General features: G+C 51.6%; 98 protein-coding genes. 46 read left to right on the top strand and 52 right to left on the bottom strand.

Annotated features, from left to right (window positions below; translation table 11 throughout):
- Positions 1–450: 450 nt before the first annotated feature.
- The 14 genes from rfbC to AMM48_RS20635 form a co-directional block, all read right to left on the bottom strand.
- Positions 451–1,065, bottom strand: coding sequence for a dTDP-4-dehydrorhamnose 3,5-epimerase (rfbC, locus tag AMM48_RS20700; protein ID WP_102785600.1), 615 nt, complete (start codon positions 1,063–1,065; stop codon positions 451–453).
- A gap of 3 nt (positions 1,066–1,068) precedes the next feature.
- The gene (locus AMM48_RS20695; protein ID WP_244271329.1) at positions 1,069–2,265 is read right to left on the bottom strand and encodes a hypothetical protein; all 1,197 of its coding nucleotides are present in this window, start codon (positions 2,263–2,265) and stop codon (positions 1,069–1,071) included.
- An 85-nt stretch (positions 2,266–2,350) separates the two neighbouring features.
- Entirely contained in the window at positions 2,351–3,556 is a 1,206-nt protein-coding gene (locus tag AMM48_RS20690) for a polysaccharide pyruvyl transferase family protein (RefSeq protein ID WP_102785598.1), read from the bottom strand.
- A gap of 98 nt (positions 3,557–3,654) precedes the next feature.
- Positions 3,655–4,650 carry a UDP-glucose 4-epimerase GalE gene (gene galE, locus AMM48_RS20685; protein ID WP_101304799.1) on the bottom strand — a complete coding sequence of 332 codons (996 nt, stop codon included), beginning with the start codon at positions 4,648–4,650 and terminating at the stop codon, positions 3,655–3,657.
- A 108-nt stretch (positions 4,651–4,758) separates the two neighbouring features.
- Positions 4,759–5,949 carry a polysaccharide pyruvyl transferase family protein gene (locus tag AMM48_RS20680; protein ID WP_102785597.1) on the bottom strand — a complete coding sequence of 397 codons (1,191 nt, stop codon included), beginning with the start codon at positions 5,947–5,949 and terminating at the stop codon, positions 4,759–4,761.
- A 38-nt stretch (positions 5,950–5,987) separates the two neighbouring features.
- Positions 5,988–7,310, bottom strand: coding sequence for a glycosyltransferase family 4 protein (locus tag AMM48_RS20675; protein WP_102785596.1), 1,323 nt, complete (start codon positions 7,308–7,310; stop codon positions 5,988–5,990).
- Positions 7,297–9,492, bottom strand: coding sequence for a hypothetical protein (locus AMM48_RS20670; protein ID WP_102785595.1), 2,196 nt, complete (start codon positions 9,490–9,492; stop codon positions 7,297–7,299). Before AMM48_RS20670 ends, AMM48_RS20675 begins: the two co-directional genes overlap by 14 nt.
- A gap of 72 nt (positions 9,493–9,564) precedes the next feature.
- Positions 9,565–10,353 (bottom strand): hypothetical protein, encoded by a 789-nt coding sequence (locus AMM48_RS20665; protein ID WP_102785594.1) that lies wholly within the window; start codon positions 10,351–10,353, stop codon positions 9,565–9,567.
- A 19-nt stretch (positions 10,354–10,372) separates the two neighbouring features.
- Positions 10,373–11,635 (bottom strand): glycosyltransferase family 4 protein, encoded by a 1,263-nt coding sequence (locus tag AMM48_RS20660; RefSeq protein WP_102785593.1) that lies wholly within the window; start codon positions 11,633–11,635, stop codon positions 10,373–10,375.
- The gene (locus tag AMM48_RS20655) at positions 11,632–12,477 is read right to left on the bottom strand and encodes a class I SAM-dependent methyltransferase (protein WP_102785592.1); all 846 of its coding nucleotides are present in this window, start codon (positions 12,475–12,477) and stop codon (positions 11,632–11,634) included. Before AMM48_RS20655 ends, AMM48_RS20660 begins: the two co-directional genes overlap by 4 nt.
- On the bottom strand, positions 12,474–14,714 hold the full coding sequence (locus AMM48_RS20650) for a glycosyltransferase (RefSeq protein ID WP_102785591.1): 2,241 nt from the start codon (positions 14,712–14,714) through the stop codon (positions 12,474–12,476). Before AMM48_RS20650 ends, AMM48_RS20655 begins: the two co-directional genes overlap by 4 nt.
- Positions 14,715–14,786: 72 nt before the next feature.
- Positions 14,787–15,581 (bottom strand): calcium-binding protein, encoded by a 795-nt coding sequence (locus AMM48_RS20645; protein WP_101304792.1) that lies wholly within the window; start codon positions 15,579–15,581, stop codon positions 14,787–14,789.
- Positions 15,582–15,910: 329 nt separating this feature from the next.
- On the bottom strand, positions 15,911–17,293 hold the full coding sequence (locus AMM48_RS20640; protein ID WP_102785590.1) for an HlyD family type I secretion periplasmic adaptor subunit: 1,383 nt from the start codon (positions 17,291–17,293) through the stop codon (positions 15,911–15,913).
- A complete protein-coding gene (locus AMM48_RS20635) occupies positions 17,290–18,951 on the bottom strand; it encodes a type I secretion system permease/ATPase (RefSeq protein ID WP_244271328.1) in 1,662 nt (553 codons plus the stop codon). The genes AMM48_RS20640 and AMM48_RS20635 overlap by 4 nt, the downstream gene beginning before the upstream one ends.
- A gap of 456 nt (positions 18,952–19,407) precedes the next feature.
- Between AMM48_RS20635 and AMM48_RS20630 the strand changes: the two genes are divergently transcribed.
- The 9 genes from AMM48_RS20630 to AMM48_RS20595 all read left to right on the top strand — a co-directional run bounded on the left by AMM48_RS20630 (position 19,408) and on the right by AMM48_RS20595 (position 35,502).
- Positions 19,408–19,908, top strand: coding sequence for a MarR family transcriptional regulator (locus AMM48_RS20630; RefSeq protein WP_102785588.1), 501 nt, complete (start codon positions 19,408–19,410; stop codon positions 19,906–19,908).
- Positions 19,905–21,128 carry a glycosyltransferase gene (locus AMM48_RS20625; protein ID WP_102785587.1) on the top strand — a complete coding sequence of 408 codons (1,224 nt, stop codon included), beginning with the start codon at positions 19,905–19,907 and terminating at the stop codon, positions 21,126–21,128. Before AMM48_RS20630 ends, AMM48_RS20625 begins: the two co-directional genes overlap by 4 nt.
- A gap of 241 nt (positions 21,129–21,369) precedes the next feature.
- Entirely contained in the window at positions 21,370–21,762 is a 393-nt protein-coding gene (locus tag AMM48_RS22105; protein ID WP_146030434.1) for a hypothetical protein, read from the top strand.
- A 116-nt stretch (positions 21,763–21,878) separates the two neighbouring features.
- The gene (locus AMM48_RS20615; RefSeq protein WP_244271331.1) at positions 21,879–22,841 is read left to right on the top strand and encodes an IS110 family transposase; all 963 of its coding nucleotides are present in this window, start codon (positions 21,879–21,881) and stop codon (positions 22,839–22,841) included.
- A 229-nt stretch (positions 22,842–23,070) separates the two neighbouring features.
- Positions 23,071–25,293 (top strand): type I secretion system permease/ATPase, encoded by a 2,223-nt coding sequence (locus tag AMM48_RS20610; RefSeq protein WP_198413574.1) that lies wholly within the window; start codon positions 23,071–23,073, stop codon positions 25,291–25,293.
- Positions 25,290–26,612 (top strand): HlyD family type I secretion periplasmic adaptor subunit, encoded by a 1,323-nt coding sequence (locus AMM48_RS20605; RefSeq protein WP_102785585.1) that lies wholly within the window; start codon positions 25,290–25,292, stop codon positions 26,610–26,612. Before AMM48_RS20610 ends, AMM48_RS20605 begins: the two co-directional genes overlap by 4 nt.
- Positions 26,613–26,651: 39 nt before the next feature.
- Positions 26,652–27,131 (top strand): hypothetical protein, encoded by a 480-nt coding sequence (locus tag AMM48_RS20600; protein ID WP_146030433.1) that lies wholly within the window; start codon positions 26,652–26,654, stop codon positions 27,129–27,131.
- A gap of 407 nt (positions 27,132–27,538) precedes the next feature.
- Positions 27,539–27,721, top strand: coding sequence for a hypothetical protein (locus tag AMM48_RS22240; protein ID WP_158246499.1), 183 nt, complete (start codon positions 27,539–27,541; stop codon positions 27,719–27,721).
- A 164-nt stretch (positions 27,722–27,885) separates the two neighbouring features.
- On the top strand, positions 27,886–35,502 hold the full coding sequence (locus AMM48_RS20595; RefSeq protein WP_158246498.1) for a cadherin-like domain-containing protein: 7,617 nt from the start codon (positions 27,886–27,888) through the stop codon (positions 35,500–35,502).
- Between the two features lie 447 nt (positions 35,503–35,949).
- On the opposite strand, the gene AMM48_RS20585 is transcribed toward AMM48_RS20595, so the two are convergent.
- On the bottom strand, positions 35,950–36,936 hold the full coding sequence (locus tag AMM48_RS20585) for a helix-turn-helix domain-containing protein (protein ID WP_102785582.1): 987 nt from the start codon (positions 36,934–36,936) through the stop codon (positions 35,950–35,952).
- Here AMM48_RS20585 and AMM48_RS20580 point away from each other — a divergent pair.
- From AMM48_RS20580 to AMM48_RS20530, 10 genes are all read left to right on the top strand, one after another.
- On the top strand, positions 36,935–37,177 hold the full coding sequence (locus AMM48_RS20580) for a hypothetical protein (protein ID WP_102785581.1): 243 nt from the start codon (positions 36,935–36,937) through the stop codon (positions 37,175–37,177). The two genes, AMM48_RS20585 and AMM48_RS20580, sit on opposite strands and share 2 nt — an antisense overlap.
- Positions 37,178–37,614: 437 nt before the next feature.
- On the top strand, positions 37,615–37,986 hold the full coding sequence (locus tag AMM48_RS20570) for a hypothetical protein (protein ID WP_101304787.1): 372 nt from the start codon (positions 37,615–37,617) through the stop codon (positions 37,984–37,986).
- A gap of 229 nt (positions 37,987–38,215) precedes the next feature.
- The gene (locus AMM48_RS20565; protein WP_101304786.1) at positions 38,216–38,863 is read left to right on the top strand and encodes a hypothetical protein; all 648 of its coding nucleotides are present in this window, start codon (positions 38,216–38,218) and stop codon (positions 38,861–38,863) included.
- Positions 38,860–39,093 carry a helix-turn-helix transcriptional regulator gene (locus tag AMM48_RS20560; RefSeq protein WP_101304785.1) on the top strand — a complete coding sequence of 78 codons (234 nt, stop codon included), beginning with the start codon at positions 38,860–38,862 and terminating at the stop codon, positions 39,091–39,093. The genes AMM48_RS20565 and AMM48_RS20560 overlap by 4 nt, the downstream gene beginning before the upstream one ends.
- Entirely contained in the window at positions 39,080–39,826 is a 747-nt protein-coding gene (locus tag AMM48_RS20555; protein WP_102785579.1) for a conjugal transfer protein TraL, read from the top strand. The genes AMM48_RS20560 and AMM48_RS20555 overlap by 14 nt, the downstream gene beginning before the upstream one ends.
- Entirely contained in the window at positions 39,826–40,263 is a 438-nt protein-coding gene (locus AMM48_RS20550) for a hypothetical protein (RefSeq protein WP_101304783.1), read from the top strand. The genes AMM48_RS20555 and AMM48_RS20550 overlap by 1 nt, the downstream gene beginning before the upstream one ends.
- A 36-nt stretch (positions 40,264–40,299) precedes the next feature.
- On the top strand, positions 40,300–40,638 hold the full coding sequence (locus tag AMM48_RS20545) for a hypothetical protein (RefSeq protein ID WP_133125098.1): 339 nt from the start codon (positions 40,300–40,302) through the stop codon (positions 40,636–40,638).
- Between the two features lie 73 nt (positions 40,639–40,711).
- Positions 40,712–40,954 (top strand): hypothetical protein, encoded by a 243-nt coding sequence (locus AMM48_RS20540; protein ID WP_133125097.1) that lies wholly within the window; start codon positions 40,712–40,714, stop codon positions 40,952–40,954.
- Entirely contained in the window at positions 40,951–43,365 is a 2,415-nt protein-coding gene (locus AMM48_RS20535; RefSeq protein WP_101304780.1) for a VirB4 family type IV secretion system protein, read from the top strand. The genes AMM48_RS20540 and AMM48_RS20535 overlap by 4 nt, the downstream gene beginning before the upstream one ends.
- The gene (locus AMM48_RS20530) at positions 43,347–44,294 is read left to right on the top strand and encodes a hypothetical protein (protein WP_101304779.1); all 948 of its coding nucleotides are present in this window, start codon (positions 43,347–43,349) and stop codon (positions 44,292–44,294) included. Before AMM48_RS20535 ends, AMM48_RS20530 begins: the two co-directional genes overlap by 19 nt.
- Positions 44,295–44,317: 23 nt before the next feature.
- Here the strand turns inward: AMM48_RS20530 and AMM48_RS20525 are convergent, their stop codons facing one another.
- The gene (locus AMM48_RS20525; RefSeq protein WP_146030432.1) at positions 44,318–45,004 is read right to left on the bottom strand and encodes a hypothetical protein; all 687 of its coding nucleotides are present in this window, start codon (positions 45,002–45,004) and stop codon (positions 44,318–44,320) included.
- Between AMM48_RS20525 and AMM48_RS20520 the strand changes: the two genes are divergently transcribed.
- The 14 genes from AMM48_RS20520 to traI all read left to right on the top strand — a co-directional run bounded on the left by AMM48_RS20520 (position 44,982) and on the right by traI (position 62,266).
- Positions 44,982–46,163, top strand: coding sequence for a hypothetical protein (locus AMM48_RS20520; protein ID WP_102785577.1), 1,182 nt, complete (start codon positions 44,982–44,984; stop codon positions 46,161–46,163). The genes AMM48_RS20525 and AMM48_RS20520 overlap by 23 nt on opposite strands.
- 19 nt (positions 46,164–46,182) lie before the next feature.
- On the top strand, positions 46,183–46,545 hold the full coding sequence (locus tag AMM48_RS20515) for a hypothetical protein (protein WP_146030431.1): 363 nt from the start codon (positions 46,183–46,185) through the stop codon (positions 46,543–46,545).
- On the top strand, positions 46,542–46,934 hold the full coding sequence (locus tag AMM48_RS20510) for a hypothetical protein (protein ID WP_102785575.1): 393 nt from the start codon (positions 46,542–46,544) through the stop codon (positions 46,932–46,934). Before AMM48_RS20515 ends, AMM48_RS20510 begins: the two co-directional genes overlap by 4 nt.
- Positions 46,931–47,104: a hypothetical protein gene (locus AMM48_RS22300; protein WP_165792417.1), complete on the top strand. Its 174-nt coding sequence runs from the start codon at positions 46,931–46,933 to the stop codon at positions 47,102–47,104. The genes AMM48_RS20510 and AMM48_RS22300 overlap by 4 nt, the downstream gene beginning before the upstream one ends.
- Positions 47,092–47,883 carry a type IV secretion system protein gene (locus AMM48_RS20505; RefSeq protein WP_102785574.1) on the top strand — a complete coding sequence of 264 codons (792 nt, stop codon included), beginning with the start codon at positions 47,092–47,094 and terminating at the stop codon, positions 47,881–47,883. Before AMM48_RS22300 ends, AMM48_RS20505 begins: the two co-directional genes overlap by 13 nt.
- Positions 47,880–48,980, top strand: coding sequence for a TrbG/VirB9 family P-type conjugative transfer protein (locus tag AMM48_RS20500; RefSeq protein WP_102785573.1), 1,101 nt, complete (start codon positions 47,880–47,882; stop codon positions 48,978–48,980). Before AMM48_RS20505 ends, AMM48_RS20500 begins: the two co-directional genes overlap by 4 nt.
- Positions 48,977–50,101 (top strand): TrbI/VirB10 family protein, encoded by a 1,125-nt coding sequence (locus AMM48_RS20495; protein WP_102785572.1) that lies wholly within the window; start codon positions 48,977–48,979, stop codon positions 50,099–50,101. The genes AMM48_RS20500 and AMM48_RS20495 overlap by 4 nt, the downstream gene beginning before the upstream one ends.
- A 4-nt stretch (positions 50,102–50,105) precedes the next feature.
- Positions 50,106–52,415, top strand: coding sequence for a hypothetical protein (locus AMM48_RS20490; protein WP_102785571.1), 2,310 nt, complete (start codon positions 50,106–50,108; stop codon positions 52,413–52,415).
- Positions 52,415–53,422, top strand: coding sequence for an ATPase, T2SS/T4P/T4SS family (locus AMM48_RS20485; protein WP_102785570.1), 1,008 nt, complete (start codon positions 52,415–52,417; stop codon positions 53,420–53,422). Before AMM48_RS20490 ends, AMM48_RS20485 begins: the two co-directional genes overlap by 1 nt.
- Positions 53,419–55,275 carry a type IV secretory system conjugative DNA transfer family protein gene (locus tag AMM48_RS20480; protein ID WP_102785569.1) on the top strand — a complete coding sequence of 619 codons (1,857 nt, stop codon included), beginning with the start codon at positions 53,419–53,421 and terminating at the stop codon, positions 55,273–55,275. The genes AMM48_RS20485 and AMM48_RS20480 overlap by 4 nt, the downstream gene beginning before the upstream one ends.
- A complete protein-coding gene (locus tag AMM48_RS20475) occupies positions 55,262–55,501 on the top strand; it encodes a hypothetical protein (protein ID WP_102785568.1) in 240 nt (79 codons plus the stop codon). Before AMM48_RS20480 ends, AMM48_RS20475 begins: the two co-directional genes overlap by 14 nt.
- Positions 55,494–58,682: a zincin-like metallopeptidase domain-containing protein gene (locus AMM48_RS20470; protein ID WP_102785567.1), complete on the top strand. Its 3,189-nt coding sequence runs from the start codon at positions 55,494–55,496 to the stop codon at positions 58,680–58,682. Before AMM48_RS20475 ends, AMM48_RS20470 begins: the two co-directional genes overlap by 8 nt.
- 66 nt (positions 58,683–58,748) lie before the next feature.
- Positions 58,749–59,108 (top strand): ribbon-helix-helix protein, CopG family, encoded by a 360-nt coding sequence (locus AMM48_RS20465; protein ID WP_102785566.1) that lies wholly within the window; start codon positions 58,749–58,751, stop codon positions 59,106–59,108.
- The gene (gene traI, locus AMM48_RS20460) at positions 59,105–62,266 is read left to right on the top strand and encodes a TraI/MobA(P) family conjugative relaxase (RefSeq protein WP_102785565.1); all 3,162 of its coding nucleotides are present in this window, start codon (positions 59,105–59,107) and stop codon (positions 62,264–62,266) included. The genes AMM48_RS20465 and traI overlap by 4 nt, the downstream gene beginning before the upstream one ends.
- A gap of 11 nt (positions 62,267–62,277) precedes the next feature.
- Here traI and AMM48_RS20455 read toward each other — a convergent pair whose 3' ends face one another.
- The 4 genes from AMM48_RS20455 to AMM48_RS20440 form a co-directional block, all read right to left on the bottom strand.
- Positions 62,278–63,267: a nucleotidyl transferase AbiEii/AbiGii toxin family protein gene (locus tag AMM48_RS20455; RefSeq protein ID WP_244271330.1), complete on the bottom strand. Its 990-nt coding sequence runs from the start codon at positions 63,265–63,267 to the stop codon at positions 62,278–62,280.
- Between the two features lie 2 nt (positions 63,268–63,269).
- Positions 63,270–63,656 (bottom strand): hypothetical protein, encoded by a 387-nt coding sequence (locus tag AMM48_RS20450; protein ID WP_198413573.1) that lies wholly within the window; start codon positions 63,654–63,656, stop codon positions 63,270–63,272.
- A gap of 102 nt (positions 63,657–63,758) precedes the next feature.
- Entirely contained in the window at positions 63,759–64,895 is a 1,137-nt protein-coding gene (locus AMM48_RS20445; RefSeq protein ID WP_101304764.1) for a hypothetical protein, read from the bottom strand.
- 61 nt (positions 64,896–64,956) lie between these two features.
- A complete protein-coding gene (locus AMM48_RS20440) occupies positions 64,957–65,736 on the bottom strand; it encodes a Bro-N domain-containing protein (RefSeq protein WP_101304763.1) in 780 nt (259 codons plus the stop codon).
- A 386-nt stretch (positions 65,737–66,122) separates the two neighbouring features.
- On the opposite strand from AMM48_RS20440, the gene AMM48_RS20435 reads away from it, so the two are divergent.
- Positions 66,123–66,386, top strand: coding sequence for a hypothetical protein (locus AMM48_RS20435; protein WP_101304762.1), 264 nt, complete (start codon positions 66,123–66,125; stop codon positions 66,384–66,386).
- Between the two features lie 22 nt (positions 66,387–66,408).
- Positions 66,409–68,019, top strand: coding sequence for a recombinase family protein (locus AMM48_RS20430; RefSeq protein WP_101304761.1), 1,611 nt, complete (start codon positions 66,409–66,411; stop codon positions 68,017–68,019).
- A 70-nt stretch (positions 68,020–68,089) separates the two neighbouring features.
- Here AMM48_RS20430 and AMM48_RS20425 read toward each other — a convergent pair whose 3' ends face one another.
- The 7 genes from AMM48_RS20425 to AMM48_RS20395 all read right to left on the bottom strand — a co-directional run bounded on the left by AMM48_RS20425 (position 68,090) and on the right by AMM48_RS20395 (position 72,859).
- A complete protein-coding gene (locus tag AMM48_RS20425; RefSeq protein ID WP_101304760.1) occupies positions 68,090–68,329 on the bottom strand; it encodes a hypothetical protein in 240 nt (79 codons plus the stop codon).
- A gap of 148 nt (positions 68,330–68,477) precedes the next feature.
- On the bottom strand, positions 68,478–69,071 hold the full coding sequence (locus AMM48_RS20420; RefSeq protein WP_101304759.1) for a hypothetical protein: 594 nt from the start codon (positions 69,069–69,071) through the stop codon (positions 68,478–68,480).
- Between the two features lie 477 nt (positions 69,072–69,548).
- Complete coding sequence (locus AMM48_RS20415) at positions 69,549–70,418, bottom strand: cytochrome c biogenesis protein CcdA (protein ID WP_198413572.1); 870 nt, start codon at positions 70,416–70,418, stop codon at positions 69,549–69,551.
- A 32-nt stretch (positions 70,419–70,450) separates the two neighbouring features.
- Positions 70,451–71,872: a mercury(II) reductase gene (gene merA, locus AMM48_RS20410; RefSeq protein WP_101304758.1), complete on the bottom strand. Its 1,422-nt coding sequence runs from the start codon at positions 71,870–71,872 to the stop codon at positions 70,451–70,453.
- Position 71,873: 1 nt separating this feature from the next.
- Complete coding sequence (gene merF / locus AMM48_RS20405) at positions 71,874–72,125, bottom strand: mercury resistance system transport protein MerF (RefSeq protein ID WP_101304757.1); 252 nt, start codon at positions 72,123–72,125, stop codon at positions 71,874–71,876.
- A gap of 3 nt (positions 72,126–72,128) precedes the next feature.
- Positions 72,129–72,458, bottom strand: coding sequence for a heavy-metal-associated domain-containing protein (locus AMM48_RS20400; protein ID WP_101304756.1), 330 nt, complete (start codon positions 72,456–72,458; stop codon positions 72,129–72,131).
- Positions 72,459–72,469: 11 nt separating this feature from the next.
- A complete protein-coding gene (locus tag AMM48_RS20395) occupies positions 72,470–72,859 on the bottom strand; it encodes a mercuric transporter MerT family protein (protein ID WP_101304755.1) in 390 nt (129 codons plus the stop codon).
- A gap of 75 nt (positions 72,860–72,934) precedes the next feature.
- Between AMM48_RS20395 and AMM48_RS20390 the strand changes: the two genes are divergently transcribed.
- A complete protein-coding gene (locus tag AMM48_RS20390; protein ID WP_102785564.1) occupies positions 72,935–73,366 on the top strand; it encodes a helix-turn-helix domain-containing protein in 432 nt (143 codons plus the stop codon).
- Between the two features lie 35 nt (positions 73,367–73,401).
- Here AMM48_RS20390 and AMM48_RS20385 read toward each other — a convergent pair whose 3' ends face one another.
- The 14 genes from AMM48_RS20385 to AMM48_RS20325 form a co-directional block, all read right to left on the bottom strand.
- Complete coding sequence (locus AMM48_RS20385; protein ID WP_102785563.1) at positions 73,402–73,608, bottom strand: hypothetical protein; 207 nt, start codon at positions 73,606–73,608, stop codon at positions 73,402–73,404.
- A gap of 85 nt (positions 73,609–73,693) precedes the next feature.
- On the bottom strand, positions 73,694–74,434 hold the full coding sequence (locus AMM48_RS20380; protein WP_102785562.1) for a cytochrome c biogenesis protein CcdA: 741 nt from the start codon (positions 74,432–74,434) through the stop codon (positions 73,694–73,696).
- An 84-nt stretch (positions 74,435–74,518) separates the two neighbouring features.
- On the bottom strand, positions 74,519–75,166 hold the full coding sequence (locus tag AMM48_RS20375) for a cytochrome-c oxidase (RefSeq protein WP_102785561.1): 648 nt from the start codon (positions 75,164–75,166) through the stop codon (positions 74,519–74,521).
- Entirely contained in the window at positions 75,163–75,612 is a 450-nt protein-coding gene (locus tag AMM48_RS20370) for a copper chaperone PCu(A)C (protein WP_062956573.1), read from the bottom strand. The genes AMM48_RS20375 and AMM48_RS20370 overlap by 4 nt, the downstream gene beginning before the upstream one ends.
- A complete protein-coding gene (locus tag AMM48_RS20365) occupies positions 75,609–76,259 on the bottom strand; it encodes an SCO family protein (protein ID WP_198413571.1) in 651 nt (216 codons plus the stop codon). The genes AMM48_RS20370 and AMM48_RS20365 overlap by 4 nt, the downstream gene beginning before the upstream one ends.
- A 62-nt stretch (positions 76,260–76,321) precedes the next feature.
- Positions 76,322–76,582: a hypothetical protein gene (locus AMM48_RS20360; protein ID WP_022733236.1), complete on the bottom strand. Its 261-nt coding sequence runs from the start codon at positions 76,580–76,582 to the stop codon at positions 76,322–76,324.
- Positions 76,575–76,991, bottom strand: a complete 417-nt coding sequence (locus AMM48_RS22315; RefSeq protein WP_022733237.1) for a hypothetical protein — start codon at positions 76,989–76,991, stop codon at positions 76,575–76,577. The genes AMM48_RS20360 and AMM48_RS22315 overlap by 8 nt, the downstream gene beginning before the upstream one ends.
- Before the next feature lie 13 nt (positions 76,992–77,004).
- Positions 77,005–77,607, bottom strand: coding sequence for a TlpA disulfide reductase family protein (locus AMM48_RS20350; protein WP_022733238.1), 603 nt, complete (start codon positions 77,605–77,607; stop codon positions 77,005–77,007).
- Complete coding sequence (locus tag AMM48_RS20345) at positions 77,604–78,209, bottom strand: DsbE family thiol:disulfide interchange protein (protein ID WP_102785559.1); 606 nt, start codon at positions 78,207–78,209, stop codon at positions 77,604–77,606. Before AMM48_RS20345 ends, AMM48_RS20350 begins: the two co-directional genes overlap by 4 nt.
- Positions 78,206–78,691 carry a cytochrome c gene (locus AMM48_RS20340; RefSeq protein ID WP_101304751.1) on the bottom strand — a complete coding sequence of 162 codons (486 nt, stop codon included), beginning with the start codon at positions 78,689–78,691 and terminating at the stop codon, positions 78,206–78,208. The genes AMM48_RS20345 and AMM48_RS20340 overlap by 4 nt, the downstream gene beginning before the upstream one ends.
- Complete coding sequence (locus tag AMM48_RS22515) at positions 78,688–78,822, bottom strand: hypothetical protein (RefSeq protein ID WP_279627503.1); 135 nt, start codon at positions 78,820–78,822, stop codon at positions 78,688–78,690. Before AMM48_RS22515 ends, AMM48_RS20340 begins: the two co-directional genes overlap by 4 nt.
- 16 nt (positions 78,823–78,838) lie before the next feature.
- The gene (locus tag AMM48_RS20335) at positions 78,839–79,327 is read right to left on the bottom strand and encodes a DUF411 domain-containing protein (protein ID WP_022733242.1); all 489 of its coding nucleotides are present in this window, start codon (positions 79,325–79,327) and stop codon (positions 78,839–78,841) included.
- A gap of 14 nt (positions 79,328–79,341) precedes the next feature.
- Complete coding sequence (locus AMM48_RS20330; RefSeq protein ID WP_022733243.1) at positions 79,342–80,283, bottom strand: hypothetical protein; 942 nt, start codon at positions 80,281–80,283, stop codon at positions 79,342–79,344.
- Positions 80,284–80,649: 366 nt separating this feature from the next.
- Complete coding sequence (locus AMM48_RS20325; RefSeq protein ID WP_022733245.1) at positions 80,650–80,979, bottom strand: hypothetical protein; 330 nt, start codon at positions 80,977–80,979, stop codon at positions 80,650–80,652.
- 366 nt (positions 80,980–81,345) lie between these two features.
- On the opposite strand from AMM48_RS20325, the gene AMM48_RS20320 reads away from it, so the two are divergent.
- The 10 genes from AMM48_RS20320 to AMM48_RS20270 all read left to right on the top strand — a co-directional run bounded on the left by AMM48_RS20320 (position 81,346) and on the right by AMM48_RS20270 (position 93,005).
- On the top strand, positions 81,346–81,702 hold the full coding sequence (locus AMM48_RS20320; RefSeq protein WP_133125091.1) for a hypothetical protein: 357 nt from the start codon (positions 81,346–81,348) through the stop codon (positions 81,700–81,702).
- Positions 81,703–81,856: 154 nt separating this feature from the next.
- On the top strand, positions 81,857–82,423 hold the full coding sequence (locus tag AMM48_RS20315) for a plastocyanin/azurin family copper-binding protein (RefSeq protein WP_022733247.1): 567 nt from the start codon (positions 81,857–81,859) through the stop codon (positions 82,421–82,423).
- Positions 82,424–82,501: 78 nt separating this feature from the next.
- Positions 82,502–84,187, top strand: coding sequence for a copper resistance system multicopper oxidase (locus tag AMM48_RS20310; protein WP_022733248.1), 1,686 nt, complete (start codon positions 82,502–82,504; stop codon positions 84,185–84,187).
- 2 nt (positions 84,188–84,189) lie between these two features.
- On the top strand, positions 84,190–84,912 hold the full coding sequence (locus AMM48_RS20305; RefSeq protein ID WP_022733249.1) for a copper resistance protein B: 723 nt from the start codon (positions 84,190–84,192) through the stop codon (positions 84,910–84,912).
- A gap of 70 nt (positions 84,913–84,982) precedes the next feature.
- Positions 84,983–86,182, top strand: coding sequence for an ABC transporter ATP-binding protein (locus AMM48_RS20300; RefSeq protein WP_022733250.1), 1,200 nt, complete (start codon positions 84,983–84,985; stop codon positions 86,180–86,182).
- 551 nt (positions 86,183–86,733) lie between these two features.
- A complete protein-coding gene (locus AMM48_RS20290) occupies positions 86,734–87,069 on the top strand; it encodes a YHS domain-containing protein (RefSeq protein ID WP_198413570.1) in 336 nt (111 codons plus the stop codon).
- Between the two features lie 104 nt (positions 87,070–87,173).
- Positions 87,174–87,629: a cytochrome c gene (locus tag AMM48_RS20285; protein ID WP_244271327.1), complete on the top strand. Its 456-nt coding sequence runs from the start codon at positions 87,174–87,176 to the stop codon at positions 87,627–87,629.
- 7 nt (positions 87,630–87,636) lie between these two features.
- Positions 87,637–88,974: an APC family permease gene (locus AMM48_RS20280; protein WP_102785557.1), complete on the top strand. Its 1,338-nt coding sequence runs from the start codon at positions 87,637–87,639 to the stop codon at positions 88,972–88,974.
- 42 nt (positions 88,975–89,016) lie between these two features.
- Positions 89,017–91,404 (top strand): heavy metal translocating P-type ATPase, encoded by a 2,388-nt coding sequence (locus tag AMM48_RS20275; protein WP_102785556.1) that lies wholly within the window; start codon positions 89,017–89,019, stop codon positions 91,402–91,404.
- A 404-nt stretch (positions 91,405–91,808) separates the two neighbouring features.
- Entirely contained in the window at positions 91,809–93,005 is a 1,197-nt protein-coding gene (locus AMM48_RS20270) for a Y-family DNA polymerase (protein WP_338063627.1), read from the top strand.
- Positions 93,006–93,045: 40 nt separating this feature from the next.
- On the opposite strand, the gene AMM48_RS20265 is transcribed toward AMM48_RS20270, so the two are convergent.
- The 11 genes from AMM48_RS20265 to AMM48_RS20210 all read right to left on the bottom strand — a co-directional run bounded on the left by AMM48_RS20265 (position 93,046) and on the right by AMM48_RS20210 (position 102,516).
- On the bottom strand, positions 93,046–93,756 hold the full coding sequence (locus tag AMM48_RS20265; protein ID WP_101304745.1) for a hypothetical protein: 711 nt from the start codon (positions 93,754–93,756) through the stop codon (positions 93,046–93,048).
- On the bottom strand, positions 93,753–96,803 hold the full coding sequence (locus tag AMM48_RS20260; RefSeq protein WP_165792415.1) for an N-6 DNA methylase: 3,051 nt from the start codon (positions 96,801–96,803) through the stop codon (positions 93,753–93,755). The genes AMM48_RS20265 and AMM48_RS20260 overlap by 4 nt, the downstream gene beginning before the upstream one ends.
- A 70-nt stretch (positions 96,804–96,873) precedes the next feature.
- On the bottom strand, positions 96,874–97,200 hold the full coding sequence (locus AMM48_RS20250; RefSeq protein ID WP_198413569.1) for an XRE family transcriptional regulator: 327 nt from the start codon (positions 97,198–97,200) through the stop codon (positions 96,874–96,876).
- A 289-nt stretch (positions 97,201–97,489) separates the two neighbouring features.
- Positions 97,490–97,912 (bottom strand): hypothetical protein, encoded by a 423-nt coding sequence (locus AMM48_RS20245; RefSeq protein WP_101304744.1) that lies wholly within the window; start codon positions 97,910–97,912, stop codon positions 97,490–97,492.
- 39 nt (positions 97,913–97,951) lie between these two features.
- The gene (locus AMM48_RS20240) at positions 97,952–98,233 is read right to left on the bottom strand and encodes a hypothetical protein (protein WP_101304743.1); all 282 of its coding nucleotides are present in this window, start codon (positions 98,231–98,233) and stop codon (positions 97,952–97,954) included.
- Positions 98,233–98,862 carry a division plane positioning ATPase MipZ gene (locus tag AMM48_RS20235; RefSeq protein WP_101304742.1) on the bottom strand — a complete coding sequence of 210 codons (630 nt, stop codon included), beginning with the start codon at positions 98,860–98,862 and terminating at the stop codon, positions 98,233–98,235. The genes AMM48_RS20240 and AMM48_RS20235 overlap by 1 nt, the downstream gene beginning before the upstream one ends.
- A 52-nt stretch (positions 98,863–98,914) precedes the next feature.
- Complete coding sequence (locus AMM48_RS20230) at positions 98,915–99,361, bottom strand: ProQ/FINO family protein (protein WP_158246497.1); 447 nt, start codon at positions 99,359–99,361, stop codon at positions 98,915–98,917.
- A 172-nt stretch (positions 99,362–99,533) separates the two neighbouring features.
- Positions 99,534–100,148: a thermonuclease family protein gene (locus AMM48_RS22100; RefSeq protein ID WP_101304740.1), complete on the bottom strand. Its 615-nt coding sequence runs from the start codon at positions 100,146–100,148 to the stop codon at positions 99,534–99,536.
- Positions 100,145–100,879: a SprT-like domain-containing protein gene (locus AMM48_RS20220; RefSeq protein ID WP_198413568.1), complete on the bottom strand. Its 735-nt coding sequence runs from the start codon at positions 100,877–100,879 to the stop codon at positions 100,145–100,147. Before AMM48_RS20220 ends, AMM48_RS22100 begins: the two co-directional genes overlap by 4 nt.
- The gene (locus AMM48_RS20215) at positions 100,872–101,432 is read right to left on the bottom strand and encodes a hypothetical protein (RefSeq protein WP_101304739.1); all 561 of its coding nucleotides are present in this window, start codon (positions 101,430–101,432) and stop codon (positions 100,872–100,874) included. Before AMM48_RS20215 ends, AMM48_RS20220 begins: the two co-directional genes overlap by 8 nt.
- Entirely contained in the window at positions 101,425–102,516 is a 1,092-nt protein-coding gene (locus AMM48_RS20210; RefSeq protein WP_101304738.1) for a helix-turn-helix domain-containing protein, read from the bottom strand. The genes AMM48_RS20215 and AMM48_RS20210 overlap by 8 nt, the downstream gene beginning before the upstream one ends.
- Positions 102,517–102,825 lie beyond the last annotated feature (309 nt).

Genomic DNA, 102,825 nt, shown 5'->3' with positions numbered 1-102,825 from the left:
AAAGGCCGAAACCCTAAACCGCCTAACCCGCGTCGCCAATCTCGTCAGCGCCGCGCCTCGTCGGTGGAGGCGGGTTATAGGGCCCTAACTCCGACCTGTAAATACCTTTTTGGCAAAAAATGTCAGAAAACCGTAAAAGAGGCTCAAACGCCCGGATTTCCAATGTTCATTCGCCAAATACAACCAAATTCCACCTAGTTTATTAGCCGTTTTTGCGTCCTTTTAGATTTCTAACCACACAGAAATACAAATGGGATTCTACTAAGTACCAGTTTCCGTGAAACTTGATTCGCCCCCGAAGACATCAAGATCAAATCAAAGCGGGCTCAGGGCAGCCATTTGCCCTTCACACAATACAACTGGAAAGCCGGCAAATTTAAAGCTGTGCACCGCGAGGTGAGGTGAGCCCACACTGCCTGAACGCCAAAATCGATCTTCATTCTGTGTGCGTTAGCGCGCGGCAAATTGTCCGTGCAGCCGTGAGACATCCGCCGATATCGCGCCACCTGCAAACAGTGGGGTAACGTCACAGAACCGTGGTTGTTGCCGATCTTTGTCTGAAAGCACGGCCTGCTGACCATAGAGTTCCCAGTCAATTCCAAGGTCGGGGTCATTCCATGCAATGCCGTGATCATGGCTGGGACTATAATAGTCAGACACCTTGTAGATAACGTGGGTATCGGGCCGTAACGTTTTAAAGCCATGCGCAAATCCCGGAGGAATCCACAACTGATACCAGTTTTCGGCACTCAATTCGATTTTGATATGGCGTCCAAAAGTCGGTGAATGCGGACGGATATCAACAGCGACATCAAGAACAGCGCCCTGAACAACCCGCATCAGTTTGCCTTGCGCATGGGGTTCGGCCTGATAATGCAAACCGCGCACCGTATTGATCGGATGACTGATCGACTGGTTTTCCTGAACCAGATCGACATCGCCGATTGCATCCCGGAATTCGTCGGCCCGAAAGGTTTCGGCAAAAATACCGCGTGGGTCACGATGTCTGTTGGGCACAAACAAAACCGGGCCTTGAATTTCAAACGTGTCAAATTCGGTTAGCATTGGCTAGTCCTCCTTGATCGTGATCGGCACGCGGACAAGTTGGCGCGAAACCCGCCAACGATCCTTGTAGGGTTTTGGCATTAAACGGACAAAAACCAGACTGGCTTGGTCATCAACGGTGCCATACAAACGGTCCATGCTGTCGTCATCAATGATCGACGGATAGGCCACAAACGGTTCACCTTCATCAGCATCACGACGCAATGGTTGAGCATATAGAAGTTTCGGTGCGGACCAGTTTTTCAGATCACTTGAGGTGGAGTAGAAGAACCCCGAGATATCAGGCTGATCCTTTTTACGGATACGGTGCAGATATACAGTAATAAATGTATTGCTGGCTTCATCACGCACCAACCCACGGATCGACGACACGCCAACTGGTCCAACGCGTGCACATTCGGTTTGCCGCACCGACCATCCTGCGTCGGTCAAGGTGGCGGCTTCTTCAAATTCCGTTCCGTTCCAGACATCCCACCGTGATGGGTCATTGGCAGGTGCGCGCACCAGACAGTTGCGCGACTCTTCCCAGTTATCCGCGCGGCGCCAGACAATGGCGTAAAGATAGTTCTGCCAGGAAATGATATTGGTCACCGTCACATAACTTGGCGCGCGTTTGCGATCATCCCGATAGGGTTTTGGCGGCGGAAACGGTGCGTGATGCGGCGGGTTGCCGAGATAATCAAACGTCTTTCCACCATTCGTGGATTTTAACGTCACCAATCCATTGATCCAGCAATCGGTCCGCTTGGTGCGGTCTTTGCACGGCATATCATGGCGATAGGGCATGAAGCTGGCACTGCCAAGTGCATATACGTTCTGCCCATCGTTTGTATAAATCGCCTGCAACCATGTCCGGTCATCAAGCAGGTCAGGCGATGCCTTGCCTGCGGCCATAAAACGGCTATCACAATCAGGCTTGAGACTATTAAACCCATAGCCAACAAATGCCCGGTTCTGGAAGTTCGGGGCAAACATCACCATTTTGCCTTGGGCATTGCGAAAGGCCCTTGCGGGGGAGTCTGGTAAATGATGGTTGTCACACCCTGAAACGTCACTATCGAATATGACTTTTTCGGATCCAGAGACGGTCACTTCAGTTGCAGCCACGGGCGGGTTCCAGCCGACAAGACCACCAAGAGTCATACCGGCGGCAAAGGCCATGGTCGCGATCATGCGTCGTGATGGATTCAGTCTGGGCACAGCAAATTTCCCTGTCATCATCAGTGGGGAAAATACGAGGCACATGGCGTTCTGGGGGAACGACCATGTGCCTCAGGCAGCAATGTCACGCCGCCTCTGCGACATAGGGAGTCGGGACGCGACCAAGACGGTGTGCCATGCTGTTTTCTTCAAGGAACTTTTTCAGCTCCCCAAAACGCTGCTGATAGGTTTTCTCGAACAGATCGAAATCAGCATTGTCCCAGGCTTCCTCGAACGAGAATTTGTCCATGTAGCGCCCATCGATATATGGAATACCGAGCGTCTTGACGAATTCACGGGTCCGGGTGTCATAGGTGACATAAAGTGCCGGAACTTCGTTCGCGAGTGCCAGCAAATTGCCATGCAGTCGAAAGCCCGTCACAGCATCAAGGGATTGCTCTGCCTTTTCGAAATCGGCAACACTTTCAAAAACCGACAGTGACGACTTATACAAATCAAGAAGCGGATCTTTTGCACCGAACAGCCATTTTTCCGCCGTCAGTTTCTGAACCGCATTCTTCATCACCTGACCATCATTTTCGACTTGCTTGGTACGCGCATAGTAAATCTGCTTTTCTTCAAGTTCGCCTGCACAGAGAATTTCAGTGTCATAGCGTTCTGCCAATATCCGCAACATATAGCGTTGAAGCGTCTGGAAGCCGTGCGTTTTGCGCCGAAGAGTAAAGCCGAGCCTATTGATGGCAGATGCCTCAATGCGCGGCAATTTCAATTCCGGCTTGCAATGACGAAATGCGGTTGGACAGCCAAAAATGCGAACATTTTTGATTCCGATCGAATTCAACGCCTTTTTCGACAGGTTGCCCCGCACCCCAACGGTGGTGGAACGATCAGCAATCAACTGTAAAAAGCGTTTGGTGGACTCATTGACATAGTTTTCCGAATTGTCAGGCACCTGAACACCAATGCCAAAGGCAATCACCGGCACATTGGTTTTTTCAAGAACCGCCGTAATCGGATCCCACTGACCATTGGCATTGATATAGTTCGAGCCGCGCAAAAAGATGTAGTCCAGCTGATTGATCTTTTCGATCTGTGTTTCAGACAGATTGCCGTCTGCAGGCACATAAATCGGGAACAGTTCGGAATAGTCGAGAATGCGCAAGGATGAGTCATAGACAAAACAGTCACCAATATTGGTAAACAGCGTTTTTGCCTTTTCGGGCGCACCATATGTATGGGTGACGACACCGATGTTACCTTCGATCCGGCCTGCGGGCATTAAAACGCCAATGCGGGGCTTACGGCCCGAGGTTGGGGAAACCTGGCTCATAGACATAACTCCTGCTGTCTTGGTTCGCACCGTTGATCGGCGTTATGATCGAACCGTTTGCTCGTATCTGAATAATTCAGTTTTAGATCGTTATGCGGTCAGGCCGCATCCACCTGACGTGTTTTGAGGCTTTCTTCCCAATCAAGCGCGTGGCGCACGATGGCGTCGAGATCATCATATTCTGGCGTCCAGCCGAGCTTTTCACGCACCCGGTCAGCCGCTGCAATCAATGCCGCCGGATCACCCGGGCGACGTTCAGCACGCTCCACCGCAAAATCAATACCCGAAACGCGTTTGACCGCACCGATGACTTCCTTGACAGAGAACCCGCGACCATACCCGCAATTCATCACGTCGCTTTCACCACCGTCTTCAAGGTATTCCAGCGCCAGAACATGCGCCTTGGCGAGATCGGAAACGTGGATGTAATCCCGGATGCATGTCCCATCGGGCGTGTCGTAATCTTCGCCATAAATTGCCATTTGAGGCCTCGCACCCGTCGCGGTCTGACTGGCGATCTTGATCAGATGGGTGGCCTTGCGAGATGTTTGCCCGGACCGACCTTTGGGATCAGCACCGGCAACATTGAAATAGCGAAGCGCGACATATCGAAGATCATGGGCAATCGCTGCATCGGCCAGCATCTTTTCGGTCATCATCTTTGATGTGCCATACGGCGATATCGGCTTGAGTGAAAAGTCCTCAAGGATCGGCGTGCTTTTGGGTTCGCCGTAGACACCCGCTGTTGAGGAAAAGATGAAATGCTCGATCCCGCTATCCACAGCCGCCTGCGCCAAGGCACGCGAATTCACCGTGTTGTTGTAATAGTATTCCAGAGGATAGATCACGGATTCAGGCACAATGATTGAGCCCGCGAAATGCATGATTGCCGTGACGTCATGTTCGGAAATAACCCGACGCACCAAATCATAATCGCCACAATCACCTTCAACAAACGCAGCCCCAGTGGGAACCGCCCAACGATATCCCTGACTAAGGTTATCAAGAACAACGACGTTGCGCCCGCCATCAAGAAGTGCCAGTGCTGCGTGACTACCGATATATCCTGCGCCACCCGTTACAAGTACAGTCATTGCCGTGTCTCCTTGTTGATGTTGTTCAATTTTCTGAACAGCTTTGGGAAAGCACAGCCGCCATGAGTCCCCGATCCGGGACAGTCAAAGCAGCTGTACCGGATGCGGTCACGCCACCTTGCGTTCAAGTTGCGTGTCAGCGTTCATGACATCGACCATTTTGTGATCGATGTTATTTTCGCTCAGGAACAAAGCCATTTCGCGATAAGTCTGGAACCAAGCGCGGTTGAACTTGTCGAACAGGCCTTGATCCCAGTAATCCTCGAGCACGAATTCCTTTGTCGAGAACACGTCATACGACGGGATTTGATAGGTTTCTGCGAATTCGACCGTCCGGCTGTCATAGGTAAAGTAGATCGACGGCACACCGTTCGAGAGCGCCATCAGGTTACCGTGCAGGCGATAGCCCAGAACGCAATCCTTCTGACGGACGAGATCTTCGTAGTCAGATACCACATCCGAATAGAACAGCTTTTCGCGGTAAAGGCGTTCCATCGTATCGTCGAGATACCAATTCTTGACCCAATCGTTGTTCTTAAGCGCCTGCATGGCTTCTTCACGCTGGATGTTAGAGCCAAAGACCAGTTTCTTTTCTTCGGGCTCACCTTGCGCCATCAGGGTCATGTCATCGAAACGACCGGCCAGATGTTTGACCAGATCCCGATGGAAAGTCAGATAGCGTTTAATGTCCTGAGCATACGCTGGCGAGACTTCGCGGCGCAGGGTAATGCCAACATTCTTGACACTTTCAAGGGACGGCAGTTTGATCCGCATATCCGGATTGTTCTGACGAAATGCCGTTGGGCACCCAACGATGCGAACATTGGTAATGCCCAGATCCCATAGAACCTGTGCAGTATAGGCACCACGCACACCAATTGATGTGGTGGAATCAGCCATCATCCGCAGGACGGTTTTGGTCTGATCAGAAAGCTCAAGTTTCCCTTTGACCGGGGCTTGCGCACCGATGCCAAATCCCAGAACCGGCAGTTTCAACCGTTTAAGAACCTCGATCGTGTTCCGCCAGTCCATGTCAGAATGGATGTAGTTCGACCCACGCAAGAACACATAGTCATATTCCTCGCGAAGACGGTCGATGTCTTCCATCTTGGGTTCGGCAATCGGCAGAACACCGAGCTTGTCGTAGTTCATCAGCTTCAGCGATGAATCGTAGACAAAGGCATCACCGATATTGTGATAGTGATCGATGCTCCGTTGAACATCCTGATAGTTGTACCAACGGACGCAGTCGTGGTCGTAGACTTCGCCCGACGGGATCATTACGAGAACGCGCGCCATATTGTGTCTCCTTGGTTGATCACGTTTTTGTTCCGAATTCATGCCGTGCTTGCCACATGTTGCTCAGTGGCGGCTTTTGCAGATAGCAGGCGCGTTTTCAGAACCTCCCGATACTGCGCGAGATGTTGCTCGGCGCATTCCTCATAGGTCGTCACACGAGGGATCCCCTCGCGCATCCGGTCCCAAATCTTGTTGTCGCTTAAAACGTCAATCAGACGGTCGGCCAAATCTTCGGCACTTCCGACACGGAAATGCAGCCCGTTAACCCCGTTTGTGATTTTCTCGGCCATGCCCCCAATGTTCGAACAGATCATCGGGCGCCCATGGAAAAAGGCTTCCTGAATGACCACCGGTGAGTTTTCCCACCAGATCGACGGAATGATCGTCCAGTCGGCAAGCTCCATCAGCTTGGGCATTTCGGTGTTTTGATAGGCACCGTAAAAACGGACCCGATCACCAGCCTTCTCGATAAGGTCGTGGACCTTCTCCTGATATTCAGGGGGTTGGCGTTCCAGATTACCGCCAAAAATCATCAGACGTGCATCATCGCCCCAGATTTCATCTGGCACACGTCCCACCGCATCAAGCAAGATGTCCGCGCCCTTGAACATCGTAAGTTGTCCAAAAAAGGCGAAGCGTGACCGACGCGGCTGTGTTTTGGAAAGTTGGCGGTCCTTGGCCCGTTCATTGATGTCGAGACCATTTTCGATCACCGACATCTTTTCGGCCTTCATGCCCCAATCGACAAAGCGTTTGGCCAGAAACTCACTGGGCGATACGTAATGATCGGCCAGTTCAAGCATCGACTTGATGAACCGTTCACGCCGCAGGAAAGATGCCGGTGAAATGTCGGGGAAGCATCCGTTGCATTCAATCGGGCTTGCCCGGTTGCACAGTTTCGTCCCACCGCTTTTGAGCATCTGTCCGTGGTTGTGGCAGATCGTCAAAAACTCATGGAATGTGAAAAAGATCGCTGTTTCGGGCAAAGCTTCGCGAATGGCGTAGATCGTTTCTAGCCCAAGGCCGAGATAGTGATGGAAGTGAACCACGTCTGGTTCGTAATCTTTCACAAACCGCAGGAAATCACGATCTATCTCGTCCGTGCTGCCGTTTGATAAAAGGAAATGATCATAGTTTTCCGCATGATAAAGGATTTCGTTGTCCTTCTGACGCAGGCTCATCAATGCAGACGCGCCATGACGCGGAACAGGGTTACCGACCCGCGCAAGATAGAAGCTTTCAACCCCATCAAGCGCATTCAAACCCTTATGAAGATTGTAAGAGGCCACTTCGGCCCCACCCAGCGAAATACTGGGATGGCCATGCGAAATAACGAGGACACGCAAATCAGTCGACGGCATTGTTATGGCTCCGCAAGTTTGAGACGACCAATGACCAGCGGCGATCAAACGCCCAGCGGTCAAGACGATGCGAAAGTTCCTCCCAGGCGGGGGCATTGCTTATGGATTGTTCGCTGCCCAGTACTTCGACTTCGGGGATCCAGTAGGATGGTGTCCCGGCCATACGCAGCTTCAGTGCAAGATCGAGGCTCTTTTCGGCCGGACCGATATAGCCGCGCGTAAAACCGTCAGTATCGACAAATGCCTTACGCGGCAGAATGCAGCATTCCAAGGTTCCCGCACTGACTTCGCTTGGTTCGGCATCGGCCAAAACTGCGCAGGGATAGCCGACATACCGGTCTGACAAATACTGACCACCTTTGGCGTCACCATCGATCCATGTCCCTGCCCAACGAACAGAATCGTCTTCGAACAGGATGGTCGGTGACACAAGTGCCTTACTGCCGCGCTTGCGATAAGCGGCCAACAATTGGTCAAACCAGCCATCGTCACGCGGTAGAATATGGGCCGAGACAAGTCCGATGGTTTCTGAGTTGGTTGCGGCAACACCGACCTCAAGCGCGTCACAAAAATCTTCCACCCCTTCGGCGAAAACGATCCGGGTATTGAGTTTGTAAAAGGCCGCAAGACGCAGCATGTCACTGCCAACCAGATCAAAACTTTCAACCGGCCCGGCAATCACAATCGGCAAATGGCGAGTGGCTTGATCAAGTCCCAGAAGTGCAATCGTCACACCAATATCATTGATCGTGTCATCGACACCTACCACCAGAGTTACCGGTGCGTTTTCATCAAAATTACCGATATCGTGGACATCAACAGCATATGGGCTTTGGGCGGCCATGCCCTGTAACATCGGCCCGAACTGGCGTTCGATACTGTTCGATGCGGTGACCGAACGCGGATCAAGCGATGGCAAAACCCGCGACAGCGCCTGACGGGCCGATGCACGTGTCGGGTTTAAGGGGCAATAAGCCGGAAAGGCATCAACAAGTCCCAGTTCAAGATACACCGGCTGGTCAGATGGCGGCGTATCCTCCAACGAACAGAACACCAGGAAACCGTGGTTGTTCCGCGCCGGGTTCATCCCCGAAAACATCGGATCATTTGCAAAGGCACCGGTAACATCTGCACGTGACTGCCGTGTCCAATGATCGTCAATCCGAACAAGTTCACCCCCGACACGCAGCGATACATTTTCCACCGCGCGATCAGGATCAAGCATCCAGCCTGAAATCAAAACACCGCTGCCTTCGATCAGGAGCGAGAAATCAATCCCGATCCGCACCGGACGGTCCAGTTCGGAAACAGTATCGCGACCATCAAAACGATGTGCGGCCATACGCAATTGATGCAGGATGTTCTCAGGGGCTCGAACGCGCCCCAAGACAGAGCGAATATGGGCCGGAACATCGGGCGGTGCGACAAGAACGCGCTGCTGATAAACCTCAATAGAATACCAACCTTCACGCCCGCGGAAATAAACGCGCTTGAGCTTGCCGGGATTAATTGGCTTATCGCCCAGCATCAGCCCGGTCACGCCTGATGCCTCGTCACCAAGATCATCACGTTGAAAATCAGCACTGGTCAATTCCGCCAGGATCGGCGCATCGTCCATGGCGATGACGCGTGTCCGCCCAACCGGGAAGTCGCTTGACCAGCCCTGAATGTAAACCTCACCTTCTTCAAGACCGCCAAGTACTTCGATAAAGCCGTTGCTGCGGGCAGCAATCTGAACAAGGGCCGCAACTTTACGCAGACGTTTTTTGTCCGGGTCCCCCGCAAGTAATGCCTCGATCACACCATCAATGACGGTGGCAAACGCAGGGCCCGCTTGGCCTGCAACAGACGAAAGGATTGATTCAATCCGCTGCTGCCGGTTTTCAATCCGGTATTCGCGTGGTTTGCCCGCCCCACGGAACAATGCGGTTTTAAGGCGACGCGGGGAGACATCCTTCATCGGCAAAAGGGCGACGAAGCCGTATGCATTTTCCTGATCGGTTTCGTTGCGACGCCAACTGATCACCGATGCCTGTATTTTGGCATCGGACTGATTGTTAAGATAAATATCAATAGTCGCTGGCAGGGCATTCCCAACCCCGACCATCAATGCCAAACCATCATCAACCAAGGCGGCAACGACGGTTCTGCCATCCAAAGGCATTCCATAAGCTTCAGTCATGCCCGCACCTCCTTGTCTTTATCGGGGTCTGTGTCTGTCGTCAGCGATGTAAAAAATTTCATGCCCGCACGCTCACCAGACAACCGCGCCAATTGCCAATCCCGCCGTAACCCCGATCAGGCACGACAAGATCAAAAGCGGTGTTCTAAGATCATTGGTGTGGCGTGCGGTCAGGACCGAAAGACGTTCGTCAAATCCGCCAAGTGACTTGTCGAAACGCACCAGAAACACTTCCAGTTCATCCACCCGGCTGGAGATTTCTTCCTGACCGGTCCGAACCAGCTTCACCCCTGCTTCAATGCCATCATCTGCAGATGCCAGTTCGTCCATGCGCTTTGACGCACTGACAAGACGCTTGGCAGCTTCACGCTGTCCGTTCTGTAAAATGTGCTGGGCTGCTAAAAGTCGATCAAGCCGATCAAGGATCTTACTAAGCGGCGCATTTAGCGCAGTGTGTGCTTCCTGTTCGCTTTGCGATGGAATGCGAAGGTCAATTTCTTCGCCGGTCTCGGGAATGACCGCACATACCGAAATGTTTTCAGCGCTGGCCAATGCGGCATCTGGCAGTTCAGCTTCAAAGGCGTGCTTGCCATCACCAATTCCATTGCGACGTAAATCAACGCGTTCGTTTTCCGCTTTGAGTCTTATTAATGCGTGCCCGTTCAGGCGAATGACAACCTCGATCCGCGCATCAGGACGTTCGGGTGACCAAACCCAGCCAAACAGGCGCTTCTGATCAATGGCGTCAACCCGTCCTTCAAGGGTTGGCGTCGCGTCTTTGACATCTGGTGGTGTGCCCGCCGCAATAGTCGCAGCTGGTTGGATGTTATCTTTGATCGTCTGTTTTTCTGCGAGTGCCATAAAGCGCTCCTAAGTAAAATCAGGCTGCAACAAAATCGGGGCGGATCATCTGACGAAACATCACGAGATATTCCTGCGCGACATCATCAATCGCGGCAGGTGCACGGACGTGCCCTGACAGTTTTTTCCAAAGTTTCGGATTGGTTGCACAGTCCTTCATGACACGCGCCAGTTCTGCTGGGTCATCGGGGCGTACATGAATGCCGTCATGACCATCGCGCACCATCTCGGCCATGCCGCCGATGCCACTGGTGATTACGGGACGTCCGTGCTGGAAGGCCTCCTGAATGACAAGCGGCGCATTCTCCCACCATATGGACGGCATAATGACCCAGTCGACACGCGCCATCAGTTCTGCAAGGTCTGCGCGTTCATAAGCCCCTAGCCGGTGAACCTGATGGCCGGCTTTTTCAAACAGATGCTCCATCCGCTCGGTAAATTCGGTCGTCTGGAACAGCACGTCACCATGGATACGAAGATCGAAATCAACATCGTCTTCGACCAGTTTGTTGCTGGCCTCAAGCAGGACATCGGCCCCCTTCCAGGGGTTCAGATTACCGAAATAGCCAAAGACATTGGGCATGCCCGTTCCCATGTCACGTTTGGGGGCGGCGGGAACAGGTGGGCGGCCATTTTGAATGACTGAAATCTTTTCAGACTCAATGCCCCAGTCGACATAGCGGTCCTTAAGAAATTCACTCGGCGAGATGAATTGATCAACAACACGCAGGTGATTGCGCAAATTGACGGCCCGCATGGAATATTGATCCGGGGAAAATCCATCCAATCCACACAGGCGACCAATTGCATCGGCCTTCGTGTACCGCTGTCGGTTTTTACGATTGATCATCAGACCGTCATTCGGGCAAATCTGATAATAGTCATGCAGGGTCATGACGATCCGGCAATGCGGTAAAACACGACGGATCAATGTTGGAAGTTCGATACCCCACAGGACCAGGTGATGAATATGGACAACATCCGGATCCCAGCTTTTCAACAATCGGGTAAAATCGGGGGCAACCGCATAAAGATCGGTTTGCGACATATTGAACCGGTCAAAATGCCCGGCCCAAAACAGCATTTCATCACCGGCCTCATTAATAGCCTGAAAGCTTGTACCCGGACGGCGTTCGCGGTGAACATCATTGGTTGCACCAACAAACAGGGCATCACATTCCGCACGCTTGTAAGCATGGAAAAGATCATGGGCGAATATTTCGGTTCCGCCGGGATGAAGGTCCGGGTGGTTATGCGCCAGCACCATAATACGGGGGTTCATGCGGTCCTCCGTGGTTTTTTGGCAATAAGGAAGTCCTGATAATGCTCGGCCGTTTCACCGCGCCAGCCACCAAAGCTTTTTGAGCTGATTTCAAAGCCTGCTGACGTCAGGACGTTGACGATAAATTCTTCGTCAAACCCGACCGCCGCCATGGGGTTCTCCCCGCGCAGATACCAGCACGGCTGACCTTCGACCTTTTCAAGCCCAGACAGACGCACATCGCTGCCCGGCTTGGCCGGGTCGTCTTGTTCCCGGAGAATGAACGCCGTCAGGAAAATCCGTCCACCCGGACGCAGCACACGAAACACCTCGGAACAATAAGTTTCGATTTCTTCTGGTGGCAGGTGGGTCGCCACCGAGATCATTGCCGTGAAATCGAATGTTCCATCCTGAAAAGGCAATTGCATGCCACGTCCGCCGATGGATCCTTCGGGGTTATAAAGCGAATTTTTGATATCCTGGGTTTCGAACCGGAAATTCGGATAGGCTGGTGTAATTGAACGTTTGCACCATTCAATCCCGTTCGCCACGGGATCAAGTCCGTGATAGATCGCGTTTTCCGGATCCAGAAACTGGGTGAGTGGCACTGCAATCCGGCCAATACCGCAGCCGATATCAAGAACATCATCCGTTGGTAGCAGCCCGGCACGGCGGACAAAATGGCCAAGGAACTCGGCACCAATCATCCGGTAGTCACCATCACCGACAAAAACGGCCTCCTCCGGCGGAACCGGCAGGAAGTGGTTCGCGATGATCTGCTGACATAGCCATTCAAGATAGGTTTCATCCACGGCATCACGGGCCGGGGACTGATGTTCCGACAAGGCGAGAACCTGACTCATGCCGCGGCTCCATGTTTTGTTTTGCTGGGGGAACGTTCCTGGGGAACGCCATTGGCATGGATATCTTCGAGCATGTCGCGCCAACGCGATGCATGCAGCCACGCGTTATATTCGGCCGCAACACCACGCATGTAATCCGCATGGGTCGAGATTGACTTGCGCTCGAAGTGGTAAAGACTGACGTCGGGAATGTACTTTATGTCAAAATCCGCCTGACGAATTTTCAGGCACAGATCGCTGTCTTCGTAATCACCGATGACATAGTCTTCGGTAAACCCGCCGACCTCGTTGAATGCATCCCGATGCAGCATCATGCAGGCACCGGTAACACCGGGTACGGAACGTTCAACGTTGGCATCCCGATACTGATCAGGCATACCTTTGTGGTAGTGATAGTTCAGCCATTTTCCGCTCTCGTTGGGGGCGAAATACATCCCGGCATGCTGGATTGAGCCATCTTCAAACAACAGCTTTGGCCCAACGGCAGCGACTTCTTGTGGACCTCCCATTTTCGAGGCCAACCCTTGCGCCCATCCCGGTGTATGGGGGATGACATCCGAATTGAGCATCGCCAGAAGATGAGAACGGGCAACTTCCGCCCCGGCATTACAAGCCCGCGCATAGCCCCCATTTCGGGTCATCACCACCAATCGCATCGGCATGCCATAAAGAATGTGCAACCCGCGCAAAAGATGTTCGCATTCTTCGGCCTGTTCAGGGGAATCCAGCACAAAAATCAGGTCACAGTTTTTCGCAACCCACGGATCACAGGCAAAGGCACCGACTTGCGCGCGCAGGAACCCCAGCACACGGTATAACGGCACAATGATCGAAACATCCGGGTCTTCGTGCGGCGTGCCCATTTCAATGATGTGATCAACCTTTGCGGACCCCATCAATTTTTGCTGCAGGTCGCCAATCACCGGCGCCAAACAATTTTCGATGATCTCATCGCTCAGATGCTGTGGCGGAACCGCGCGCAAGATACGCGCACGTGCCTCGGCCGGGTCAATGGGCTGTGCCGGTGGCACCATCAAATGACGGTTTCCCGATGTCAGATGCATCACGCTTCTTGGCTGAAGGATTGGTACAGGACTTTGAATGTCCTGATAAAACCCGACAAACCCGGTCGCTGGAACGGTACGGTCTTCGTCTTGAACGTTTCCCGTATACCGATAAAACCCATCGCCAAACGGGTGGGCAATACCATTGCTATCGAGCAGATCGATACTTGCAATCATATCGACAGGATCGCGATACCAGCCGCCAATCAGCGTGCCCCGTGCAGTTGTGACGGCAAGGTCGACTTCACCGCTTGGCAATGATCCACCACCGGCAACTCGCTGACTTGAAAGTGGACAGCGCAACTGAAATTCAATGGCGGCCTTGCTGGCTTTCATATCGGACCGTGCCAGCGCGCCAATAATGTATTCGCGGAGATCAGCATCCGATTTGCCACGCGCCTGCCACCAACGCGACAGGGATGGCAAAACCGTGGTGCCGGGAAGGTGACGAATGGCCAAGGTGCGCACACCGGTCACAACAAGATACGCGCCGTCTTCTGTGCCTGCACGATCGGCAATCATATACACCAGATCCTGCCCTCGCGGCCCCTGATGGCTGGTATGAGGCAACATCGCGAGTCGACGGAAACCTGATGGTGAAACGATAAAAACGGCTTCGATTTCTTTGAACGCCTCGGGCAGCCCGGCGGCAATCAGCATTTTCTGATCGGACAGTTTTGCCAGCGCCTGGGCGCGCTGCGGCCGTTCAACAATTTCGGAAACAAGATGATTAAGAAAGCGGTTGTAACTTTTGCTCAGCCGCAAACGGAACATACTCGCCCACATACCAAGCAAGGTCGACACCAGCGAAAGACGTCCGGAAGGTGTAACACCCTCAATCAGAAGAGATGCATTTGCGAATTCAAAATCGCCATCTGGCTCGATTGTGATTTCGTCTTTACGACCAAGTGTCCCGGCTTCTGCCAGAAACGAGACCGGCTCGTCTTTTGGACGCCTAATCACACGCAACAACCGTGTCCCGCCACTATTTAGAGGAAGACGCAATGTTGCTTGCGGTGAAATCGCGACACCGGCAGCAGTTTCAAGTCTGGGAACCTCCCACAAGCGGGTCGGTGTATCCCAGATCAACATCAAGGTATCTGGGTTGAGCAGACAAACGTCCGGCGCTTCGCCGGTCGTCCGCACAGCATCGGACGAGGCAAATTCAAGCATGACCATCTTTCGCTTAACTTGAAGTTCAGGACGAAACGTCCGCAGCCGTAACTGCGGACGCCGTTTGACGGATTACTGGACGCTAAAGAAGCTATCCGGATCGTCCTGTACGTCTTCTGCATCGACATTGTTAAGGGTGATGGAATCACCATTGCCAAGGTCGATAACGGTGTTGGCCCCAACTTGCGTTGCACGCGCAGCAACATCATCGGCACCTTCAATACCGGTGTCGTTTATATTGCTACTAATGGAAAGCATGTCTTCGCCAGCCTGGAAGTCGAGAACGACATCGTTGCCGCCGCCGCCGGAGAACACGAATGTATCTCCGCCAGAACCACCAGACAGAATATCGTCCCCGGCACCGCCTTCGAGGACATCATCCCCGGAGCCGCCCAGAAGAACATCGTTGCCTTCGCCACCCTGAAGAACATCATCTCCAGAGCCGCCAAGCATGACGTCATCACCAGCACCACCGAGCAAGATATCGTTATCAGCACCGCCGACCAAAACATCATCGCCCGAACCACCGTCCAGAACGTCGTCTCCTGATCCGCCAAGCATGATATCGTCACCCGATCCACCTGACAGAACGTCTTCGCCAGAGCCACCCGACATCAGGTCGCTCCCGCTGCCCCCGATCAGTGCATCGTCACCCGACCCACCAAACAGAAGATCATCACCTTCGCCACCAAGTGCTACGTCGTCGCCTGATCCGCCGAACAAGGCATCATCGCCTTCTTCGCCAAACAGCACGTCGTCATTGCCTTGTCCGAAGATTGTATCGTCTCCGCCACGTCCAAAGATGACGTCACTGAAACGAGATCCGAGAAGCGCATCATCAAAGGCGCCGCCTTCGAGAGTTGCCATGTAATCCTCCTTCGTGTCCCAACATTAATGACATCGCGGGGATATTTCCCTCGCGAGAGGATGGCCGTTCCCTCCAGGCGATCTAAGCACCGCCCTGAACGGCCACTCAGAAAGACTATATTCTTTTACTTTGTTAGTGGAGGGTATTGTGGTGTTTTTATTTTGTCAACATTATGACGTATTTCACTTTTACATGTAACTTTTAATTGTTTATTTAAATAGTATTGTTTTTTGTTTAATTCAAATTTAAAACAACTTTCCAAGAAAAAAGGCTGCCCCGTTAAAAATCTGGGGCAGCCTGATGAAAAACAGGGGAATCTCTTGGTCCGCTATTCCTCGCGGAAGGCCTTATCCATGCTCTGAACGATCGGATCAATCAGGTAATCAATCGCCTTGCGTGGCGTTTTAAGAACCAGAATATTTGCCGGCATACCCGGTCGCAGATTGATATCGTCATATTTTGCCAGCTCTTCGGGGTTAATCGCGGCACGGATGATGTAGTAAGAACTGTCACGCTGCTCATCGACCGTTTGATCAGGCGCGACATATCGCACCTCCCCGATAAGAGGCGAAAGGCGCCGCTGACTATAGGCGGTCAGACGTATTTGCACTTTTGAGCCCACCTGAACAGAATCGATATCCTGCCGATTAATCCGCGCCTCGATCACCAGTGGTTCGTCTTCGGGAATGATATCCATGATCGGCTCAGCCGGGCTGATTACGCCCCCCGGCGTCCTGATCTGAATATTGGCAACCGTGCCTGCCTGCGGTGCTTTCACCTCAAGCCGGTCAAGCACATCCTTACTGGCCCTGATCCGCTGGGTGACATCATTAAACGCAAGCTGTGCTTCCTGAATCTCGGTGGCAATGTCGCTTTGCCACTCCATTTCAATAGATGCCAGATTAATCTCGGCCTCTGCCTTTTGCTGCTGGGCAGCTGCTTTTTGGGCCTTGAATTCCCCCATGTCCCCGACAAGGTCGGACCAATTATTTTCAACCTCAACCAGTTGGGTACGCGTTGCGAACCCTTTGTCAGCCAACTGCCGAATGCCTTTCAGTTGTTCCGCAACCAGTTTTTCCTGACGCGTCCGGGCGTTGATCTGCGACACAAGTGCCTGTGCCTCCGCCTCGAACTGTTCAATCTGTTTGGCCTGCGCGTCCCGTTTGGCGGCATAAACTTCATTGCGCTTGCTAAACAGGCGCTGTTCATCACTTAAAATATCGCCGACATATTCCTCATCACTTGCGGTAAGTTCTTGGGGAAATGCAATATTACCCTGACCACGTTGCTCCGCCCGCAGACGCGCAAGTTTCGCCATCAGACCAAACCGTTCGCCCCGCAACTGACCGATTTCAGATTCACTGCGCGTCCCGTCAAGCAAAGCCAACGTTTGCCCCGCGGTGACGTGCTGCCCCTCGTCAACCAGCAGCTTTTTCAGAATGCCGCCTTCATAATGGTTCACGACCTTTTTCTTTGAATCGACAATTACCGAGCCGGTCGCAACGGCTGCACTATCAAGTTCCGCCGTAAAACCCCACGTCAGAAAACCACCAAAACCCAGTATGATAACTGTTAGCCCGGCAATAATCGGCTTGCGCAGACTTTGGCGCGATGCTTGGCGTTCTTCGGCAAGAATTTGATGCCAGGAAACTTGCTGATCGTCAGACGGAATGACAGCACCACTATCATCAACATTAATGACACGGTTCATGCCGCACCTCCATTTCGCTGGCTGCGCTTCACGGCAGGCAGACTTTTGACATCGTCATTGTCTGTACTGAGACTCTGGATAACATCAGTACGCTCGCCAAACTGCTTGACCCGTCCATCCTGCATCACCAGCAATTTATGGGCGTACTGCATAATGCTTTGCCGATGCGCAATCAGCACAACCATCGCCCCCGACTCGCTGGCTTGACGGACAGCACGGATCAAGGATGCTTCACCTTCGGCATCAAGATTGGCATTGGGCTCATCAAGAACCAACAGACGTGGCCAGCCGTACAGTGCACGCGCAAGCGCAATGCGCTGTTGCTGCCCACCTGAAAGCGTATGCCGCCCGGCCCCGATTGGGGTGTCATAGCCAAGCGGCAGCCGCCCGATCATTTCATGCACACCTGCGGCACGCGCCGCATCGATCACCTTGCGTGGATTGGCGTCTCGCATCCGGCTAATATTGTCGCGGATCGTCCCGTTCAGAAGCGACACCGATTGTGGCAAGTAACCAACCATGTCGCCAAATGAGCCCCGTTCCCACAAGTAAGCATTATGCCCATCAAGGTAAACGCCCCCGGCCGATGGTTTGGCCGCACCAACCAACAGGCGCGACAAGGTCGATTTACCTGCCGCAGATGGCCCGACGACCCCCAGGATCTCACCGGGAAACAGTTCGAAATTGATGGAGCGTAAAACCGGCACATTTGATCCGGGTACCGCATAGACCAGATTATCAACGATCAGCGGACCTTCGGACCGCGGTGTTGGCTTAATCTCGCGTTCCGACTGACTTTCTTCAAGCATGGAGCGGATTCGCTTCCATGACGAAAAAGCCCCAACCCACGCACGCCAGTCACGCGTCACATTGTCAAACGGAAGCAAAAGCCGCCCCATAATGACGGTACCGCCAATCATCGCACCCGGCGTTGTTTCCCCGATAATGACAAGATATGCCCCCATGGCCAGAACGATGATCTGCATGCCAAACCGCGCGGACCGCGTGACAGAATACATCCCCTTGCTGCGCATATTGCCAACATCAAGGAGTTCACTGGCATGAATTTGTGCTTGGCGCCAACGCAGCGAAAGGGCCGGCAGCATCCCCATAGCTTCAATTGCTTCTGCATTTGAAACCGTCGATCCAATGTCGCCAATATTGCGCAAATTGGCGTCGGTGCCTTCTTTGGTGACCTGACGCACCAACAAGTCCCCCAACAGACTTAATCCTATCAGGGTAAGGACAGCGACCAGGCCTGCAATGCCGTAATAGGGATGCAGCGCGAACATCACTCCGAGAAAAATTGGCGACCAGATCGCTTCGAGTGGGGAACTAATGGTCGTTCCGGTGATGAAGTTGCGCAGATCTGATAAGTCCCGCAAAACTTGGGTTCCATGCAGGCTTCCTTTTTCCAGCGCCACCCGCATGGCCGCCGAAATTGCAGGCAAGTTCAACCGACGCAGCAAAGACTTCGCCATTTCCTGAAACACAAGGGCGCGCAGAAAATCTAGAATGCCGTAAAGAATGATGGCTGCAATCGCGATAACCAAAAGCAGGATCAATGTATCCGTGCTTTGGCTATTGATAACCCTGTCATGCACCTGCAGCATGAAAAGCGGCACCGTCAACTGCAAGACAGTGATGAAACCGCTCATCACCCCGGCCCACCCAAGCCCACGAACGAACGTATATCTCGCCTCACGAACAACAGACTTCGCATCAAGCCCAGGTCTAACCTCTTTAGTTTGCAGCGCTTTTGTTGGTTCTTTGCGACCAAAATGCATCGATTTTCATCCAATCGGTCAAAAGTCATAGTTTTTCCGCAATCTACTCACATAGTTGCTCTGACACGATGTTCTACAATAAAATTAAATATGTCGATCTCATGTTGATGATTAGACAATGTAAAAATGAAACGATCAGAAGTATTTCAAAAACAAAAACACTTTCTAATTACTTCTGTTCAACGAGCAAACTTGCGGGAAGTAAGGGACGTGCGGAAAAATCGTTCAAGAGCAACGTCCTGTTATCTTCCCCACACGAAAATTGTGCCAACTCAAACTTGCTTTGGCATCAACTCTCGCTTGGGACCAGATAACGGATCGGACAACATGACCGTCACACATCTTGAACTGGCAAATACTGTCGAACGAATTTATCGACGGTTTGCGGATCTGCTACGTGTAGATCTTATTCGACTCGGCAAGGATGACATCAGCCCTGCGCAAGTAGCGTTGCTGTTCACCATTGGCGAGGATGAACTTTCGGTTCGCGATCTGCTTGATCGCGGCCATTACATGGGATCGAATGCATCCTATAATCTCAAACAGCTTGTCGATTCTGGCTATGTAGAACGCCAGGTAATGGCGCGTGACCGACGATCAGCCCGCATAAAGCTGACGGCAAAAGGCCACGAACTGTGTGAATCCTTGCATGAGTTCCACGAAGAATATCATGATGCATTGACCAACAACCTCGAAGACCAGCAGGAAATGGAAACGGCTTTGCGCACCTTGCGCAGGCTCGAAGAATTTTGGACTCAAACCCTCAGATACGGCGGTATCCCGATCAATGGTGCCGTCATTACGCATGAAGTTCGGAACCGTAGATGAAAATAGTCTTTGTCCATCGTCATGGGCCGGGACAATTTGTGCACCTTGCCTGTCATCTGGCGAATGCCGGATGGCAGGTTTCCTTCCTGTGTGAAGAAATGAATGTCCGCTTGCCCGGCATCCGTGTTTTAGGTCAACGTGCAACACCTCCTCCGCCAGCAACATCATTTACCCAATACCATCAGGAACTTGGCCTGCAAGCTGCCACAACACTTGATGCCTTGGCGCGCCAGGAAGGCCCACCGGATGTTGTTTTTGGCCACATTGGTTGGGGCAGCATGTTGTTTGCCCGCGATGTCTTGCCAAACACGCCACTGCTAGGATATTGCGAACATTATTATCATGCTGATGGGCGTGATGTTGGCTTTGCCAAGGATGAAAAGGTTTCACTGGCAAAACGCACCCAACTTCGTCTGCGCAACAGTGCTCAGCTTTCAACACTTGATCATCTTGATGTCGCGCTTAGCCCGACACCCTGGCAAAAAACAGCCTTTCCAGATGCCTATCAGCACAAGATCGGCGTCTGCCATGACGGAATTGATGTTCATCGCTGTCGCCCAAATCCACAAGCCACGTTGAAAATGCCTGACGGACGAGTGCTTCGCGCGGGGGCCCCTGTAGTGACCTATGTCGCCCGTGATCTTGAGCCATATCGCGGTTTTCCAACATTCATGCGATCTGCCGCCAAACTTGCTGCCCTCAATCCCGACGCCATATTTGTCGTTGCCGGAGGGGATGGTGTCAGTTACGGCACACCGCGAACCGACGGACGCAAGTGGCGCGACGTCATGATGGAAGAAACCGGGCTTGATCCTTCCCGTATCTACTTCCTTGGCCAAATATCGCATGAACACCTCATACGCCTATTTCAAATCAGCGCTGCCCATATTTATCTGACGTACCCGTTCGTCCTTTCTTGGTCTGTGCTTGAGGCCATGGCGTGCGGGGCCGCCGTCATTGCATCGGACACGGGCCCTTGCCATGACGTCATCAAAGATCGTCATAACGGTCTGCTGACTGACTTCTGGGATACAGATGCATTGGCGGACAAAATGATATACAGCCTTGAGAACCCCGCACAGCTAATGCCCCTTCGACAGGAGGCACGACGCACCATCACACAGCATTTCGCTTTGCAAAAATGCCTTGAGAAACAAACCAGCCTGATTGAGAGATTGGCTGCTGGCGAGATTGAAAGAGTTGTGGGGAGGAGAGGCTGAATACAGGGGGTGCGGGGTAGGATTTAGCTGCGCGCTGTGCGCTTCGCTGAACCTTCGCAAAGCTTTGCTTTTCTTGGTTTGAACATAAGGTTCAAGTCCACCTACCCCACCTTCCAGACATAAAAAAAGCCCGCCACGAGGACGAGCCTATTTTACTTGGTTGCGGGGGGGGGGGTAGATTTGAACCTTTTCGAACCAAGCGACTAAGCCTGACGAGCTGCATGATGACCTGAAAAGCACCATGAATGCGCTCTATTTCAAAGACCTTTCAGACAAAATACACAGAGGCGTGATTGCAGCGGTCTTGCGCGGCTGCGTACCAGGTGGCCAGCTTCCCGGGTACGATCTCGTTCACGCCCTCGACGAGTTTCGCGAACCCATTCGCGGCAAGTGCAAAGTCAATGAAGAGCAAACCGCAATCATCCCAGAAATTTCTGAATATTATGTCGAAGGCTGGAAGCTCAAACACATTTGCGACAACCTCAGCCATCAAGCCTCATCGGATCGTTCGTCCGGCAAACCGGGATGCCGCGCCAAACGCTGGGACCAAACATCTTATGTGTCCCGCCTCTGCTATGAATGTCCGTTGTCAGCCCTGGCGAGGACTGACGACAGGGGTGGGATACAGCGTTAAACATCTTGTGGCCTGACCACGTTTTCTAGCAGGCTGATCCCGCCTCTCTTCACCGTCTCGAACAGTTGACGGCGGCCCGTTTCGGGACCGCGAAGCATAAGGAAGAGAGTGTGAACATGATGGAAAAAACGATGGTGATCGGGATAGATGTGTCCCGCGACTGGCTGGACGGATTTGGTCTTTCCGGTCTGGAGAGGTTCCGGCTGGCGAATTCTGCAGAAGGTCACAAGGAACTGATCTTAATGATCCGGCAAATGTCAGGCCCCGTTCATGTCGGCTTCGAAGCAACCGGCGGTCAGGAATGGGCTCTGTGGGCGGCGCTTGTTGAAGCGGGAATCTCTACGAGGCAACTTCCCCCGGCCCAGATCAAGGCCTTTGCGATGTCGCGAGGGACGCGAGCCAAGACGGATCGTATCGACGCGGAACTCATCGCCCGGTTTATGCTGTTCCGCCCAGAAGCCGGACGGACATTGCCAAGTGATAATCTGCGCATTCTCAGAACCTTAACGACAAGAAGGGCTCAAATCGTGGATATGCGCAAGCGGCTTTCGATGCAGATAGCGGCGCGCCAGAAGCAAGGCATTTCCGCCGATGTTGAGGATATGGACGATGTCCTTAAGGCCTTGCTCGATACCCAGATCGGAGACATCGAAAGTCGAATTGAAAGTGTCATTGCACAGGAGGAAACCACTGCTGTGAAAGCAAATCTCTTGCGATCGATTCCCGGCATTGGACCGGTTTCAGCGGCCATGCTAATCGCAGAAATGCCGGAACTCGGTCGGATGACATCAGGCGAGGCCGCGGCCATGACAGGCCTCGCACCTGTGCCCCATGACAGCGGAGTAATGCGAGGAAGGCGAGCAATTGCCGGAGGGCGGCGGGCACTGCGACGTGTGCTGTTCCAAGCCGCGCTCGCCGCCGCATATCACAACCCAATGCTAAAGCCCGTCGCACAACGCCTCAAGGAGCGTGGAAAACCGCACAAGCTTGTCATCATCGCAATCGCACGCAGGCTGATTGCAATCGCAAACGCGATCCTCAAAACCGGTGAAACATGGCGGCATCAACCAGGCGGATAAACACAGTTGCTAGGCTATACGAGTTGTCATAATTCGCGATGGACCTCATTCGTCAAAATGCCTAAGCCTTTTTGAGCAATGTAAAAATAGACAATGGTCTATGGGAAGTGGATGCGTGCCCCACCTTTGTGTAGGTTGCTGTAGCTTCGATGATCTGCGATGCTTTAGCACATAAGAATAAAAAGTCTTGGGGGAGCCACTGACACTTTGTTGAGGGGCTCCGCGACCGATGAAAGAACCGAAGGTTCTTGAACAGGATATGGATACAGGGGTTGCGTCGTTGGCTTTGGTGCTGGCGATGCATGGGTATTCAGCAGATCCTGAGCAGATTAAATACGACGCGGGAGTGTCGGGTACTGCATTTGCCGATGCAGATATCCTGCGCTTGGCCAAACGCTATGGTGCGCGGGCCAAGAGTGTCACGCTGACGGCCAAAGATCTGGCGTCAGTGGCTTTTCCCATGATTGCATTGCTGGATGACGAAAGTTATGTCGTCGTCGCACGCCGGGCGCATGACGGGCGTTTGCTTGTGCGTGATCCGCGCCACAGCAAGCCGGAATTGATGAGCGAGGATGCATTCCTTTCCGGTTTTTCCGGTAGGGCCCTTCTGATCGGGCGCGGCAAAGGCAGCAGCGAGGGTGACGGCGAACACGGCCCTTCCCAGCCGTTTGGTTTCAAGTGGTTCCTTCCGCTTTTGAAAAAGCACCGCGCGGCGCTGTCGCATGCGATGGCGGCATCGCTTTTCATTCAGATATTTGCGCTAATCACGCCCCTGTTTGTCATGGTGATCATCGACAAGGTGTTGAGTTCAGGAAATATGTCGACGCTTGATGTGTTGATTATCGGGCTTGTCGCGATTGCGGTGTTTGATCTGGTGATCGGCGGGTTGCGGCGCTATGTGTTTTCGCTGACCACCAACAAGATTGACGCCGAACTGGGAGCGACGGTTTTTCGCCATTTGACACGTCTGCCGATGGCCTATTTTTCGGGGAAGCGCACCGGCGATACAGTGGCGCGGATCAAGGAGCTTGAATCCGTTCGGGCCTTCCTAACCGGATCAGCTTTGACGGTTTTTGTTGATTTTGGTTTTACCGCAATCTTCCTGATCGTGATGTTTGGTTTTGCACCAATTCTGGCAACCATTGTTGTTGGGTTTGTTGTCGCAATCCTGATCATCTACGGCCTGATCGGGCCGCTTATCAAGGACAAGCTACAGGAACGTTTCAAGGACAATGCCGATTCCCAATCCCTTTTGGTCGAGGCGGTTTCAGGCATGGAAACGGTCAAGGCACTGGGGATCGAGCCGCAAATGCAGCGCCATTGGGAAGATCAGGTCGCGGCACGTACCGATTCCGCCTATGGAGCAGACAAGGTAAGCTCCGCCACCCAGCAGGCCGCTGGTTTCCTGAACAAGGTTCTGATTGCCCTGACCCTTTGGCTTGGTGCGCGGATGGTGATGGATGGGGGGCTAACGGCAGGCCAATTGATTGCCTTTAACATGTTGGTGGGGCGTGTGACCGCACCGGTCATGCGCATTGCCCAATTGTTGCAGCAACTGGCCCAAACCAAAGTCGCCCTGCGTCGTGTGGCGGATATCCTTGACGCTGCGCCAGAACCAAGTCGCAATGCCAAGCGATCCCAAATGCCCCGCATTTCTGGTGGCGTGAAGTTTGAGCATGTAACGTTCCGCTATGCGCCCGACGGCCCGAAAATCCTTGATGATGTCAGTTTTGATATCAAACCGGGCCAGGTTATTGGCCTGGTCGGGGTGTCGGGGGCCGGTAAAACATCGCTTCTGCGTTTGATGCAGCGGTTTTACCCGGTGGAAAATGGTCGTATCCTGATTGATGGGATGGATATCGCCGCGGCCGATCCGGCATGGCTGCGCCGTCAAATCGGTGCGGTGCTTCAGGACAACTTCCTGTTTAACCGTACCGTACGCGAGAATATCGCGATTGCCATGCCCGGCATGCCGATGGAACGTGTGATTGCCGCAGCGAAACTTGCCAATGCCCATGAATTTATCACGCAGCTCCCCCAAGCCTATGACACCGTTATTGGCGAACGTGGCGGTATTTTGTCGGGTGGGCAGAAACAGCGTATTGCACTGGCCCGCGCCCTTGTCACCAATCCGGCGATTTTGCTTTTGGATGAGGCAACAAGTTCGCTTGATAGCGCATCGGAACGAGCGATCCAAAGTCAGATGCAAACAATCACCAAAGGCCGCACCGTGTTCATTGCCGCCCATCGGCTTTCAACCCTACATCACGCGGATCGTATTTTGGTACTTGATAACGGGCGGTTGGTTGAAAGCGGTACGCATCAGGACTTGCTGAAACTTGGTGGTGCCTATGCCCGCCTGCATGCCATTCAAGCCGGGCTTGATCACAATCGTGATCGCAGCCCGCAACCGCAGAAAGCACCGACAAAATCACGCGAGGCCGCAGAATGATAAAGCAGGATCACAGCGCCTTTATGCCGGGTATTCTGGAGGTCACCGAACGTGCCCCGAACCCGGTTGCATGGATATTGCCGATTGTTTTGATGGTGTTGTTTCTGGTGGCTGGTCTTTGGGCCTGGATGTCCGAAGTTGCGATTATCAGCCCGACACAGGGCACATTGGTGCCAACCGGTAAGGTCAAGGTCATCCAGCCATTTGAAATCGGCGTCGTGCGCGAAATCAATGTGCGTGACGGGCAACAGGTCAAAGCCGGCGATCAACTGATCGTGCTGGATGGCACGGACAGCACCGCCGATTTGACCCGAACGGAGCAGGACATCGCAACCGCCGGGCTTAAACTTGCTAGGATTGATGCGCTTTTGACCGATATCAGCAACCCTGCGATCCATTTTCTTCCTCCAGCAGAGGTATCCGAACGACAGGCCATTGCGGCATTTGATGCCATGGTCGGTCAGGCGCGTGCGCAGCAACAAAGGGTGGAGACCCTTGGGCAGGAAATTCGGCAACTTCGCGCTGTGCGCGATGGCATTGCGGTATCGATTGACCGGGTCGATGCCATCCTGCCGCTGATCACCGAACGTGTTGAAGGTCGCCGGTCACTGGCATCTGACGGCTATGCGACCCGAACCTCGCTTTTGGAGCTTGAGCAGGAACTGGTTGAACGACAACAGGAACGCCGCCAGTTGCAGTTTGATCTGCAAAAGGCCAATGCCGATATCGCCATGGCACAGGAACGGTTGCAAAGCACGGTGGCAGATTTTGAAGAAAGCCTGTTTGATGAACGTGCCAGGCTTGATCAGGAATTCGGAACATTGGTGCAGGAACGCATCAAGGCCGAACGCCGCCGCGATCAGCAGGTCCTGCGTGCCCCGATTGATGGTGTGGTGCAAGAACTGGCGGTCACCACAATCGGCGGCGTGGTGGAAGCGGCGCAAGCCCTGATGAAAATTGTCCCGGACGACAGCAAACTGGTGGCCGAGGTCAAGCTTGCCAACCGCGATGCCGGCTTTGTCGATATTGGCCAGAAAACCCGGATCAAGGTTGAAACCTTTGAATTCACCAAGTTTGGTGCGATCGATGGCACGGTGATCGATGTGTCACCAGATGCCGTTGTCGATGAAAAGCTTGGGCCTGTTTATTTGGCTAAGGTCGAATTAGCGCAGCAACATTTGACCGTCCGTGGGCGTGAAGCGCCTTTGCAACCCGGCATGACAGTGACAGCTGACATTCAGACCGGTGAACGTCGCTTGTTAGAATATGTGCTTGGTCCGATGTTGCGATATCGGGATGAGAGTTTGAGGGAAAGGTAATTGCGAATGTATTTTCATTTCTGGCGATGGATATCCGTATTGATTTTATTTCTTTCTCTAAGTCATACACGAGTATATGCAGGTGAATACTATATCGATATTGATGGAGAGTATGTCAATAAATCTGATTTATTTATAAAAAAGGAAAATTTCAATGAAATTTTTGCAGTATATGGTAAGGGAGTATCATATTTTATACTTTCTTTTATAGAGTCATTTGTCCTTGGAAATGGCGTGGTTTCATTGGATGATAATGGAAGTCCATTTGTATTTTGGTTTTCGTCATCAGATAGTGACCGGAATAAAATATATAAAGTAATGAAAAATAGTGATTATTTTTATATAGGTAAATTTAGCGAAAAATTATTAATTGAAAAAGACTGTTTAATTGTTGGCATTTCGAGTGAAGACGGAGAACTTTTGTCCTTTCTGATGTATGTAGTCAATGGAGAATACTATAGTTACTACAAATGTATTAAGGATTACAAAAACTCGGTAGATGAGCTTTTGATTGAATAGAACTGGAATAATTTTTTCTTTCATATTGCTGTAAAACGAGGGTCAAATGCCTCCAGGTAGTCACAATGGTTCAGATCGCTCCGGTGTAGGTGGTGGACGTGGGTCTCACCAAGGAAGAGGTAGCGCGCAAGATAAAGCTGAAAACAATGGCGGAGAGTTTGGTCCAGCTGGTTACCAAGGGAGTAGGGGAGAAGGTTCGCAACCACAAGGCCCCTCGTTGGATAAAGCCGGTGAGATTGATGAGGGAAATTTAGAAAAGGAACTCCAGCAAAGCTTAAACTCATCTAAGGTCACTTTGGATACTGACGAGAACCTCTCAAAACGTGCCGGAAAGGCTGGTACAGCCCTCGATGTTGTGGGACGAGCTGAGAATGTCGTGACGGCCGAAGACCCAGCAAGAGAAGCGATTGGCGAGACTGCTGATTATTACGCTGACAAGGCTGCAGGTAGAGCTGGCGCAGCTGCTGGTGCTGCCGTTGGAGGGTTTATTGGTGGTGCCATCGGTGCTTACGCATCAAAAACTCCAGCTGGTGCAGAGGCTGGAGCTAAGACTGGAGCTGCTATCGGAGGTGTTGTTGGGGAAACGATAGGCGAGACATTAAACGGTGATTGGGCCAAGGGGGCCGCGCAATCAGTTTATGACGGGCCGTCGCAACAACAGCCAAACACGTCTCTTGGAAATTGGGGTAACGTGCCTGGTTTTGGCTCTGGGTCGGTGAATATTGAGGTGCCAGATGGGTATTTCGGAAATCGGGTGCCTCCCATTCTACTGGATCTGTCTGATGATGGTTTCCAGTTAATTGATCTTTCCGAAAGTGCAGCTTTCTTCGATTATGACGCAGATTCCTATCTGGAAAATATAGGCTGGGTCTCCGGAGATGACGGTATCCTCTCCATTGATCTCAACGGATCAGGCACGATTGACGGTGCGTCTGAGTTCGTTTTTGCCAATGAAACCGAAGCCGAAGATACCGACCTTGAAGCACTCGCCGAGCTTTATGACAGCAATGTTGATGGTGTCCTAAATGCCGAAGATGAGGCATGGGAAGATTTCCGGGTTTGGCAGGACTGGAATGGGGATGGACAGTCTCAGGAAGGGGAAGTCAGTACTCTTGAGGAACTCAACATTACCGAAGTCGGCTTGGTGTCTAATGGTGTTGAAGAAGAAATCGCAGGGAATACCATCCACGGCCGCGCGACCTTTACCCGCGAAGACGGAACGACCGGTGATGTTGGTGATGTATCCTTCAGAGCGTCTAGTTATGGTTACCGCGAGACCGAGGACGGAATTGAAATCGGCGATGGCAACGCATTGATTGTTGGGGGAGATGAAGATCAGGTCCGCGATCTAGCTGACAGCAATTATGACGGTCTGGTCACTGGTGCCGGTGATGACACGCTTGGCAATAGTTCAGGAGATGATGGTTATCTCTCTGCTGGCGCAGGTAACGACACGCTGATTGGTGGTTCCGGGAATGACTGGCTTTCGGGTGGGGATGGTGCCGATACAATTGTTGCGGGTACTGGTCACGATATTTTGTTTGTTGATGCCCAAGATGTCATTGATGGCGGTGCCGGGTTTGACGTTGTCCTTGGTCAAGGTGAAGATAGTCTTTCCATTGATCTTGGTGTTACCAATACCGAGGCCGTATATGGCGCAGCGGGCAATGATGATCTGCGTGCAGGTAGAGCAATCAATGTAACGATTGATGGTGGTGCTGGCGATGATCAGGTCATTGGTGGTGAAGGACATGACCTGCTTTCGGGCGGTGAAGGTGCAGATACCCTTCGTAGCGGCGAAGGTGACGATACTCTGATTGTCGATGAAAATGACGATTTCAATGGTGGTGCCGGTCAGGACCGCGTCATTTTCATGGGGGATGCCGATCTCGATATCAACATCACCGATTACGAAGTTGAGGTTTTCAATTCCGGTGGTGGTGACGATATCATTCGCACAGATCAGGCCTATGAAGCTGCGATTGATGGTGGAGAAGGCAATGATACCATTTTCGGCGGCTGGGGAGCTGACTGGCTAAATGGTGGTCATGGTACAGATACCCTGCAAGGCGGATATGGCGATGATACTTATATGTTTGGTCGCGGTAGCGGATCCGATACGATCCGTGATTATTCTCACAATATCCGAACCGATACGATCTATGACCTTTATTCGGATGGATCAAGACGCAACGTCCGTACACGAATGGTTGAGGTCCATGAAAATGCCGGAAATGACCGAATTGTGTTCGGGCCGGATATCAATCCCAACGATCTTCTGATTCGCGCAGACGGTCAGGACCTGATTATTGCATTGAAGAACCCGGAATATCCAGACGCAAGCTTTGATGATCTTAGTGATCAGTTGCGACTGGTTAACTGGCAGGATGTGAGAGATCGTGTCGAAGGTCTCGAATTTTCTAGTGGCACGGTGATCGATATTGGCGCGATGCTGACTAACCTTGGTTTTGCTGCCGATGGAGTGGTTCTCGATGTCGGTACAGCAATGAGCGAGAAGCTTGGCGATTTTGCTGCAGGGATCGGTGATGAAGGCATTGGTTTGGCCGGAACGATCAATGCGGAATTGCTCCTCGGGGGCGATGGTAATGACGTGATCGCAGGCGGTGGCGGTAATGACATCATTGGTGGTGGAGATGGCGATGACCGTCTTTATGGTCAGGATGGCAACGACATTATTTCCGGCGGTGAAGGGGCAGACTTGCTGGATGGTGGTGCGGGCGACGACACGCTTCTGTCCGATGGCAATGATACCCTGATCGGGGGTAGTGGCAATGATACGGTTCATTTCATAAACGAGGATGGCGTTCAGCTTGATCTGAGTGATGCCGGGATCGAGAATATCCTCGGATCCCTGGGCGATGACGAGCTGAGTGCGCTTGGCCTCGAAGAATCGATCTATATGCATGGGGGTGCAGGGAACGATACGCTGAGCACTGGTGCAGGGGCAGATAGCCTGTTGGGTGGTTCGGGCGACGACATTCTCGATGGCGGCTTTGGCGATGATATACTAGACGGTGGTGCCGATGATGACCGCTTCGTCGGCAACGAAGGTGCCGACACCATGCTCGGTGGCGATGGTCAGGACATTGTCGACTATTCCGGTAGTGATCAGGGCGTTGACCTATCGCTTGAAAACGGTGGCACTGCTGGTGCTGCCGCCGGGGACAGTTTTGACGGTGTCGAGAATGTTATTGGCACGGATCATGACGATGTAATTTCCGGCAATGCGACCGATAATACCCTGGATGCCGGTGTAGGTGATGACAGCCTTTCGGGTGAAGCGGGCGATGACCTGTTGGTTGGCGGTTCGGGCGATGATGTGCTCGATGGTGGAGATGGTTCCGATACGCTTGAAGGCGGGGTTGGTGACGACACACTGAGTGGCGGGACGGGGCAGGATACCATCAATGCCGGTGCCGGGGATGACCGGATTGTTGCCCGTGGTGATGGGGACATCATTGATGGTGGCGATGGTTCTGACACGCTTGATTACAGCGATGCGGATGAAGGTGTTCGACTGGATATGTCGGACACCACCGGCTATCAGGCAGGCTCCGTTGAAGATCGTGCGGAGAATGTCGAACAGGTTGCAGGCTCGAGCGCAGATGATGATTTGGCCGCAGGCAGCGGCAATGACCAAATGGCTGGCGGGCTTGGCGATGATGTTCTGACCGGGCGGCTTGGGGATGACATCCTTGATGGCGGTTCGGGGGATGACACCATCCTTGGTCAGCAAGGTGATGATACGCTTTCGGGCGGTGATGGTAACGATATCATCAGTGGCGGGAGTGGTGATGATATCCTGTTTGGTGGTTCCGGGGATGATCTGATCTTTGGCGGAGAAGGCGACGATACAGTTGTGTTTGCAGGCAGTCGCGATGACTATTTGCTCACGCGCGATGGTGACGATCTTGTTGTGACCGGTGAAAATGGTACAACCCGCATCGAAGATGTTGAAACTATCCGGTTTGATGATGGTGACTTTGCCGTTGAAGATTTGCTTGATGACGATGATCTTCCGAGTGTGACGGATACCACGCGTCAGCGCCGCGACGAAATGTCTCAGACGTCGTTTGCGGCCTCGGTGGCGGCTGCGGCAGCACTTGGCGGCTTGGCAAGCAGCTATGACAATACGGCGCAGGCGGCAGAGGTTATTCAGGAGGCTGCGGATCAGGCGAGCGCAGAGGGTGATAATATCTGGCTGGTGGCGCCACTTGCCGATAATGGCGGGACGGATGGTTCCGATAATATCGCCGGTGCTAGCGGTGACGATATGCTGGCCGCAAATGGCGACGTAACCGCGGATGTTGCCAACGCCTTTGCCAAGAGTGATCAGCTTGGCGTCATTCTGAGCGAATTGGGGGCTGCTGCCCAAAATGGCGGTGATGCGCCAATTGCGCGCGTGCTGAGCGAAGAGGAAATGCAGGCGGCTTTGGCCGCCGACGCGCTGGATGATGAAAGCGCCAATGGTGGTGTATCCGATGGCGTTTCAGGCAGCGATGAAAGCGACGATACTGCGTCTTCGGATACGGTCGACGGACAGGATGACGCATCAGAATCTGGCGAAAACTCTGGCGCCGACGATAACGGGGTTGCGTTCTTTAATGCGCCACCGACTGCGGTTGACGATTATGTTTTCAGCCTTGAAGATCAGGAAATTCGCGTCGCACTTTCCGACCTTCTGGGCAATGACCATGACCGTGAAAACAATGTTCTTCGGCTTGACGGGATCATTTCGGCATCGCATGGAACAGTGTCGGTGCGTGACGGCTATATGACCTTTGTCCCGGATGCGGACTATAACGGTCGGGCCGAAGTGCGGTACTGGATCCATGATGGGTATGGAAACCGGGTTGAGTCCGTCCTTAATATCGATTTGTCGCCGGTCAATGATACGCCCGAAATTTCGGTACAAAGCACCCGCACGCATTACGGTACGGCTGTTGACCTGACAAGTCTTGTCACGGCGAGTGATCGCGATGGCGATGCCGTTTATGTTGATCTTCGCGATGCGGCCGGTCTTGGCCATTTTGAAGTGGATGGTGTCGCGGTTGGTGACGATACGACCGTTCGGGTTCTTGCCAGCGAGCTTGACCGTGTGCGTTATATCCCCTCCCATAACCTGAATACAGCCGAAACCCTGATTGCCAGAACGTTCGACGGGGAATTGTATTCAGCCTGGGAAACGTTCGAAATTACCGCCGACAACACCCGGCTGGGTAGTGAGGGCGATGATATTCTTCAGGCGGGTGGCTTGGGCGATATCCTTGACGGGTTTGCCGGAAACGACACGCTGACCGGTGGTGCTGCAAATGATCTTCTGCTTGGTCGCGCCGGAGAGGATACACTTGATGGCGGGGATGGCGATGACACTCTTTATGGGGGTGAAGGTAACGATACGCTGATTGGTGGCAGCGGGGACAATACCCTTTTCGGGGGGGATGGCGATGATACGCTTGAGATTGTCAATGTCGATGACCTCGACCGGATGTTTGCCGGTTCGGGCCGGGATCAGTTGATTATCCATAATGTGGATGACCTGACGCTTGATCTCAGCTCCTATGATCTGGAAGAAATCATTGCCGGGAGCGGCGATGACTACCTTTATTCATCTGATAATAGTGACCTTTATATCGATGCCGGTGCCGGGGATGACGTGCTTCAGGGCGGTGATGGTAATGACACCCTGATCGGTGGCGATGGCAAGGACCGAATCGAAGGTGGTGCCGGGGATGATGTGATTGAGGTTGGGCTTGGTGACAACCTTGCCGATATCGATGGCGGTTCTGGCAACGATACCCTGACGGTTTCTGATGGCGTTGATATGACGATTGATATGACAGGTATCAATATTGAGAATGTCGTCGGGGGGGCTGGCGCGGAAACCGTGACCGACCTTTTTGCCACGGGAAGTCATGTTTCACTTGGTGCTGGTGATGACTCTGTGGTGTCGGGTGCCGGTGCTGATGTGCTTGAGGGCGGTGAAGGTTCCGATACGCTGGACTACTCGCAATCCACCAGTTCTGTGAATGTTGACCTTGCGTCCAGTCTTGTTTCGGGCGGGCATGCTGATGGCGATACGATTTCCGGCTTTGAAAACGTCAATGACACCACGTTTGACGATGTGATTGTCGGGAATGCCAAGAACAACCGGCTTTACAGCTCGTCGGGCAATGATGCGCTGACTGGCGGGGCCGGTGCGGATACGTTTGCGGTTAACATTGCCGCTGGTGCAACAGGTACTGTCCGCATTCGTGACTTTACACCGTCCAAAGGTGACATGTTCTCGCTGGCCGGTGTTGGTGGTGCCACATTGATTGCTGCTGCGACCAATGCGCTGGCAAATCAAACAATGGATGAAGATGGCAATGTCTCGGTCATTTTTGACAATGGCCGTGAAGTGATCTTTGAAGGGTTGGGCAAGCCGCTAAGTGCGGACATGATGGATGCTCCGGTCGTTGTTGCATCAGAAACCATCAGCGATGAACAAACCGGTCAAATGACGGTTGCGGTCGAATTGTCCAAACCGGTTGATGAGGACGTCGTTTTTGACTTCTCCCTCACCGATGGCAGTGGATCGGTCGCAAGTGACCTTCTGGCAAGTACGGGGGCGATCACGGTCAGTGCAGGCGATACAAACGGTTCGACGAAAATTGGTGCCAATGCTGATACGGCAATTGAAGGGACCGAAACGTTCAATGTGAAAATCGATCAGGTGGCATCAGGAGGAGAAGCTGCCGTTGCCCTTGAGGATGTAACTGGAACTGCGTATCTCATCGATCAGCACAATACAGATAACCAGATTGAGCAATCTCTTTACGGGTTGGATGAAACTCAATTGAAAGAGAATTATGCGGAGGGTGACGACGTATCGTTTGGGGTTATTACTTCTGGCTACGTTGATACAAACCATCCGCGCGATCTTAAACGCGTCGTCGCCACGGTTTCAGGTCAGATAGAGGCGGGTGGTGCCAGCTATGTCGACTTCGACTATAACTTATCAATTCATAACAGCTACCAGTGGGGTGGCGGAAATTTCCGCGTATATTACCGAGTTGACGCAGGTGATGGTTGGGACAGTTGGACGTACAACGGCATAGCGGCGCAATGGACGGGTCAGTGGCCAAGGATTAATAAACCGGTTGGGAACTATTCGATCAACTTCGCCCAAGACTTGCCGGAGGGCGCCATTGTTGAGGTCAGAGTGGACTGGTGGCATCATCAGGTAAGTGGACGTAACGGTGGATACCGTTTGGGCGGCGGCACGATGGACATCGGAACTATGCACACTGAGGTACTCGTTTCAAACGACGTCTTTAATGTCGGAGACCTTAACGGTGACGGTCAAACTGATGTCGCATATTTTGACCAAAACTCCGGCCAGTATGTCTTCCGCTACGCCGAAATAGGTGCTACGACGTCTGAGGCGTTCAATCTTGAGAATGATACCGGTGACGCGGTTGTCGGCGTGATTGGCGGTGCCGGTAGTAATGCCGAAAACGTGTCGTTTGTTGCTGCGGGCGCAAAGCTATATACGCTGAGCATCCCTGCTGATGGGGAAACGGTCAATCTGTCAGATCAACCTAACCTCACGACTTCTGCACAAATTAAATCAATCTCGCTTTCCAAAATCGATGATGCAACAGGAAAGATACTATTGATTGGTCTTGGTGACGAAAATGGTTTGAGTTCCATTTTACGTGTTGCGCCCTCAAACACGCTGTTGCAGGCGGATATCGATAATGCACCAAGGATCGAACTGGCAGCAGGATATACTGATATCGTTGACCTGGGCGATATTGACGGTGACGGGCTGGCTGATATCGGCCTGCAATCTGAGAATGGTGTGGTCAGGCTGCCGCGTTCAGTCTTTGAAAATGATAATGCCCTTGTTCAGATTGGTTCATCAGGTGAAGAGCTGTTTGTTTCCTCTGCAGATGACGAGGTATTCGTTGGAATGGCAGGCGATGACACCTACAGTTTCTCGGGAAGTCTTGGCCATGACATCATCGATAACACATCAAGCAGTGCATTCGAAGATGACAGTATTCTTTTCAATGCCAATATCTCCCCGGAACAGCTCTGGTTCTCGAAATCGGGTGACGACCTGCTGATAGAAGTTCTCGGCGGGGATCAATCAATAAACGTTGTTGATTGGTACGGAGAGGATACATCTGCAAAACTGGACCATATCAGTTTTGCAGATGGTCGAGATCTGGTGTCTCATGAGGTGGAACAGCTTGTTTCGATCATGGCAGGTGTGAGCCGAACAGGTGACGAAGAGCTCGTAACAGACGCATTGTCACAAGCTCAAGTCGAAGAAGAAGTCGAGCAATTGTGGTCAGCTTAGTGATGTGAGCCAACTGACGAACATCGCAAGCTACGTTTATGCGCAACTGTCCGGGGATTCTTTAAACCTAAAGCATATCGCACTCAATATGCCTTGTACCCGGCAGCAGAAAAGAAATTCCTGCATTCAGCCGGGGGAAAGAGATCACAGATGTCGGCAAGAGCATCCGATATAGCATCAAAAGTACTTTCAAGAAGATTGATCAACTTTCGCAGGAAAATCATACGAGCAAAGCCGGCTCCAAACTGAAGACTGGCTTGGAAGTGGCACAAGCGATTGCTGGCGACAAAGACGTTCTTAATTCGCTTCAGAGTGCCGAAAGAAATGACGGCACCGAGCTGCGGGTAGAAGATAGATTTTGGCTATTAATCATGCGTCCACGGCGCTTAAAATAAGGGGAGTTGGTTACACAAACGCCTCCACAATTACAACGCCAGATGAGGTAACTTAATCATACGTTAGCCCTTTCACCACAAGGCCACGTTGCCCCGCGTGCTCACGTATTTCTGTAAGCAAATGATACCGAGCCGTATCGCGAACGCAACGATTGTTCGCTGACAGTAGCAACGTATCTCCTATCAATGAGGCCTTAATCTTGGACAGCCAAGCGCCCGGATTTCGGCATCCAGAAACCTTCCTTTTAGAAATTACCCGGCAGATCTCACGCCAAGATTCTGGTGCGTTTTCATCACAAACTTGCTGCCATTGAGAACTTTCGTGCCCTGATGGTTCGTTGGTCTGCAGATCGTCAAGAGCATCAAGCAGCATCAGACGCGAAGGTCTTTTTCCCTTCTGTCGCAATCCATCCAGCTCCGACCTAACGCCATCAAAACCAACGCGATCAATCGCCTCATTTACCCGCAAACACGCATTCGCCAGCGTCCAGGGCTCGGAACACAGTCGCTGCCACTCCCTCGCTAAAATCAAACATTGATCATCGACGGCAGGAAGAACGGTTGCGCCAGCGCCAGATACGACATTCGTCTGTTCTCTTTCATCCGTGTTCTTCTTATTGGAATCGGCACCACGTGCCGGTTTAACAGCGGAATCTGATGCTGGTATGATGGAACCAGGTGCCGGTTTAGAACCAAGACCGATCAGCTGATAGGCGTTACGATTGCGAAGCCTGCCAACAGCTCGGGCCAGCTTTTCCACCAATCCAAGTTCGGCCAAACGCTTAAGCGCCTGACGCACCTTGCGATCAGACAAACTTGTCTCATGTGCAATCGTCTCGATCTTTGGAAAGCAAGCCTGCGTGCGATCATTGACGTGGGACGCCAGAACGACGGCAACGCAGATCTCGGCTGTTGATAAATCACGATGATGAAGGATCTTGGTCTGCACCCAGTACCAGCGGGCAACGGCAGACGTTCCGACCGGTGCTGATTGTTCAGCAACCGCGCCGGTATGCGCTTGGGAATATGAAGATGTCATGTGTGGTATCGGCACGACTCAGCTTGGCTTTCATCAGTACAAGCTTGAACTCCAAACCCCGTTTCCGCAGTACGACCTCAAAAGCGAACAGGAAAAAGAAATCAAGTTCTATCGCCAACAGGGGATATCAGAGGATTTTCTTGCGCAGGTTTTCCTCGCCCCCTCGTCGGGCATCTGGTTTCCGAGTACGGAGGATTTGGTGAGGTCTGGTGTTGTCGATGAGGTTGTTGCGGATCAGTAGGATGGGCGGCAAGCAACGGAATAGGGCTGTGGAGCTTGCCGCGGGGAACCTCCGCAGTCTGCGCGCGGCCTATCGGCCGTGCTCGACCTTCAGACTAAAAACGTGCCACTGGCACGTTTTCTTGACGTCCTTTCTCAAGACTTACGCGCACCCACTGGGTGCACGGTTCCTTCAAAACCATCAAGTTGGCTCAGAACGCAGGAAGATCAGAGGTTCAAAGGCGCTTCACGTGATCAAACAAAAAAAGCCCGCCACGAGGGCGAGCCTTTTTTATTTGGTTGCGGGGGCTGTCGCCCAAAAGTTTTTACTGCTTGCGAGTTTGGGATATTTTCCCAAAAAAAATTGTACCTCGCTATGACGATGCAACCCTAAACCGCTCTTCCTTGTCAAGTCGTTAATGGCCGCGTGATGCGTGGTCACGTCATGATGGGGGTACTGTGGTTTCTGTTTGGGGACAAGCCAAGATCGAATTCATTGCTTTGCGCGATGAAATTCGTAATGAGCATCTGACGGGTAAATCCAAAAACCGGATCTATCGGGAACTCCGTGCGTCAGGTCACGTGACCATGTCGCAACGGTCTTTCTACTATTGGTTCGACTTTCTTCTGCCATCCAATTCTCATCCCGCTCAAAACACCCTTCCAGTTCCCACGCCGATTAAGCCACGAAACCATAAAGGTTCCGTGGCTGTTCGTGCTGATCCACGCCCCCCTGTGAAAATCCAGAACATCGACGGCCGTCTTTCGTCTGTCTCCACCCAGTTGTGGGACGACGATGAAGAGCCACAACCCGTTAAGACCGAGCAATGACCAGAATGGTTACGTCCTGCGGCAACGACCCGCCATGCCTTGAAAACAAGCACCGCCACGCTTTGGGCGTGGTCTGGTGAATGCAACGCCCCAACAACCTGGCCCGTACCCGAGAAATCGGGTCGGGCTTTAAGGGGCAGGACAGAATGAAGCAGGGGATGACTATGAAGTGCGTATTTCAGGATCAACCGTACTCCGAAGGCCTCAATCGGCCATACGGAGGGATAGAATGAATCCTCCGATTTCGAACCCGATAGCCGTTGATATTCTTGACCCTGCATTGATCACGGCCATATCGCAGCTTCATGAATTCAACATTACCAAAAGAACACTTTACAGACTTTCCGAAAGTGCAAGGGATATCGGGCTTCAATTCGTAATTGGTGGTGGATCTTTCGACCTCAATGACGAACAGCGCGACGCCCTGGCACGGTCATTGGCCTATCTGCATGTATCACTAAATTATTCCCTGTGCCCTGACGAATGGGACAAGATTGTCGGCGAACGAATAAGTGATGGCTGGGCTCATGGGGTCCTGTTTCAGCTTCTTGATGAACTAGCTCAAGCGAATGTTCATTTAGCGGATCTGTCCCCGAGCAAGATCGAGCAACCTTGGGCGCCAGAAAATCTTGATCAGTCCAGATCAGAAGATAACGCACTTGATTTACCACCATCAGGTAATGCTTGGACGCCATCTCTTGTGAGATTTTTCGCCTGCGTACTTGGCAGTTTCCTTGGTGTTCTGCTTGGTCATTGGTTGAGCGAAGAATCTTTTGCTGAAACATCACCTCAGATCACGTTCCCAGCATACCCAGAGCTTAGCCCGTCGCCTTACGAACGCATGATCCCGCCGGTTCAACCGGAGGCATCCGAATGAGCTGGCAATCTGACTACGTCACCTTTCATCGCCGCATCCACGAACAGCGAAAGTCACTTGGAATTTCACAGCCAAAAGCTGCGGAAATCATAGGTGTTTCAGAAAGAACATATCGCACCTTCGAAACTGGCGGCGGTGATCTAGAGGCTGCGAAGGTCTTCAAGCTCGCCAATCATCTTGGCATCAAAATCATCATTTCAGACGGAGTTATCGCCGATGGCGTTGATTAATATCACCCTTCAGGGCAAAGGCGGTGTTGGAAAATCTTTCATCAACAGCCTCTTGATGCAGTATTACCTCAAACGCGGGCTTAAGGTTCAAGGGTTCGATACGGACCCCGTGAACCAGACCTTTGCGGGCTATAAAGCTTTTCCCGTCAAGTCCATCCAACTTGGCGAGCGTGAGGATGAAATCAACCCGAGATTCTTCGATGATTTGATCGAAGATCTAGTGGCCCTTCCCGAAAATGCCGTTGCCAATATCGACAATGGCTCGAGCACATTTCTGCCTTTGCTCTCGTACCTGCTTGAATCGCAAGTGCTGACCATGCTGCGAGATGCCGGTCATGATGTACGCCTGCATTGCGTCATTGTTGGTGGCCAAGCGCTTGAAGACACCATGCGCGGGCTTGCCGAGGTTCTTGTTCACCTTCCTGATATCCCTGTTGTCGTCTGGCTTAATGAGTATGTCTACGGACGCATCCTAAGGGCCCGGCCCGGTTCTGAGCCCGAGGGCTTTGAACAATCAGCACTCTACAAGAAGAACAAAGTCAGGTTTTACAGCCTTGTTCATCTGCCGGCAGTCCGTCAATCGACCTATGGGCACGACATCGCCCAGATGACGCAATCGCATCTGACTTTTGATGAGGCGGTTGCCTCTGATCAGTTCAAAATCATGGCGAAGCAACGTCTCAAGACCACCTGGACGGCTCTGTACGGGGTCATGGAAGAGGCGATGCTCTGATGTCTGCTCTTGATGAAAGCCCGCCGCTGCCAGTCAACATCGATACGTTCGAAGATCTGAGAACCTATCTGTGGCAACAACACGGCACAACCGTCAATCCAGATGATCCAGTCATGCTTGTCTTCACGATGTTGCGTGTTGGCCTTGATCAACATGAGCAACTGAATGAACGCAACAGGCTGAACTTAGCCAATGCCGTTCAAGCTATCGCTGATGGCTTTACCAAGGACGTCAATCAATCAATCCAGACCTTCAAGGAAGAGGCGATTGGGGACGTCGTTCGAGAACGCATTGAGGCGATGAACGAAGCGGCAAGGCAAGCCGACAGAGCAACGTCTAACTTCAAGAAACTCCTCTTTTATCAAGCAATCCTGACAGCAGTGAACCTTCTCGCCGCCTTCTTCACGATTGGCGTCCTGTTCACGCTCGTCCGATAGCAAATGCACAAAACTCGAATGAACGATGAGGATAAAATGAAAACCAAAACACTTCTTGCGGTCTCGCTGATCGCTTCAGTTGTAACCATCGTGCTTATGGAACCTGCCTTGGCACAAGGTATTGATATCGGTGGGGACACTGGTGGAGATACCAAGTGGTACAGCTTCATCGTCGATGGGCTCAACCTTGTGGCCGAAGGTGTCGGTGCAATTGTCGCAGTATTCCTCGGCCTTGGTTTGATGGGATGGGGCGCTTGGGGGGCACTGAAAGGACGATTGGAACCGGAACGCGCATTAATCATGGTCATCGGTGGCATTGTCGCCCTTGCCGGTCCAGCGATTGCATCTGGACTTTTGTCCTTCATCGAGCAGTAAGAGGTTTCCGATGAAGGCGGCAAGTATCGTTCAAGTTCACGTACAGCACCAAATGACGTTGGCGGGCCTGCCAATGAGACTACTTGTTCTCGCCTTGATCGGTGGGGCAGTCATGCTCGTCGTACCTCTGCTGGCAAAATCGATTGCACTCGCCATCCCGTGTGGCGTCATCGGGATTGTCGGGTGCTGGCTCACATTGCTCGGGAAATTCCGTGCAGATCCGTTCTTTGACAAACAGCTTCTTCTTGCGCCGCGTTACTGGGGCAAGCGACGGGGATCAATCAGCATTCTTTCCACGGGGGGATGCAGTAAATGATTTGGTCAGAAGTGGCAGCAACCGGTTTTGTATCCCTTATGGGGGCAGGTCTTGTTATTCCAGCAAGCCGAAGGTTCATGCTTGGTGATTTGCAGCGTGACTGGCTGCAAGACGAACTTGAACTTGACTGCATTGATCACAACGATGCGGTAACAGGCCGCAATAAAGACGGATCGCTTTTCCGTATCTGGCACATTGAAGGGACCAGCTACGATGCAAGGGTCGATACGGAACAACACACGATGCTGTTGGGTCGATCAGACTTACTGAAGGATCTGGCAAAGGCCGGCCTTTCCAACAGGCTGTTTGGTGTAAAGCGAAGACATCGGATTGATAGCCATGCGACATGGCCAAATGACGTGCTGTCTGAAATCGGGGAAGCTGAAGCAAATCGCTTCAAATCCAGTTATTTCATTGACTGGTACCTGATGCTGACAGGCACGGACATGCAGTCGCTTGCCGATGCTGAAGACAAAATCCAGTCCATGATGTCGGCCTATCGTCCTGTGGTACTCCAAACGCCGGAGACAGACGATGTTTCGTGTCCGTTAACCGGCTTTCTTAACGGACTGGTAAGTGGTGACTATCGTCGGGATTTGCCTGCTTCAAGCAGGAACATCTCAGGCAGCCTTCCAGCATCAGACCTTGCCTTCGACAAAGTTAGCGGAACGATCACAACCCATGTCCCTCAGCAACGTGTCCAGAAGGTCATCACGGTTACGTATTGGCCGGAAGTCCTGACCGCTCACTTCGCGAGTGAAATCATGGCGCTGGAAGGCGACATTGAAATCAGTCAGGTCTGTGAACCTTGGGGCCGTGACCAAGCGACTATGTTCTTTTCCCGTCGCCTCCAGTCGGAAACTGGAAGATGGTTCGGGAATCCTGCTGCGGCAAAAGAAACATCAGCAACCTTGGCGCTGCTGAAGGAAAACAACACTTCCCTGTTTGCCACGCAGTTCTGCATCATTCCGCGTGCAGAAAATGCCGAGGCTCTTGAAAACCTGGTACGTGAAATATGTGCCATACTTGGTGACCGCAGAATAGGCTACTCGATCCAGACGGCCGGTGCCCCCGCATGTTGGTTTAACAGGCTACCAAAACCAATCAAGGGCGGCTTGCTCCCCCCCGGTGGGCGCATGATGGCCAGTCTCGATCTTCGCGACCAGAACATTGCATCGATTTGGGCGTTCCCTCACTCGCCAAATGGAATGGCAGAAAGCCCGCTTGGCCCTGAGCCAATTCGCTGGTTCGCAACACCTTCCGGTCAAAGTTACTCATTCCAGTTCCACGTTGTGAACAAGCCATTGTCGCTTGCAAACTTCCTTGTGTTTGCTCCAGCCGGTAGTGGCAAATCAACACTCATGATGCACCTGCTGGGTGGTTTGGCGAAGTTCCCGAATGTGCGGTCATACCTGTTTGACTCTCAGGAAGGGTCACGCTTCATGGTGGAAGCTATGGGCGGTTCCTATCAAGGGTATAATGATCTTGCCTTGAATGCTCTCGATGTCGGTGAAGACAAGCCTGAAAACCGCGAGCGTATTCGGTTTATTCTCAAGTCCCTTGCCGGAGTGGCTCTGGACAGCGACGACATCAAGCAACTTGATCATGCAGTTGATCTGGCGTTTCAGCTTGATCCGCCAGATCGGACCCTGAACGCTCTTTATCCTTATTCTTTTGCGCGTCGTTCAAATCTGCGTGATGCATTTGCCCAATGGGTTGTTGACGACAAGGGTAACAAGGGGCTGAGAAGCCATATCTTCAATGCCCCCCACGACAGTCTTTCCGGGTTGCTGAACCAATCACACATGGTTGGTATCAACATGAATGAAGCATTGAAAGACCCCTCACTCGGAGCTCCGATTGTCGCCCATATTTCTGAGGCAATCTTTCATTCTGCGAATGAAATGGCCAAGGAAGCCCGGGAAGGTAGAAGTGGTTTTGTCATCACTCTTGAGGAAGCTGCACGGCTTCGGCAAAACCCCGGATTTCGTGATCTCAGTAGTGTGATGTACCGCGAGTACCGAAAGCTCGGCGGTGTGGTCGGTATGGTGTTTCAAGATCCGGCAGCACTTACCAAGTCGGAAGGCTATGAGGCCATCATTGAAAACACGGCCACATTCATTTTCTTCCCGAACTCCAAGGTTACAGAAGAAAGTCTCAAGCCTTTCAATCTGAATGAAGAACAGATCCAGTTCATTCGAGGGCGCACACGCAGCCGCAAGAAAAATGATCGTCGTGTTCTGATCATTAAACGCGATGAAGTCAGCGGATACGAGGAAAGTGTCATTCTTGATGTTGACCTGACCCCGCTTGGCAAAGCTGCGCGGTTCTATAAGAGCGGCCCGGGCGCGAACCATGAACTTGCTGAACTCAAAGAGAAATGGGGGGACGCATGGTCAAAACATCTTTGAAACCATCAGGAAAATTCAGGCGGCATATTGGTGCGCTTGTGATCGGGGTTCTGGTCCTGCTGCCCACCACGGCTACCGCAACCTATCCTGTATTTGATGCAACCTCTTTTACCAAGCTGATTGAGCAGTTCAACAGCCTTCAAAAACAGCTTGATCAATTGATGAAGCAGACTGAGATCCTGGGCAAAGTGAGCAAAGCTGTTCAGGACCAGGTCGATACAATCGGCAAGCTTGGGAACATCACCATGCCAATCGTCAATATGGCGCGTTTGGCTCAAGCCATTAACAAGGATGCCCGCTGTCTTTTACCAGATCTATCGGGATTAATGCCGGGCCTCAATCTGGACGAGTTGGACTGGGAAAGCATCTGTTCACGTCGTCGTTTCTATCAGGAAATGCTTTGGTTCGATCCGAATGATCCCGATAGCTGGAAGTTTGAAGACGGAACGGCTCCCGAAGACTGGTCTTACCCAGAAGGCGGCAGTTGGGGCGGCGACAATGCAGGCGACTGGAAAAACCCCGATGGATCCCCAGCAGCGGAGCGTGCTCATCGCATAGCCCGCGACCTAGCAAGAAAACAAGTCCTTCAACGTCAGAACGTTATTGTAAAGGACGCGATCAATACGGGGTTCTCGCAATCCGACCAGATCATTGATCAGGTGGAAGCCAATCAGTTAACTGCCGATGAGATCGAGGCGGAAGCAGATGCGGCCGATACCCTGAAGAAGCTTGTGGCTGTCTTGATCAAGGTCATGCTGCATCAGGATAGGCAGGCGGTGCAGTCACAGCAGCAGCGTGCGCAGCTTATTCGTATTCAAGCGGCTACACTCATGAAGCTGATGCCACCTGAAGCCACGCTTGATGAAGCTCTTGATGGAATTGAAGTCTCTGATGGTAGTGAAGATGATAGCGCTGGAGACGATGAATGATCGTCCATCCAGCGTGTCACCCGTCACTGAAACTGTTTGATGATCTCTTCGAGAGCCTTGCGGTCAGCTTTGCTCAGTGTATCGCCATGTTTGGCAAGATAGTTCGATACGACCATGCGGCTTTGTTCGTTATTCTTTCCACTGCGAATAACGCTATTGGCAAGAAGAGTATCGTACTTCTTTACCTGGTCTGGCAGTCGCCAGTCAGGAAGGTCGTTGCATTCACCCGTGAAGATATTCTTGTGGTCGTCGTTGTATCCACGATCCCGGTACTTTTCATACCAGTAATCGTACCTCTCACACAGAACCTTCCATTCATTCCAAGGCTCGGCAATCGGTCCATTCGGATTGAGCGCCGTGGTCGTGGTCATCATCTTTTCAATGCTGTCGTACCAGCGGGCCCAGTAATCGTAGGTGCGGTTCAAGTCGTGGCAATATTCGACCAACTGCCTGTCCGCTTCGTCCTCCAGTTGGAGGTCTTCAATCTTTGTAGACCCGTCGTTCAGCCAGCGGGCATCCCAGTGATTGTAGGCTTCGCTGCTATCGCACTGCGCGTATGCCTTCTCCAAATCATCCCGTGTTTTCAGTTCAGACCAAAATCCAACAGCTCGGTCCAAGTCAAAGAAATCGACTTTCTTAGGGGCATAACGTGCTTGCGCGGGTGTGCAAATTATCAAGGAAATCACAATGGCACTTAATACACCAACCATAGACGCGCCCTTCTGTGCGACGTGTGACGTCGTCCAGGTATATGAGAAGAATGCCCGCGAGTTTGTCGAGGCACTTACGGTCGTTCTTTCCAGTGGGATGTTGAAGATTTTCATAGCCGTCGTCGGCCTTTGGCTGATGGTTCAGGGTATTAAGATGATACTCGGTCGTGCCGATCTTGCAAGCCTTTGCCGCGAAACATTCTTTGTCATTGTCGCAGGCGGTTTGATCGCAGATGGGACCGGCCTTGTGATGATTATCTACAAGATGGCAATCGGGACAATGACGGCTGCTGCGAGTGCCGTTCTGATCGCTGCCGGGAATGTCTCAGGCGCTGACTGGACTGCCGACGGTACAGATCATTACAGCGGCGTGACCCTTCTTGTGTTTGCATCTGAACGCGGATTTATGAAGGTGCTAGATGTCGGTTTTGAACTCTGGAAATCGTTCTCTGTCGGCAACCTGACAGGCCCTTTAACCGGCGTCCTGATCATCATCCCCTGGTTCCTGTTGATCGTTGTTTATTTCAGTCAGGTCATGGTCACGATATTCCGGGTTGCTGTCCTTGCCGGTCTATCACCCTTCATCATGCTTGGTGTTGGCTTCCAATGGAGCCAAGGCATGGTTTGGAAAGGTTTAAAATCACTGATTGCGGCCGGACTGGTGTTGTACGGGGCAACGTTAGCGATCGGGATCTGCTTGTTTGCAGTTACCTCCTTGGAACTAGATACGAGGATGGTGGGAATTGACGGCGGATCGTTCTTCACTGGCCCGGGCTTCCTCGCCGTCATCCTTGGCATCATGGGCACGGTTTTCGTAACCGAAGCCACAGGCATCGCCAATTCCATAGCAGAATCTCAGTTCACAAACACCGCCGCTGCAACCATGGCTGGTTCCGCCGTTGGTGCCAGCATGTATATGGCCAAGAAGTTTGGCCCTCCCGGTTTGAAGCAAGCTCTCAACTTTGCAGACAAAGCAACGGGCGCTGCCCAGTCAGGACTGGGGGCGGCAAGAGAAACCCTTTTCAACAATCCCGACATTCTCGGTTCTGCCAAAGGCAGTGCGCTCAATGATTTGGGCAAGATGGGCGGCGGTTCGTCCGCAAGCAACTTCGGTGAATATGTGGACCGCCTGAAACGCGGCGGAATTTCGAACAATTGATATGAAAGGACTTTTTGCAATGAGCATCAAAACACATGGCGAAAAGCCGTCTTTCCTGAACACGGTAGGTGCGGTGATTTCCGTCATTAACCGGGGCACAGGGTTGCTTTTCTGGTCTGTAAGTTGTCTCGGAATTCTGTTTCTGCCGGAAACCCTGATCTTAATTATCCGTGCATTCCTCGCTCTGGATGTCACCGATCAGGCGCAAATTCTCAGGCAGTTGGTTTTCCTGTCGATCATCTTGACGGCCCTCATTTGGGGGGTGTCACGGCTGGTCATGAAACTTATCGCCAATCAAAGGCAATTGGCTCTTTTGACACAAGGTCAAAGCCAGATGCCTAGCCGTTCCCCTGAAAATTCCAGTGATACAGGTGCCCAATGAAACATTTGGATAAGAAGTTTCTGTTCAATTATCTACGTCACCACATTCTCCCGGAAATCACACGACTGTTGCGATTAGCTTTAAGTGTTTTCACATCCTACCTGACCTACGTAGGCGGCATCATCGGCATCATAACGCTAGTTGTGATCTGCTTTGCCCCGGATGAAGCAATCTCCATTTTCGAGGAACTAGGGGCAATCTCGCCAGAGCGGTTGCAAACCGGCACATCCAAAATTTTGACCCTGCTGACTGGATGGTGGGTGATGGGCATTGGCGGGTTTACATTCATCTTCGGCCGGTTTCCATTCACAAGCAAAACCTCAAAGCCATTTGCGAAAATTGGCATTGCAAAGGCGGCTCGCCCCTCTGTTGAGGGAGAAAGCCAGTGAAACATCTCATCATTATTTTCTCTACTGTCGTTCTCCTCTCTGGATGTGCTGTCACTGACAATGGTGTTGAACTGCCCAAAGAAGGTACCGGCACTGATGAGATGAGCAAAAGCCCATGCGTCTGTGATCCGATTGATTTCAATAGCGGAGGCTTTGAATGGGTCGGCTAAACAGCTTTTTTCAAAACTTACGGGATCGCAGGGCGGCTCATCTCGATCAGAAAATGGTCGATGGCAGTCTTGCCCCAGCCGACGCGACGACATCAGGCCGTTCGATGCGTGGCCGGCACGCCCCTGCGGTTACTGCGGACCCGTTCGCATACGAAGCATCACATCGTCGCTCTGCATGGATGCTCAGATTGTCTGCTGGCATGAACATCGGCCTCATGGCCTGTCTGGTTGTCTCGTTCAACGTGATTGCTGGAATGGTTCCTCTGAAGGAAAAGGTGCCGTTCTGGATCATTCCGGCCGACGAAGATGAAATCCGCTTTCAGATCAAGCCGGTCATTGAGGACGTAAATGCCTTCGATGTCGAACTGGAGGGTAAGGCCCGCCGTTACGTGAAGGCCCGTCTCGAAATAGACGGCGTAACGCAGGAAGAACGACAGCGCGAAGTCTCCCGCATGACGGAACGTGGAGAATGGATCGACTTCAGAAACGAATGGATCGATAGCGGCAAGATTTCCGATGCAATAGCGGGCGGTCTGGACCGCGAAATTCGTATCGAAAGCGCTAACAAAGTCGCCAGCCTGACAGGTGATTACAAGTTCGCCATCGACTTTATCCGAATTGACCGTCGCAACGGCAAGCCTGTCGGGGAACCGACGAAGCTCCGCGCTTACCTCTCCATGGTCACAAGCGAGCAAACCGTTTCATTGGAACAGAAATACATCAATCCATACGGGATCACCGTAACGGACATGATTTTGCGTGCACGAGGTTCATCATGAAAATACCCAAGGTTCTCAGGATTTTTATCCATCTCATGCTTGGGCTCTGCCTGATCGCATTTCTTGCACTGTCTGCGCTTGATGCGATGGCTCAGACAGCCCGCCCACCCATGCCTGGGCAACAAGCACCATTTACAGGTGCGCAAACAACCAACCCGCCCGCTACGACGGCACCACGACCACAAATGCCTGTTCCTGACAGTGTTGTAGAACAGGCAAAAGATCAGAACGAAGGTAATTTCGGTCCGCTTGTCCGGCCCATTACAGCCGGTCAAATACAGGAAGTCTGGGACTACGCCAAGCCAGAGGATGGCGTGTACGAACCGGACATGTGTGCAAATTGCACCTATCGCATCCGTACCCGCGAAAGAATGCCAACACTCATCGAGTTGCCACTTGGTGAGAGGATTCTTGGCATTGATCGTGGGATTAAAGCCGGCTGGCTCATTCAACAGCGAGAACACAACCGGATCGTCGTTCAACCCAAAGGATTTGGATACGATACATCTCTGATCGTCCGTGGAGAATCTGGACAAGTCTATCCGTTTTATCTCCGCGCCGAGGGTGTGAACTCACAGAACATCCCTGATCTTTTCGTTAAGATAAATGGCACCGTCCAGATTGATGATGAGATGGCCGTGCCGGTTTCAGCGCATACAGATACAAATTTGGTACAAAATAAGTATGAAAAAAATACGTCCAAAGTACCTAATATGGACCTGCCAGCCTCTGATAAGGGTAAGGACGCAATAGACGGTCTGGTCAATACTAACCCCGGCACGCCCGATGAGGACTACGTAGCAGAAGCCAAGTTTGATCCCAACGCGCTTCGCGGATGGGGTCAATATAAGCTTTACGGTGACAAGGAACTGGAACCTGTCACCGTCTTTCGCGATGACTATTTCACGTACATTCGCTTTGGCGACAAATGGAAGGATCTCGAACTACCGACCGCCTATGTCGTGGTCGATGAATTCGACGAACTGGTAAATACCCGGGTTCAGGGGCAGACATTCATTGTCGAAAGCACTCAAAAGCTCATAACGCTGAAAAGCGGCTTTAAGTACATGTGCATTGAGTTCGTAGGTGGAGCATGAGCGCCATTTGCGATATCGCCCTGGTGTTGAACCTCACACTCAATGGTCTGTGTGTCGATGCGGAACAGGTAAAGGTGCCACCGACCTTACCGCCCGATGATGCGAGCGCATGGGCTTTACCAGCCCCGCCGCCACCGGCCCCGCCGGCGCCAGAACCCGCCGCCCCGCGTTTTCCACCTGTCATCATTAAACGCGAGGCACCTGCACCGGCGCCAGAACCAACACCGGAACCTGAACCAGAGCTGGTTGTTGAGCCTGTTCCAGAACCTCCTGCGCCTGATCCGTACAGACTGGCGTTGCAAGCCGCGTGGTCCAGATCGCAACCATCCACCCAAAGTCTCTCGCTGGCGACCTATCACGATCCGCGTGTGCCGATGGATGAAGGGGATGGATTTACCAACACTGTGCCGGTTCCGAAAATGGGCCGCAGGATTGGTCCTGACCCGCTTGATTTGAAAGATGTTGGCCAAGAACCAGAAGACTATGACGGACCACATCGCACCTCAACACTGCCGGTCGATAACTCGCGCAAGATTGCACAGGATCGATACATCTCGGTTCAGCTTGAAACCGGGATAAACAGCCAAGTCGGCGGCGAAGAACCCGGATCGGTGATCCTTCAGACAACACGCGATGTGTTCGGCTATCACGGCCGCATGGTTTTGATGCCCAAAGGGTCACGCATGATTTGCAGCTATCTGCCTCCTGCTGACATGGGCAGTTCACAACTGGCCATCGAGTGCGAGCGCGTTCTGATAGCGGGCCATAGGGCAGAAATCATCAATCTCGGCTCAAACGTAACCAACCAGCAAGGCTGGGTGGGTGTTTCGGGCGGAGTCGATAACAGGTTCTGGCAGCGCTACGGCAACGCCTTCCTGTTAACCGGCATTTCCACTGCGGTGCGCTATGCGGCCGCCAGCACAAAATCAGAGGACGCCGATGGAGAAGTGGCCACGGCCGCTGCCGAAAAGGCGTCTGAGGAACTCTCGAACAAGTTTGGGGAAATTACGGCCGACATGCTTGAGCGGACACTTGATCTCAAGCCGATCATCACAATTCGCCAAGGCACACGCCTGCAAATTCGTCCGGCAACGGACTGGTATATCAAAGAAGTGGAGTAACAGCATGAAACGCAAATGGTTTGCATTGCTTCTACTGTCGTCATGTCTCGCCCTGCCCGCCACAGCGCAGGTCGCACAAGAGATCGACAGTATCAGCTCACAATCCCAAGCCCCGACTGCCGGCATGGATGGCCTTGTCGAAAAGGTGAATATTATCACCCGAACGAAGACCCCGACCGAATTGCCAGAGAACGACCCAGTAGCGCTCGATCTCGGGTTTGTCAATATTCCGGGCGTTTCCAAGACATTGACTGAGGGTGTGACTGCGAAGGCATACGCCCGTTATGTTTCTGTCGATGATATGAAAATCGGTCAGCTCGTGCTTTCAAGTGTTGGTAAGGGCAACCGCACCGAACCGCTGAATTCTGACAACTTCGTTGCACAGTTCAATCTTGACCAAACGGCATTGGATCCGTCGTCGCCAATTACGATTGAGGGAGATCAGCCAGAACTTGTGGCCGCCCTGGAACGGCTCGCGGCCGCAGAAGACATCCCTGAGGATGAAAAAAGCGAAGAAGAGATTGCCGACTCAGGTGTTGGCGCCTCGGAAGGCAAGGTCGGCTCAAACGCATCATCCAACCCGGATGCATCGGGATATTCGACCCCGGATGGGCTGGATGTGAAGAAAACCCCCGTCATCAGCTCCAACATCACCACGAACGGATGTAATATCCGTGTGGATCTCGATCAGTTGCAGGCGATCCAGCAAACGCGGGTTGAAACGGTGACGGACGGAACGCCCGAGTACAGCGATTGCGCTGATGGCTCGGAGCGGTTCAAGATCAGTCCGAGCTATGCCGTCTGTCCCTACGACGAAAATGTCGAGACGATGAAAGCTACCGCCCAGTTCATGTATTACTACACGGACGGCGGCGGTAATCGGGAAGAAATTGGCGATTGTCAGCCGGACACCGAAAAAGTTTATGACATTGTAGAAGACCGTAATGCCTGCACGGTCTATCTCGATTACATCAATCTGAAAGCTGTACCGCAAGGCAAGCTGGTTTACACCAATCATAACGGCAAGGAAATTCCGGTTTCGTCCTGCGCAGCGTCGATTGAAGTTGAGCCTGTACCGATGGAGAGAACCACGGAAGGGTGCGATATTCGCGACGACTTCCTTGCCGGAAAATCGTTCGGGCGATCCAAATACATCTACACGCTGGAAGGTCAGGATTGGGATACGTCCTGTCAGGATAACGACGAAGAATACGATCACTCCACAATCTATAAAACCGCCAATGGCGATCAAGTGTGTGAACCGATCATCAACCGCGAAAGTGGGAAGGTAACGCTTCAAAGCCGTGTGATGATCAATGTCCATGGTTTCGAGATTTATCGTACCCCATGCACGCCAGATCCTTCGGCTAAAGACATCCAGTCAACGACATCGGGTTGCCAAGATCCGGGGAAATGGAGCCATAACATATCGGCCGGACAGAGTATCGGCAGTGAACGCTTCTATTATCTGCTCGACGGAAAGCAAGAGCCTGTCACGGAATGTCAGGATAACGGAGTCATCTATACCCATCAGCAAGAATTGACGGGCTGGCAACGTCACGATGACAAGCTGTTCGCGTATCGTCTTGTCACTGTCTACATCGAGGGCGTCGAAACACTCTCAGGGCGATACAACGTTCTGACGTCGCAAGTTCTGCCCGGGGATCCACAGGTCCCTTACCTTTATACAGGTGTCGGCCCAGCGACAAATGGTAAAACCTATTATGAAGGCTGCACCCGATTTGACGAACGCGATGAAGTCGAAAGTTACAAACGCCCCGACGAAACAACCCACAAGGTCATCGTGGGTGAAGCAACTCCATTGGATCTTGGGAACAAATGTAATGTAGATGTCCAATGGACGGCCTACGTAAACACCCGGTTCAATGTAGGCAGCTTCAATCCCTACTATGGAACGGCCTACAACGGCTCCACCCGAACGTACGGCCCGTCGCCGCAGTGCGGTATGGCGTCTGTCAGTTGGGCCTTTAATGAAGCTCGTCACCAGTCAGGCGATCCCAATGGTTTCTCAAGTTCACATGGAACCACACGCGCACCATACCATTGCGCCACTTCATCAACGACGGCAACGAAAACCCTCACGCGTGAAGACGGCGAAGTCATTGGAGATCCGTTAGAGCGAACATGCACACGAACCGCGCAAGCGTCATCTGTCGGGTTGGGCTCGGACCCGGATGAAATGTACCAACATGACACTTACGGAACGTACCCCGTCTATTCGAGCGGGAAACCCGGATTTCCAAACATGAACGTGGCCAAACCGGAGTGCATGTCGGATTGGGGATGGTATTAATGAACGCCATAAACCCGCTATACAAAAAAATCGTAGCCCCACTCGCTCGTTACTACGACGACCCGACCACCGTCGAGGTTCGGTTGAATGGTCCGCATCGGATCGTGGTGGACCGTCGCGGTACCGGGAAGAAATTAATCGAAGACCCAAGGCTAACACAGGCTGTTATTGAAGGCCTGTGCATAGCTCTTTCGAATAACCGAGGACTGAATTTCGACCCTGACAGTAATCCAATCCTTTCTACAACACTTGATGAGGGGCATCGGTTTGAATGTCTGGTCGGGCCTTCTGTCCGATCAGGCCTCAGCCTCGCGATACGCTGTAAACATCCTTTCTCGCCGACGTGGAGTGACTTTACGCCGGCAACAAAGAAAGGGGATCGTGATTACCTCGATGACGCGATGGATCGCCTCAAAATCAAGTGTGAAAACGAAATCAAAGAACTGCTGATTGAGGCGATGGTCAAAGGTTGGAACATCGCCATTTCTGGTGGGACCAACACCGGAAAGACAAGCCTGCTCAACATGCTGCTTTCCTCTGTCGCTGACGACGTTCGCGTTGTCGGCCTTGAAGATTCGGGCGAGCTGTTCCTTGAGCGATTTTGGGACGGCAATGGGCTACTAGCTGCGCGTGAAAGTGGCAGTAACACTGGCATGGTGGATTGGCGTGTTCTTTTCGATCACGTCAACCGCATTACCCCAGATCGTGTTCCTTTCGGGGAAATCAGTACGAAAAATGCCTTTGCTGTTCTCGGAACGCTCAATGCCGGCGCCACCGGCGTGAGCTTCACAATCCATTCTACTAATCCGAAACACGCAATACACCGCAAGTTTGATCAGAACATCGCGTGGGCAGGAATGAAAATGGACCGCATTCCCGAGTTTCTTACGGAAATGGTCGATCTCGTTGTCCAGATCAAACGTGATCAGGACGGGTTCCGTCGCATCACGGATATCTGGCAACCGGCTAACGATAACTTCATCCTGAAAGACGGGAGAGCGACATGAGCCAACGCATTGGTCATTTCTTCCTCGTCGTCATTTTTCTCGGCATGATCGCTGGCATTATCGGTCAGTGGTATCTTTCTGTTGGTTTCGACCCGAGGGACCCTGCTTGGTGGCAATGGCTTGCTGCTGCAATCTCACACCCTGCCGGCCTGCCCGATGAAATGCTCATGCCTGCGGTTTACACGGTAATCGCCGGTACAGCTTTGATGGTGGTAGTTGGTGTTCTTCTTGCCCGTGCACGTAACGATACTGTTGCCGGATCTCGGAAAGGAAATGAACTACACGGCTCCGCACGTTGGGCCACACTAAAAGACATCCGCAAGGCGCGTCTTTTGCGCCAAGCGGGTGATTCTGTTGTCGTTGGTGCGATCAGAACCTGGCGGGGCAAAATCAAAGTGCTTCGCCACAAAGGGCCAGAACATGTGCTGGTTTGGGCTGCTACTCGTACTGGCAAGGGTGTATCCCTGATTGTTGAGACATTGCTCACATGGGTTCATTCTAGCCTCACGCTTGACATCAAGGGTGAGAACTACACGAAAACGGCCGGTTGGCTGAAGTTCTTTGGCATTCGGGTAGAAAAGTTCGAGCCGGCCGCAATCAGTGGGTCATCACGTTTCAATCCACTTGCTGAGATCCGCATTGATACAGAACGAGACATTGGCGACTGCCAAAACATCGCTCAGATGATCATCGATCCAGACGGCAAAGGGATGCACGATTACTGGCGGCAAGAAGGGTATGGCTGGCTCTCTGTCGTATTGCTCCATGTCCTATACAAAACCCGGAAAGAAGAGAACCGCGTCGCCTGTTTTGACGATGTAAATACGTTCCTTTCAGGCATTTCAACCGTGAAACCGCCAGCCGATGCATTGGAAGCTGCCCGCCCCGGGGCATCCGCCGAAGACGGGGATGATCAAATGTCCGCCCAGGACAACTTCGTGAAGATCCTTGAAGCCATGGCTGAATATGAACACGGCCTCAAGCACGTCAACACAGAGGTCCGTCGCGGCGCAAACAGTTTGGCTATTAAAGCTCCGCAGGAACGCTCGGGTGTCCATTCCAACGCGAAGACACAGCTCACAGTCTTTGCAGATCCAATCATTGCAAGAAACACATCAACAAGCGACTTCCGCTTATCTGATTTGATGAACGGTGATCGTCCGATGGCCCTTTACCTTGTCGTCAGCCCTGCGGACAAAGACCGTCTTCGGCCTTTGATCAGAATTATGCTGAACCTGTTTTTACGCCGGCAAACTGAAAGTCTGGCCGCAAGTTATAAGCATCCACTTCTTTTAATGCTCGATGAGTTGGCAGCCCTCGGGAAAATGGAAGTGCTGGAGGAATCGCTCGCGTTCATGGCCGGATACGGCATCCGGGCATACATGATTTTTCAGAATGTCGAGCAGCTTCATAAATGCTACGGCAAAGATGAATCGCTTATGGCCAACTCGAAAGTGCGTATCGCCTTTACGCCAAACAAGCTTGAAACAGCAAAGCTGATTTCAGATATGAGTGGCCGCACCACGATTGTCCAGAAACGGCGTTCTCAATCGGGCAAATCCGGTCAGATGTCGGGATCAAATTCCGACAATATTCAAGAAACATCTCGGCCTCTTCTTACCGCAGATGAATGTATGCGCCTGCCTGTCATCGATACAGAGGGCAAGAAAGCACAGCCCGGCGATTCATTGATCTTTGTTGCGGGTATTCCGCCAATCCATGGCACGCAAAACCTCTATTTCCTCGACAAAGAGCTAAACCGTCGCTCTCAGATGCCACCACCCGAAATGGAACACTCCCCTGTTCACCACAACATGCCTTCAGCAACGGAGAATACCCATGAAGCAGCCTGAAATTATCAAGGGCGCAAACGCCCGATTAAACGAAACAGAATATCTCAAACTCGCGACACAGGCCGTCTCGGCAGCAAGTGATATTGGCCCTGTTTCTGTCGATCCTGATGTCGCCGAAGCCATGGGCGCTTTCGAGGAACAGGCGTTGTCTATGGATGCGGCACTGGACAGCCATTTTGACGGCGAGGATCCGACCGCCATCGAGGAGGTGTTGGGCAATGGTTAAGAAAAATTTCCGCGATCAGGTCGTTGATACGCTGATCGATCAAATTGCCGCCGGCACTGCTCCTTGGCAAAAACCATGGGAACCCGACAATGTTCGCGTTCCAGCATTTAATCCTGCCACGGGCAAACCCTATCGTGGCATGAACCAGATATGGCTCGAAGCGCAAGGCTACGCAGATCCTCGTTGGACGACCTATCGCCAGTCACAAGCCAATGGTTATCAAGTGCGAAAGGGTGAGAAAGGCACTCAAATTGAATACTGGCAGTGGTCCGACCGGCGACCAATGACAGATAATAGCGGAGCACCAATCCTCAACGACCAGGGCAAGCAACGCTATCAAGAAGTGCGGCTGGAGCGTCCCAAGGTGTTTCACGCTGTCGTCTTCAACGGCTCGCAGATCGATGGGCTGGAACCATTCATTGGCCAGGAACCAAATTTCAACCCTGTCGAACGGGCCGAACAGGTTCTTTCCGAACTCAATGTTCCTATCTTTCACGATCAGCGTGACCGCGCATTCTATCAACCTGGGGCGGATGAAATCCATATGCCGCCAAAAGGGTTGTTCAAAGGTCAGTATGAATATTACGCGACCGCTCTGCATGAAGGCGGCCATTCAACTGGCCATCATTCGCGGCTTGCACGCGAAGGTGGCCCCTTTGGTTCTGAATCCTATGCTCGCGAAGAGCTTCGGGCAGAGATAGCCTCTTTCATGACGACAACTGAACTGGGGCTTGGCCACTATCCTGAACGCCACGCAAGCTACATTGAAGGTTGGATGACAGCGATCAAGGAAGATCGCAATGTGTTGTTTCAGGCCGCCCGCGACGCAGAAGTGATCAAAACGTGGATCATGGAACCGGAAAAACGTCTTGAACTCACACCGGCCAAAGAACGGCAACAGGCTATGGCTCAACATCAGCCGTCGGTAGTCGGCCAGACGGTCAACATGGCGCAACATGACCAAATGACCGTCGAGCGTGAAGAAATTGTCAACCATATGTTCGAGAACCATGCACACGCACACCCGACCCTGTGGGCGATAGATATTCAAGATACGCTGGTACTTGCCGGAAATCGTGAAAACAAGAAACAACTCTCAGCCGATCAGATCAAGGAAGGATTGAAAGCATCCGACCTTTCCAACGATAACCTTAGGCGCTTTCTCGGACAGACAGCAGAAGCCGCCAACTGGGGCAGCTTTGCCTCTATTGTGCCTGGCTATGATGAGGAACATCACGCATTCGCTCAGCTTGCCGAGCAATTCCAAAAGATTGATTGGGTCGCAGACTATGCAACTTCGCCGGAACGCCGTGCTACTGGCATCGCGCACCGGGACGAAACGCTGTCATTGATGGAAGGTGAAGCATTGGCGTCGCCGCTTCATCGCGAGTTGGCCTCGGCTTTATGGGATCTGGATGGTCCCAGGCCAAAAGCCCACGTCCAGAAACCGGAATGGCATGTACCCGCCGAACAGCGCAAAGATGAGCATCTCAATCGCCTGCGTGAACCACTCGAAATAAGTCTTTCAAATGGCCCGATTAATCAATCAATCCAAAACCAGCAGAACGATCTCACGCAGAGGAAAGCTATTTATGATTCAGCAAAACCCAGCACCCGTATTTATAAACTGGACGGAATGGGGGACGTGCAAAACTTTGATTCTTTGGGTGAAGCTGTAAGAGGCCTTGAAGGCTCTCGACCTTTCGGGATGTCTAATCTGTCGATAGTCGCAGGTGGACGAGAGACCACTATTATTGGCAATGACTGGTACAATGACGGTTCCAATCACCGGTACACTTACCTAACCCCTGAAATGGAAAAACTACATACGGCGATCCGTAAGCAGGCCACCGGACTGGAAAATGGTGACATGGGAATAGATGTTGCTGAAGGCTCTATCAACACGGTTCTCGCAGCGCGGGATGAGAAGGGAAAAAAGAGAAGTCAGGAGGCAAGAGCTATGGTCGGATCGATTAAAGACGCTCCCGACACAACCGATGCAGAAAAAAAACGCGTTTATCTCTCTGTACCCTTCCGCGAGAAGAATGAAGCCAAGGCCCTCGGTGCCAAATGGGACCGCCGCGATAAGGCATGGTTCGTTCACGAAGGATCTGACATGAAAGCTTTTGCCAAATGGCAGAAGAAAGTCGAACCATCATCTGATCAGAAGATCGATCCACACCTGGAATTTTCTGCTGCTTGTCGTGAAAACGGCTTAATTCTGGATGGACCGGCCGAGATGGACGGTAAGTGGCATCGTGTATCGGTTGACGGTGATGCCAAAGGTAAAACCAGCGGAAGCTATCGCGGATTTCTTGAAGGTATTCCTGCTGGCCAGATCATGAATTTCAAAACCGCCAGCGAGCCGGTAAAATGGGTGGCCAGTGGCGCTAAAATGGATCCGGCAGAGCTTGAAAAAGTCAAAGCTCAATCTGCGGCTCGCAAAGCAGAACAGGAACAAGAACTGCGCTTCCAGTATCGTCAGACGGCGAAACGAGCTTATGCGACATTCCAGAATGCCATCGAAGCCAGCAACGATCACCCTTATCTGAAACGCAAGCAGGTATCGGGCGAGACTTTGCGTGTTGATCGTGAGGGCAGTCTGATCATGCCAATGATGAATGAGAAGGGCTTCATTGAAAATGTGCAAACCATCAAACCAGATGGTACCAAACGCTATCTGAAGGACGGTAAGAAATCCGGTTTAATCCACGTTATCCCGGGCAAAAAAGACAAGCCGTGGATTATTGCTGAAGGTTATGCCACGGCGAAAAGCCTGAATGCCGCAACCGGCTTTACGGCTGTTGTTGCAATGGACGGCGGCAACCTTGCGGTCGTGGCCGAAGCCCTTCACAAGCAAAACCCCGAACGCCAGCATTTGATTGCTGCTGACGACGATCATAAGCAGGTCGAAAAAGTTGGCTTCAATCCAGGTTTGAATGCTGCGAACAAGGCCGCCGGTCGTTCAGATGCAAGTATTCTCAAACCACCTCTTTCGCCCGAGGACAAACTGCAAGGTCTTACGGATTTCAATGATCTGCACGTAAATCGTGGGTTTGATGAATTCCGCAAGGACGTGAGAAAACAGCTTGCGGATCTTGGCGTTTCTGTCGGCCGGGGGAAATCCATCCAGGCAACGCCGAAGAAGCAACTCAACCAGTCAAATCATATGACGGTCTAACGCTTAGCTGCCGGTGAGATTACACCGGCAGCACTTATTCTTTTAAACCTTCTCAGGAAATGGATCGTGCCAACAAAAAAGCGTAGGCTTCTGGTCACTTTGCCAGACTCAGAGAGTGATCGTCTGGATCAACTGTCAAAGCAATTACGGCTCACGCAATCCGAAGTGCTGCGCCGTCTGCTAATGAATAGCCCGTTACCTGATCAACGAGACTTTGAAGCCTCGCAGGGTATTCTTGATTTGCTATCGGTAAATGCAGACCTTGCCCGTTTGGGGAACCTGCTCAAACTCGTGATGGACGAGCCATTGAGTTCTGACCTTTTGCGTAAATACGACGAGTTGGCCAACCAGATAAAATCCACTCAAGACGAGCTGAAGGACACTGTTCGAAAAGTCGATAACTCTATCGGACGCGGCGCAAAATGATCGCCAAGAAAATCCCCAAGAAGCCCGATGTAGCCGACAATTACAAGGCACTTGCCGAATACATTGCGGCGGCAAAAGAACCCGGGGAAAAGCTCGACAAGTTCTGGATATCAAACTGCGGTTCAGGCGAAACGCTCGACGATCTGGAACTCGCCCTACGCGAAGTGTATGCCGTTCGTCGCATGAAGCCTGAAATTACAGACAAGTCATATCACATGATGGTTTCTTTCCGCCCCGGGGAGAAAGACCACTTGTCTGAAAAGGATCTCAAGGACATTGCCTCAGCCTATGCCAAAGGGCTTGGATATGCTGAACACCAATATGTTGCAGGAACGCATATCAATACCGACAATTTTCATATGCACATCGCATTTAACAAGATCCATCCGAGAACGCTCCAGGTTGTCACCCCCTACCGCGATTACAAAGTGCTTGATCGTGTGTCGCGCAAGCTCGAAAAAGAGTACGGGCTGTTTATCGACAACGGCATGTCACAGACCGGCAACCAGGGGCCAAGACTGTCACCATCTGCACGTGACTATGAAGCCCAGACATGGCAGGAAAGCTTCCAAAATCATGTTCTCCAGCATCGTAAAGAGATTCTTGAACACATCAATGGTGCCGAGACATGGCAGGATCTGCATAAGATCGTAGCCGAATATGACATCACGTTGAAAAAACGGGGCAATGGTTTTGTTCTGGTAGGCCCTGACGGTCAAGGCATGAAGGCATCAGCACTGGACCGCAAGGTAAGTAAGACTGCGCTTGAGAAAAAGCTCGGTAGTTTCACACCTCCTATAGCTGAAGATGGCGATAAGAAATCCCTGCCTCCCAAACGTCGGTACAAAAGACGCCCCAACATGCGACACCCTGCGATGTCGCCAACTTGGCGACGTTATCTGAATATGCAAAAGCCGGTGCATAAAAGGCGCTCTTTCTTCCAGCGGACGATTTCCAACTGGAAGCTGTTTCTACTCAGTGAAGCGTACAAAGACCCAATGGCCATGGTGTTTCTGATTGCTCAGCAGGAATTCCTTCATATGGTCTTTGGGGATGACAAACCTACCCCGGTTTCAAAGTTGGCAGCGCCAGCTCTGGCGGCTTGGCGTGAAGCCGGCCAATGGGCAAATGCGAAATCCCTTAACTGGTTGGCTGCATCACGATCTACCGGCCGGGGATGCCGGATAGACGACAAAGGTAACCTGATCGTTCCATTGAAGGATGCCAACGGTTACATGCAAAGGGTGAGTATCTATGCGCCCGACGGCAAACGCATGCAGATCGGAAATGTTAAAGCACGCGGGTTGACCCATCTCATAGATTCACGGAAGCAGTCCGATAGAGGCCCTGTCATTTTTACCGACGACTATGTTGATGCGGTCAAAATACATGATGCGACCCGTCGCCCTGTCGTCTTCGTTCCCGATGCCAAGGATCTCCGAAAGACGATCACAGAACACCGTCACCGCAATCCCATGATTAAGCCGATTGTGGCCACTAAAACGCCACTCACTTTGCCGAATGTGCGATCTGTGACCATGCCCCATCATGATGATCATACGATACTGCGCCGAACATTTGCGCATGCAGTCAACGATCAAGCATTTCTTGTATGGGACGAATGCGAACATTGGGCAACACCGGGGAACTCCAACTGGCTTAAAACGAATGGCCTGCGTGGCTATGGGGTGAAGATCACAAAATCCGGTGAAGTCGCAGTCCCTCTTAAAGACCGTTCGGGCCGTATAGAGAATGTGATTTTAATCGACGACATGGGCCGCGAGGATCTTGTGCAGCCCACAGAGCCAGACCACCCCCGTTACCATATGATTGATCCTCAATGGCGTGAGGAAAAGGATACGATTGTCGTGGCCCTGAATTATGCAGATGCAGCGGCAATTCATCGCGCTACACGCTGTCCTGTTGTTGTGCCGGCCGATACACATTCATGGGCAGAAACGACTGAACAGATCAGGCTTCGGCATAACGATGTAAAAATCGTCATCGCCCTAGATGCGTCCGGTCAACTGGACGACGAGGACAAAGCAAAAAATCTGGCCGTGGATATTGTCCGACCGGCGCTTGCTACCTCTTTCAAAGAGTATGCCAAACATGAACCAAACCGAGCCGGCGCACGGTTACTCGATTTCGGAAATGATCACTATGATTTTGATCCTGATAAATCCAATTCCAGTTATGTGAAGCTGCAAGATATCAATGGCACCGACCGTTACGTCTGGGGTGTCGATGTTGCCGATGTTGTGAGCCAGTCTGGCGCACATACCGGAGACTGGATTTCACTTGAAGTAACTGAACGCAAAGAAGTTGTTGTTCAAGAGGAGTATCAGGATGAAAACGGCACCCTTCAAACGCGAGAAGTTGTCACCCACCGAAACATCTGGCAAGCAAGCATCTTGCCAGATCCCGAAACATCACCGTCTATAACTGCTCTTCGAAGTGAAATGGCGGATATGGTTGGTGATGATGGATGGTTGGCATGGCAATCCGCCAGCCGCCCCGACAAGGAAGCGATAACCTTGCGCCCCAAAATGGGCACTGAGAAGGCTTGGAGTGGATTTCGGGTTGATGATGACGGCAATACCCTTATCCCGCTTAGAGACGGCGGAAATCGTCTTTCTGGCGTGTATCGTGTTTCTCCAAGCGGATCTGCCGAAATACTCGCCGGAAGTGGGGGCATTAAAGGGGCTCATCACGTTGTTGGTGGACGAATATCCAAAGACCCATCCGAGCCAATTCTGATTGCCGATGATCTGACAAGCGCCATTGAGCTGAACCGTCATACCCACAAGCCCGTCGTATGGGTGGTGAATTCTGAGAACCTAAAGGCCGTTGGTGAGAATCTCCGGCGCTGTCATCCAGAACGCGAGATGCTCGTTGCTGCCATGGATGCCCATATGGCAAAGGAGAACCGCCCGCTTGATCTCGCGAGAGAAGCCGCTCAAGCTATCAAAGCCGAGGTGCTGGTGCCGCCGCTTTCAGGGCAAGACAAAAAGCGCAACAGCATGTCATTTGGGGATCTTCTCAAAGGAAGTGACCAGAGCAAGGTTTCTGATACGCTGCGCTCGGCCGGGATTAAGCAGAAGCAGAAGCAGAAAGACACGAAGCCTACGCAAAAAGTCGGCCGGTCTATCGAGTAAGTCTTTCAGGGTTACATTTCGAACCCCGTGCCCCGGGATTTCTTGATCGTTTGCTTCTCGGGCTTTTCGGCTGTCGTTCTTGATTTCAATGTATCAGTGGATGATGGCTCTGCAATTGTCTGTCGTGCTTCCTGAAGTGCCTGTTCGGGGATCTTCTCGGAATGTGCTCCAGGCACATCCAGTAGCCCTTTATCAAAGTAGCTCTGTGCAATTGCCAGTTTACGACGCGCTACTGCGGTTTCCGGCTCGGAAGCGCCAGAGTTCTCCAGTTTTTCCAGTGCAGCATGATATGGTTTCAGGGCATGCGGAATCTGTACCTGAAGATTGCGCTCATCTATCAAGCTTCTCGATTTCAGCGCCACGTCGGGCAGCCGGTTAACTGCACTTGCTGTATTGACGAGAGTAGCGCGTTCCTTGGATGTCAGCGTGTGGAGATCTCCGTCCCCGAAAAAGGTCATCGCCTTGAGGCTTTCACTCGGCTGGAAAGTATCCCCGAACATCTGGCGTGCCGCAGAAAGCCCCTGATCCACATGTATGCCTGCATCGACCATAGCTGCAATATCGCGATAGTCCTTCGCCTCGGCCCGCTGAAGTATGACCTTTAGCTTCATAGCCATCAGATCATCAAGTGCGGCAACCTGAAGCACACCATCATCCGTCATGTCTGGTGTTGCCACCCGACCAGTCGATATATTTCCAAAGAAAGAGACTTTAACGGTGTCTTCAGTGTTGCCGGGGGGGTTAACCAGAAGTGTTATCCCATTCTGCTCCTCCTGAATGACTCTGCTGTCATTCAGGGCCGTGAACGCGGACTGCAATCCATCTCGATCAAGGGGCCTATCAGAGAAAAAATCGAAATCCACGGATTGTCGGTGGCCTAACCTGAGGGCAACGGCTGTCCCACCATACAGCACCCAGCCCTGCTGCGTGACATCCTTGAAATCTGGCCAAAGATCGCGTTGAGCATCTGGGAGAATGTCCATGCGAGGTAAGAATGCCATCGTCAATCGAACCGTCGCACAGGCATTGCTGGAACATGATCAATGTCGGCAAGCCCTAGTCGATAATGCCAGTAAGACCAGGAGCGTTCATTAAACCAGCCGGCCACAGCGTTACTGACAACATGGCCAAGTCTTTCATTCCCGAAAAGCTTGACCATTTCGACAACATCATCGAAATCGCCGATGTTCATGAGCTGTGCAAGTACCCTGTCCGGGTTGGCAATCGCTTCATCTGGGGACTTCCACCAGATATAGCGTTTCGCCATTGACTTCAGAAATGCCTGTTGCTGCATCATATGCAGTGAATTCTGCATATCGTGCTTCAGCGATTGGAGTTCTGATTGCGTCAACGGACGATAACTATCGTCGAGCTGTTCTCTAGTTGCCATTATCAGGGCACCTGCATTCAAATCGGATCATAAAATTATAACCGGAATCAACATCCTTGAACAGCAATCCCGTGGTTTGTCCGGGTCAAGAGTTTAGCTATATCAAGCTGCTCTTTCCTGTCGCCCCAACCATCGGTCATATAATGGCGTTTCAGGTTTACGCATTCGCCATTTCATCTTTTCAGACGTTGTTGGTTTTCGTGCACCATGATGCCCTTCGAAAACTTTCCTAATTGTCAGGTTTTTCCAAGCCCAGTAAGCCCCCTCGTTGTTTAGGTAATCCTGAACTTCGCCCGCATTCAGGAAAATGACACCCTGCTTTTTAAGTTTCTGAACTATCACGGCCTGAACATCATTAAGCTTTCCTGACGGCAATGCGGCAACACCATGCAAGTCGTGATTATGGCCCGATGTCCACCCATCATCATCACACTCTTTGCATTCCCAAAGGCCAACACGCTTATTCCAGTAGCAATCAGTCCAGCTCGGCAGGAATATAATATCTGTCGTTAAACGATGCTCAGAAGGCAATTTCCGACTTTCGGCAGCGATGAACGCCTGATTATAAACATCTGGACGTTCCTTCGCCGACAATGTGTCGAACCTCTCTTTTGCCCTGTTGAGCATTTGGAGGGTCGGCTGAATGTCAGATCGCAGTAGGTCAACCAGATCAAGCAGCAGTTCCCAATGTGGGGAAATGTAACTGAACCGAGCCTGACGGTTCGATAACCCTCGTGCAATCCGCTCGAATTCTTTGACGAACTGTGGCCGTTTCTCGTCGGGGTCAATGTTTAGCGATTTGCAAATGTTCCGATACCTCGGATCATCCCAATCATATTTCGTCTCTCGCAAGTCCAGAATAGCATCCAGAACATCGGAATCCCCGTAAAGTTCATCGTAGTTTGGATAGCCAACTGACTCTGTCATTTCAGGGTCGAGTAGCAGAATACAACAACGATTGCGATAGGGAGCAACGTAGAAGTGCAAAACACGACCGTTCTTCATACGGATTTCCGTTGTCTCACCATATGCACCTTGGGCTACCCGAAAAACCTCTCCAGTACGGGGTTCTGGAATTGCAATCCGGGGAACTGAAATCTCTCTTTGTATCAACAAACGGATAGTTTGGTTTCTCGTCGTAGATAGCCGAGCCCCCAGCTCATCAAGTTTGACCAACTCGTCTTGGTCAAGCTGTAGCGGTATTCTTTGCGATTTGTTGTCCAGAGTATATTCAGTCATTCACCCCTCCATAATGAAGGGTCATTAAGAACACATGCACACATATCTAGTCAAGGTAATGTCAGCTTGGCTGTTTAGTTACATCTCGAAGATGAACAACGGTGCCCGAACGCAGTGGTTTCTCGGTCAAGTGTGCATTCTCAATTTGCTCAAGAAACTCACGAGTTCGTTTATCGTAACCCCCGTTCGCCCCCTGAATAATGATTTTCAAATTGAAATGATGTGCAACCCAAAGCGGACTGGCAGCCTGAAGTTCAGGAAGTTCCCTCATCAGATTATAAGCGTAGTCGTGCGGAGAAAGGTGCGCTGGGAAATCTCTTGACCCGCAATATGCCTCAAGTAGCAGCGGCACATTCCAATAGTCAGTGTCACCCAGTCTATAGACCGGAACGGCCCAAACCTTACCCCAATTACCATCGGGACGAATGATGGCTTCAAACAACCTATAGCCAGGATTGCGTGTGCCTGCCTGCAAATCTGGCGCTGCCTCGCTGGTCCCGGCATCGTACAGGCTGGTTTTTCGTATTGTAGGCAGGACCTCGGATGTAACCCATTTGCGGAACCGATGTTGTAGGGTGCCGGGTTTCACAGCATTGCGGCTACGCAGGATCAGGATGTAAAGGCCGCTTTCATTGATAACGGTCATTTCCTGCTTCCGACCGATGGCGTCGCTTAAACCGACCTCATCTTTTTCGTCATCATCTAGTCGATCCATCGCATCACGCGAATTCGCAATTCCCAACGCCTCACAAATATCCATGGCGACGAACCACGGATCATCATTCCTATAAACCGTGCGGATTTCAGCACCTTCAAAGCTAAACGGGATGATCTCAGTCATTGCTCTGTACCTCTATCATTTCAAACTGCACCTGTAGTTAATGATATGTGGGAAGGTGCTTTATGTCAGTTCCTTTTTACCCGTTGAGCATGGCTTGCCATGCGAATAAGGCAGGAGGGTCATGGAATGATCGTTAGGTGATATCACCTAACCTATCCTGCCCAAGAAACGACAGGTCAAAGTTGTGCGAAGTTCTGCAAACTCCTGCACACTCTTGCGAACTCCTGCAAACTCGCAGAAACCCGCCAACCCCTTGTCCAACGGCCATTTTTGGGCAAGTCACACTCCGGTCACATATTGCTTGCACATCCGATTCCGCTGTGGCTTATCAACATAGTTCGAATTCTATATTCACTCTCAAGTTGTGCTTTCATGAGGGCCGATAAATGAGCGGTATCATCACCTTTAGTTTCAAAAACGTAGTGTTTCGAGATGTTGAAATCGATGGTCCGTTATGGGTTGTCGGAACCGATGTTTGTAAATTCCTTGGATACAGAGATGCCGACAAAGGGCCACGTTTGTTCGACGAAGATGAAAAGGGTACCCACATTGTGACGACGGCTAGTGGCGATCAGCAATTGCCCCCAGCCCGAATGTACGCGTGGCGTCATAGAGTGATAAAGAAAGACCCGGGCAGCTCAATCCATTGACCAATTTCAGACAGGGTATGCCGTGAGAGTTGCGATCTACGCACGTCATTCTACAGACCGCCAAACAACCAGTACGCAAGATCAAATAGTGAGATGTGAAGGGCATTGCTCTGCTCAGAAATACCATGTGATTGACGTGTATTACGACGAAGCTATGTCTGGTGCTCACATGGATAGCAGACCGGGCATATCAAGTTTGCTTATGGGCGCGTTCGACAACCGATTTGACCGGATTGTTTGCGAAGATCTGTCGCGTATCAGTCGAGACCAGGGGGACGTAGCAAACTTCTTCAAAAAAATGGGTTTCGTTGGCATTGAAGTCGAAACCATTTCTGAGGGCATTATCAACGAACTTCACATTGGCCTGAAGGGTACAATGAATGCTCTGTATCTCAAGGATTTGTCAGACAAAACCCATCGCGGTGTTGTCTCGGCCGTCCTGCGTGGTGGCGTTCCCGGTGGCAACACATATGGATATGAACTCGTCCGTACATTTGATGAACGTGGGGAACCGATACGGGGCAAGCGCCAGATCATTGAATCTGAGGCGGCAACCGTTCGGAAAATTTTTGAACTCTATCAATCGGGCAACAAGCTTAAATACATCTGTGAAGAGTTGGATGCGGAAAGTATAGCATCGCCAAACGGCGGTAAATGGAACTCAACAACCCTTGTCGGCACGCGATCCCGCAAAACGGGCCTGCTCCGTAACACGCTTTACAAGGGTATTGTTACATTCAACAAACTTCACTACCGAAAGAACCCATCGACGGGGCGTAAAGTGCCTGTGGTTCGCCCTGAGGATGAATGGGTGCGTGTTCCGATCCCGGAACTTCAAATTGTCGATGATCAGGTTTTTGATGAAGTACAGTCAATGCTTGATGAGCGCTCAAGCAAAGCGAACGAGTATCGGGAAATGGTCAAGTTGCGGTCACCTGAAGAGACCAAGCAGCTTCACAAGAATCTCAATCGTAGTTGGCGTGAGCGGCAGATTAAAACAAGAGAGCGCGTTACAGCAGTCTTTGCTGGCCGCCTCAGATGCGCAGAACACGGCACAAAGATCGGAGCACACTGGGCACATCACTATTCCTGTAGTAACCCCAATTGCCCGCATAGGTCTGTTCCCTATGATCAGTTGATCGATGTCGTCCTACGCGAAGCACAACGCCTCAAAACTTCTGACATTGCGCAGTTCTATGACAGTGACGAAATGGTCGAAAAGCGTGAGCGCGTCAACAAACGCATCCAGACCGCTGAAGTCAGACTTAAGGGGCTACGTGATCGGGCAGAACACATACTAAATAGCCTTGATTTGTTGAATGGAAATGCTTGGCTTGAGGATAACGCAGAAGAGGTTCGGTTGATCCGCCTCGAAATTGACAGGGAAAAGCGAAAACTCAAGGAAATCTCGCGTCCTACGAACATCAAGGAAATCCATGAACGGTTTCTTCGGTTAATTGATAAGTTGCTGGTGTGGACGCGAGACCCTGAAGCCGTCACCCAGTTGCGACATACAATGAAGCTCTATTACATACATGCCAAATGGGATGCTCTGAGTGATCATTGCTATCGTACATGCGTGATCGAATATGACTTTCCCGCTATGGTGCGTGTGCTTGGACAAAAGAAATAGAAACGGCAGAATTCTGCCGGTTCTATCACGTGGCTTAGAGCGTTCGATCCAATGCATTCCTGATACAGACTTAGCTCTCTTGTTTCTTATTCGGGATTGTCCGCCCCAGCGAACGAAACCAGCGATCAGGTTCATGACGAAATGCGTCATATTCCGCGAGCTGTTCCCGCATGGTGTTGCGGTCGTCATCAGTATAGAAATGCTGTTCGATTTTGGTAGCCTGCTCCAAGTCTGCACTTATTTTTTTGCGAGCTTCCAACATTCCCCCAATGATGAGTTCACGCAGATTGCAAACATTTAGAGTTGTCATGTGTCACCTGTGGTTTAAATATGCTCTGAGACTTAAAGAACAAACTCGATTTGACCGTCGGACTGTGTAAATGCAGGGAAGTCACGCATTGAGTATTTTTCATCTTGTCGTTTCAAAGCATGGCTCCCCCACTGCTCGGCCCGACCGATCAAAACTGAAAGCCGATTTGGCCTCTGGTATCGGTCAGCGTTGGAATGCCCTGAAACGCTGTACAGGAAGGCTTTACGAATTCGGGCAGTGAGTTGCTCCGGCTTTGCCGATATTCGATATCGATGTTTGCCATTTTCTTGGCCTCTGCGTAGTTGCAGAAAATGTCGGCGGCAACTTCCTCAATACTCAGTGGCGACCATTCCATATAGAAATGAGAGCGATATCCTGTCTCGGAAATAAATGGCAGACCAAGATCGATAGCTGTAAACCCAAAGCTGCTGCATATATCCAGTGGGCAGGTAAAATCGACCAATGCTCGGCCATGGTTGGTTTTCAGAACAAACAACCCGTTCTGCCCCCAGTGCGGAACTTCTCCGGCTTCAGCCGCAAGTGCTGCTGTGATAACCGTTCCGGCCCCATCGTCGGTAAAACTTCCAAAGCTGCCCTTCTCCCCATTGGCCTCCATAATGAGAGCACGGAAAGCCCTCGCAGCCATATTGGCGGCATCTCCATCATTCGCCCTGACGGCGGCATCAAACTCAAGGGCAATACGCTTGGCGGCCTGAATATCTCTATCTGTTACGCTATGCATCTTTCTTATCCTCATAGTGACAACTGGCTGGCCGATCTGGCCGGTTCAACTTCTTCCCGTCGTCTAAAAAGGGTGAATGCCGTCAAGCTGAATATGGGATGTTCGCGCCCGTCCAGGGGGCGAACGGGGACCCTGATTCTGCTTTACGGCCGAGGGCAAAGCACTAATGCAGCCGCGCCGCATATGCGGATCATGGATTATAGAGCTATGTGGATCTGCGATCTGGTGCGCATCGATCTATGCCGGCATTGCGAGAGCCGTTACCCGAAAGGGCGGAAACCGCTTGCCGGGTTCCGTGGAGGTTGCCGGGATCTGCTCCTGGGCGAGAGCTCAAGAGTAGGCGGCGACTACCTGAATAGAGTGAACCTCAACCCGTGACCGTTACGCGCCGCTGTTTGCCTACCCTAACTGGATTGCACAATCCAGAATTGAGACGATACTTAATAAGTATCAAAAAAGTATTTATATGGTATTTCTCTAGCGCTGTGTCGTGGATTGCACAATCGACAAATCCGGTTGGCAGATCCTGCGGACGGTATGTGATTCGGTTTTGTTCACGATCACATAACTTCCCTTTATGCCCTTGGAGCTGACATTTGTTGAATCAGGTAAAGGATCACACCAAGAAAATTCACATGTAAGCTGAACGGCTTGCGAACAATACGACCTTTTGTCGGCTTCCTCTGCCCAGTCTGCCAGATTGACAAATAGCCCGAACCAGATTGACCATAGGCCAAGGGCGACGAAAACAAAGCCGGTCAACCAGCGGCGCGGACGCATCCAGTCTGCAAGTCCGACAAGAAGCGAAGTAAGTCGCGGCACGACCGAAAACGGTACCAATGGAAGTGACAACGACAGCGCAAAGACCGCCATCACAATGAAACCCTTTGCGGCGGAGCCTGTTGCGGTTGCGGCCCCCATCAGGCCGAAAAGGATCGGCGCGGCGCAGGCGGGAATATTCAGGCCAAACGCAACGCCCTGAACCCATGGGTTTTTCGTGATCCGCCATCCGACTGGCGCAATGCGGATACGCCGCCGAAACCGTCCCCCTGCACCGAACAGGAAGACAATTCCGATGACCATATAGAGTGCCCCGAAGATCAGCCATGCCCCGGTCTGAAGTCCAATCATGCGTTGTCCCAGCATGACGATCACTCCGCCGAAACCGCCCATGACCAGCAGGCGTGCGAGCATGAATGCAGCCAGAGCCCCAACCCGCATGCGCAGTGAACGGTCACACTGGCTGTTGAGAAACAGCATATGCGCGCCAATCGTGCAGGGCTCGATAAATCCCAAAAATCCCAAGCCCAGCGCAAGAAAGATCAGGTTGAACAGGTCCGGTGTCACGTTTGTAAATTCCTTATCATCGTCGCATGGTGTTACCCGGCACAACAGGACAGTCTGGCGACATCTCTCGCAAAGCCCTGAGCGGCAAGTTTCAGGCCCTCGACTGTGGTCAGATAGGGAAAAATCGTGTCGCCAAGTTCTTGGGCGGTCATCCCAAACCGTATGGCCAGCGCCATTGTCTGAATGCTGTCACAGCCCTCGGGTGCCAATATCTGAGCGCCCAGCAAGCGGTCAGTTGCTTCATCTGCAATGAGTTTTATCAAACCGCGTGTATCACGGGCGGCAAGTGATCTGGGCACCTGATCAAGCGGTACGACAGATGTCTTGACCACAAAGCCCCGTTTCTGTGCCTGAACCTCGGAAAGACCTACGCCAGCAACTTGTGGATCGGTGAAGACAACCCAGGGCATCGTTGTGTTGTCATATGTCCGTTCGTCACGGTTATAGGCATTTAGTGCCGCAAGTTTGGCGCCATAAGCTGCCATATAAACGAACTGGTCGCGCCCGGTCACATCGCCCGCAGCATATACATCGAGACGCGTTGTCCGCATGTAAGCGTCCACAACAATTCCGCCATTCGAATTTACTTCAATTCCGGCCGTTTCGAGTCCTAATCCGTTTGTATTCGACTTACGGCCCGTCGTTACCAGGATATGTTCAGCAGAAAGAACCTCGGCCTGGCCATCAACGTTAATGGTCAGTTCCGTTTTATCATTCTTCCATTCAACCCTCTCGTAGGTGAGGCCCGTGCGAACGGATACCCCTTCATTCCTTAACTCCTGAGTGAGCGATGCAGCAATTTCCGGTTCTGCTTCGGGAAGAAGCCGTGACCGTGTCACCAGCGTAACCGAGCTGCCGAGCCGTGCAAACATCTGAGCCAGTTCACAACCGATATATCCGCCGCCAATCACGAGAAGTGATCGTGGCTGCTGATCAAGTTCAAGTGCCGTTGTGCTGGTCAGACAGGGGACATTCTCAATGCCTGGAATATCGGGAAATGACGGGGATGTGCCGGTTGCAATGATTGTCTTTCTTGCAACAAGCTTTTTGCCGTCAAGCAGAAGACCGGTGTCATTAAATACAACAGCCCCTTCGAGATAATCGATGCCATCATATTCGGGCAGCAGATCGATGTATTTCTTCTGACGCAAACCGGAAACCAGATCCTCTTTAGCCTTGATCAGGGACTGCCAGTCAGCGACATGAGCGTTTCCGGAGAGGCCGGGAAAACGCGCAGCGGCCCCTGTACCATGCACGGCCTCTGCGGCACGGATCATGGTTTTGGAAGGCACACACCCGACATTGACGCATGTGCCGCCAATCATTCCCTTGCCGATAAGTGCGACCCTTGCGCCCTGTTCAGCGGCCGTAATCGCCGCCGAAAAACCGGCCGAACCCGCGCCGATGACAGCAAGGTCATATTCCTGTTTGTCGGTCGAACAACAATTGTTCATATTATTTTCCTTTCCGGGTGGTTGGTTGTGTATCGGTCTCGCAGCAAGCGCGCGCACGGGCTCGTTGCCGGTAGCCGTAAAGTGCCAGGGCAATGAACAGGAGTAATCCGGGTATGAGGACATAGTCTATCCAGCCCAGCCATGCCGAGAGTCCAAGGGCCCCGAACGTGACAACAAGGATTGGTGTGAAACAGCAAATCACAGCAAAAATTGTTCCGACCACCCCGGTTTTGAAAATGGTGTTGCCACGCATTATTTAATCCCGTGCCTTGGCCGGATAACCGGCATTTGTCGAAGCGGTCCCAATGGTTTCGCTGCTGGCAACGGATGGATCGAAGATGACCGTTGCGGTTTTGGCATCGAGATTGATCTCGACTGCCGCTACGCCGGTGACAGCTTCCATCGCGGTTTTAACCGTTACCGGACACAGGGCACAGGTCATGTTTTCGATGTCGAAAACGGTTGTTTGTTCAGCCTGCGATGTGGCACTGGCTGCTTGTGCCGCAGTCGGAAGAAGACCTCCCGGATGCATGGCAGCCAGTCCCAGAGCAAATGCCCCAGCCACGATAATGTCTGTTCGTTTCATGTCGATTTCTCCTAATAGAATAGCGATGCCCACCAGTTGATTGTCAGGGCCAGCCCCACCAGCACGGTTGAGAACCACAGGACGGATTTGGTGATCAGGGCGGATTCGGGGCGGGCGCAGTAAGATCCTTCGTCGCACGCCGGTTTTGTCTTGAAATAGACCTGCCAGAACCCCAGCCCGATGAATATCAGTGCCACCGTCACGAAGAGGGGTTTGTAAGGTTCAAGGGCCGTCAGATTGCCGATCCAGGCCCCGGATACACCCAGCATCAGAAGCAGGAGTGGTGCGACACAGCAGGCCGACGCAAGAATGGCGCCGGTCACACCGCCAGCCGCAAGCAGACCTCTTTTTGCCTGTTTCCCGTCATCGGGCGATAGATGATCCGGTTTGATATCGTTCATGTGATTTGCCTCAAGCTCGTTCCTGATCCAAGCTACAGTCTGTAGTTGCTACAGGCTCAAGAGGGTTTTGACCTTATGGACGATCACAATTCCGGGAGGCGATTGAAACGTGCCGAACTGGCGAAGGTGACGGGCTGTCACCTTGAAACGATCCGCTATTATGAAAAGTCCGGCATGATGCCCGATCCGCCGCGCAGCAAAGCGGGCTACAGGATGTATGACGATACACATGTTTCTCGGTTGCGGTTCATCCTGCGCGCCCGCGAACTGGGGTTTTCGATTGAAGATATCCGGGGATTGCTTCATCTCATGGATGGTGAGTTGCAAACATGCTTGGAGGTCAAACTGCGCACAGAGAACCATCTTGCTGACGTGCGCACAAAAATCGCGGATCTTGAACGGATCGAACAGGCTTTGGCGGAGACGGCTGCACGGTGTTCGGGAGAAGACGTACCGGAATGCCCTGTGCTGGAGGCATTGACATGCACTTCGGACAACAGCATTTGATGTCGGCAATGCCGGAAGCTGAGAGAAGCAAGATATCAATTCTTGCGATGTTGCAGGCCAAACGTCAAATCGCGGTACGCATCCATCAAAGGACGGTCCCCGGAGACATGGTCAGCACGCTCCTGATCAAGCTTTTCAAGTGCTGCCAGCATGAATTCGGCAATATCAAGCCTTTCCTGCCAGCAGGCATATCTGAAAGCATGTAATACAGCACGCTCCAACGGGTCGGTTCCAGAAGACATTATTCTGCACCTCCTTCATATCGAGGTTATAGGCTACGCCATCCAGCAAGAGGAAGGTCAACAGAATTCTTCCAGACAGAGCGGATCAGCCGATAGACGACAGAATGGGGAATGTTTTCAGCAGCCAGAAAGCAAAGGCGGACATATAACCGGTCATCATGGCAACTCCCATGGCAATCATGATCAAGGCGGCGGCTGCACGGAAAAAACGCCCGAAACGCCCTATGGATTTCAATCTGACGGACAGGCTCTCGGTAAAAAGTGCTGCCAGAAGAAACGGCACACCAAGCCCCACGGAATATACGGTCAGCAATGCAATACCATCGCTGACCGTTGCCGACGCGGCGCTGACGGTCAGAATGGCGCCGAGAATAGGACCGATGCAGGGCGTCCAGCCGAACGCAAAAGCAAGTCCAAGAATATATGCCGAAACCACACGCCCACCAGGCAGATCAAGATGAAAGCGCGCTTCCCGCATCATCCACGCCGGACGGAGTGTTCCCAGCATGAAAAGTCCGAACAGAATGACAATACCGCCACCAACCAGATTCATCTCGAACCGGTATCCGAGCAGGAACTGACCAAGTGCTGTTGCACTGGCCCCCAGAAGGACGAAAACCGTGGTGAAGCCCAAAACGAAACACAGGCTGAAACCAAGAGATGACAATCGACCAACTCGGATTGCCTCCGTTCTGGTCGAAAGAGAGGCACCACCCGCGATATAGGAGATATATCCGGGAACCAGAGGCAGCACGCATGGCGAGAGAAACGATATGAGGCCTGCGGCGAACGCGCTTATTATGCCGATATTGGAAAGTTCAGGCATTAATCTGTATTCCGTAAAATCAGGAACCAAGTATTCAGAGAACAGGAAGGTCAGCTAACCAAACAGTGCTAAGCCTATCTTTGTTCAGGGCTCTTTTCCTACTTTTGAGAACCAGTCTGTTAACTGATCCAGCCACCCCTTTTCAACAGGCGGCTTTGGGGGGTGGACAGCGTTTGTCAATCCGTTCACGTAAAGGATCAGATTCATCTGATTGAAACCCGTGCCGTGAAAAATACCGGCATGGCGGGTATTCCGATCGATAATATGAATCATCGGCGCAGACCCGTTACGCTGGCTCAATTTGGCGAATTTATCGGCAACAGTTACAGCACTGATATCCGAAGACGGCATAGCAGGCCGCCAGTTCACCAGATCCCAAGAAGGAGTATCTGAAAAATCTTCGGGATGAACGGAAATGAACGTGACCATCTCCTGCATCGGGCTAATATTCAGCCTCGCCTGAGAGGACGCCAGTAGGGTTTGCTGTTCTGCACAGGTTGCACCACAATCCCTTGGCACAAAACTTAAAATAAGTATCTGATCATCAAGGTCGCTCAAATTAAAGCGACCTTGATTTTGGTTGAAAAGTTCTATCTCTGGAACCTTTCCGGTGTTTGTCACCTCAAAATATGGCTCTTTATCCGCCATCACCTCGTCAAGGTGTTCACCGGGATGATTCGCAAAAGCTGGTGAGGCCGTCAACGCCAGGATCAAAAACAACCACCGGATCATTCTGTTTCCCCCTGCGGCCCGGCGGCAGCTATGCCAAGAATGGCGACGTCAATGCTAATCTCGCCTGCGTTTTCAAAGCGCAATGTCATGGGAAACTTCTCACCTTCACGGAGTTTTTCATGCAATCCCGTCAACATGAGATGCATTGCCCCCGGCGCCAGAGTGACCGGGCGGTTGGCAGGAACATCCAGAGCCATGACATGTCGCATCCGGCGAACATCATCGACCGTGACGACATCATGTATCATCACATGGTCGGCCACAGCTGTGGTGATTTCCAGAAGGCGGTCGGTCGCAGCGCTTGTGATCGTAAGATATGCCACACCCGGACGGGATGTCAGAATCGTGGCACGTGCCCAGGCGTCAGATATTTCGACAAGGTTTCCGGCAGAAACCGGTAGTGCTGATAGCAAGGTCATGACGAGGGCGATGGCTGTTCTTTTCATATTGTACTCCCATTCATGATCGCGAGAATCCGGATTGCCATGTCTTCTGCCGGCTGATCTCCTTCACGAAAGACAGTCAGGTAACGCCCATCCGGTGCCATCAGATAAAGATGCCCGGAATGGGCCACCAAATAGCCGTCCGGTGCTGTATCGTCGTCCAACTTTTCGTAATAGACCCGAAAAGCCTCGGCGGCTGCAGCGACATCCTCCTTACTACCGGTCAATCCGATCAGCGCCGGATGAAAGGCCTCGACATATTCAGCCATGACATCAGGTGTATCGCGTACCGGATCAATTGTAATGAATATCGGTGCCACACGGTCGGCTTCGGATTCCATTCGGTCAAGCGCATCCGCCATATAGGCCAGTGTGGTCGGACAAACATCAGGGCAGTGTGTGAAACCAAAAAAGACAAGTTGCCAACGCCCCGGAAAGCTTGCTTCGGTCACACGGTTTCCCTGATGATCGGTCAAGGAAAAATCAGAGTGAATGGCGGCTTCTCCCGTCCCTTCGGCCCCCGACGACATTTGCTTGCGGTCGGAAGCCTGAAAGATATATGCGCCGCCAAAGAGCAGGGCAGCAAGAACAACCATCCCCCATAATATAGAACGGATGAAACGTAACCGGTTGAAATTATTCGATGTCATGAAACGATCCCGTAGAAAATCCCGCCCGGGAATTTGTCCCAGGCGGGTGTGGTGTCACGGTATTATTTATCGGTAGACTTCGACATGTGATCGGTCATCGCAGCCATCATTTCTGTACACTGCTCCATCATCGGCCCCATCTGGCTCATCATCTTCATCATGCCCATCATTCCCTGCATGTCTCCCATGCCCGAGTTGCCGTCATGCTCCATCATCGGGGATTGCTTGTCAGGAGCTTGGTCTTCCTGGGCATAAAGGGCTGTTGTCGCCAGTCCCGTGACCATCATTGTGGCAAACGCGGTGAGTTTGATTGATTTACGCATCTCTAACATTCCTTTCGGTTGGGGATTCATCTCCCGACTGGGGCGTCACAGACGCTGCACTTGCGTCTGATACAGTCAGGGACCTTCCGGCTTCATTGCCGGGAAGACTGTTTTTCGGGATTTCATCGGAGGAAGGGGCGATATCGCTGGCGCTCTTTTTCGATGAACAGGCCTTTTTGTTCATGCACAAACCCAGCGCACACATCGCCACGCACGGCAGAACGGAAAGGAGCAATGGCGCGATACCGGCGGCAACCAGCCAGCTCCAGTTAAATGCAAGCCCAGCGACAAGTGCGGTTCCGGCCAGCACAAGTACACCGCGACGTCCCTTCAGGTAATATCGAACGGCATGAACCACGTCATGCCCAAGCGAGGTATTACCGGATTTGGCTTGTTGTATCTCGGTCATAGGAGTTCCTTCCTCAATCGGTGTAGATGTGGGATTTAAGAAAATCTATCATCTCTGCTGTCGCCCATTCGGTCGGTCCGACAAGTCGACCAAGCTCGCGGCCATTCCTGTCAATCAGAAGCGTCGTCGGTAAACCGGGGATGCCCAGAGCCGTCGTGGTTTTCATGGTTGGATCTATGAAAAGGTCCAGATGCCGGATGCCGATTTCGGTATAGAAATCTTGCACCACATCCGCTCCGGCCCGGTCGATTGATAAAGCCATAACTTTGAATACCGAATTGCCGAGTTCGGCCTGCAAGGCATCCAGGGTTAGCATTTCCTCGCGGCATGGAACACACCAGGTCGCCCAGACATTCAGCAAGACGACCGTTCCCTCGAAATCACTCAATGTCATGGGTTGACCTTCGACGTTTTCGAACCCGAACTCGGGAAGAGGCCGGGGAACATCATGCATGACAAACGAGCGCTGTTGGCTCTGCCTTCCATTGTCCGTCGCCTGATGGGAGACATTCTTTTCGTTGCGGAAAGACACCATGGTCAGAGCTGCGACAGCCACCAGTATGATGACAGCGGCAAACCCCACTTTCAGGTTCATATGCACCAAGAGGCTCTTCATCGAGGTGCCTCCGCAGTTCCGGCACCTGAGGCCTCATTACGCAATTTTTCGACCCTTGGCAGAATGGTCTCGGCCAACACTTTTTCCGTTACCGGCCCGACATGCTTGTAAGCAATGTTCCCTTTTGCATCGACAACGAAGGTCTCAGGGACGCCATAGACGCCCCAGTCAATTGCCACACGCCCGTTAATGTCCGCACCTGTTCTCGTATAGGGATCGCCAAGGCTATCGAGCCATTCTGCAGCGTCGTCAGGCTGATCCTTATAGTTCAGACCATGCAGTGGAACGGTGCCGTCGCGGGCCAGTTTCATGAACACGGGGTGTTCTTCACGGCACGCGACACACCAAGAGGCAAAAACATTGACCAGCGACACTTCACCTCTGAGATCCGTACTCGACAAACCTTGCATCCGGCCTTTTACCGGCGGAAGGTCAAATTCGGGGACTTGTCTGCCCAACAGGGCCGAGGGGAGCGTGTTGGGATCAAGAGTCAATCCTTTCCCCAGGGCCACATCCAATATCAAGGCGATGCCAAGCGGCAGAAAATAGATCAGCCGGTTGAACCGTTTCTGCGGGCGATGTTCTTTGGGGACTGCAATCATCTCGCCCTCCCGTCTTTAAGATTGAGATTATGCTGGAATTCGCGTTCTTCGTCTGACCAGACACTCTTGATATAACCGAGTACCGCGATGATCTCCTCATCACTCAGCACATCCTCAAATGCAGGCATATCGCTCTCATACCCCGGCACGACAGCGCCAACCCCGAACTTGGTGATCGCAAACAGTTCCTGATCGCTATGGCGCCATGTGTGGCCACTGGCATCGTGTGGCGGCGCGGGCATCCGCCCGGTGTCAAGGCGGCGCTTCCAGTTTTTCTGCCCCTCAAGATTTGCACCATGGCACGATGCGCAAAATTCAACATAGTCATCGTTGCCCAGTGCTATCTGTTCCGGAGTGAGCGGCTTTTCGAGAAAAGTCAGATTCTCGAGCTTCGCGCTGGCATCCATCACGCCGAACAACAAAGCCATGCCAACGCCAGCCATTAATCCGGTGACCATTGATCCGGGCGATACCGCACTCATTTCCCGCCCCGAAGATATTTAAACAACGCGAGAACGCTCATGATCAGGATCGCAAGGATCAGAAGAAACACAAGACCGCCTCCTGCCATCATCAGCATCATCATCGGGCCACCCATCATCGAACCATCCATCATCTGTCCAAAACACTCATTCATTGGCGTAAACGGCAATGCCGTCCTCTCCGAACCCATAGGTTTTCAGCGTCCCGGTTTTTTCACGTGCCATGCCCGGCGCATTTGGTGGCATGCCGGGCAGCGTGATACCCGTTATATCCGGGCGTTCATCAAGCATCCGTTCAATGATCTCGGCGGGAACCAGCCCGCTTACGACATATCCGTCAATCTCGGCCAAATGGCAGCCCAGCCCTTGCTCCGGGACACCGGCGGCAACGGATCGCTTGTCGAAATCACGATCATCGACACGGGTAACCTGATATCCATTGGTCTCAAGATATTCGCCATAGGCATCACAGCATCCGCAGTTCGGGTCCCGATAAATTGTGATCGATTTGCTTCTCTCACCAGCTACTGTCACGTTCGTTTGCGCCTCTCCTTTTCCCGGAGCAAACATTGTAAATGCAGCACTTCCGGCAACAGCCAGAATCGCAACACCTGTCACAATCACTAATTTTCTCATCTGTTTCTCCATCATCATATGTTCGCAATGGCGGTCCACGTCCTGCCACCGTCTGGGCTTTGTAAAACCCCGTCGTCATTCACAATTACGAGATCATCAGCGCGTAGCGGATGAACCGCGAGTGCTGTTGCGATAACTTCTGAACGCTTTAACCAGGTGACACCCGCATCCTGCGATTGCCAAATTCCGGATGGCAATCCGGCATAAAGTGTGGCCGGTCGCGATACCGCACTGACCAGCGCACTCACAGGTTCACCCTCAGGTAAGGGTACTTTGGGAGTTGCCTGCTTTCCGGACGCAAGAGCATCCATGGCATCGCCCGGCTGAACATCCTGCCAACGGCAGAAACAATCCGGCACACGCGTTACACCGGTATCGGTTCCGGCATATAGCCAGATCCCACCCATTCCGGTTGCCAGATCGACTGAAGACAGCGCTGTCAGATCTCGCTCGGCATTCGCTAACCATGGCCGGTCCATGACAAACACCCATGACTGACCAGCATCATCGCTCTGCCATAAGCCGTCACCGCGAATGGCGGCATATATGGTATCTGGGTTTGTCGCCGCAGTTGTGATGGCAGTGACTGCCGCTTTTGGCAGTCCTTGCCCACGCACGTCCCAACTTTTCCCGCCATCGACAGACAGAACTACGCCGCCGGTATCCAGACCGCCAACAATGCGGCCCGGCCGTTCCGGATGTGTTGTAAAAGTGAGAATGGTGCCTTCCGACACCTTCGGCAGCGCTGTCCAGTTTTGGCTCCCACTGCGATAAAGAAGCGCTGAACCGCGTGCCACGATCAGCGCATTACCGTAAAAAGCGATTGCGCTGCTTGTGCTTTTACTAGCCGCAGCAAAGGCCGTTGCGGGCAACAGGCAGAGGCCGGCACCCGCCACGAGACCGTGAAGCAGCGCACGTCGGGAAACGGGACCTGCGACTATGGTATTTTTCTTCATATGCGTATTTCTCAAGGAGTTGGAGCGATCAGACCGTAATCCGAATCCTGCTCACAAGGGTCCTATAAGGTTTGATCTTCAGAGGCCGGGCACCAGTAAAAGCGGGACGCTCAAGGCCGGGGCGGATTGCCGCCTGCTCGTTGAGTGAAGCTGAAGCTATGCTTTGGTGCATGTCGCGACTGCGCCAGGAAATACCGACCAAAGCCGACATTTTGGCACCCGTAGATCGGAAAACATGATTTCCAACCTTGTCTGAAGAAGCTATAAGGCCCACAATAAAAATTGCGAGCACAAAGCATGTCATGAGAAATCGCGGTGATGCCCCATGACACTGATATCCTCAAACCAAATCGGGTTAAAGAGATATCAGTTCAGAATGTTGGTTCTGGGAGGGAATGGATCAGGAGAGTTTGAGCGGCTGGTAAGGCTGCCTGTCGGCCCGAAATGCGCGACCGAGGCGAGCGCAGGTATTGCAACTTGTACAGGCGCAATTGCGATAGTCGATACTTGAGGACACGCAATATCGCAGTCCGGCATGCTGTCGCCGCTGCCAGAACAATCCTGACAATTGTCTATTGCCAATTCCGCCATCGGCATACCGACCTTCATAACAGCAGCATTGACCGTCTGGAAACTTGTCCCGACGGCAAAAGCAGCTATCAAAAGTATGGTCAAAAACCTGATGCGATTGAGCATAGTCTACTTCTATCCCAAGGATGCGATGCTGTCTATATCGAACTACAGTAAATCCTACTGCTGTCAATCTGGCACACCTCTGTGCCCATATCCAGAGACCAGGAGAATTGTTGGGTTACGCAGCATTTAATAAGATTTGATTGTGCTTCATCTATAAATTGATTGTTAGCAAGTCATACCCGCAGATTAGTGAATAACTCAGCACAACAGGTTGTTCATCTGTAGCGCATAACGTGATTTCATGGCGATGAATGCAGTAATCTATTGTTTTCACCTTGCTGATGGCTCAAGCAGCAGATGTAAATTCGTGAAATAGTCTGTCTTTGCCACAATATTGCCACTTGACGAAACCGGGGGAGCCCGATATTGCGTATGTTGCAATGCATCACTAAGGAACATTCCGTGCGCATCCTTTCCTGCTTTCTTGCAATCGCGATAGCCATGACAGTTCTGCTGTCGGGGGTTGAGGGTGTGCAAGCAGGTTCGGGACATGGCCATGACAATCATCACGGCGTCATGATGGATGTTTCTGATAGCTCGCAACATGATCGACGTGACATGCATGCGGATCTTTGCGGTATGGCGGTTTGCGGCCCGTTCGTTAAAGAAGTAGAAGGTGTTCTGTCTTCCAGCCCAACGGTGCTTGCGGTAACATACTGGTATCAGGACCTGACTTTGACTTCCGCAGATTTGGACGTTAGAGCCAAGCCTCCGCGTTCCTGAGATATTTCAGATTTTCCGAACATCCCTTTGCCTGGTTCAATCACTGTTCCTCGAATGAAACAGCGTTTTGCCTGAATTACAGCAGCGCAGACTGTTGTCGTGATTGAACATGGGACGAGGGCCTTCTTACTGAATATCTATTAGGAGCATGTACATGCCCAACTTCAAGAATTCCCTTATGCGTCGCGTTAGCGTTTCAACCTTTATTCTTGGCGCGCTTGTCGGTCTTCAGTCACCTGCCTTTGCGGGTGCGGGTCATAGTGGCGGTCATAATGACGGTGCATCGGAAATCGGGGCACCCGGCGAGATATCCGATGTGCGGCGCACCATCAGAATCACGATGGAAGACAATTTCTACGACAAGGAAAAAATCATTGTCCGGGGCGGTGAAACCGTTCGCTTCGTTATCGAGAACAAGGGCGAATTTGTTCACGAATTCAACATTGGAACTGCAGCCATGCATGCAGGTCATCAGGAAGAAATGATGATGATGATGGAACATGGAGCGCTTGAGGCCGACAAGATCAACATGGACATGATGGAAATGGACATGGGGAATGGAATGACCATGAAGCATGACGACCCCAACAGCGTTTTGCTGGAACCGGGCAAGTCGGCTGAGGTGATCTGGACGTTCCCCAAAGATGCGGAACTTGAGTACGCATGCAATGTCCCGGGTCACTATGAAAGCGGCATGGTCGGCAAAGTCCGCCTGCAGTAATCGGTCATCCACCTTCCTGCGCCAGAGGTTTTTCTCCCTTGGGCCTCTGGCGCACCTGATCTTTTTGGATTTCAAAAAATGAAACAGAAATTTGCCCGCAGTGCCCTTTGGGGTGTGCTGGCCGCTATTGCTGTGTCTTCGACAGCCAATGCGGCGAATTACGATCTGTCTGTTGATTACGTTACAATTGATACCGGTGAAATGAAAACCACAGGTATCGGATATAATGGGTCTTCCCCTGGTCCGACCTTGCGTTTGAAGGAAGGCGAAGAGGCTGTCATCAAGGTGACCAACAATCTTGATGAGGCAACGTCCATTCACTGGCACGGACTTATTTTGCCCTATCAGATGGACGGGGTGCCGGAAATCAGCTTTCCGGGGATTGCGCCTGGTGAAACATTCACATATCGCATTCCAGTCTCGCAAAGCGGTACCTACTGGTTCCACAGCCATTCCGGTTTTCAGGAGCCGGACGGGGCGTATGGTTCGATCATTATCGAACCCAAAAAGCGAGAACCGTTCAAGTTCGACCGGGAGTATGTGGTTGTCCTGAAAGACAAGCACCCGCATTCCGGCGCACGTATTTTGCGCAACCTCAAAATGATGCCCGATTATTATAATCGCAACCAACGCACCCTTGGCGATTTCATCAGTGATGTCTCTGAAAATGGCTTCGGTGCGACGTTGTCGGAACGTGGTGACTGGGGCAGCATGCGCATGATGCCGACCGACATCGAAGATGTTCAGGGATTTGTCGGTCTGATCAACGGAAAGTCACCAGAGCAGAACTGGACAGGTCTGTTTAAGGCCAATGAACGTGTGCGCCTGCGCTTCATCAATGCATCTGCCATGACTTACTTCGACGTCCGTATTCCGGGACTTGAAATGACTGTTGTGCAGGCCGACGGCAACAACGTTCAACCGGTCAAGGTTGATGAATTCCGCATTTCGGTTGCAGAAACCTACGATGTGATTGTTCAGCCGACCGCAGATAAACCTTACGCAATCATGGCGGAATCGATGGGGCGCTCGGGTTATGCATTCGGGTCGCTGTCGCCGCAAGAAGGGCTGAAAGCTGAAATGCCAGCCAGACGCATGGACGCTCCGTTGTTGACAATGGCTGATATGGGGATGGATCACGGGAACATGCCCGGGATGGACCATTCCTCAATGAGCAGTGGTAACGAGAACAGCATGGCTGGAATGGACCATTCGAATATGGCCGGGATGGATCACTCTCAGATGGCGATGTCCAAAGATGATCCTTTCTATGCCGCTGGCAGTGGTTTGACACCAAAAGCAGCGAATGGCGGCAAGTTCTTATCTTATGCCGACTTGAAGGCACAGAAGCCCTTGTATCCGGAGCGGCCGGCAACGCGTGAAATTGAACTGCGTCTTACGGGAAACATGGAGCGCTATACTTGGTCAATCAATGGCGTCAAATACGAAGATGCAGAACCTATCCGCTTGAAATATGGCGAACGGGTACGGTTCAAGTTCGTCAATGAGACCATGATGTCACACCCGATGCATTTGCACGGGATGTGGTCAATCCTCGATACCGGTAACGGTAAATGGGATCCGGTAAAGCACACCATCAATATCAATCCAGGCATGACTGTTTATTCGGAAACCGAAGTTGATGAACCAGGGCAATGGGCGTTCCATTGTCATTTGAGCTATCACATGGCTTCTGGAATGTTCCGCAAAGTGATTGTTGAGGGCGGTCCAGCCGTCGCAGCACTTGAGAATGGAGTTCAATAACAATGAAAACCCTAACTTTGGCCGCGATTGGTGGTGGTGTTCTTGCCACGATCCTGTCCTTCTCGTTCACTGCCAAAGCAGACAATCACATCTTCTATGGCATTCAAATGGAGCAGTTTGAATACCGATCAGGTGATGAAGACGAAAATCTCTTTGTTTGGGATGGTGACGCATTTGTAGGAACCGATGAGTTGAAGCTGCGCTGGCAAGGCGAAGGCGAGCGTGATCTCAAAAACGACCTTTACGAAAACTTCGAGAACAGGCTGGTCCTGCAAACACCAATCAGTGACTTCTTTGATGCCAAGGCCGGTATTCGTCTGGATACGCCAAGCACAACAGATCGTTGGTATGGAACGGTTGGTATCATGGGGCTTGCTCCTCAATGGTTTGAAGTCGACGCTGACCTGTTTGTCAGCGAAACCGGAGACGGTAGTGCGCGACTTGATGTTGAGTACGAAGGCTTGTTGACCAATCGTTTAATCCTCACGCCTTCGCTTGAGCTGAATGCAGCATTCTCTGAGGATCGCGAAATTGAGGTCGGGCGCGGGTTTTCAAGCGCAGAAATCGGACTGCGGCTTAGCTATGATCTAATCGACCGAGCCGTTGCACCGTACATTGGGGTTGCCTATGAACGCAAACTTGGCAAAACCGCAGACTTTGCAAAAGACGACGGCGAGGATTACGAAGCAACTTACCTCGTGACCGGTCTCCGCCTTCTTTTCTAAGCTTCATCTGACAGGGAGGATTTTCCTCCCTGTCTGTTTTTATCGAACCTTTTGAAGGAACCTGACACAGATGATGGAAATCGTCCACGATATGGGGCACCGTTTAACGCACTACATATCAAGCGACGCACACTGGTGGGTTCATTTTGTCTTCCATTTGGTTGTGTTTGGGGTTCCGGTTGCACTTATTATTATTCTCAGTGCAACGGGATACAGGCTTTTAAAACGCCGCAAATCTGTTCTTGCGTGGCAGGCTCAAAAATCCTTCTCAAAGAACGGAACACCGCTCCTGCAGTACATATTCAGAGCATCATGGAAACGACAGCTAAAACTGGGCCTGCTGGCAATAACGTCACTACCGGCACTTTACATGAGTCTCGAACTACCGAAGCTAATCATCAACAACGCCATAGAGTCCGGACACTTCCCAATCATGTATATGGGTATAGAACTGTCACAGACGCAGACGTTGCTTGCACTATGCATGCTGTTCCTCTTGGCAATTGGCTTACATGGTGGATTGAAATACCAGGTCAATTTGCAATCCGGTGCGTTGGCAGAACACATGTCACGCCGCCTGCGGCTCGACATCTCAAAATTCAGCTTTCGAAAGCCGTCCCCCAGAGGCGGGGAATTAATTCCGGTTATTGTTCAGGAGGTAGAGCCCGTAGCTGGGTATGCATCGGAGTCCATTGTATTACCTTTGTTACAAGGTGGCACGTTCCTGACTATTCTGGCTTTCATGCTCGTGCAAGATTTGGTCTTGGGCATCGCCGCAACAGCACTGTTGCCGCTTCAGATTTTTGTCATTCCCAGATTTCAAAAGAAAATTAATGCTTTGTCTCGAACGCGGCTGAAAGAAGTCAGGGTTCTCGGGGAGAAGATCGGGAATATCTCAAACGACCACCAGCCAAGTGCTCGGGATATTTACGGGTCATACAAACGACTTCATGATCTTCGTCTTTCTATCCACAAAAACAAGTTCGCCATGAAGTCTTTAAACAACTTTATATCTCAGATGACGCCATTCTTCTTTTACACAATAGGGGGGTATCTGGTGATAAAGGGCGACCTCACGCTCGGAGCACTAATCGCAGTATTAACTGCATACAAAGACATGGGCGCTCCGCTCAAAGAGCTCTTTCGTTACTATCAGGCGCAAGCCGATGCTCATGTCAGATACTCCGAAATCAAACCTTACATCTCCAAGGAAATCGAGATTACGGACAATCAGTTTGCAGATGTAACGGTTCTATCTGAAGCAGGGTAAAAAAAAACTTACCCATAGTTGAGGTAGGTCAACGTAACTCGATATTCAGGGGCATATGTGTTACCTTCTGCCCAGAGGGAATTTCATCAATGAATGCACAGCAAGCACTTATACGCGCCGTACTGATCCTGCTTGTCGGGATCAGTACTATAATGCTTGCTCCCCATATTGCAGTCGCGTCCAGTGGCTCCTTTCCTGCGCATTCTGCAGAAATCAGTGATTTCGACATTGATCACCAACATGATCTGACTTCGTGCTGCCCTCAGGTTTCTTGTCACTCCACATCAGCGGTCCTTACCGAGATTATCCTACCGATTTCCGAGTTTTCTCCTGTACAGAACGGGATAGAAGAAATGTCCCTTCAACCGGTATCTCGGTCATGGATTTTCCAACCTCCCATATTCTGATCCTCCCAAACAAATAGCGAATAACTGTTCTGATTTCTGCGCGTGCCGATGGCTTGCGTACAGATTGAGCGTCGGTATTCGGCACCATGCTGTTTTCATACAAAACAGTCGGACTTAAAGGTATTTATGGGATGGCAAAGAGAAATGGAAAATATTCTCAGTTGGTTGCTTTGGGGAGCCTTCATCGTTTTGATGATGCGCTTTGGCTGCGGTGCCCACATGTTTCGCCACAAAAAGCACACCCGCAATAAGAGCGAAGCGGATGGTAACGTTGAGGCCATCCGATGGGAGCACCCTCATTCCGCCGCGGATCCGGTTTGTCATCAAACTGTAGACCCACGTATCGCCAAAACAACCATTCATGGCGGTGACGTATTTTACTTTTGTTCAGATGCCTGCCGTTCGAAATTTGAAATGTCGCCAGATACCTATGTCGGTAGCAGCGCAATTAGCCGACAAATTCATGTATCGCAAGGCTAGTTCAGCGAAATTATAGGCAGCCTCAGTCTGGCTAAGGTTGCTCAATTCACATCCTCATCACCTTTCATCGAAAATTCGATGCATACGCAACAAATAATGGCCCGATGAAAATGAAAAAAGAAATCAATTGGTCAAAGTATTTGGTCATCGGTTTTTTCGCAGTAGGGATCATCGCCATGACCCTGAATTCGTTTCTGCCCGGGAAAGATGACATCAAAGATCTTGAACTGAACGATAACGGGATTGCGCTCCCCAGCTTCAGCAAGGAAGTAATGGTAGGAAAACAGCTTTTCGATATGAACTGTGTTGCTTGTCACGGACGCAATGCAACCGGTACGGAACAAGGCCCGCCACTGATGCACAAGATTTACAATCCGGGACATCATTCAGATCGCGCATTCTATCTAGCTGTCCAAAACGGGGCGAAACAACATCACTGGCCCTTCGGCGATATGCCGCCCCAACCTCAGGTAAGTTCGGAACAGGTATCGCGGATCATTCGTTACGTACGTGAGCTACAGGAAGCAAACGGCATCGCGTACCAACAACATCAAATGTGAGGCAGAGATGGATCATCAGTCAGAATACAAGAAAAATAGCATTTCGCTCGTTGGCGCCATATCCATGGGCACCGGTGTTATGATCGGGGCAGGAATTTTTGCTTTGACGGGACAAATTGCCGAACTTGCGGGAAAGTGGTTCCCGTTGTCGTTCCTGTTTGGCGCACTTGTCACTGCTCTTAGTGCATACACCTACATCAAGATGTCAAATGCTTTCCCGTCAGCGGGCGGGATTGGAATGATCCTTCAAAAAGCATACGGGCCAGGAGCCATAGCAGGTGGCTCAGCATTGCTGATGGCCTTTTCGATGGTCATCAACGAGAGTTTGGTGGCAAGAACATTCGGAACCTATGTTTTGCGGGCTTTTGACCTGACAGAGTTTGAAGTTCTTATACCGGTCTTGGGTGTCTGCCTGATCATTTTTGCATATGCTGTCAACAGAGCAGGCAACAAATCGGTTGGCCTGCTTTCGATGGTCATGGCCGCATTGAAGATCGGTGGAATTGCGTTGTTCGCGATTGCAGCTCTGTGGGTTGGCGGATATTCATTCGAACCCTCATCAACCGACAGCGCGAGCTTTCCATTAGCCGGTTTTGTTGCATCAATTGCTCTTTCAATTCTAGCCTTCAAAGGGTTCACTACGATCACAAACAGCGGTGCTGAAATCGTGAACCCACACAAGAATGTTGGCCGTGCGATCACGTACTCAATCCTGATTTGTGTTGTCGTATATATTCTCGTGGCGCTCGCTGTTGGCTCAAGCCTCAGCTTGGATGAACTCATAAAAGCCAAAGACTATGCCCTTGCCGAAGCCGCAGCACCTGCATTGGGCCCCACCGGATTTTATCTGACTGTGCTACTCGCAGTCGTTGCGACGGCCTCCGGTTTGCTTGCAAGCGTGTTTGCTGTCTCAAGAATGCTCGCCATGCTGACCGACATGGAGATGATCCCACACAGTCATTTTGGAATGTCAGGTTCAATTAAAGACCACACGCTTGTTTACACGGTTGTCGTGGCAGCGCTGTTGACAATCTTTTTTGATTTAAGCCGGATCGCTTCACTTGGAGTGTTTTTCTATCTCGTCATGGATGTGCTCATCCACTGGGGATGCTTTAAGTATCTACGGCAGGAAATAGGTGCACGCGGCTTTGTTATGCTTACAGCGATTGTCTTTGACATCATCGTATTGCTCGTTTTCGCCGGCATGAAATTGCAAAGCGACCCATCCATTGTTCTCATTGCAACCTTGATGATTGTTTCTGTGTTCATTTTTGAACGTTGGTTCCTGTCAAATTGGATAAACCAGTCGGCCAAGGCGCACAGTCACGATCACTCAGGACATTGATAAACCGCAGTGACATTGAGGCATAACAGCAGGAAGCAGACCATGTCTGAGCATCATCATAAGAAGCACCAGCATCATCATAAGAAGCACCAGCATAATCAACGAACGTCCGATCAAGCAGAACATGCAACCGATCCTGTTTGCGGTATGTCGGTCACTGTGGATTCCGATACGCCACACTCGCGGTACGGCAGTGAGACATATTATTTCTGTTCCCAAAAATGTAAGGGAAATTTCGATAGCGCTCCTGAAAGTGTATTGTCCGCAGAAGAAGAGACATCTGCTGCAAACAGCGCTTCGTCATCCGCTTCTCGCCGCTACACCTGCCCGATGCATCCAGAGATCATACGATCCGGACCTGGTTCCTGTCCGATCTGCGGAATGGCACTGGAACCGATGGATATACCAACAGAAAATGACGAACCAAACCCCGAGATTCAGGATTTCAAAAAGAGATTCTGGTTAGGCGCAGCTCTTACGGTGCCGCTGATTGTCCTAACGATGGGGCCCTTTGTTGGTTTGGGTTTCATCCGGGAAATGATTGGAGAACGCGTTACTCTTTGGGTTGAGTTAATTCTTGGAACGCCTGTCGTCCTGTGGTCTGGCTTCCCTTTCATGGTTCGTGGATGGAATTCTGTGGTGAACCGTTCTCTCAACATGTTCACATTGATCGGGATGGGTGTTAGCGCAGCTTATATATTTAGCGTCGTCGCAGTGATTTCTCCTGACATTTTTCCTGATGGATTCAGAGATGCACAGGGACATGTCGGTGTGTACTTCGAAGCTGCAGCTGTCATCGTTGTACTTGTGCTTCTTGGCCAACTGTTGGAATTGGGGGCTCGGGAACGAACCGGTTCGGCAATCAAGGCGTTATTGGGTCTTGCTGCAAAAACAGCCCGCATTATTGAAGATGATGGTTCTGAACGGGAAGTTCCTCTTGAAGATGTGACCGTCGGAATGAGCTTGAGAGTTCGTCCAGGTGACAAGATACCTGTCGATGGCGTTGTCGTTGAAGGACGATCGTCAGTTGATGAATCCATGATCTCGGGTGAACCCGTTCCAATTGAAAAGAATCCAGATGATGATGTAACCGGAGCAACAATCAACGGGAATGGCAGCCTGATTATCCAAGCCAAACGGGTTGGCAAAGATACTGTCTTGAGCCAAATCGTTGATATGGTCTCCAATGCTCAGCGAAGCAAAGCGCCAATCCAAAAGGTTGCAGACACGGTTGCAGGCAAGTTTGTGCCTGCTGTTATCCTAGTTGCTTTAGTTGCCTTCGTCGCTTGGGCCATCTGGGGACCAGATCCGTCATTGTCATACGGGCTTGTCGCAGCAGTCGCTGTTCTGATCATTGCGTGTCCTTGCGCTCTTGGTTTGGCAACACCAATGTCAATCATGACCGCTACCGGTCGTGGTGCGCAAATTGGTGTGCTCATTAAAAATGCAGAGGCCCTGGAGCGATTTGCGAAGGTCGATGTGCTCATCGTCGATAAAACCGGGACTTTGACAGAGGGTAAACCGAAACTAGCAGGTGTAATCGCTCAATCAGACTATCAGGAGGAGGAAGTTCTTTCTGCCGCTGCGGCGCTCGAAAAAGGATCCGAACATCCATTGGCTGACGCCATTGTTAGTGCTGCTCAGGAGCGCGGCTTGTCCCTTGATAAGGCAGAGGACTTTGAAGCTGTAACCGGTCAGGGCGTCACCGGAAAGGTGGATGGCAAGTCGGTTGCCCTAGGTAATAGTAAACTCCTTCAGACTCTCAATATCGATCATTCTGCTGTTGATAAAACAGCAAATGATCGGCGAGATATGGGGGAGACGGTAATGCATGTCGTTATTGATGGAAGAATTGCCGGGCTCATTTCCGTAGCCGATCCGATCAAGGACACGACATTGGAGGCTTTAAAGGCGCTCAAGAAGCAAGGCTTCAGAATCGTCATGGCAACCGGTGACAACCAACGAACAGCAAAATCCGTTGGCAATAAACTTTCCATTGACGAGATTCGGGCCGATGTCTCCCCAGAAGACAAAGCCAATTTAATTATGGAACTCAAGGCTGAAGGCCATCAGGTAGCCATGGCAGGTGACGGCGTCAACGACGCCCCTGCTCTTGCTCAGGCTGATGTCGGAATTGCGATGGGTACGGGCGCTGATGTTGCAATTGAAAGTGCTGGTTTCACCCTCGTCAAAGGTGACTTGAGCGGGATTGTTAGAGCCCGAGAACTCTCGGAAGCAACGATGCGCAATATCCGGCAAAACCTCTTCTTTGCGATGGTCTATAACGCAGCCGGTGTGCCTGTTGCTGCGGGTCTGCTCTATCCGTTCTTTGGCATTCTCATCTCACCAATGTTTGCAGCTGCAGCCATGAGCTTATCCTCGGTATCAGTCATTGCGAATGCACTGAGGTTACGTCGAGCAAGTTACTAGCATCCCAATATTGACTGATTGGGCGAGGGGTGAACCAGACAAGGCTGACTTTAATACAGGACAGTTCGCCCCTCGCCCATTTTAAATGACATACCAACCAGCACTCAGAACTTTAAATATCTTCTGATCCGTTCCCAAAACTCATCTGTCGACTTTTTACACTTGGTAGCCAGAAATCTATTTTCACCTTGATAATTTCGAGTTTACGCACCGATAGATGCAATCCTGTATATTTACATTGTAGGGTTACATACATGCGATCATCATCAATTGGCCAATCTATTTTCATCGAGTCAGTGTTGATGCATTTATCTTCTAACCGCCTATACAATTTGACTGAACAGTTTTTGTGTGAACAAAAATAATAATATATTTGTATTTACTCTTTTAAATCAGATCTCTGAATAATAACGAACTATATTAAATGTAATGTAAGCAAGGACGGATGTACGATTGCACGAAGCCCTGAAGCAAAGGAGTTGGGGATCAAGATGGGGCAACCTCTGTTCCAGATCCGCAACCTGGTACGTCGGCATGACGTGATCGTCAAATCCAGCAACTATGCGCTTTATGGCGATATCAGCCGACGGGTGATGACGCTCATAGCAAACGAGGTGCCGGACAGCGCAATCTATTCGATTGATGAAATTTTCATCGACTTGGACAAAATGCCCATTGATCATGATCGATGGGCACGGGACCTGAAAGCGAAGATTCTGCGCGAAACCGGGATACCTGTCGGGATCGGCATATCGACCACAAAAACGCTGGCGAAACTAGCAAACCGCTTGGCAAAGAAATCCCCCAAGGCAAAAGGCGTGGTTGTCCTCAATGATCAGAAATCGATTGACCTCGCCCTGGAGCGCACTGAGGCAGGCGACGTTTGGGGAGTTGGGCGAAAGTTCGCCCTCAAGCTCTCGACCATCGGCGTTACCTCTGCCCTCCAACTTCGCGATATGCCTGATACAGCCGCACGGAACATGATGACGGTCGGCGGCCTGAAAACCGTGCGCGAACTGCGCGGCATTCGCTGTATCGATCTCGATGACAGCCCAGCCTCGCGGGAAACCGTTTCTGTGTCCCGCTCCTTTGGGAAAGAGATTAACGACAGGGAAATGCTGAGAGAAGCTTTGATCTCTTTTGCTGGTCGAGCGTGCTCGAAGCTTCGTCGTATGAATTTAGTCGCACGCAGGTTTCAACTCTTCATTCTAAGCAACAGATTCAAGATAAATCGACCACAGTTCTCCCGTGGTTTTGAACTGACTCTGACACCGGCCACTAATGATACCAGGACCATGAATAACTTAGTTGGCCAAAACATGCAGCGGATCTGGACTGACGGGTTGGAAGTGAAAAAAGCCGGCATTCTAATGCTAGGTTTGTGCAATCCGCAGGATGCACCAAGAGACCTTTTCACAGGGCAATGTCAAACGAACAACAGCTTGATGAAAGCGATTGATCAGCTTGAGGGAAGATTTGGGAAGGAGGTTGTGACAATTGGTAGAAGGCCCCGAGCGAATGGTCTGGACTGGTTTATGACTTCCAGCAATCGGTCACCATGCTATACGACCAGATGGCGTGACATTCCTGTAATCCGTTAGACACCTGTTAGCCTTATAACACCGTTTCTACCTGCTTTTTTTAGCTAACCCATAAGTGCCACACAGCAATATCCCCTGGTAATTTGCCACCTTGGCCACCATGCACATATTTGAAGTAGCGCCCATGCTCGGATCGGGCGGCATCAGGCAATGAGACCGCGCATTTTTGTGGTAGTGACACCACTGCATACTCAGGTGGTGAACGTCGCGTTGCCGCCTCGAGAAATGGACTTAGGTGGCTGGTGGTAGAAACCCCGTCCCTGACGTAGGCTAGCATCAGGGCCTCCTGATTAGTCCAAGCGTAGTCGCCAGTTGTAAACCGAGCTAAACCATCCCGGCAATAGAGGTCAACTGTCTTTCCCTTCGCTATATGGATGAGCTTGCATTCAACAATCAACGGAAACAAGTGCTGCCGGCTCGTCAGGGAAATCTGGATATCAGGCCGCATCTCAAAACGGGTTGCGTCGTAATTCTTCGTTTCCGTACCACGAGAAACCGACCTAACCAACAGACTGGCCAAAGAGTTCTCGCCTACTAGATGGTTCAAGCGATCAACCATTAAACTGTTTAGATGTTTCTCTTCGCCGCTGGAGACTGCCGCATGGTAGTCCGCTTTGATGCCAGTATAGGCGTTCTGCAGTAGTTCTAGGATGACTTCAACATGCAAGTGATCAAGTGCCGGCAGCGGCAACTCTTGCCCGCGGATCAATTCTGACAAATGATCTTGCAACATCGAGGGCGTTCTGCTCATACCGCAGGAAGCTCCGTAAACAACTCCGGTCTTGACCAGATTATACGCTGGGCAGCAAGGCGTGCTTGTGTTTCGCTCCAGTATCGGGATTGAGCAAGGATCAAAATAGCTAAGCGATGCTTGCCGTTGTCCATGATTATTTCAGTCGCACTGGTGCGATCAGCAACTGCGGTAAGAGTACGAATCTCGGCAAGTGAACTCACCATCTGGTTTTCAGTTTCAGTGTCGCGGGACGTAGAAATGTTAAGCACGTGCCAAGGGGACGATTGTCGAGTAGGAGCATAGTCTACACGAACAGTACATTCGAAGCGTTGTGCAAATCTGGCGAGTTCGGCCTCCAGCGTTCGACAATAGTTTTCGATCTGGTCGATTGAAGGTTCGCTCTGTGCCAACTCCCGATTTGAGGCATAAGGGAGATTGAACCGCAACGTATCTTCGATAATGGTCACGTCCCGTTCGCCCAACCCATACAGTTTTGCGACCCAAACATCGACGTCTGGCCAAACATCACCGCCCTCTTCTTCCAACCGAGCAAAAAGGTCGCGCACCTCCCGCACCTTATCCTGCGAAAGTGTTTCAAACGGAGGAATCATGACCTCCTCAAGGATGGATTTCTCAACAACCTCACGTTCAAAGCCGAATTCGCCACTGGTAATCAGAGATATCCAAAGCGCGACGCGACTACCAAGTACAAGTGCAAGATAGCGAGTCAACAAAGAAGCTTTATCAGCTCCCTTGGCACTAAACCCATACCAGCTCTCATTGAATACAATGTCTTGATCGCAGACTGACACCTGTATCCTCTGTAGCTTGGCTGGCGGAGATTTGCGAACGAGCAAGATCGGTCCGTTATAGATCGCTCTATCTCGCGCACGATGAAGGCGCTTCGCACCAAAAGCCGGAAGCCGTGAGGGGTCAATGACTAAGGTCGCTGACGACACGTCATCAAGATGAGGAAGCCCATGCATTGGAGTAGCGTCCTCACCGATATTTCCATCATCCTGCCTCTTGCTACTATCTCGAATTTTTTGGTAGCCGTTTCCACTGGCAAGCTCCCCGTCACATAACTCCTGCCAATAGCGGCTTAGCTTCGTGAAACTGCCTCGCCTCACCCTATCAATTAGCGAAAGATCAGCCTCACTACCGCGAAATAGGATCTTCAGTGTTTCCGGACGCTCCCGCAGGTCTTGTGGACGCACAACGTATGCGTTAGCCGCGTCGATCCGCATTACTCCGGCGTTATTGAAGCTCTTTTCATAGCGAGGGGTAAGCATCCGAAATCCGGACGCTGTATGCGAAGGTCGGTTAACGGCAAAGAGGAGGCAAAACGGAGCCGAAATGCTCGGCCAGACCTTTGTCCGGCGTAGCTCAGAGCCGTTGATGATCGATGTCACATCAATCGCTTCCAAGAGGCTCTGTCTGGCAAGCGGCATACCATCCCCTTGCTGGAAGAGGAAGCGCGCATGTAGTGCAAATATGATTTGAGCATCAGGCTTTGCCCAACGCATTGCTCGCCAGACAAACGGTAAATCAAGAACTGCGTTGGGCAAAGAAGGAGGAGCGATATCGGCTAGGCCTCTGCTTCGAGCGATATCGTGAACTTCCGCAAGCAGGAGCCTCCAGTCTTCCAGTCCGGTCGCACTGGCCCACGGTGGGTTCCCAATCACTAGGTCGTACTGACCATCATGCTCCTTACTAATTAGTGGGCCGAGGCTACCCAGTTGCTTTGCTTCGGGGCGATCAATATCAGTGGTGTCGATTGGACGATGCAAAACGACCCCGCGCAAATCGTCGAAGTGTAGCTTGTCCACCGGTCGAGGATTGGGGTCGAGTTCAATTGAAAGCAAGTAGAGACCAAGAGCGCAAAAACGCAACGCTTCTTCGTTGATGTCAAACCCTCGGACTTGACCATAAAGGATTTCGCGGAGCGCCGTCGTGCCAGGTCTTTGACCGTCGGATCTCCAACGCGCAGCAACTAACTCACGAAACGCCGCAAGCAGAAAAACGCCTGCGCCGGCTGCGGGGTCCAATATCCGCGCGGCGGCAGAAATGCCCTGACTATCCAATCCACGAAACGCCGCCGAAACCATCAAATTGGCAATCGGATGAGGAGTATAAAAGCCTCCCTCCTGCTGTTGCTTCTTTGGGGCATGCTTTCGCAGATAATACTCATAAGCTTGGCTAAGCACACCGACCGGAATGTGTGAGAAATCCAGATTATCCCACTGTTCTCTCCATCCCAGTGACAGTTGGCCACCCTCAGCGCGCCGCAGAATATTACCAAGCACATGACATGCTTCCAAGGTAAGTTTCGGAAACACTGCATTTGACAACGGGAGCAGCTCACCGTTGAAGGTCTTATCTAGCCACAAACAAGAGAGGCGCACTAAATCTGGTTGGTCGAACAGCTCATGTTCTTCAGGGCTAGCTTCGTTGACCGACGTATACCTCCCCGTAATATCCTTAGCTGAAGGCAGTAAACCGCGATCAGCAAGAAAACGCATGAAGAGCGCCCGTCCGACCAATGATATCGCGTCCTCACCCGAAAGGTCGGCATCGGCTTTGAGAGACGATATAGCTTGATCAAGTAATTTCAGAATGACGCCGGTGATCCACGTCCTATCATTGACTTCAGCAGCCGGGCGCAGGTTCGCCAAGCGCGGCAAGGTAAGCCAAGTTTCATCATCGGAGACGCCGGCATCAACGCGCACCTTAGAAAGAGCATGGCGATCTAGTGCGATCCGATATACATCCAACCTTCCTGGGAAAACCACTCCGAGGTATGGCGCATCACCTCGCATGGCGAGAATCCGTCGAATTCGCTTAAGCTGCTCAAGGTCTCCGTTTAGCCGGTCGCCATCTACAAGGAATACTAACGGGCACCCTTGCCACTCATAAACACCTTCAACCAGGCGTAAATCGTCGTCACTCTCGCGAGCCATGAGAATTGTCGAATAGGCAAGCAACTCTGGCGCCGGATTGTGGAATAGACGAATGCCGTCGCGATCAGCGCCCAGATCATCAAGGATATTGATCATACCGATCATAGTTCTGCCTCGAACCAGAGTAGCCAACCCAAATGGTTAGCTCGATATTGCAAGAGAGAATAGAACGTTATCATTCGTCAAGATCCAGTGGCACCTGCCGGTCGCCCCCGAACTGGCCGGACTTTGCTCGGCCGCGAGGCTTTTTAGCGGTTAGTTCCACCTTCGCCAACAGCCCTTGGAAATCGAGCCCATTAACGCCCATCTCAGCCACGAGTGCTGCAATGATCGCCAAATGGTCAGGAACCACACCTGAACGGGCGTAATTTGAAACAGAATTAGGGTTCATTCCAATTAATTCGGCAAACGCCCTGACGCTTAGGCCTGCTCGCGCGAGATCGTGGAGAAACTTTTCATAAACCATTGCATCAAAGCCCTGAACACATAATTTTATGTACATTCACACATAGAATCATGTGGAGCAATCAAATAAACATGTACGAGACAGGGGGAGGGTGAAGCGACGGGATCCGGATCTACTAGGGCACCAAGCACCAGAACATCAATCCACTCGGTAGATCCGTGCGTGAACTGACGCTTTTTTCATTGGCCTAGAGCAGACCGAACCTGCAACTGTTGACGGTTCCGAAGCAAGACTGGAGAGACGTATAACATTGTAATGGATAGATCACTTTACGGAGATTGCTACAAGCATATTCGAGCTCAACTCCAATTATGAATATGGCTGGTTAGTCACATGAATTGTCAAGAAGACATGCTCCTGATGAAGCGTTGCTATTCTTCTGTCGAATTCGATCATATTCAGCCTGTTGGCGGGCTGCACGTCCAGCATCCTCACGAGCCTGCTGGACAGTTTTGTACTGATCAGGTGTTAGCCATACATCCTGACCGTGCTGGCATCCGTTGTTGAGCTCTTCTGGTAGGACCATCTCGCTTTCATAAGTCATCAGGTAACCGAATTCTTCCGCATGCCCCAGGAGAACAACAGAGTCCCCTTTGTGGATGTTGCAGGTATCATGTGCCCAACCGTCCCCGGCAGGTTTTACGGCGTAAGTATCTGTGATAGGAAACGTCTTCTCCGGAAGCTCATTTGCATAAGCGGAACTGGTCACGAAAGCCAAAACGATTAGGGACTTTTTAAGGGCGTGCATTAAAATTACTCCTCTTGGTTGCACCTGAACAAAATTCGATTATTCCCCGAATAAATCGTCCGCCGCCTTGGCTATAGCCCAGCGAATGAAGTTGTTCTTGGAACGCCCAGACTTCTCGGCTGCTTCCTCCAGAAGCTCCCACTCCGCTTGGTTGAATGGTAAGCTGATCGCCTTGTAATCACGTTTCATGCCTGGGGCTTTTGGCGGCCGCCCCATCCGGCCGGGCTTGGCACCTTCATCCACCCGGCTTGCAAATTCTTCAACCCGCTTGGGATCAACGTTAGGTATCTCCGAGTTTTTCTGCTCACGTCGCTTGACCATCAAAATATCCTTTGTATCAGAGCATTGATCTCGGAAGCTGCCTTGGGGTTGTCCATCTCGACGACACTACGACCCTCCGGAAGGGCATCCCGATAAACCTTGCGCTCACAGATGACCTCGGCAAGCAACTCGATTTCGGGAAAGTCTGCCAGATATTCACGAGCCTCTTCACGTTCACGAATGACTGGATTGGTGGGAACCATCGCCATAAGACCATGGACTTCAAGCCCAGGATTGAAATCCCGTGCTTCAACAATGATTTTTTGCAGTTCGCCCAAAGTATCCAGGTCCGCATTCGAGGGCTTGAAAGGTACGATCAGCTTATGAGCCGCTGTCATTCCTGTGCGAAGCTCCCGACTGTCTTTCCCCGGTGCATCAACAATCACATACTCGTATCGATTGTTCATATCGACCAGAGTGTCCCGGATATTGTCATATTTCTGAACGCAGTGGACTTTGGGAAGGTCGGGGTTTTCATCCCGATCCAGAACCCATTTTGCAGCAGTGCTTAGAGGGTCGGCATCCACCAGCACGACATCATTCCCACGGTGTGCGAGAGCGGCACAAACATTAACCGCCGTCGTCGATTTTCCACAACCACCCTTGCGGCTTCCAAACAAGACAATCACAGCATTGCTCCTGAATTAAATCAATACATAATCAGTATCGGTAAAATATTTTTCATGTACCTGAGTTGGCGCGTTCTCGTACCTGAGTATCTTTCGCCCCAACATGGCTTTGACGCATCTTTGCAAATCGCCGTTTAACGATGGTACGCGCATGTTCGCGATTGTCATCTGACACAGGGGCATCAACTGAACCGTCCAAACGGTAGCGAACACTTTCATCAAGGCCTATGGCCATCTGGTATCCGGTTGCACCGGTATAGCGCCTCAATGCGACCTTCAAATCAGCAAGCGAGGTTTCCGAACTTGCCATGGCACGAAAAAGGTCGTGGGCACCGATCTGGAAAGGCTTGATTTGATCGGACGATGTTTCAGGCAAGATCGCGATCTTCTCGATCAGGAGAGATTGCAGTTCCTGTGCGGCCTTCAATTCAAAGGCCCGCGCCAGGATCTTGCGCTCTGCTGACCAGAGATTGCCGCCAAACTTCCTTTTGTCGTTCACCTTCTCCTCCGCTCCTGTTATCTAAAAACTTAACTCAAACGATACTAACTAAATATTTATTTAATACTAAAATTATACTAATAAAAAACTTAAACAGTATTTATTTATATCTAATATTGTCGCTTGAGACAAGCATTAATTTGATACTGAAAAAGTATTTTTTAGTCCGCGGTTATGAGGCATTGCACCAGCCTTCGCGCATGCCGCCATCGTAGGGAAGCGCAAGTCCCTCATTGATCAAGATGTCATGTAGCCAGGCATCCCCGATTGCGACCCATGCGACAACGCGTCCGCCATAACGCCCCCACTTGGGATCACAGAACTGAACCGAAATGTTGGATTGAATTGCATGATCAAGAAGGCTGCGCACACGTTCTCGCGCTTGTATGGCCTGCCCTTTCTCTGCTTCACATTGCCCACGGATCTCCGGTGTATCAACGCCACCTACCCGAACTGACATGTCGGCAATCACAGAAGGTAGACCGGGCATTCGGATGTAGATCGTATCGCCATCATAGGCGTAGGCACCCCGACTTTCACGCAAGGGCCATTGAAAACACTCAATAGCGCTCGCCTCAAAGACGGGATGGATGGAGAATGAGATAAATATCGAACCAATATTGTATCGGTACTTTTTTAGTATTGTTGTAGTCCTTATCGCAAACCAGTCCAATATTAACATCCGGGGCCAATGCTTCTGGATGACAGACTTCGAAGTGAAAGAAAATCGGAATGCCACCGGCAAAATGTTGCCGGTTTTGATGGCTGTTATCAGTGCATCACTCATACTGTCCCCACTGTACCAACGGGCTGATATGCCACGCCATTACATGTCTCTTCACCGCAATGCACTTTGAGACCGGGTTTGCCCCAGACCTGGGCAGAGCATGACGGGCAACGATACTTGGCGCGATTTGATTTGTTTTCAGTGGTGACCTGATGAATGGCAGCCACAGCGGATTTGCGGGATAGCTCGCCAAGGTCAACGTCTTCGGGTTCTACTGGCGGGAAGCGGTCGAACCAGGACAAGGTATATTCAGTCGTCAACAGATCCGCGCACGCACGGTCAAATGGCCCATCATCTATGATGTAATGGGTCATCTGTTCACCGACACGACGCCCGCCCGGTTCACCTGTATTGCTCGGCATCAAGCCAATCTGCTCCATGAAATCAGCCCATTCATGGTTATGATAACCACGCCGCCCGGGCTTGCCGAAATGGAATTGCCATTGGTGCGCCATTTCATGAACAAGGGTGGATAGGGTCACACGAATAGGCCGGGCGACGAAATAGCTCGGATTCATGGCAATTTCATCAGTAAGCTCACCTGTGCTGCCGCAAACGAACCGTTCATAGGAGTAATAGCCAAAGGTTCGCTTGTTTCTCTGAAGCGTGATGAGGCAAGCGGGCAGCTTCCCGCCGAATATCGTCCGGTTGAAGTGATCGAAAGCGGTCTGAAGCTCGCCGTAGGTTTCGACTGTTGGCGTCGGGACACTGATGGGATGAATGTTACCCATTGCCACCTCCCAACGCAGGGAGATAGCGAATTGCCCGGTCCATGAATTGCGCTTCGGCCTTCTGCGGGCTCCAGGGCAACATGAATTCTGGATATGGCAGCACATCGCCCGGGCAGAAATCCTCGACAACCAAATGGTCCACGGCATCCCGGTATTCGGTTGCCTTCAAACGCTGATCGATATCTTCAATCTGTTCGAGGATCGCATGCGGGCATGGCCATTCAAGTCCGGCCGCCAACGTGAACTTGCGACGGATGGGCATGACGACATGGGTTTCAAACTCGACCCAAATACCAAGCTCACGCATCCGGTTCTTGATCGGCGTGATCAGATCCCCGGTTTCGTCTTCCTCAATGTCATGCAAAAGGATGTAACTTTTGACTTCCAAGGGGGCGCGGTCGCAGGCATCGACCAAATGCTGTGCAACGGTAATGTCACTCGCACCATTCCAGCGCCGCAACCGGGAAAGAGCGCGAGCTTTGGCCCGGAACATGGCAGTGCGATCAGCAAGTGTTTCAGCCTGTCGTTGAGAGTTTGAAGCCAACTCAAGCATAACCGCCCTCCTGACGTTCCAGGGCACGAAGGCTATGGCGAACCGTGTCACGCAAGCGAGCTGCTTTGAGCATGGAATACAGATAGCTGGCCGGATCTCGAACACCCTGCCGGTCAACAGCAACGACAACGGCCGCGAGCGCTGCCCATCCATGCTTGTCAAGCGCCACGCGCCAGACAGCCGGCCTGAGCTTGACCTGATTGGTCAATATCCACCGAACGGCGGAAACCACAGACTGGATTGCGGCTCCAGACGGCTCCGGCCCGACCAATTCGCAAAGTTCTGCTGCTGTGAGCTGTTTTTGAAGAGTAGGGGATGACTGAACCATCAAGAACAGGATCTCAGTATCCACATCGATGTCATTAAACGAACTGTTCGATCCATGCCCAAGCGTCGCTTGCGAAGCCCCGCTTTGTACAAGGTTCGTAGAACCGGGATTTAGCTTGTAGGATTTATGGTGGACAGATGTGTCCGCCCCCCCGGACTCTTTATGCTCTTTATGCTCTTTCTGTGTCTCTGAAACGGGTTTCTGCTGCGCTTCCATTCGCGCCAAATCATCTCGTTCCTGACGTTTGTATTCCCGTGCAGCTTCAATCTTCTCATCAAGGAAATTTTCCGCCTGGCGAAGTTCGTATAGGCGTGCCGCCACTGGTCTTAGATCGATGCCCGCATTACCAGACGCTCTTGTGTTTGTTTCGGTGTAACGTCGTATTATCCAGTGGTTGGCCTCAAGAAGAGAAAGGGCTCGGCGGATTGAGCGTTCATTCTTGCCGGTAATTTCAGCCAGCCGTCTGTTACCGGGGAACACTGTGAGCCGACCAGATCGCCACGCCTTTTCATCATAGACGTGTTCAATCAGGACAACCAGCAATCTGACGGAAAGATCTGTGAGGCAGGGTGATCGTTGTGCAATTGCGCGGGAAACAAGCCCGACAACGGAGGCCGTTGTTACTTCACGGGCACCACCAAAGCTATCTGCGAGCCGCAAAAGGTCTTCATAAGTATCTGTCCTTGCGGCGATACCCGTAAACTGGATCTCGTCCATTCTGGCGTCATTGTCAGTTATGGATTCGTTCGTCGTCATTTTTTATCGGCAAAGGCATAAAATCGCAATGTTTTGGCGCTTTTGCGCTTGACATAGCGGTCCCGTTGCCTAAACTGAAACCCATATTTCACGTGGGCAGTTTAAGCCTTTCAAATACCCGTTGGTTGCAGCCGACGGGTTTTTTGCTTTTATAAGCTATTGAAATCTTTGGGGAAATTTACCTCGTAAGTGCCGCCTCCAATTAGAGGGCGACACCTGCGAACATTTTTCTCTTGTCGGTAGAATCCTTGGAGTCTATATCTAAGACTTGCCAAGGAAGAGAAAACTGGTTGCGGGGGTAGGATTTGA

Source organism: Thalassospira sp. GB04J01, assembly GCF_000751115.1.
In the GTDB taxonomy this organism is placed as follows: Bacteria; Pseudomonadota; Alphaproteobacteria; order Rhodospirillales; family Thalassospiraceae; genus Thalassospira; species Thalassospira lucentensis.
This window is presented reverse-complemented; position numbering and strand designations above follow the sequence as displayed.

Excerpts from the sequence above, each read along its gene's own strand:
- rfbC (WP_102785600.1), bottom strand. The coding sequence starts at position 1,065 with ATGCTAACCGAATTTGACACGTTTGAAATTCAAGGCCCGGTTTTGTTT.
- AMM48_RS20690 (WP_102785598.1), bottom strand. The coding sequence starts at position 3,556 with ATGAGCCAGGTTTCCCCAACCTCGGGCCGTAAGCCCCGCATTGGCGTT.
- galE (WP_101304799.1), bottom strand. The coding sequence starts at position 4,650 with ATGACTGTACTTGTAACGGGTGGCGCAGGATATATCGGTAGTCACGCA.
- AMM48_RS20680 (WP_102785597.1), bottom strand. The coding sequence starts at position 5,949 with ATGGCGCGCGTTCTCGTAATGATCCCGTCGGGCGAAGTCTACGACCAC.
- AMM48_RS20675 (WP_102785596.1), bottom strand. The coding sequence starts at position 7,310 with ATGCCGTCGACTGATTTGCGTGTCCTCGTTATTTCGCATGGCCATCCC.
- AMM48_RS20670 (WP_102785595.1), bottom strand. The coding sequence starts at position 9,492 with ATGACTGAAGCTTATGGAATGCCTTTGGATGGCAGAACCGTCGTTGCC.
- AMM48_RS20665 (WP_102785594.1), bottom strand. The coding sequence starts at position 10,353 with ATGGCACTCGCAGAAAAACAGACGATCAAAGATAACATCCAACCAGCT.
- AMM48_RS20660 (WP_102785593.1), bottom strand. The coding sequence starts at position 11,635 with ATGAACCCCCGTATTATGGTGCTGGCGCATAACCACCCGGACCTTCAT.
- AMM48_RS20655 (WP_102785592.1), bottom strand. The coding sequence starts at position 12,477 with ATGAGTCAGGTTCTCGCCTTGTCGGAACATCAGTCCCCGGCCCGTGAT.
- AMM48_RS20650 (WP_102785591.1), bottom strand. The coding sequence starts at position 14,714 with ATGCTTGAATTTGCCTCGTCCGATGCTGTGCGGACGACCGGCGAAGCG.
- AMM48_RS20645 (WP_101304792.1), bottom strand. The coding sequence starts at position 15,581 with ATGGCAACTCTCGAAGGCGGCGCCTTTGATGATGCGCTTCTCGGATCT.
- AMM48_RS20640 (WP_102785590.1), bottom strand. The coding sequence starts at position 17,293 with ATGAACCGTGTCATTAATGTTGATGATAGTGGTGCTGTCATTCCGTCT.
- AMM48_RS20635 (WP_244271328.1), bottom strand. The coding sequence starts at position 18,951 with ATGAGCGGTTTCATCACTGTCTTGCAGTTGACGGTGCCGCTTTTCATG.
- AMM48_RS20630 (WP_102785588.1), top strand. The coding sequence starts at position 19,408 with ATGACCGTCACACATCTTGAACTGGCAAATACTGTCGAACGAATTTAT.
- AMM48_RS20625 (WP_102785587.1), top strand. The coding sequence starts at position 19,905 with ATGAAAATAGTCTTTGTCCATCGTCATGGGCCGGGACAATTTGTGCAC.
- AMM48_RS22105 (WP_146030434.1), top strand. The coding sequence starts at position 21,370 with ATGAATGCGCTCTATTTCAAAGACCTTTCAGACAAAATACACAGAGGC.
- AMM48_RS20615 (WP_244271331.1), top strand. The coding sequence starts at position 21,879 with ATGATGGAAAAAACGATGGTGATCGGGATAGATGTGTCCCGCGACTGG.
- AMM48_RS20610 (WP_198413574.1), top strand. The coding sequence starts at position 23,071 with ATGAAAGAACCGAAGGTTCTTGAACAGGATATGGATACAGGGGTTGCG.
- AMM48_RS20605 (WP_102785585.1), top strand. The coding sequence starts at position 25,290 with ATGATAAAGCAGGATCACAGCGCCTTTATGCCGGGTATTCTGGAGGTC.
- AMM48_RS20580 (WP_102785581.1), top strand. The coding sequence starts at position 36,935 with ATGTGTGGTATCGGCACGACTCAGCTTGGCTTTCATCAGTACAAGCTT.
- AMM48_RS20585 (WP_102785582.1), bottom strand. The coding sequence starts at position 36,936 with ATGACATCTTCATATTCCCAAGCGCATACCGGCGCGGTTGCTGAACAA.
- AMM48_RS20565 (WP_101304786.1), top strand. The coding sequence starts at position 38,216 with ATGAATCCTCCGATTTCGAACCCGATAGCCGTTGATATTCTTGACCCT.
- AMM48_RS20560 (WP_101304785.1), top strand. The coding sequence starts at position 38,860 with ATGAGCTGGCAATCTGACTACGTCACCTTTCATCGCCGCATCCACGAA.
- AMM48_RS20555 (WP_102785579.1), top strand. The coding sequence starts at position 39,080 with ATGGCGTTGATTAATATCACCCTTCAGGGCAAAGGCGGTGTTGGAAAA.
- AMM48_RS20550 (WP_101304783.1), top strand. The coding sequence starts at position 39,826 with ATGTCTGCTCTTGATGAAAGCCCGCCGCTGCCAGTCAACATCGATACG.
- AMM48_RS20545 (WP_133125098.1), top strand. The coding sequence starts at position 40,300 with ATGAAAACCAAAACACTTCTTGCGGTCTCGCTGATCGCTTCAGTTGTA.
- AMM48_RS20540 (WP_133125097.1), top strand. The coding sequence starts at position 40,712 with ATGAGACTACTTGTTCTCGCCTTGATCGGTGGGGCAGTCATGCTCGTC.
- AMM48_RS20535 (WP_101304780.1), top strand. The coding sequence starts at position 40,951 with ATGATTTGGTCAGAAGTGGCAGCAACCGGTTTTGTATCCCTTATGGGG.
- AMM48_RS20530 (WP_101304779.1), top strand. The coding sequence starts at position 43,347 with ATGGTCAAAACATCTTTGAAACCATCAGGAAAATTCAGGCGGCATATT.
- AMM48_RS20520 (WP_102785577.1), top strand. The coding sequence starts at position 44,982 with ATGGCACTTAATACACCAACCATAGACGCGCCCTTCTGTGCGACGTGT.
- AMM48_RS20525 (WP_146030432.1), bottom strand. The coding sequence starts at position 45,004 with ATGGTTGGTGTATTAAGTGCCATTGTGATTTCCTTGATAATTTGCACA.
- AMM48_RS20515 (WP_146030431.1), top strand. The coding sequence starts at position 46,183 with ATGAGCATCAAAACACATGGCGAAAAGCCGTCTTTCCTGAACACGGTA.
- AMM48_RS20510 (WP_102785575.1), top strand. The coding sequence starts at position 46,542 with ATGAAACATTTGGATAAGAAGTTTCTGTTCAATTATCTACGTCACCAC.
- AMM48_RS20505 (WP_102785574.1), top strand. The coding sequence starts at position 47,092 with ATGGGTCGGCTAAACAGCTTTTTTCAAAACTTACGGGATCGCAGGGCG.
- AMM48_RS20500 (WP_102785573.1), top strand. The coding sequence starts at position 47,880 with ATGAAAATACCCAAGGTTCTCAGGATTTTTATCCATCTCATGCTTGGG.
- AMM48_RS20495 (WP_102785572.1), top strand. The coding sequence starts at position 48,977 with ATGAGCGCCATTTGCGATATCGCCCTGGTGTTGAACCTCACACTCAAT.
- AMM48_RS20490 (WP_102785571.1), top strand. The coding sequence starts at position 50,106 with ATGAAACGCAAATGGTTTGCATTGCTTCTACTGTCGTCATGTCTCGCC.
- AMM48_RS20485 (WP_102785570.1), top strand. The coding sequence starts at position 52,415 with ATGAACGCCATAAACCCGCTATACAAAAAAATCGTAGCCCCACTCGCT.
- AMM48_RS20480 (WP_102785569.1), top strand. The coding sequence starts at position 53,419 with ATGAGCCAACGCATTGGTCATTTCTTCCTCGTCGTCATTTTTCTCGGC.
- AMM48_RS20475 (WP_102785568.1), top strand. The coding sequence starts at position 55,262 with ATGAAGCAGCCTGAAATTATCAAGGGCGCAAACGCCCGATTAAACGAA.
- AMM48_RS20470 (WP_102785567.1), top strand. The coding sequence starts at position 55,494 with ATGGTTAAGAAAAATTTCCGCGATCAGGTCGTTGATACGCTGATCGAT.
- traI (WP_102785565.1), top strand. The coding sequence starts at position 59,105 with ATGATCGCCAAGAAAATCCCCAAGAAGCCCGATGTAGCCGACAATTAC.
- AMM48_RS20455 (WP_244271330.1), bottom strand. The coding sequence starts at position 63,267 with ATGGCATTCTTACCTCGCATGGACATTCTCCCAGATGCTCAACGCGAT.
- AMM48_RS20450 (WP_198413573.1), bottom strand. The coding sequence starts at position 63,656 with ATGGCAACTAGAGAACAGCTCGACGATAGTTATCGTCCGTTGACGCAA.
- AMM48_RS20445 (WP_101304764.1), bottom strand. The coding sequence starts at position 64,895 with ATGACTGAATATACTCTGGACAACAAATCGCAAAGAATACCGCTACAG.
- AMM48_RS20440 (WP_101304763.1), bottom strand. The coding sequence starts at position 65,736 with ATGACTGAGATCATCCCGTTTAGCTTTGAAGGTGCTGAAATCCGCACG.
- AMM48_RS20435 (WP_101304762.1), top strand. The coding sequence starts at position 66,123 with ATGAGCGGTATCATCACCTTTAGTTTCAAAAACGTAGTGTTTCGAGAT.
- AMM48_RS20425 (WP_101304760.1), bottom strand. The coding sequence starts at position 68,329 with ATGACAACTCTAAATGTTTGCAATCTGCGTGAACTCATCATTGGGGGA.
- AMM48_RS20420 (WP_101304759.1), bottom strand. The coding sequence starts at position 69,071 with ATGCATAGCGTAACAGATAGAGATATTCAGGCCGCCAAGCGTATTGCC.
- merA (WP_101304758.1), bottom strand. The coding sequence starts at position 71,872 with ATGAACAATTGTTGTTCGACCGACAAACAGGAATATGACCTTGCTGTC.
- merF (WP_101304757.1), bottom strand. The coding sequence starts at position 72,125 with ATGCGTGGCAACACCATTTTCAAAACCGGGGTGGTCGGAACAATTTTT.
- AMM48_RS20400 (WP_101304756.1), bottom strand. The coding sequence starts at position 72,458 with ATGAAACGAACAGACATTATCGTGGCTGGGGCATTTGCTCTGGGACTG.
- AMM48_RS20395 (WP_101304755.1), bottom strand. The coding sequence starts at position 72,859 with ATGAACGATATCAAACCGGATCATCTATCGCCCGATGACGGGAAACAG.
- AMM48_RS20390 (WP_102785564.1), top strand. The coding sequence starts at position 72,935 with ATGGACGATCACAATTCCGGGAGGCGATTGAAACGTGCCGAACTGGCG.
- AMM48_RS20385 (WP_102785563.1), bottom strand. The coding sequence starts at position 73,608 with ATGTCTTCTGGAACCGACCCGTTGGAGCGTGCTGTATTACATGCTTTC.
- AMM48_RS20380 (WP_102785562.1), bottom strand. The coding sequence starts at position 74,434 with ATGCCTGAACTTTCCAATATCGGCATAATAAGCGCGTTCGCCGCAGGC.
- AMM48_RS20375 (WP_102785561.1), bottom strand. The coding sequence starts at position 75,166 with ATGATCCGGTGGTTGTTTTTGATCCTGGCGTTGACGGCCTCACCAGCT.
- AMM48_RS20370 (WP_062956573.1), bottom strand. The coding sequence starts at position 75,612 with ATGAAAAGAACAGCCATCGCCCTCGTCATGACCTTGCTATCAGCACTA.
- AMM48_RS20365 (WP_198413571.1), bottom strand. The coding sequence starts at position 76,259 with ATGACATCGAATAATTTCAACCGGTTACGTTTCATCCGTTCTATATTA.
- AMM48_RS20360 (WP_022733236.1), bottom strand. The coding sequence starts at position 76,582 with ATGCGTAAATCAATCAAACTCACCGCGTTTGCCACAATGATGGTCACG.
- AMM48_RS22315 (WP_022733237.1), bottom strand. The coding sequence starts at position 76,991 with ATGACCGAGATACAACAAGCCAAATCCGGTAATACCTCGCTTGGGCAT.
- AMM48_RS20350 (WP_022733238.1), bottom strand. The coding sequence starts at position 77,607 with ATGAAGAGCCTCTTGGTGCATATGAACCTGAAAGTGGGGTTTGCCGCT.
- AMM48_RS20345 (WP_102785559.1), bottom strand. The coding sequence starts at position 78,209 with ATGATTGCAGTCCCCAAAGAACATCGCCCGCAGAAACGGTTCAACCGG.
- AMM48_RS20340 (WP_101304751.1), bottom strand. The coding sequence starts at position 78,691 with ATGAGTGCGGTATCGCCCGGATCAATGGTCACCGGATTAATGGCTGGC.
- AMM48_RS22515 (WP_279627503.1), bottom strand. The coding sequence starts at position 78,822 with ATGGATGGTTCGATGATGGGTGGCCCGATGATGATGCTGATGATGGCA.
- AMM48_RS20335 (WP_022733242.1), bottom strand. The coding sequence starts at position 79,327 with ATGAGAAAATTAGTGATTGTGACAGGTGTTGCGATTCTGGCTGTTGCC.
- AMM48_RS20330 (WP_022733243.1), bottom strand. The coding sequence starts at position 80,283 with ATGAAGAAAAATACCATAGTCGCAGGTCCCGTTTCCCGACGTGCGCTG.
- AMM48_RS20325 (WP_022733245.1), bottom strand. The coding sequence starts at position 80,979 with ATGCTCAATCGCATCAGGTTTTTGACCATACTTTTGATAGCTGCTTTT.
- AMM48_RS20315 (WP_022733247.1), top strand. The coding sequence starts at position 81,857 with ATGCCCAACTTCAAGAATTCCCTTATGCGTCGCGTTAGCGTTTCAACC.
- AMM48_RS20310 (WP_022733248.1), top strand. The coding sequence starts at position 82,502 with ATGAAACAGAAATTTGCCCGCAGTGCCCTTTGGGGTGTGCTGGCCGCT.
- AMM48_RS20305 (WP_022733249.1), top strand. The coding sequence starts at position 84,190 with ATGAAAACCCTAACTTTGGCCGCGATTGGTGGTGGTGTTCTTGCCACG.
- AMM48_RS20300 (WP_022733250.1), top strand. The coding sequence starts at position 84,983 with ATGATGGAAATCGTCCACGATATGGGGCACCGTTTAACGCACTACATA.
- AMM48_RS20290 (WP_198413570.1), top strand. The coding sequence starts at position 86,734 with ATGGAAAATATTCTCAGTTGGTTGCTTTGGGGAGCCTTCATCGTTTTG.
- AMM48_RS20285 (WP_244271327.1), top strand. The coding sequence starts at position 87,174 with ATGAAAATGAAAAAAGAAATCAATTGGTCAAAGTATTTGGTCATCGGT.
- AMM48_RS20280 (WP_102785557.1), top strand. The coding sequence starts at position 87,637 with ATGGATCATCAGTCAGAATACAAGAAAAATAGCATTTCGCTCGTTGGC.
- AMM48_RS20275 (WP_102785556.1), top strand. The coding sequence starts at position 89,017 with ATGTCTGAGCATCATCATAAGAAGCACCAGCATCATCATAAGAAGCAC.
- AMM48_RS20265 (WP_101304745.1), bottom strand. The coding sequence starts at position 93,756 with ATGAGCAGAACGCCCTCGATGTTGCAAGATCATTTGTCAGAATTGATC.
- AMM48_RS20260 (WP_165792415.1), bottom strand. The coding sequence starts at position 96,803 with ATGATCGGTATGATCAATATCCTTGATGATCTGGGCGCTGATCGCGAC.
- AMM48_RS20250 (WP_198413569.1), bottom strand. The coding sequence starts at position 97,200 with ATGTACATAAAATTATGTGTTCAGGGCTTTGATGCAATGGTTTATGAA.
- AMM48_RS20245 (WP_101304744.1), bottom strand. The coding sequence starts at position 97,912 with ATGCACGCCCTTAAAAAGTCCCTAATCGTTTTGGCTTTCGTGACCAGT.
- AMM48_RS20240 (WP_101304743.1), bottom strand. The coding sequence starts at position 98,233 with ATGGTCAAGCGACGTGAGCAGAAAAACTCGGAGATACCTAACGTTGAT.
- AMM48_RS22100 (WP_101304740.1), bottom strand. The coding sequence starts at position 100,148 with ATGAGTGATGCACTGATAACAGCCATCAAAACCGGCAACATTTTGCCG.
- AMM48_RS20220 (WP_198413568.1), bottom strand. The coding sequence starts at position 100,879 with ATGGGTAACATTCATCCCATCAGTGTCCCGACGCCAACAGTCGAAACC.
- AMM48_RS20215 (WP_101304739.1), bottom strand. The coding sequence starts at position 101,432 with ATGCTTGAGTTGGCTTCAAACTCTCAACGACAGGCTGAAACACTTGCT.
- AMM48_RS20210 (WP_101304738.1), bottom strand. The coding sequence starts at position 102,516 with ATGACGACGAACGAATCCATAACTGACAATGACGCCAGAATGGACGAG.